The following is an 82,510-nucleotide window of genomic DNA, read 5'->3' on the forward strand; positions in this document are numbered from 1 at the left end:
CGGCGAGGCCGACCAGCCGGATCACCTCGTCGTCGGTGAGCAGTTCCGGCTTGGGCAGCCAGTCCAGCCCCTCGGGCGGCATGCAGTACGAGCACCGCAGGTTGCAGCGGTCGGTGAGCGAGACCCGCAGGTCCGTCGCGGTACGGCCGAAGGTGTCGACCAGCACGGGGCGCCCCTTCCTGCTGACCGGCGGCCATGGTTCGCGGCCCGCCGGAGGTTGCGGTCGGTCACACCAGCCTATTGCGGTGGTCGACGATTCGTCGCATCCCGTCGGACCGGGAGTTCCGCCGGGCATCAGGGAGGCCGTCGTGCACGGCTACGGCGAGCACCTCGGCCGCTACGGAGCCGTGCCGGACGTCCCCGTCCGGCACGGCTCCGTCGGCGCGCTGCCCACGTTCTACATGCACGGCACCGCCGGCCCGGCCGGCGGGTCAGCCCTTGACGCAGATGAGCTGGCGCAGGTGGGCGACGACCTCGACCAGGTCGGACTGGGCGGCGATCACCGTCTCCAGGTCCTTGTAGGCCCCCGGGATCTCGTCGACGACGCCGCCGTCCTTGCGGCACTCGACGCCCTTCGTCTGCTCGATCAGGTCGTCCACGGTGAAGCTCTTGCGCGCCTTGTTGCGGCTCATCCTGCGGCCCGCGCCGTGCGAGGCGGAGTTGTAGGCGGTCTCGTTGCCGAGGCCGCGCACGATGTAGGTGCCGGTCGCCATCGAGCCCGGGATGATCCCGAGGTCGCCGCGGCCCGCGCGGATCGCGCCCTTGCGGGTGACGAGCAGTTCCTCGCCGCCGTACACCTCCTCCGCCACGTAGTTGTGGTGGCAGGAGATGACCTCGCCCCACCTGCAGCGCTGCTCGCCGAACCGCTTGGTCACGACGTTCTGCGCGAGCGCGGTCATGACGGCGCGGTTGCGGCGCGCATACTCCTGCGCCCAGAACAGGTCGTGGCGGTAGGCGTCCATCTTGGCGGTGCCGGTGAGGAACACGGCGAGGTCGTTGTCCGGAAGATCCTGGTTGTGGGGAAGCTTGCGGGCGGCCTCGATGTGGTGCTCGGCCAGCTCGTTGCCGATGTTGCGCGAGCCGGAGTGCAGGACGAGCCAGATCGCGCCCTCGTCGTCCGCGCACAGCTCCAGGAAGTGGTTGCCGCCGCCGAGCGTGCCCATCTGCTGGCGGGCGCGGCCGAACCGGGCCCGGACCGCCGGGTGCAGATCGTCGAACTGCCGCCAGAACTCGTACCAGCCGCGCTCCTTCAGGTTCGGCAGCGCGGACGGGTCGACGGCGCTCTTGTGCGAGCCGCGCCCGACGGGGATCGCCCTCTCCAGCCGGTGCCGGATGCCGGACAGGTCGTCCGGCATGTCCTCGACGGTGAGGGACGACTTGACGGCGGTCATCCCGCAGCCGATGTCGACGCCGACGGCCGCCGGGGACACCGCGTCCTTCATCGCGATGACCGAGCCGACGGTCGCGCCCTTGCCGTAGTGGACGTCGGGCATCACCGCGAGGCCCTCCACCCACGGCAGGGCGGAGACGTTGCGGAGCTGGTCGAGGGCGAGGTCCTCGACGGTGGCGGGGTCGGTCCACATCCGGATGGGAACGCGGCCGCCCTTGAGCGTCTGGTACGGCATGCCTTCTCCTTGATCGACGGGAACCGGACCGCGATCCATGAGGCCAGAGTCACCGGTCGCCGTTCAACCGGTTTTCCCGTCCTGGAGGGGTTCATCACCGTTTGCCGGGCGGCGTTCGGTGAGGCCGAGCCGGTCCAGGTGCCGCAGCAGGGCGACGGCGACACGGCGGCCGGTGGCCAGGGCGTCGCCGGCCTGGCCGGGGGTGAACGGCTGCGGCAGGCCGTTCAGGACGCGCAGGGCCTCCCGGTCGGCGCCCGGCAGCAGGACGATGTCGCCCTCCCCGCCGCCGTCGCCCCCGCCCTCGCCGTCGCCCTCGCCGGCGGGGATGCGCAGCACGGCGCCCGCGCGCTCGGCGGCGCCGAGCAGCTCGGCGGTCAGGCCCAGCTCCTCGAGGCGCTCGGCGGACGGCGGCGCGAACGGCGCGTCCGCGAGATCGGCGCGGAGCCGCTCGACGGCGCCGGCCCATGGCGGCGGCGGTGCCTCGGCGATCGCGGTGGGGGCGGCCGGGCGGGGCTCGGGGTCGGGCGCGGGGTCGGGGCCGTAGACGCGTCCGGCGTCCACCCGCAGCGGCGGCCGGACGAGCGCGGTGACGAGCTGCCGGGCCGGGAGGCCGAGCCGCAGCCGGACGGTCTCCAGCGGGATGCCGGGGGCGTGCGGGCTGCCCGCGGCGTGCCGGGACGTCTCCGCGGCGAGGCGCTCGAACAGCGACGACCAGTGCGCGGGGTCGGCGACCCATTCGCCGTCCAGCGCGACGGCGTCCGGCGGCGGCGCGCAGCCCATCAGGGCCAGCTCCGAGCGCCGCAGCACCCCGTGCCGGCGCAGCACGATCGTCCCGTCCGGCCGGTCGGGCCAGGACGCCAGCTCCCGGGCGCGGGCCGCCCCCGCCCCGCGGCGCACGAGGGTCGGCGGCCGGACGTCCAGGACGCTCACCCCCGCGATCGAGCGGCGCGCCGGGTCGCGCAGGACGCCGGTGTCGCCGAGGTGCAGGGCGAGGCGGGTGTTCAGGGTCAGCCGGGCGGTGTCGGGGCCGAGGGGACGCAGCCGGACCGGGACGGCGGCGGCGCCGACGTGCAGCGTCATCTGCCGCGCGAGCCGCCCGGACGCCTCGCCGAACCGGGTGCGGACGTCGACGCAGGTGGTGTGGGTCCAGGAGCCGGGCGTGACGAGGGCCATGCCCACGCCGACGCGGCCCGCGTCGCGGAGCGTCAGCACGACGCGCGAGACGCCGCCGACCGTGTCGCACGGCTCGCCGGCGCAGCCGATCGTCCGGACGCGGACGCGTTCCGCGGCGGGCATGAGGAGCAGTTCGTCGCCCACCGCGACCGTCCCGGCGGGGAGGGTGCCGGTGACGACGGTCTGGCGGCCCGCGGTGAAGGCGTGGTCGACCCACAGCCGCACGGGGGCGGCCGGGTCCGGGACGGGCAGGCGGGCGGCGAGGCGGTCGAGGGCGGCGGCCAGCTCGTCGACGCCGGCGCCGGTGACGGCGCTGACGGCGACGGCCTCCGCGCCGGCCAGCGCGGTGCCGGCGAGCCGCTCGCGGGCCTGGCGCAGCGCCGGCCGGGAGTCGGCGGCGTCGGCCTTGGTGACCGCGAGGACGCCGAACCGCACGCCGAGCGCCGCGAGGGCGTCCAGGTGCTCGCCGGTCTGCGGCATCCAGCCCTCGTCGGCGGCCACGGCGAGCAGCGCGGCGGGCGCGGGCGCGGCGCCCGCGAGCATGGCCGGGATGGACCGCTCGCCGCCGGGGACGTCGACGAACGCCGCGCGCCGGCCCGAGGGCAACTCCGTCCAGGCGCCCGTCTCGCCCGGCTCCTTGCCGGTGAGCGCGCGCACGAGCGCCGTCTTGCCGTGCCCACCGTGACCGGCGGTGGTGACGACCTGCATCAGCGTCCTTTCCGGGCCGAGACTCGGAAGGCCGTGCGGGGAGATGCGTCGCGGGGGTTGCGCAGACGAAGGTCCACGGAAGGCAACCCTAGGGACGCCGGGGCCCCGCGTAAAACCCGACCCGGCCCCGACCCCGGCGCGGAAAACCCCACTGACCTCACGTGAACCACAAACGACCAGAAACCGCCATCGGTTCAGCTCCGTCTGAAACCGACATCGCCCGTGCCCTCCGCCCCCGCGTCCGCCGGACCGTTCGGCCCCGCCGGCGGCATGGCGAAAATCCCGTCCCTCTATAATTACTTAACCTAAGTAAGTAAGGGCACGGCAGAGCACGGGGCCGCGCGGCCGGAAACCCGCCGCGACCGGACGTCATCGATCGCATCGGGGAGGTCTCGCATGACCGGCGCCCAGACCACGGCGCGCACTGCGGCCGGGCACCCGCCCGCGGGCTCGGCCAGCACCGGCCGCACCCTGCTCGCACTCGCCGCCGCGGGGATGGTCGTCTCGGTGCAGCAGACCCTCGTGCTGCCGCTGCTGCCCCAGCTCATGCACCGCTTCGACGCCCCGATCACGGCCGTGACGTGGGTGTTCACCGCGTCGCTGCTGGCCGGCGCGGTCGCCACCCCGCTGCTGACGCGGTTCGGCGACATGTACGGCAAGAAGCGGATGATCCTGCTCGCGCTCGTCCTGCTGCTGATCGGCTCGGTGATCTGCGCGGTGTCCGGCTCGCTGCCGGTCCTCATCGCCGGGCGCACCCTGCAGGGCGTCTCGGTCTCGCTGATCCCCCTCGCCATCGGCATGATCCGGGACGCGTTCCCGCCCGATCGGATCATCACCGCGATCGGCATCGTCAGCGCCACCATGGGCGTCGGCGGCAGCGCCGGCATGATCGTCACCGGGCTGATCGCCGCCCGCACCGGCAGCCACCATCCGGTGTTCTGGATCACCGCCGCGCTGGGCGCCGCCGCGCTGGCACTGGTGGCGGCCTGCGCCGGCGACACCGGCGCCCGGTCCGGGGGCCGGCCCGACATCGCGGGCGCCGTGCTGCTCGCCGCCTGGCTGGTCTGCCTGCTGCTCGGCATCAGCCAGGGCAAGGCGTGGGGCTGGACGTCCGGCGGCGTCCTCGGCCTGTTCGGCGCGGCCGCCGCGCTGTGCGCGGCGTGGGTCGCGGTCGAGTCGCGGGTGCGCGCCCCGATGGTGCGGCTGAACCTGCTCGTCGGCGCGCGGTCGCTCTCGGTGAACCTCGTCTCGGCGCTGCTCGGCTTCTCGATGTTCGCCGCGTTCACACTGATCGCCGGGTTCGTCCAGGCGCCGTCCGCGGAGGTCGGGTACGGGCTGGACGGCTCGGTCCTGGACGTCGGCCTCTACATGCTGCCGAGCACCTTCACGATGCTGGTGTTCTCGGCGCTGGCCGGGCGGATCGCGGCGCGGCTCGGCCCCGCCTACACCCTCGCGACGGGGTCGGCGTTCGCGGGGCTGTGCTACGCGTGGCTGGCGGTGTCCAACTCGCACGTGTACGACATGCTCGCGTTCAGCGCCATCCAGGGCGTCGGGTTCGGGATCGCCTACGCGGCGCTCGGCACGCTCGCCGTCCAGCACGTCCCGATGGACCAGAGCGGCATCGCCAGCGGGGTCAACTCGCTCGTCCGCACCACCGGCGGCAGCGTGGCGGGCGCCGTCACCGCGTCCATCCTGGCCGGGCGGGTGCTCGCCGGGACCGGGACCCCCACGCTCGCCGCGTACGAGCTGTGCTTCTGGATCGTCGCGGCGAGCGCCGCCATGGCCGCGCTCATCGCCGTCGTGCACGCCCGCCGGCACCCCCGCTGACGGCCCCTCGGGGGTCGCGGGCACGGGGGCCGCGCGGCGCGGGCCCTTGACGAACCGGCCCCGCGCCATGCCCTATAGGGGGTGCGGCCCGAATCGCGAACCGGGCCTCAGCGCAGACCAGGGCCACGGAGCGCGCCACGGCCGGGGGCCCGCCACCGGGAGGACGACATGGGCGCCTACGGAGCCGCGTACGAACGCAGCATCGCCGACCCGACCCGCTTCTGGGGGCTGGCGGCGCGCGACGTCCGCTGGCTCGTTCCGCCGGACCGGGTGCTGGACGACGGGGCGCCGCCGTTCTACCGCTGGTTCACCGGCGGTGAGCTGAACACGTGCGACAACGCGCTCGACCGGCACGTCGAGGAGGGCCGCGGCGACCAGGCCGCGCTGATCTACGACAGCCCGGTCACCGGGACCGTGCGCACCTACACCTACCGGGAGCTGACCGGCCTCGTCGCGCGCTTCGCCGGAGCGCTGCGCGCGCAGGGCGTCGACCGCGGCGACCGTGTCGTCATCTACCTGCCGATGGTGCCGGAGGCGGTCATCGCGATGCTGGCGTGCGCGCGGCTCGGCGCGGTGCACTCGGTCGTCTTCGGCGGGTTCGCGGCGCGGGAGCTGGCGGTCCGCATCGACGACGCCCGGCCGAAGGCCGTCGTGTCGGCGTCGTGCGGGATCGAGGCGGGCCGGATCGTCCCCTACAAGCCGCTGCTCGACCAGGCGCTCGAGCTGGCCCGGCACAAGGTGGAGCGGTGCGTGATCCGGCAGCGCGAGCATCTGCACGCCGACCTCGTCCGGCCGCGGGACGTGGAGTGGGACGAGGCGGTCGCCGCCGCCGGGCCGGCCGAGTGCGTGCCCGTCGCCGCCACCGACCCGCTCTACATCCTGTACACGTCCGGGACGACCGGGCGGCCGAAGGGCGTCGTCCGCGACAACGGCGGCCACGCGGTGGCGCTGCGCTGGTCGATGGAGAACGTGTACGGCGTCGGTCCGGGCGAGGTGTTCTGGGCCGCGTCCGACGTCGGCTGGGTCGTCGGGCACTCCTACATCGTGTACGCGCCGCTGCTCACCGGCTGCACGACCGTCCTGTACGAGGGCAAGCCGGTGGGGACGCCCGACGCGGGCGCGTTCTGGCGCGTCGCCGCGCAGCACCGGGTGAAGGCGCTGTTCGCCGCGCCGACCGCGATCCGGGCGATCAAGAAGGAGGACCCGGAGGGCGCGCTCCTCACCGGGCACGACCTGTCCGCGCTGGACACGCTGTTCCTCGCCGGGGAGCGCCTCGACCCCGACACCTACCGGTGGGCGTCGCGCATCCTGGACCGGCCGGTCATCGACCACTGGTGGCAGACCGAGACGGGATGGCCGATCGCGGCGAACCCGCGCGGGCTGGAGCCGCTGCCGGTGAAGGCGGGCTCGCCGTCGGTGCCGGTGCCCGGCTACGACGTGCGGATCCTCGCCCCGGACGGCTCGCCCGTCCAGCCCGGCGACGACGGCGACATCGCGATCCGGCTGCCGCTGCCGCCCGGCACGCTGCCCACCCTGTGGCAGGACGACGAGCGGTTCGTCGAGTCGTACCTGACGAAGTTCCCCGGGCACTACCTGACGGGCGACGGCGGGCACATCGACGAGGACGGCTACGTGTGGGTGATGGGCCGCACCGACGACGTGATCAACGTGGCGGGGCACCGGCTGTCCACCGGGACGATGGAGGAGGTCATCTCGTCCCACCCGGCCGTCGCCGAGTGCGCGGTCATCGGCGTCCACGACACGCTCAAGGGGCAGGTTCCGCGCGGGCTGGTCGTGCTCAAGAGCGGGGTCCTCGCCGAGCCGGGGGAACTGGCCGCCGAGCTCGTCGGCATGGTGCGCGAGCAGGTCGGCCCCGTCGCCGCGCTCAAGGAGATCACGGTCGTGCAGGCGCTGCCGAAGACCCGCTCGGGCAAGATCCTGCGGGGCGTGATGCGGGGCATCGCCGACGGCCAGGACGTGACGGTCCCGTCCACGATCGAGGACCCGGAGGTCCTGGACGAGCTGCGTCCGGTCCTGCGCCGGGCCTAGCGAGCGGCAGTCCCTTCAGGGGCGGGCCCAGAAGCGGTGAACCTAGGAGCGGCGGCCGGTCCGCTTCGGCCACAGCGCCGCCACCAGGCATACGCCGGTCGCCGCGACGACGACCTGCAGGACGGTCTCCCAGGGGCTCCAGCCGCCGTCCCCGAGTCGCAGCACCTGGGCGAGCCCCGTCCCGGCGAACGCCGCGACGACGCCGGCCAGTATCAGCAGCCAGGCCGGCATGTCCGGCCGGCCCGGCGCGAACAGCCGGCCGAGAACCCCGATCACCATGCCCAGGATGACGGCGGCCGCGACCCCGGCGATGGTCATGTGCGCTCCTCACTCCCCCGCCCCGGCCGGGCCGGGCGCCCGGAGCCCTACCCGCGTCCCGGGCGGCGACACGGGCGGCGACACGGGGGGCGACATGGGGGCGGGGTCAGCCGACGACGAGCGTCCGCCGCCCCCGGGGAACGAGCTCGCCGACGACGGGGGCGCCCGGGATCTCCCCGGCGACGAGCAGCCCGCCGGAGGTCTGCGCGTCGGCCAGCAGCAGCCGCTCCTCCTCGGCTATGCGGCGGAAGTCGGTGTGCGGGGACACCCACGACAGGTTCCGCCGCGTCCCGCCGGACACGAACCCGTCCCGGACGGCGGCCCGCGCCCCGTCCAGGTAGGGGACGGCCGAGGCGTCGACGACGGCCGTGACGCCGCTGGCCCGCGCGACCTTGTACAGGTGGCCGAGCAGCCCGAAGCCGGAGACGTCGGTGGCGCACACGGCGCCGCGCTCCAGGGCGGCGAGCCCCGCCTCCGCGTTGAGCCGCGTCATCGTGTCCACCGCGTGCGGGAACACCTCGCCGGTCGCCTTGTGCCGGGCGTTGAGGACCCCGATGCCGAGCGGTTTCGTCAGCGACAGCGGGACGCCGGGGCGGCCGGCGTCCAGCCGCAGCAGCCGGTCGGCGTCGGCGACGCCGGTCACGGCCAGGCCGTACTTGGGCTCGGGATCGTCGATGCTGTGCCCGCCCGCGATCGCGCAGCCGGCGAGGGCCGCGACGTCCCGTCCGCCGCGCAGCACCTCGCGGGCCAGTTCGGTGGGGAGCGTGTCGACCGGCCAGCCGAGCAGGTTCAGCGCCATCAGCGGCTCGCCGCCGACCGCGTAGACGTCGGAGAGCGCGTTGGCGGCGGCGATGCGGCCCCAGTCGTAGGCGTCGTCGACGACGGGGGTGAAGAAGTCGGCGGTGGACACCACGGCCCGGCCGCCGCCGATCCGCAGCACGGCCGCGTCGTCGCCGTCCGGCCCGCCGACGAGCAGGGCGTCGCCGCCGCCGGTGAGGCCGGTCACGACCCGCTCCAGCATCCCGGGCGGGATCTTGCAGGCGCAGCCGCCGCCGTGCGCGTACTGCGTCAGGCGGGCCACGGGGGCGAGGCGGGTCACCCGCATGATTTAACGCACAACTACCGCAAATGATCAAGGAACGGACAGTACGGGCACCGTCACCGAGGGGCGAACATCCCGTCCGACCAGCGCAGAAATCCAGCAAACCCTTGTCCGGACGACGCTCGGCATGATGCGATTCCCCTTTCTGCAAGTCATCACTTACTGCAAGGGGCGACATGGGGATTCGGGAACAGCGGGCCGAACTCGACGCGGCCGTCGCGGAGCAGACGGTCTGCACCAGCCTGGCCGCGACCGCGCGGGCGCACGGTGACCGGCCGGCCTACGCGGACCGTATCGACGGCGAATGGAGGACGCTGACCTGGGCGGAGACGCGGACCCGCGGGCTGGAGGCGGCCGCCGGGTTCGTCGCCCTCGGCCTCGGCGCGGGCGACGTCGTGGCGCTGATGATGCCGAACCGGTCCGAGCACGTCCTGGCCGACCTCGGCGCCGTGCACGCCGGCGGCGTCCCGACCACCGTGTACGCGACGCTCGCGCCGGACCAGGTCGCGTTCGTGGCCGGGCACTGCGCCGCCAAGTACGCCGTCCTGAACGGCAAGGACCAGCTCGACCGCTGGCAGCCCGTGCTGGAGCGGCTGCCCGAGCTGCGCAAGATCATCGTGGTGGACGCCGCCGCGTGCCCCTCCGGCGACCGCTACCTGTCCTGGGACGCCTTCATCGAGCTCGGCCGCGAGCGGCTCGCCGCCGACCCGGCCGAGATCGACCGCCGCTGGCAGGCCGTCAAGCCCGAGGACACCGTCACCCTGCTGTACACGTCCGGCACCACGGGCGACCCCAAGGGCGTCCTGATCACCCACTCGATGGTGCTGCACGAGGCGGAGATGGTGCAGCGCACCTCCGTGCTGCCCGAGCACCCGGCCGGCGTCTCCTACCTGCCTTTCGCGCACATCGCCGACCGCGTCCTCAGCTACTACCTGCCCATCCGCCTCGCCTCGCACATCCACTTCTGCCCCGACCCGGCCCAGCTCACCACGGTCCTCGGCGAGGTACGGCCGCACTCCTTCTTCGGCGTGCCTCGCGTCTGGGAGAAGATCATGGCCGGCATCCAGGCCGTCCTGTCCGCCGAGCAGGACGAGGCGAAGAAGCAGGCCGTGCAGGGCGCCCTCGACGCCGGCCGCGCCTACGTCACCGCCCAGGAGCACGGCAACACGCTCACCCCCGAGATCACCGCGGCGTTCGAGGCGGCCGACAAGGCCGTGCTCACCCCGATGCGCGCCCTCCTCGGCCTGGACCGCGTCGGCCAGGCCTCCAGCGCCGCCGCGCCCCTCCCCGTCGAGGTCGCCCGCTTCTTCGCCGGCCTCGGCCTGAAGATCTTCGACGCCTACGGGATGACGGAGACGACCGGCGCCATCACCGCCAACCTCGCCGACTCCTTCAAGCTCGGGACCGTCGGCCGCCCGTTCGCCGGCGTCGAGCTCAAGCTGGCCGACGACGGCGAGATCCTCGTCCGCGGCGCCACCTGCACCCCCGGCTACCTGCACCGCCCGGACGCCACCGCCGACCTGATCGACGCCGACGGCTGGGTGCACACCGGCGACGTCGGCCGCCTGGACGCCGACGGCTTCCTCACCGTCGTCGACCGCAAGAAGGAACTGATCATCACCGCGGGCGGCGAGAACATCGCCCCGTCCCTCATCGAGAACCACCTCAAGGAGCACCCCCTCATCGGCCAGGCCCTCGCCTTCGGCGACCGCCGCCCCTACGTCGTCGCCCTCATCACCCTCGACGGCGAGGTCGCCCCCGTCTGGGCCGCCGCCCACGGCATCGACACCACCGATCTCGCCGCCCTCGCCGACCACCCTCTCGTCCAGGAGGAGGTCTCCAAGGCCGTCGAGGACGCCAACGCCCGCCTCGCCCGCGTCCAGCAGGTCAAGAAGTGGCGCCTGCTGCCCGCCGAGTGGACCGCCGAGAGCGAGGAGCTGACCCCGACCCTCAAGCTCAAGCGCCGCATCGTGCACAGCAAGTACTCGCCCGACATCGACTCCCTCTACACCGACTAAGATCATCGGCGGAGGCGTGTGAGCGCCTGGTGGCCTCCCCGGCCTTCAAAGCCGACGGTCCCGAGGATCTCGGGACGGCGGGTTCGATTCCCGTACGCCTCCGCCACGGCCGTCCCCCCGCAGGTGCGGCGGGGGGCGGCGTAGTGTGGGGATATGCGTCGGCGGAAGATCGCCTACGGGATCATGATGGGGACGTGTCTCACGCTGTTCGTGCTGGCGTGGGCCGTCGTCCGGGACTGGTCGCACACCGCCGCGATCGTGATGACGGTGGTGGCGCTGGCCATCCCGCCGTTCGCGGCCGTGGTGGCGAACTGGAACATCGACCGCCGCGACTGAGCGCCCGCGGCCGGCCGCCCTCCAGGCCCCGCGAGGCCGACGAAAAGGACCAGAAAAAGGACACAGTGGTCCGAACTTTTCGTTACTCATTGGTTTTCGGGGTACCGTCGCGGCATGGGGCGGATCACCGTGCGCAGGCCCGTGCTGCGGCTGAGCACGACCGGGGCGCGGGGCCGCCGGCCCGACACGCTCGCCGTCGAGGAGCCGCTGGAGATCCGCGTCGCCGGAAAGCCGCTCACGATCACGATGCGGACGCCGGGGCACGACTTCGATCTGGTCGCCGGGTTCCTCGCGGCCGAGGGCGTCATCGGGGGTCCGCACGATCTCGTGGCGATGCGCTACTGCGCCGACACGGCGGAGCAGAACACGCTTGACGTCACTCTGGCGCCCGGCGTGTCACCCCCGGACGACTCGATGACCAGGGCGTTCGCGACGACGAGCGCGTGCGGCGTGTGCGGGAAGTCGAGCATCGAGGCGCTGCGCGCCGACCGGCCCTACGAGGTTTCCGGGGACCCGGTGCGGCTCGCGCCGGACGTGCTGGCGGTGCTGCCGGAGCGGCTGCGGGAGGCGCAGCGCGTCTTCGACCGGACGGGCGGGCTGCACGCCGCCGGGCTGTTCGGCGCGGAGGGCGGGCTGCTCGCCGTGCGGGAGGACGTCGGGCGGCACAACGCGGTCGACAAGGTCGTCGGGTGGGCGCTCCGGCAGGGGCGGCTGCCGCTCACCGGGACGGTCCTGATGGTGAGCGGGCGCGCGTCGTTCGAGCTGACGCAGAAGGCGATGGCGGCGGGCGTCCCGGTGCTCGCGGCGGTGTCGGCGCCGTCGTCGCTCGCGGTGGAGCTCGCCGAGGACGCCGGGATGACGCTGGTCGGCTTCCTGCGGGGCGAGACCATGAACGTGTACGCGGGGGCGGAGCGTATCGCCCTCTGACTGGCGGCACTTGTCATCACAGACCGAAGACCAAGCGGTAACTTGTTGGCTCGCCAGCAAGAAACCATGCGCCTCCGAGGAGTTGACTGCTCCCCCGACGGCATACGCGGCCTGCGGAAGCGAGGACTGCATGACGAGGCCCCTGACGGGCGGCGCACCGGCGTCCGGCATCGATGAGCGCCACCCGCCGATCAAGCCTCGGCGGGTGGCGTTCGACTGGTCGGAGACGCCCCTGCACTGGGTGCCGGACGACCCTGTCGCCACGCACATCATCAACTCGTTCCACATCGTGCTCCCCGAGGGCGAGAAGTGGTTCATCCAGTGCGTCAAGGACGCCCGTCCCTACATCAAGGACGAGCGCCTGCTGGAGGAGATCAAGGGGTTCATCGGCCAGGAGATGGTGCACGCCCGGTCGCACCAGGGCGTGCTCGACCAGATCCTGGCGGCCAACGGGATCGACGTCTCCAAGATCACGGACGCGGCGGCGAAGGGCAACGAGGAGCGGCCCGCGCATATGGCGGCGCTGAAGGACAAGAACCCGCGGGCATGGCGGCGCCGGCTGCGCTTCGAGCTGGCCGCGGTCGCCTCGATCGAGCACTACACCGCCGTCCTCGGTCAGTGGATCATGGACAACGAGCGGTTCGAGAAGGCCGGGGTGGACCCGACCATGCTGGACCTGCTGCGCTGGCACGGCGCCGAGGAGGTCGAGCACCGGTCGGTGGTGTTCGACGTGTACAAGGCCGTGGGCGGCCGCTACCCGACGCGCGTCGCGGCGTGGGTGGTGTCGCTGTTCTTCCTGTACTGGGCGCTGATCGGCGGGTCGCTGTACCTGCTCAAGCAGGACCCGACAGTGCGCAAGCGGGTGACGCCGCTGCGGGTGTACCGGTCGTACCGCCGGTCCGTCCGGCTGGGGCACGTGCCCGGCATCTTCAAGCTGCTGCTCGGCGAGGCGCCGGTCTACCTGAAGCCGAACCACCACCCGTCGAAGGTGTGCTCGACCCCGCGCGCGCTTGAGTACCTGATGCAGTCGCCCGCCGCGAAGGCCGCGGGCTACGACCCGTACTAGGCGCCCGCAAGACCCCGCCCGAGGGCCCGTACCGCCGCGCCGTACGGCCCTCAAGCTTTCCCGTGGCGGGGCTCACGCCGTGTCCGCTTGACCGTGTGACGATTCGGCGATTTATTACCAGGATGTCCAATAAAGCGCCCCGAACCCCTCCGGTCGGCAGGCGCCGGGTCCGCGGGGAAGGCGTCGACCTCGCCGTCCGCGAGCAGGGCGACCGGTCGCGGCCGACGGTGCTGCTCGTCCACGGCTACCCCGACACCCACGCGCTGTGGGACGAGGTGGCCGGGCTGCTCGCCGAGCGGTTCCACGTCGTCCGGTACGACGTGCGCGGCGCGGGCGCCTCGTCCCGGCCGTTCGGGCGCAGGCGCTACGCCTTCGACTATCTGATGTCCGACATGCGGGCCGTGCTGGACGCGACCGCACCCGAACGCAAGGTGCATCTCGTCGGGCACGACTGGGGGTCGATCCAGGGCTGGGAGGCGGTCTGCACGATGCCGGACCGCTTCGCCTCCTTCACCTCGATCTCCGGACCGTGCCTGGACCACGTCGGGCAGTGGATGCGGCGCGGCCTCGCCCGCCCCACGCCGGGCAGCCTCGGCCGGGTGGCGGGACAGGCCGCGCGGTCGGCCTACATCTACTTCTTCCAGACGCCGGTCCTGCCGGAACTGCTGTGGCTCGGCGGGCTGACCAGGCTGTTCACCCGCGCACTGGCCGTGGGCGAGGGCGTCGCCCCGCGGCCCGGCCACCCGGCGCGGACGATGGCGCGCGACGCCGCCGCCGGGGTCGGGCTCTACCGGGCGAACATGATGCGTCGGCTGCGCCGGCCGGCCGACCGGCGCACGGACGTGCCGACGCAGGTCATCGTCCCCACCAAGGACCTGTTCGTCTCGCCGCACCTCGTGGGCGGCCTCGGCGAGCGCGTCCCGAACCTGTCGCTGCGCCCCGTCTCCGCCGGGCACTGGGTCCCGCGCAGCCACCCGGGCCTCGTCGCGCGCTGGATCACCGAGCACATCACGGACGTGCAGGGCGGGCCCCTCACCGCCGCCGAGTCCCGGGCGCTCGACCGGGCGCGGGTGCGGCGGGCGCGCTGCGGCTCCTGACCCGCCTCGGCCCGGGCTGAGCACCGGCCGCCCCGGTACCCGTAGGGTGATCACCGGGAGGGATGCCGCATGCCGGACGCCGTGATCATCGGCGCGGGGCACAACGGGCTCGTCGCGGCCAACATGCTGGCCGACGCGGGCTGGGACGTGCAGGTCCTGGAGGCCCAGCCCGAGCCGGGCGGCGCCGTGCGCAGCGACCGGGGCGTCCACCCCGACCACGTCAGCGACCTGTGCAGCGCGTTCTACCCGCTCGGCGTGGCCTCCCCGGCAATGCGCGCGCTGGACCTCGAACGGCACGGACTGCGCTGGCGGCACGCGCCCGCCGTCCTCGCCCATCCGCTGCCGGACGGGCGCTGCGCCGTCCTCGAACGCGACCGCGACGCGACCGCCGGCGGCCTAGAAGCGCTCGGCGCGGGCGACGGCGAGGCGTGGCTGCGGCTCTGCGCGCTGTGGGATGAGATGGGAGAGGACGTCCTGCGCGCCCTGTTCACCCCGTTCCCACCGGTCCGGGCGGCGCTCCCGCTCGCGGCGTCGGTCCGCCGCGCGGGCGGGCTCCGGGCCGTGCGGTCGCTGCTCGCGCCGGTCCGCACGCTCGGCGAGCAGGAGTTCAGCGGCCCCGGCGGGCGGCTGCTCCTGGCCGGGGCGGCGCTGCACACCGACATGTTCCCCGAGTCGACCGCCGGGTCGGTGTTCGCCTGGCTGCTCGCCATGATCGGCCAGCGGCACGGCTGGCCCGTGCCCGAGGGCGGCGCCGGCGAGCTGACGGCCGCGCTCGTGCGGCGGCTGGAGTCGCGCGGCGGGCGCGTCCGCTGCGACACCCCGGTCGCGTCGGTCGTCGTCCGGGACGGGCGGGCGCTCGGCGTGCGGACCGCCTCCGGGGAGCCGGTGCGCGCCGCGAAGGCCGTCCTCGCGGACGTGTCGGCGCCCGCGCTCTACGGCGGCCTGGTCGGCTGGTCCGACCTGCCCCGCTCGCTCCGGGCGGACATGCGCCGCTTCGATTGGGACCACGCCACCTTCAAGGTCGACTGGGCGCTGTCGGGGCCCATCCCCTGGGCGTCCCCCGACGCCGCGCGGGCCGGGACCGTCCACCTCTCCCCCGGCATGGAGGCGCTGACCGACTACAGCGCGCACCTCGCCACCGGCCGCGTCCCGTCCGAGCCGTTCGCCCTGCTCGGCCAGATGACGACCGCGGACCCCGCCCGGTCCCCCGCCGGCACGGAGTCGGTCTGGGCCTACACCCACGTCCCCCACCGCGTGAGGGCCGACGCGGGCCCCGACGGCATCACCGGCGCCTGGGACGAGCGGGAGCGGACCGCCATGGCCGAGCGCCTGGAGAACGTCGTCGAACGCCTCGCGCCCGGTTTCCGCGCCCGTATCGGCGCCCGCCGCGTCACCGCGCCGCCCGCCTTCCAGGACCACGACGCGAACCTGCTGAACGGCGCGCTCAACGGCGGGACCGCACTGATCCACCAGCAGCTCGTGTTCCGTCCCGTCCCCGGCCTCGGGCGGGCCGAGACCCCGATCGCGGGCCTCTACCTCGCGTCCGCGTCCGCCCACCCCGGCGGCGGCGTCCACGGCGCCTGCGGGGCCAACGCCGCCCGCGCCGCGCTCGCCCACTCCGGCCCCGCCGGCCCCGTCCTCACCCCCGCGCTCAACGCGCTCCGCCGCCTGCTGGCCCCGTAGCCGGTTTTGCGGCCGCGGGGTTTTCCTCAGCGCCGGAACATGCGACCTTGACAGGAACGACCGGGCGGCGACGGCCCGGCGACCGGCACCGGAGCGTGAGGCATGCGGATTCGCGACATCCTTCGGCGGAAGGGAGACACGGTGGCAACGGTTCGACCCGACGCCACCGTGAGGCAACTGCTCGCCATCCTGGCGGAGCACAACATCGGGGCGGTGGTGGTCTCGCCCGACGGCGCGTCCATCTCCGGCATCGTCTCCGAGCGCGACGTGGTGCGCCGGCTGCACGACCGCGGCGCGGGGCTGCTCGACCGGCCCGTGTCCGACATCATGACCGCGGAGGTCCGCAGCTGCGCGCCCGGCGACCGGGTGGAGGACCTGCGCCTCACCATGACCGAGCACCGGTTCCGGCACGTGCCCGTCGTCGAGGACGGCCGGCTCGCCGGGATCGTCAGCATCGGCGACGTCGTGAAGAGCGCCATCGACGAACTGGAGAGCGAGCGCGAGCACCTCGTCGGCTACATCCAGCGCGCGCCCTGACGCACCAGCCGGGTCAGACGTAGGCCGGGAGGGGACGGGCGGCGGGGGCCGCCTGGACCTCCCGGTAGGCCAGGGCCAGCCGCTCGACGGCCGTGCGCAGCGTCTCCGGCGGCAGCACGTACGGCAGCCGGACGTAGTCCTCCAGGACGCCGTCCGCGCCGAACACCGGCCCGGTGACGACCCGGACGCCGAGCCGCTCGGCCGCCTCGGCCAGCGCGGTGGCGACCGGCGCGCCGATCCTCGTCCACAGTGACATGCCGCCGTCCGGCAGCCGGAACTCCCAGCCGGGCAGCAGCTCGCGCAGCGCCGCGGCGAGCGCGTCCCGGCCGCGCAGGAGGCTCCGCGCCCGCTCGGCGCGGACCTCCTCCACCCGCAGCAGCAGTTCCTGGACGATCAGCTGGTCGACCACCGGGCTGGCCATGTCGAAGGGCTCGCGGGTCAGCACGATGCGGCGGGCGAGCGGCGCGGTCGTGCGGATCCAGCCGATGCGCAGCCCGCCCCACAGCAGCTTCGACGCCGACCCGATCGTGATGACGCGCCCGCCGCCGTCGCAGGCGGCGAGCGGCGCCTCGCGAGGGGCCGCGATGTCGTGGGCGAGGTCGGCGAACGTCTCGTCGGCGACGAGGAACGCGTCGGCGCGCCGCGCGGCGTCGGCGAGCGCCGCCCGGTCGTCCGCGGCCATCAGGTGTCCGGTCGGGTTCTGGAAGTCGGGGATCGTGTAGGCCATCCGGACGGCCGCCTGCCGCATCGCGCCCGCGGCGAGCTCGACGTCCCAGCCCTCGTTGACGCCGACCGGGACGAGCCGGGCGCCGCGGCGGCGCAGCGCACCGAGCGCGTGCGGGTAGGTGGGGCGCTCCACCAGCACGGCGTCGCCCGCTTCCACGAGCAGCTGTGTCAGCAGCGTGAACGCGTGCTGCGCGCCGGTGGTGACGACGATCTGGTCGGCGCGCGTCGGGACGCCGCGCGCCGCGTACCCGTCGGCGATGACCTGCCGCAGGCTCGCCAGCCCGGCGGGCTCGTAGCCGGGTCCGGAACTGTATCGGGGCAGTTCCGCGACGGCGGCGGCGACCGCCTCGTCGAAGATCGCGGGGGCGCCGGGGGTGGCGCAGCCGAGGTCGATGAAGGACCCGTCGTCCGGCACCGGGTACGCCTTGCCGAACCGGCCGCCGGGCGGGGCGGTGCGCCGCTCCTCCGCCGACATCCGCACCGGGGGCAGCGCCGTCCAGCTTCCCGCGCCCTGCCTGCTCTCGATGTAGCCCTCGTCGCGGAGCCGGTCGTAGGCGGCCGTCACCGTGGTGCGGCTGAGGCCGAGGGCCCCGGCGAGGTCCCGTTCGGCGGGCAGCCGGGTGCGCAGAGAGAGCCGCCCGTCCAGGACGAGGGCGCGCACGGCCCGGGCCAGCGAGGCGTAGACAGGGCGCTCCCGTGACACGTCCCCCAGCAGCCGGGCCAGGTGCGGGCCGCTCACATAACGGTTGCTCATACAAGCCACTTTCGCATGATTGGCCCTACAAGTGCCAGTCCACTTTCCTCCAAGATGGCATGAAAGATGGCCACTCATGATTCGGGGAGCGGATAATGGCCTTGATGGCACGGCGGCTCGTGCAGCTCTACGCTGGATTGGCCTTGTACGGGCTCGGGATCGCCCTCCAGGTGTCGTCCGGCCTCGGCAACGACCCGTGGGACGTCTTCCACCAGGGCCTCTCCCGCCGCTTCGGCCTCTCGATCGGCGCGTGGATCATCATCGCGGGCGCGGTCGTGATGCTCGCGTGGATCCCGCTGCGGCAGCGGCCCGGAATCGGGACGATCAGCAACGTCGTCCTCGTCGGCGTCTTCGCCGACCTGTTCCTGTGGCTGCTGCCCGCCCCCGACGCGCTCGCGGCGCGCTGGGCGTACCTGGTCGCCGGGGTGGTCGCCGGCGGCGTCGCGACCGGCTGCTACATCGGCGCGGGCCTCGGCCCCGGCCCGCGCGACGGCCTGATGACCGGGCTCGCCGCGCGGGGCCGCTCGATCCGCGCGGTCCGGACCGGGATCGAGCTGACCGTGCTCGCCGCCGGCTGGCTGCTCGGCGGGACCGTCGGCATCGGGACGCTCCTGTACGCGGTCGCGATCGGCCCGCTGGCGCACGTCTTCCTGCCGATGCTGGCGATCAGGCCCCCGGCCGCCGAACCGCAACCGGCGACGGAACCGGCACCGGCGCCCGCCGGAGTGTAGCCGCGTCGATCAGGCGGCTTCTCTCGGGCGGCTTCTATCAGGCGGCTTCTATCGGGTCAGGAGGCGGACGGCCTGCTCGGCGACGGCCGCGAGGAGCGGGGCGGCGTCCGCCTTCAGCTCGTCCAGGGAGCGGGGGCCGTCGGCGAGGCTGAACGCCGCAGTGAGGCCGAGCGCGTGCAGTTCGTCCAGCGGGCCTGCCACGCTTCCGGCCAGGGCGACGCACGGGACGCCGCGATCCCGCGCGAGGGCGGCGACGACGGAGACGACCTTGCCGGCCGCGCTCTGCCCGTCCACCCGGCCCTCGCCGGTGACGACCAGGTCGGCGCCGGCGAGGGCGGAGGGGAGCCCGACGGCCTCGGCGACGAGGAGTGCGCCGCCGGCCGGCTCGGCGCCCAGCGCCCCCACGAGACCGCCGCAGGTGCCGCCCGCGGCGCCCGCGCCCGGCAGGTCGTGGACGCGGGCGCCGCCGGCGGCGGCCAGGACGTCCGCGAAGACGGTGAGGGCGGCGTCCAGTTCGGCGACCTGGCCCGGCGACGCGCCCTTCTGCGGGCCGAACACGGCGGCGGCGCCATCGGGCCCGACGAGCGGGTTGGAGACGTCGCAGGCGACCCGGAACCGGGTCGCGCGGACCGCGTCCGGCACCCCGGAGCCGTCGATCGAGGCGAGCCGGGCGAGGGCCGCGCCGCCGGGCGGGAGCTCCTCCCCCGCGGCGTCCAGGAAGCGGACACCGAGGGCGCGCAGCAGACCCGAGCCTCCGTCGGTGCTGGCGCTGCCGCCGATGCACACGAGCACGTCGCGGGCGCCGCGCCGGACCGCGTCCGCGATCAGCTCGCCGGTGCCGGTGGTGGCGGCGTTCATCGGGTCGGGCGGGACGTCCTCGACCAGCGGCAGCCCGGACGCGGCGGCCAGTTCCACCACCGCGGACCGCCCGTCGCCGGACAGGGCGTACCGGGCCTCGACCGGGCGTCCCAGCGGGTCGGTGGCGGCGACCTCCACCGGGGCCCCGGCGCGGGCGCGCAGGAAGCAGTCGAGGGTGCCCTCGCCGCCGTCCGCCATCGGCACGGCGACCACCTCGGCGCGCGGCGCGGCCCGGCGAACGCCCTCCGCCACGGCGGCGCACGCCTCAGCCGCGGACAGGCCGCCCTTGAACGAGTCGGGCGCGACGACGACCCGCATCGTCACCGCCGCCTCGGCACGGCCCCCGGGCCCCCGCTGGGCGGCGCGGGATGAACCTCGCTCCGCCGCGGTCATCCGTCACCGCTCGGCGGCCAGCGTGGCGAGGACGGAGGCGAACTCCTCCGGCAGCACCATCGTGTCGTCCTCGTAGCGGGTCTCCAGGTAGGTCAGCTCACCGGCGCGCCACCAGTACAGGTGCGGGCTGAGCGAGCCCGGCCCCTCCTCGTAGGCGCGGTGGGCCTGCGCCTGGAGCTCGGTCGCCGCCGCCACGGCCGCACGGTAGCGCGCCCTGGGGTGCCCTTCGGCGATGCGGAGCGGGTGGGCGACGATGAGGCTGCGGTTGGGCGCGATGACGAGCGCCCCGTACGGGCCGATCGGCAGGTACTCCTCCAGCCACGCCAGGTGGGTCACCGCGTAGAACGTCCAGCCGTGCAGGACGGAGACGCGGACGCCGCCGAGGTCCTGCTCGTCCAGTTGCAGGGGCCCGTCGGCGCGGACGTTGGCGCGGCCGAGCATGAACAGCGCGTCGCCGGAGACCGGCCAGCCGCCCATCTCCTCGGTCGTGACGGTCCGCACGGTGGTGGGCGTGTCGACGACCACGGCCTCGATCAGGCCCGGCGCGAACGGCCGGGCCGCGAGGACGCCGTTGTCGGCCTCCGCCGGATAGATCCGGGTGCGCAGCAGGTGCTGGGCGAGGTCGAAGTCGCTGAGGTCCAGCGGCTCCTCGATCGCGGTCACGATCGTGGTGACGTGGTCGGAGACCAGGGCCGGCCAGTCGTCGCGCGGCACGAGCCGGGCGAGCTGCCGCAGGTCGCGCAGGCTGACGTGCAGCCGCGTGGCGCCCTCCAGCAGCATCACCTCGCCGGGCACGCGGGTGCAGCGGTAGCCGAGGCTCTCGGCGACCAGTACGAGCAGCGAGTCGAGGGTCCCGTCGTCCCACGATTCGGGACGGGCATGGCGGCCGCTCATCGCGCACCTCCCGGGGGCGCTTCGAGGGTGAGCGCGCCGGGTTCCGGCACGGCGGGGTGCGGATCTGCGGGGTCGGGTGAGGCGGTCAGCACCGCGGGGGCGCCGAGTTCGAGGGTCAGCTGGCGCGGGCCGTGCCCGGCCGGGACGCCGGCGAGCACCGGGACGCCGAGCGGGCCGAGCCGGGCGGCGAACACCGAGTCGAGCTCCGCCGGTTCGCCGCAGTCCCGCCAGGAGCCGAGCGCCACCCCGGCCGCGCCGTCGAACCAGCCGGCCTGCAGGAGCTGGACGAGCATCCGGTCGATCCGGTAGGGCGCCTCGGTGACGTCCTCCAGGAACACGACGCGGCCCTCGGCGGGCGGCGGGGCGTACGGGGTGCCGAGCAAGGCCGTGAGGAGCGAGAGGGTGCCGCCGGTGAGGGGGCCCTCCGCGCGTCCCGGCCGGAGGACGTGCGTTCCGGGCAGGGTCACCCGGCCGCCGAAGAGGGCGGCGCGCAGGGCGGCGACGGTGTCACCGTCGGGTTCGTCCTCCGCGAGGACGCCGGCGGGCATGGGACCGAAGGACGTCGTGACTCCTAGGCGCGTTCCAAAAGCCGTGTGCAGGGCGGTGATGTCACTGGAGCCGTGCAGGATCTTCGAGCCGCCGGACGCGTCCGTCGCGGCGCCGAGGGCGTCCCAGTCGAGGTGGTCCAGGACGCGGGTGGCCCCGTAGCCGCCCCGCGCGCAGATCACCGCGCGGACGCGGGGGTCGCACCAGGCGGCCTGCAGGTCGGCGGCCCGGTCGGCGTCGCTTCCGGCGAGACAGTGCCAGCCGTCACGCGGCCCGTCACCACGCGGCCGGTCACCACGGGGCCCATCCTCGCGGGCGGGCGCGCCGAGGTGGGCGCGGTCGAGGGCGTGCTCTCCGAGGACGGCGTCAAGGCCGAGGCCGCGCAGGGCGGCGCAGCCAGCCCGCAGCCGGGCGGGCTCGGCGGGCCCGCTGGGCGCGACCACCGCCACCCGGTCCCCCGGCCGCAGCCGCCGGTACCTGCGGGTCGTCCGGGACCGGCCGCCGGGCACGCCGACGGCGAGCGCGGCCGACGGCCCGCCGGCCGTCCGCGCGCGGGCGCCCCCGCTCTTCAACCCGATCCCTCCTCGCACCGCGACGGATAGAGCTTGTCAGGCTCCGGTCGCCAGTGGAAGAGGCGCCCGGTCACGACCCGCCAACAGATCATCGCCCCGTGCCGAGCGCGAGGCCGGCGAGGCGCGGCAGCGTCTCGCCGATCGGCCGTCGCAGGACCGCGTCGGCCAACCCATCGTACGGGGTCTCCTCCGCGTTGATGATCACCAGCCTGGCGCCGGCGTCGATAGCCTCCAGGCACAGCCCGGCGGCGGGCTGCACGGTCAGCGAGGTGCCGACGGCCAGGAACAGCTCGCAGGCGCGGGCGGCGGCGATCGCCGCGTCCAGGACGTCGGCGTCCAGGGCCTGCCCGAAGGAGATCGTCGCGGACTTCTGGACGCCGCCGCACCCGGCGCAGGGCGGGTCGTCCTCGCCGCCGTCGACGCGGGCGAGGATCTCGGGCATGGGGGTCCGCAGCTCGCAGGACAGGCAGACGGCGTGCCGCACCGTGCCGTGGATCTCGATGACCTTCGCCTCGGACGATCCGGCGCGCTGGTGCAGGCCGTCGACGTTCTGGGTGATCAGCGCGCGCAGCCGGCCGGCCCGCTCCAGTTCGACGAGGGCCGCGTGCGCGGCGTTGGGCTCGGCGTCCCAGACGGGGTCGTCGCGGCGGGACCGCCAGGCGCGGCGCCGCACCTCCGGGTCGGCGAGGTAGGCGCCGATCGTGGACATCGCCTCCGCCGAGGGGTCCCTGGTCCAGACGCCCTGCGGGCCGCGGAAGTCGGGGATCCCGCTGTCGGTGGATATCCCGGCGCCGGTCAGCACGGTGATCGACTCGACCTCGGGCAGGAACTCGGCGAGCGTCGGGGAGGCGTCCACCCTCACATGGTAGGCGGCGTGGCGCGATGCGCCCGGAGGTCCGCGCCCGTCCCGGTTAACGGATGGGTATCGGGCGGGCCCTTACGCAGGGTCACGCACCGCCCCGGCGCCAAAAGGTGACAAACTTGGCCCCGTATGAGGTCGACGCCGCACATCCTGGTGATCAACGGCACCAAGGTCCGCCGCCCGGTGTTCATCCTGGGGGCTCCGCACTCGGGCGCGGAGCTGCTCGCGCGCGCGGTCAAGCGGTCCCCCGGCTTCCACCTGACCACCGGCCGGCCCGGCGTCCTGCGCGTCACGTACGCGTTCGCGCGGCAGCCGTCGATCGCGACCGAGCGCGGCGCGGGCGCGGCGCGGGTGCTGCGGGACGCCTTCGCGGAGGCCTGGCAGATCTCGGGCCGGGCCTGCGCGCAGTGCCCGGACGAGTGCCGCGAGCTGGCCGGGCTGGCGCCGCGACCGCCCGTCCCGCCCGGCGGCACGGCGCCCGACGGCGACCCGCCGGCGCCGTGCGTGGACGCGCGGGGGCTCGCCCGGTTCGCCGACGCCTCCCCCGACCTGATCTACAGCGCCGACGTGCTGCTGGACGCCTTCCCCGACGCCCAGCTCGTCCAGGTGATCCGGGACGGCCGGGACGTCGTCGCCGACATGCTGGACGACGAGCGCTGCCTCGCCTGGTTCAAACCGGGCCTGGCCAACCTCGACACCGTGTTCCCGAACCCGTTCCTCGGCGTCGAGGACCACACGGACCGCATCCGGTGGCCGCGCGCGGCTCCCGCGGTGAAGTGCGCGCTGCGCTGGCGGGGGTCGGTGCGGCTCAGCGCGAAGCTCCGCCGGCAGGTTCCCGAGGAGCAGTTGCTCACCGTCCGTTTCGAGGAACTGGTGGCGAAGCCGCGCACCGTCGCCGCCGGCCTGGCGGAGTACCTCGACGCGCGGATCCCGAGGTCGGCGCTGTCGGGCCTGGTCAGGGCGGGCGAGGCGAGCGACGGCGGGGCCGGCTCGTGGCGCGACCGGCTCACCCCGCGGCAGGCCGCCCAGGTCGAGAAGGTCGCCGGCACCGAGCTGCGGCGGCTCGGCTACCGCACCGGCCCGGAGGCCTGAGCGGCTACTCGGCGCCCAGCGGCTCGGTCGCGCGCCCCTCGTCGGGCCCCTGACCCCACAGCTCGTCCCGCTGGTGGGAGAACTGCGTGCGGTACAGCTCGGCGTACAGGCCGCCCTCCAGCAGCAGCTCCTCGTGCCGGCCGCGCTCGGCGACCCGGCCGCCCTCGATCACGAGGATCTGGTCGGCCTCCCGGATCGTGGACAGCCGATGCGCGATCACCAGCGACGTCCGGCCGGACAGGGCGGTGCGCAGCGCCCGCTGGACGGCCGCCTCGGACTCGGAGTCCAGGTGCGCGGTCGCCTCGTCCAGCACGACGACGGACGGCGCCTTCAGCAGCAGCCGCGCGATCGCGAGGCGCTGCTTCTCGCCGCCCGACAGCCGGTAGCCGCGGTCGCCGACGACGGTGTCCAGGCCGTCGGGCATGTCGGCGACGAGATCGCCGATGTGCGCGGCCTCCACGGCCGCGAGGATCTCCTCGTCGGTGGCGTCCGGCCGGGCGTAGCGCATGTTCTCCCGGATCGAGTCGTGGAACAGGTGCGCGTCCTGGCTGACCACGCCGACCGCGGCGCGCAGGGACTCCAGGGTCACCTCGCGCACGTCGGCGCCGCCGACGCGGACCGCGCCGCCGGACACGTCGTACAGGCGCGACACCAGGTGCGTGATCGTCGACTTGCCCGCGCCGGACGGCCCGACGAGCGCGACGAGCTGCCCCGGCTCGGCCCGGAAGTCGACGTCGTGCAGGACCTCCCGGCCGGGCGCGGTGTCGGTCCGGGCGATCGACTCCAGCGAGGCCAGCGACACCTCGTCCGCCGACGGGTAGGCGAACCGGACGTGGTCGAACTCCACCGACGGCGCCTTCACGGTGGACGGCCCGGCGCCGTTCCCGGACGGCGCGCGCTTCTCGGCCAGCGTCCGGGCGTCCTCGCGGTCGCGGATCAGCGGCTTGAGGTCGAGCACCTCGAAGACCCGGTCGAAGCTGACGAGCGCGGTCATCACGTCCACGTGGACGTTCGACAGCGCGGTCAGCGGCCCGTACATGCGGGTCAGCAGGGTGGCGAGCGCGACGAGCGTGCCGAGCTGGAGGGTGTCGTCCACGACGAGGTAGCCGCCGACGCCGTAGACCATGGCGGTGGCGAGCGCCGCCACCAGCGTCAGCGCGGTGAAGAAGACCCGCCCGTACATGGCGGCGACGATGCCGACGTCGCGGACGCGGGCGGCGCGGCCGGAGAAGTTCTGCTCCTCCTCGGCGGGCCGCCCGTACAGCTTGGCGAGCATCGCGCCGGCGACGTTGAACCGCTCGGTCATCAGCGAGCCCATCTCGGCGTCCAGCACCATCTGCTCGCGGCTGACGCGCTGGAGGCGCTTGCCGACCCACTTGGCAGGCAGGATGAAGATCGGTAGCAGTAGCAGCGCGATCAGCGTGACCTGCCACGAGAGGATCAGCATCGTGACCAGCACCAGGATCAGGCTGATCACGTTGGAGACCACCGACGACAGCGTGGTCGTGAGGGCGCGCTGCGCGCCGATGACGTCGTTGTTGAGGCGGCTGACGAGCGAGCCCGTCTGCGCCCGCATGAAGAACGCGACGGGCTGCCGCTGGACGTGCGCGAAGACCTGGCTGCGCAGGTCGTAGATGAGGCCCTCGCCGATGCGCGCCGAGTACCAGCGCTGCACGAGGCCGAGCACCGCCTCCAGCACCGCGAGCCCCGCGACGGCGGCTGCGAGCCAGATCACGACGCCCTGCCGGCCCGGCACGATGCCGCTGTCGATGATCGACTTCAGCAGCAGCGGATTCGCGACGACGATCAGCGCGGCCAGCGAGTTGAGCGCGAGGAAGATCACCAGCTCGCGCATGTAGGGACGGGCATACCCGGCGATCCGCCCGACGGTGCCGGGCTTGAGCTTCTGCTGGGTGACGGAGCTGTCCTTGCGGAACGAGGCCATCACCTGCCAGCCGTTGCCCGGCATTCCCGGCATTCCCACATTCGCCTCCGTCACCTCGGCGTAATCAAGTAAGCATCTCAGTATCCGGCCCGCACAACGCCGCCGCGCCCGGCCGGGCTTCCCGGCTCCGCTCACGGCGTAACCGCCTCTGGACAAGGCGCGGCGCCGGTGCGACCGTGATCGACATCCCCAGGCTCACACCCCCCGGGAGCCCCGAATGAGACGACACCTTCCCGGCGGCGCCGGCGTGATCACCCTCACCGCCGCACTGCTCGCCACGACCGCGCTTCCCGCGGCGGCCCTCCCCGCGAGGGAGGCCGCGGGCGACGCCCCGCGCGTCACGGTGCGCAACGGCGAGACGCAGCCGGTGTTCTCCCGCGCCGACGCCGTCACCCAGATCGTCAACATCGAGACCACGGCCGACAGCGACCGCGACGGCGTGCGGGACCGGGTGCAGATGCGGATCATGCGCCCCAAGGAGACCGACACCGCCAGCCTCAAGGTACCGACGATCCTGGAACCCAGCCCGTACTGGGCCGGGATCAACGACGTCCCCAACCACCCGGTCGACATGGGAGACGCCCGGCGCGGCGCCCTGACGACGACGCGGCGGAACCTCGCCGAGTTCTTCCCCGGGTACTACGACAACTACTTCCTGCCGCGCGGGTACGCGGTCGCCGACCTCGACAGCATCGGGACGGGCGGCTCGACCGGCTGCCCCACGTCCGGGGACCGCAGCGAGCAGGCGGGCGCCAAGGCGGCGGTGGACTGGCTGAACGGCCGCGCCCGCGGCTGGGCGCCGGACGGCACGCCGGTGCGGGCGACCTGGTCCACCGGGAACGTCGGCATGATCGGCCAGTCCTACGACGGGACGCTGCCGAACATGGCGGCCGCGACGGGCGTCGAGGGCCTGAAGGCCATCGTCCCGATCGCCGGGATCTCCAGCTGGTACGACTACTACCGCGCGGGCGGCGGCGTGGTCGCGCCCGGCGGCTACCAGGGCGAGGACCTCGACGTCCTGGCCAAGGCGGTGCTGACCCGCCGGAACCCCGAGGTCTGCGCGAAGGTCATCGACGAGATCGAGGCGACCCAGGACCGCGAGACCGGCGACTACTCCAAGGTCTGGGCCGAGCGCGACTACGTGGGCGATGCGCGGAAGGTGCGCGCCGCCGTCATGGTCGTGCACGGGCTCAACGACTGGAACGTCAAGATCAAGAACTCGGTGCAGTGGTGGAGCGCGCTGAAGCGGGCGGGCGTCCCGCTGAAGCTGTGGCTGCACCAGGGCAACCACTCGACGCCGTTCAGCTGGCGGGTCGAGGAGTGGCTGCGGCAGACCCTGCACTGGTTCGACCGCTACCTCTACGGCATCCGCAACGGGATCGAGCACGAGCCGCGGGTCGACGTCCAGCACGCGGACGGGACGTGGGAGACCGCGCGCGACTGGCCGGTCCCCGGCACCCGCACCGTCCCGGTGAGCCTGAACGCCGGGCCGTCCGGGCAGCCGGGCACCCTTGGCCTCCTGCCCCGGCCGGGCACGGCCGAGTCGTTCGTGGACGCGGGCGGGACCCGCACCGCCGAGCAGCTCCTCACCGGCGAGGACCACGCCGACCCGAACCGGCTCGCCTACCTGACCGGGCCGCTGCCCGGGGCCATCCGGGTGAACGGCATCTCCTCGGTCTCGCTGCGGGCCTCGCTCGACGGCCCGTCCCCGTACCTGACGGCGCTCCTGGTCGACTACGGCACCGGCACCCGTCCGACCGGCGCCCGGGTCAGCACGGGCGAGCAGGTCTGCTACGGGGAGGGCGTGCCGGGTGACACGGGCTGCACGATCCGGCAGGCGCTGCAGACCGAGACCGCCCCCTACAAGATCATCACCCGGGGTTGGCTGGACGTCCGCAACCGGCGCGACTTCGGCCGCACCGAGCCGATCACGGCCGGGAAGACCTACACGTTCCGGTGGGACCTCGAACCCACCGACTACGTGGTGGAGGCCGGCCACCGGCTCGGCGTGATCCTGCTGTCGACCGACTACGACTACACGCTGCGCTACCCCGCCGGGACGGAGGTCACGGTGCGGCCCGGCGCCGGCAAGGTGCTGCTGCCGCTTGCGCGCGGCGGCCGGGAGTCGCTGGAGTAGCCCCGCCAGGGCGGGCCGGGCGTTCCGGCCCGCCCTCCGGGGTCACTTGCCGAACAGCTGGCGGAGGCGGCCGATCTGCTCGCGGCGCTCGGCGGCGCACTGCTGCTCGAGCGTGTTCTCGGCGGCCTCCCACAGCAGCCGCTTGGTCGCGACGGCCGCGCCCGGGTTCACCGCGAGCAGCGACGCCACGAGGTCGCCGACGGCGCCGTCCAGGCCGTCGCGCGGGACGACGATCTCGGCGAGGCCGAGCCGGGCGGCCTCGTCGGCGTGGACGGTCCGCGCCGTCAGGCACAGCTCCAGCGCCCGCCCGATGCCGATGATCTCCACCAGCGGCTTGGTGCCGGTCAGGTCGGGGACGAGCCCGAGCGCGGGCTCCTTCATGCAGAACTTGACGTCGTCGGCGGCCACCCTGATGTCGCAGGCCAGCGCGAGCTGGAAGCCGCCGCCGATCGCGTGCCCGTGCACGGCCGCGACCGTGACGATGTCGGGGCGCCGCAGCCAGGTGTAGCCCTCCTGCAGCTCCGCGATGAAGCGGTCGGTGGCCTCGGCGTCCGAGCCGTCGGTGAAGCCTTCGCCCTCACCGGAGAACATGCCGAGGTCGATGCCCGCCGAGAAGCACGGGCCCTCGCCCCGCAGGACGACGACGCGCACGTCCGACGGAAGGGAGCGGCCGATCGCGGCGAGCCCGCGCCATGTGTCGAACGTCATGGCGTTGCGCCGCTCGGGCCGGTTCAGGGTGACGGTCGCGACGGCGCCGTCCACGTCCAGCCGGAGCCCGGCCTTCTCCAGGCCGGCGTCCGCCCTGGCCGTTTCCGGCCGTCCCGTCGTTGTCGCGTCCCCCACTGGTCTTCCTTTCGATGAGCGTGCCCCGCGCCGGACACGGCACGGGCATGGCGGGCCCGCCCCGCCGTCCACGGGGCGGGACCCGCTCGCCCGGTCCGCCGCCGCGACCGAACCCTACTCGGCCGGTCGCGGCGCCGGATCAGACGGTGCGCTCATCCGGGGGCAGGTGTCCGGTCAGGACTTCTTGCCCCGGGTCGCGCCGCCGCGACCGCGCAGGTTGACGCCGGACTCGGTCAGAATCCGGTGGATGAAACCGTACGAACGGCCGGTGGCGGCTGCCAGGGCGCGGATGCTCTCGCCGGAGTCGTACCTCTTCTTCAGGTCCGCCGCCAGCTTGTCGCGCTCGGCACCGGTCACGCGGGTGCCCTTCTTAAGGGTCTCGGCCACGAGTACCTCCCGTAGTGATGTGGTGACCGCTGCGTTATCCCCCGCCATGATCAGTCATTCCCGGCTGTTCGGCTACCCACTCGGCCAGAAAAGATCTGCGGAAGTCACCTCGCAGGTCACGCGAGCGCCACCAGATCGGCAAACTCGTCACTCCAGATGTCTTCCACACCATCGGGCAGCAAAATCACTCTTTCCGGTGCGAGCGCCTCCACCGCCCCCTCGTCGTGGGTCACCAGGACGATGGCTCCGGCGAACGTCCGCAGGGCGCCGAGGATCTCCTCCCGGCTGGCCGGGTCGAGGTTGTTGGTGGGCTCGTCCAGCAGCAGGACGTTCGCGCTCGACACCACGAGCATCGCCAGCGCCAGCCGGGTCTTCTCGCCGCCGGACAGGACCCCGGCGGGCTTGTCGACGTCGTCGCCGGAGAACAGGAACGAGCCGAGGATCTTGCGGACCTCGACCGGCGCCATGCCGGGCGCGGCGGACTGCATGTTCTCCAGGACGGACCGGCCGACGTCCAGGGTCTCGTGCTCCTGGGCGTAGTAGCCGATCCGCAGGCCGTGACCGGCCACCACCGAGCCGGTGTCGGGCTCGTCGACGCCGCCCAGCAGGCGCAGCAGCGTGGTCTTGCCGGCGCCGTTCAGGCCGAGGACGACGACCCGGCTGCCCCGGTCGACGGCCAGGTCCACGTCGGTGAAAATCTCCAAAGATCCGTACGATTTCGACAAACCCTCCGCGGTGAGGGGGGTCTTGCCGCACGGAGCCGGGTCCGGGAAGCGGATCTTGGCCACCTTGTCGGCCTGCCGCTCGCCCTCGACGCCGGACAGCAGCTGCCTGGCGCGCCGGTCCATCTGCTGGGCCGCCTTCGCCTTGGTCGCCTTCGCGCGCATCTTGTCGGCCTGCGACAGCAGCGCGGACGCCTGCCGGTGCGCGTTGGCCGACTCGCGCTTGCGGCGCCGCTCGTCGGTCTCCCGCTGGTCGAGGTACTTCTTCCAGCCGACGTTGTAGATGTCGATCACGCTGCGGTTGGCGTCCAGGTGGAAGACCCGGTTGACGACCGCGTCCAGCAGCTCCACGTCGTGGCTGATCACGACCAGGCCGCCCTGGTGGCCCTTCAGGAAGTCGCGGAGCCAGACGATCGAGTCGGCGTCCAGGTGGTTGGTCGGCTCGTCCAGCAGCAGGGTGTCGGCGCCGGAGAACAGGATGCGCGCCAGCTCGACCCGGCGCCGCTGGCCGCCCGACAGCGTGCCGAGGGGCTGGGCCATCACCCGGTCCGGCAGGCCGAGGCTGGAGGCGATCGACGCCGCCTCCGCCTCCGCGCTGTAGCCGCCGAGGACGTGCAGGCGCTCCTCGAGGCGCCCGTAGCGGCGGACGGCCTTGTCCCGGTCGGCGCCCGTCGCGGTCGCCATGGCGTCCTCGGCGGCGCGCAGCTTGCGGATCACCTCGTCCAGCCCGCGGGCCGACAGGATCCTGTCGCGGGCCAGCTCGTCGAGGTCGACGCCGCGCGGGTCCTGCGGCAGGTAGCCGATCGTGCCGGAGGACGTCACGGCGCCCTGCGCGGGCAGCGCCTCCCCGGCCAGCACCTTGGTGAGGGTGGTCTTGCCGGCGCCGTTGCGCCCGACGAAGCCGACCCGGTCGCCGGGGTTGACCCGGAACGTGGCGGCCTCGATCAGCAGCCGGGACCCGGCGCGCAGCTCGATGTCTTTAGCGATGATCACAGTGACAGGGCTCCCCTGACGGACGGCTCGGTGGACAGGCGCACGAAACGGCGCGCCGCGCGGTCCATCGACCGTGGGCGCGCCGGACGCACTGTCAGTTCGGGAGCGGAACCATCCGAACAGTGTACGTGACCGCGGGCCGCGCCCGGCCATGCCGATTCGGGGCGGCGGCGAGGTGTGAACGCCGCCGCGGGGGCCAGGATGGGAGGTGGCGGGCGTGCGACGGGACGACAGCGGGGCTGCGGTCCCAGCACGAAGGAGTGTGAGTCGGATGACCCAAGTCACGAGCAACGTGCCGGACGGGACGCCCAACTGGCTCGACATCGGGGTCCCCGACCTCGACCGGGCCAAGACGTTCTACGGGACGCTCCTCGGCTGGCAGTTCGAGGACGCGGGAGCCGAGGCGGGCCACTACAACCTGTGCATGCTGCGCGGCGAGCCCGTCGCCGGGATGATGCTGAACCCGGACGACCAGCCCGACGTGTACTGGTGGAGCGTCTACTTCGCCGCCGACGACTGCGACGGGCTCGCCAAGCGCGCCACGGACGCGGGCGGGGAGGTCGTCGTCCCGGCCATGGACGTCATGGACCAGGGCCGCATGGCCTTCCTCAAGGACTCGCAGGGAGGGCAGTTCGGCCTCTGGCAGGGCCGCGCCCACCCCGGTTCGCGGATCGTCAACGCCCCCGGCTCGTTCGTCTGGAACGAGCTGGCCACGCCCGACCCCGCGGCCGCCGGCGAGTTCTACCGGGCGGTGTTCGGCTTCGAGCTGGAGCCGATGCCGGGCGGCATGGACTACATCGTCCTGCGGCGGGCGGGCGACGGACGCTACATCGGCGGGATCCGCGGCGGGGGCGGCATCGTCCTCGGCGGCGGCGGCGCCCCCGTCCCGGCCTGGGCGACCTACTTCTCGGTCGACGACGCCGACGCGGCGGTCCGCAAGGTCCGGGCGGGCGGCGGCACGATCGACTCCGAGCCGGCCGACAGCCCCTACGGCCGGTCCGCCGCCGTCCGCGACCCGTTCGGGGTGCCCTTCCACGTGATGAAGCCGGCGCCCGAACCCGGGTCATGACCGGTCCGGGGGCCCGGGGCGTCCGGGCCCCCGGAGCTCAGCCCTGGCGCTCGGCGGCGAGCCGCTGCCCGATCGTCTGGTGGAGCCGCTGGAGCCCCGACGTGCCGACCAGCCCGATCTGGCCTTCGAGGTCGCGCAGCAGGACGTCCTCGTTCATCACGGCCTCCGACGACTGCATCAGCACGGTGCCCTTGCCGGTGAAGTCGAACTGGTGCTCCTCGCCGGACTGGCCGCCGATCCCGAACACCATCCGGGCGGCGCCGAACGTACCGCGCATGTAGGAGTGGTCGTAGTGGTGGCAGGGCGACGGGCAGTCGGCCCAGCCGAGCAGCGCCTGCGGGTCGATCCTGATCGGCGGCTCGACGAAGTGGACCGGCCCGTTGGAGGCCGCCACGAACCGCCCGGTGCCGATCAGCGTGAGGAACCCGGGGATGATCGACTGCTTCAGCTCGAGGCCGGGCTCGAACGCGAGCAGGTTCCCGGCCCGGACCGTGAGGTTCCCGTCCTCCAGGTCGAAGGAGTTGACGTCGAAGCCGCGGTCGGCGAGGACGAGCTTGCCCTGCCCCTGCGCGACGATCCAGTCCTGCGCGTAGAGCGGGGAGTTGAAGGTGTGCGCGACGAGGGAGTCCAGCGGCCCCGCCGACAGCGCCTCGAACCTGATCTGCCCGTAGTAGGCGATCATCTTGCCCTTCTGCGCGAACCACTGCCCGTTGAGGTCGACGCTGAAGGCGTACGGGTTGACGTTGTCGTTGGACGGAAGCGTGTAGGGGTTCCAGGTCTGCGTGCCGAACGTGCTCACGGGTCAGATCTTCCTCTCGCTGGCCTGGACGTAGACGACGCCGGAGCCGCTCAGCTCCAGTTGGAAGCCCTCGCCGGAACCGCGTCCGATCAGGTCGCGCACGCCCACCGCCGTCGTCAGCTTGTTCTGCACCTGGCCGCGGTGGGCCACGTACGCCTGGGGGTCGACGTGCACGGGACGCTGGGGGGTGATCGGCAACTCCAGCACGCCGCCGTGCGACAGCAGCGCGCACGAGCCGTGCCCGGTGAGCGTCGTGGTGAACAGGCCCTGCCCGGTGACCGCGCCGCGCACGATGCCGCGCACGCCGCCCTGCTCGCCCATGAACATCGTCCCGACCTGCAGGGTCGCGTCATGGACGAGGAGCCGGTCGGCCTCGGCGTACAGGGTGTCGGCGCCGTTCAGCTCGACGACGGTGACGTGCAGCCCACGCTGCCCGAACAGGACGCTGCCCTGCCCGGTCACGTGCATCATCGCGCTGCGCTCGCCGGCGACGGCGCGCCCGATGGCGCCGCCGACGCCCTGTCCGGCCGTGGTGGACGGCGCGAACGACACCGGCCCGGTGTAGCCGAGCATCGCGCCGCGCCTGCTGTAGACCTCCTGCCCGGGCCCGATCGGCACGTGGAGCATCTTGGAGTTGATCGACTGGTACCCGGGCATCAGATCTCCAGAATTCCGCCGCGCTCGGCCGGCTGGACGTAGACCAGCCCGTGCCCCTGATACCGGAACTGCACGCTCTCCCCTGATCCCTGGCCGATCACCGTCCGCCAGTTGACGTCGGTGACCACGTCCTGCTGGAGCCGCCCGTGATGGCAGACGTAGGCGTGGGGGTCGACGCACAGCGGTGTCTGCGGCGTCACCTCCAGCGCGATGGCCGGCCCCTCGGACAGGATCGCGACCGTCCCGTGCCCGTCCACCTTCGTGGTGGCGAGGCCCTGGCCGGTGCCCATGCCCCGCAGCCCCACGAACTGGACGCCGGTCTGCAGGTTCCCGTCGAGGGCCAGCAGGCTCTCCGACTCGACGAACAGGGTGTCGCCGGTGAGCTGCACGAGCGTGACCTCCGTCGCCTCGCTCGCCAGGTAGACCGTCCCCTGCCCGGTGACCTCCATGAGGGTGATGCCCTCGCCCGCGATCCTCCGCTTGAGGGCGCCCCGCAGCCCCTCGCCGCCCGTCATGCCCTGCCGCTTGAACGCCATCTGGCCCTCGTAGGCGACCATGGACCCGTTCAGCGCCCTGATCGTCTCGCCCGCTAGGTCGACGGCGAGCATCTTCGACCCGTTCATTCGAAATTGCGCCACGAAGCGAGAAGATACCGCCCGGCGCGTTGCCGGTCCCGCTCACGCGCACATCGGGAAGGATGAGCACCATGTGGATCGCTCCCGAACGCCGCAGTCTCAGCCGGTGGGCCGTGCCAGGGCTCGTCCTCTGCGCCGGTGTGGTGGTCGGGGCCGTGCTGGCCGCCGAAGGACGGTCCGGGACGGCCCTCATCGCGCTGGCCGCGCTCGCCGGGTACGCGGGCTGCCTCGCCTACCGGCGCAACGAGCCGGCGCTGCCGGTCAGCGACGGGTTCGGCTCCGGCACCCGGGCCCGCGCGCACCTGCGCGCCGCCGCGATGACCGGGGACGTGCTGACCGTCGCGGTGGTCGGAGGGCTCGTCGTCCAGGCGCTGCGCGGTTCCGACATCACCGCCTACGCGTGGCTCGCGGCCGTCGCCGGCGTGACCTACCTGCTGTCCGCCCTCGCCGGGACCCGGAGCCTCTGAACTGCGCGAACCATGAGGTGCCTTCTCCGGCAAGGGGGTGGCATCGGCCCTGGTCCCGGGCCCGGCAGCGCCAGGGGCCGGTCCCGTACTGAGGTGATGTCGCGCTGAGACCGCCTCTGCGGCGTCAGCGCGCGTCGAGCGGCTTCTCGTCCGGATCACGCCGGGAAAGTCCGGTGGCGAGCGTTTCCTGCGCGAGAATGGCCGCCTGGACGCGGCTGGCCAGCCCCAGTTTGCCCAGGATGCGGCTGACGTGCGTCTTGGTGGTCGTCTCCGCCATGACGAGGCGGGCCGCTATCTGCGCGTTCGACATGCCCTCGCCCAGGCACGCGAACACCTCGCGCTCGCGCGGCGTCAACTCGTCCAGGGCGGGCGACCGCTCCGGGGCCGCCGGACGGGACGCGAACGCGCCGATCAGCCGCCGCGTGACCCCCGGGGCGATGACGCCGTCGCCCGCGGCGACCGTCCGGACGGCGTCCACGAGCCGGTCGGCGTCCACGTCCTTCAGCAGGAAGCCCGCGGCGCCGGCCCGCAGCGCGCCGAACACGTACTCGTCCATGTCGAACGTGGTCAGGACCAGGACGTCGGTGAACCCGGTGATCTCCCGGGTCGCGCTGATGCCGTCCAGGCGGGGCATGCGGACGTCCATGAGCACCACGTCGGGGCGCAGCTCGCGGGCCAGTTCGACCGCCCGTGCCCCGTCCGCGGCCTCGCCGACGACCCGGACGTCCGGCGCGCCGCGCAGGATCAGCACCAGGCCGGCCCGCACCGCCGCCTGGTCGTCGGCGACCAGCACCTCGATCATGGCGCCCTCTCCACGTGGTCGAGTTCGGTGTGGCCGGGTTCGGTGCGGCCGGATTCCGTGCGGTCGAGCTCGGTGTGGTCGACCGGCAGTTCGGCGTGCACCCGCCACCGGCCGCCGTCCGGCCCCGCGTCGAACTCGCCGGCCAGCATCGTCGCGCGCTCGCGCATCCCGACCAGGCCGGTGCCGCTGCCCGGCAGCCGCGCCCCCTCCCGGCCGAGCGGGCTCAGCACGTCGATCACCAGCCGCCGGCCGTACTCGACCCGGACCTCGGCGCGGCCCGGCCCACCGTGCTTGAGCGCGTTGGTCAGCGACTCCTGGACGATCCGGTACGCGGCCAGCTCCACCGCCGCCGGCAGCTCCGACGGCTCGCCCGCGATCTCCAGGCCCGCCGACAGATCCGGCCGCCCGGTGTGCCGGACGAGCCGGTCCAGCTCGGCGAGCCGCGGCCGGGCGGCCGGGTCCTCGCCGCCGTCGCGCAGCAGCCCGATCATCCGCCGCATCTCGGCCAGGCCCAGCACGCTGTTCTCCCGGATGACCTCCATGGCGCGCTCGATCTCGTCCCGGCCGAGGTCGGGCACCCGCAGCAGGGCCGAGGAGTGCAGCGCCACCGCGCTGAGATGGTTGGCGATCACATCGTGCAGCTCGCGGGCCATCCGGGCCCGCTCGGCGTTCACCGCGGCGCGCCGGTCCAGCTCCGCCAGCCGCGCCACCTGCTCGGCCCGCTCCCGCTCGGCCTCGGCCCGGCGCCGCTCCGCCTCGGCCCGGAACCGGTGCTCGCGGACGGCCATCGCGGTCAGCACCGGGGCCACCCAGACCAGCCCGGCGACCGCGCCCGCGACCACGCCGGCACCGGCGCCCCGCAGCGCGATCCCGGCGCCGGCCGCCACCCCCAGCGAGGCGAGCACGGTCGCCCCGAGGAGCCACTCCGCCGTCCGCCGCCGCCCGTACACGCTCGCCGCGTACAGGGCGTCACCGTAGATCATCGCGGTCGCGATGCTCGGCCCGAACGCCACGTCGACGAAGTTGAACGGGGTCGCCAGCGCCAGCCCGGTGAGCGGCGCGGTCCTCCGCAGCAGCATCGTCGCGCACAGTCCGAGCAGCGGGACGAGCCGCACCCAGCGCGAGGGGTCCCAGTCCGGCGACCATGTCGAGTAGCCGTGCGCCGCGAGCATCAGCAGCCCGCCGGCCAGCGCCGCCACGACGATCAGCGCGTCCTGGCGCGTGGTCGGCCGTCGGATCAGGTGCACGGGTCCATCTCAGCATCCCGGACGCCATGCCTCCTCCCCCCGGGTGCGGATGCCGCGTACATCGTTCGGACGACCTCGCGAACCTCACCGCAGACGAGGAACCGCCCTCTCGCCGCCGGAACGATGGAGGACGTGCTCATCGCCGTCATCGCCGGCTGCGAGATCGGCTTCTGGGTCGTCCTCGCCACCGGCCTCCTCGCCCGCTACCCGCTGCGCCTGCGCCGCACCGGCGCGACCCTGCTGCTCTGCGTCCCGCTGGTCGACCTGGTGCTGCTCGCCGCCACGGCGGTCGATCTGCGGAACGGGGCGACCGCGAGCGCCGCCCACGGCCTGGCCGCCGCCTACCTCGGCTACTCGGTCGCGTTCGGGCACAGCATGGTCCGCTGGGCCGACGAGCACTTCGCGCACCGGTTCGCCGGCGGCCCGCCCCCGCGCGGCAGGCCCGCGTACGGCCGGGCGCGCACCCGCCACGAGTGGCGCGAGTTCGGCAAGGCCGCCGTCGCGACGGCCGTCGCCTGCGGCCTGCTCCTGGCGATGATCGTCCTCGTTGGCGACGCCGACCGCTCCCAGGCCCTCCGCGGCTGGCTGGCGCGCCTCGGCGCGATCCTCGCGATCTGGTCGCTGTGGCCGATCACGCACACCCTCTGGCCCGCGAAGCCGAAGGAGCGCGCACGGCGAGGGTGACGATCGGCAGTTCGAACTCCCCCGCGTTCTCCGGAGCGCCCCGCAGGAACTCCAGCACCCGGGCCGGGCATGCCAGGAAGGGACCCGAAGACGCGTGCGGCCGCGCTCCCGGGCGGGGGCGCGGCCGTCGCGGAGGTCTCAGACGTTGAAGCCGAGGGCGCGGAGCTGGTCGCGCCCGTCTTCGGTGATCTTGTCCGGGCCCCACGGCGGGAGCCATACCCAGTTGATCTTGACGTCCTTGACGAGGCCCTCCAGCGCGCTGTGGGCCTGGTCCTCGATGACGTCGGTGAGCGGGCAGGCGGCGCTGGTGAGCGTCATGTCGAGGGTGGCCACCTCGTCGTCGAGGTTGACCCCGTAGATCAGGCCGAGGTCGACGACGTTGATGCCGAGCTCGGGGTCGACGACGTCCTTCAGGGCCTCCAGGACCTCTTCCTCCTGGACGGTCGAGCCGGTCGCGGGCGTGTCGGTCATGATGCCTCTCCGAGTGCGCGTGCGGTCGCGTCCTTCCACGCCATCCAGGCGAGCAGGGCGCATTTGATCCTGGCGGGGTACTTGGAGACCCCGGCGAAGGCGATGGCGTCCTCCAGGACGTCCTCGTCCGGCTCGACGTCCCGGCCGCGGGACTGCATCAGCGCCAGGAACTCCTCGCCGACGGCCATCGCCTCCTTCACGGACTTTCCGATGATCAGGTCGGACATCACCGAGGCGCTGGCCTGGCTGATCGAGCAGCCCATGGCGTCGTAGGAGACGTCGGCGACCGTGGCGTCCTGACCGTCGCCGTCCAGGTGGACGCGCAGCGTCACCTCGTCACCGCAGGTCGGGTTGACGTGGTGCGCCTCGCCCTCGAACGGCTCCCGCAGCCCCTTGTGCAGGGGGTTGCGGTAATGGTCCAGGATGACCTCCTGGTACATCGCCTCCAGCTGCATGTCGTCCCTTCCAAGCCTTTCTCGCTACAACCGGGCCGTCGCTCAGTGTGTTCCGAAGAACTTCTGCGCGTACCGCACCCCGTCGGCGAGCGCGTCCACGTCGCCGAGGGTGTTGTAGAGGTAGAACGTCGCGCGGGTGGTCGCCGGGATGCCGAAGCGCCGGCAGATCGGCCACGCGCAGTGATGGCCGACGCGGACCTCGACGCCCAGGTCGTCCAGGACCTGGCCGACGTCGTGCGGGTGGATGTCCTCCACGGTGAACGACACCGCGCCGCCGCGCGCCTCCGTGGTGCCGGGGCCGATGACGCGGACGCCGGGGATCTCGCCGAGCCGTTCGAGGGAGTAGCCGACCAGGGCCTCCTCGTGCGCGTGGACGCGGTCCATGCCGATGTCGGCGAGGTAGTCGCACGCGACGCCGAGCCCGATCGCCTGCGCCGTCATCGGGACGCCGGCCTCGAACCGCTGCGGCGGCGGCATGAAGGTGCTCTCCTCCATGCGGACGACCTCGATCATGGAACCGCCGGTGATGAACGGCGGCATGGCCTCCAGCAGCTCACCGCGGCCCCACAGCACGCCGATGCCGGTCGGGCCGAGCATCTTGTGACCGGAGAACGCCAGGAAGTCGGCGCCCAGCGCGGTCACGTCGACCGGCTGGTGCGGGACCGACTGCGCGGCGTCCAGCAGGACGAGGGCGCCGACCGCGTGGGCGCGCCGCACGATCCGCTCGACCGGCGGGACGGTCCCGAGGACGTTCGACTGGTGCGTCAGCGCGACGATCTTGGTGCGCTCGTTGACCAGGTCGTCGAGGTCGTCCAGGTCCAGGCGGCCCTCGTCGGTCAGCCCGAACCAGCGCAGCGTCGCTCCGGTGCGGCGGCACAGCTGCTGCCACGGGACGAGGTTCGCGTGGTGCTCCATCTCCGACACCACGACCTCGTCGCCGGGGCCGACCGCGAACCGCGCGGCCTCCGGGCCCGCCGTGGCGGCGTTGCTCATCGCGTACGCGACGAGGTTGATGCCTTCGGTGGCGTTCTTGGTGAACACGATCTCGCCCGGCGTCGCGCCGATGAACCGGGCGATCGACGCGCGGGCGTTCTCGTAGGCCTCCGTCGCCTCCTCGGCGAGCAGGTGCGCACCGCGGTGCGGGGCCGCGTTGTGCCGCTCGTAGAACTCCCGCTCCGCGTCCAGCACCCGGACGGGCTTCTGCGAGGTCGCCCCCGAGTCGAGGTACACCAGAGGACGCCCGCCGCGGACCGTGCGGCGCAGCAGCGGGAAGTCCTTCTTCAGCTCCTCGGGCAGCAGGGTCATAGCGACGCGCCCGCCTTCACGTACTTCTCGTAGCCCTGCTCCTCCAGCTCGTCGGCCAGCTCGGGCCCGCCCTCGGCGACGACGCGGCCGGCGGCGAAGACGTGCACGAAGTCGGGCTTCACGTACCGCAGGATGCGGGTGTAGTGGGTGATGAGCAGGACGCCGGTGTCGCCGGACGCGAACCGGTTCACGCCCTCGGAGACGACCTTGAGCGCGTCGACGTCGAGGCCGGAGTCGGTCTCGTCCAGGATCGCGACCTTCGGCTTGAGCATCTCCAGCTGCAGGATCTCGTGCCGCTTCTTCTCACCGCCGGAGAAGCCCTCGTTCAGGCTGCGCTGCGCGAACGCCGGGTCGATGGACAGGTTGTCCATCGCCTGCTTCATCTCCTTGGAGAACTCGCGGAGCTTCGGGGCCTCGCCGCGGACGGCGGTCACGGCGGAGCGCAGGAAGTTGGAGACCGACACGCCCGGCACCTCGACCGGGTACTGCATCGCCAGGAACATCCCGGCGCGGGCGCGCTCGTCGACCGACATGGCGAGGACGTCCTCGCCGTCCAGTGTGACGGCCCCGGACGTCACCTCGTACTTGGGGTGCCCGGCGACGGCGTAGGCCAGGGTGGACTTGCCGGAGCCGTTCGGCCCCATGATCGCGTGGGTCTCGCCGGCCTGCACGGTCAGGTCGACCCCGCGCAGGATCTCCTTCGACCCGTCGGAGCCGTCGCCGACGGAGACGTGGAGGTCGCGGATCTCTAGCGTGGCCATAGTGCGTGTAGTCCTTCGTCGTGGGGTCAGTCGTCGCCGAGCGAGACGTAGACGTCCCCGCCCTCGACCTTGACCTTGTAGGTGGCGACCGGCTGCGTGGCCGGCGGGTTGGTGGGCTTGCCGCTGCGCAGGTCGAAGCAGGATCCGTGCAGCCAGCACTCGATGGTGCCGTTGTAGACCTCGCCCTCGGAGAGCGAGACCTCGGCGTGGGAGCAGATGTCGTTCAGCGCGAACACGTCGCCGCCGCTGCGCGCGAGGACGACGGGAGTGTCGTCGATCTCGACGCCGAGCGCCCCGTCACCGGGGATCTCCTCCAGCGCGCACACCTTCACGTAACCGTCCTGGGGGGACGCGCCCCCGGGCCCTTCGGGCTTGGCGGACGTGGTCATCGGGTCGCCCCCAGGTTCAGCTCTTCCTCGATCGCCTCGCGCACCTTGTCGCGGACGTCGGCGACCTCGATCCGCTCGACCAGCTGGCCGAGGAAGCCCCGGACGACCATGCGGCGCGCCTCGTCGAAGGTGATGCCGCGCGCCTGCAGGTAGAACAGGTGCTCGTCGTCCAGCCGCCCGGACGCCGAGGCGTGCCCGGCGCCGGCGACCTCGCCGGTCAGGATCTCCAGGTTCGGGACGGAGTCGACCCGCGTCCCGTCGGTGAGGACGAGGTTGCGGTTCAGCTCGTAGGTGTCGGTGCCCTCCGCCTCCGCGCGGATGATCACGTCGCCGATCCAGACGGCGTGCGCGTCCCGGTCCTGCAGGGCGCCGCGGTAGTCGACGCGGCTGCGGCAGTGCGGGACGGTGTGGTCGACGAGGAGGCGGTGCTCCAGGTGCTGGCCGCCGTCGACGAAGTACACCCCGTACAGCTCGGCGTCGCCGCCCGGCGCGTCGTAGCCGACGGACGGCGAGATCCGCACGACGTCGCCGCCGAGCGAGATGTTGTGCGAGACGAACCGGGCGTCGCGGCCGAGGCGGGCGTGCTGGTGCGACACGTGGACGCCGTCGTCCGCCCAGTCCTGCAGGCTGATCACCGAGAGCCGGGCGCCGTCGCCGACGACGAACTCCACGTTGTCGGCGTAGGTCGCCGAGCCGCGGTGCGTGAGCACCACGGTGGCCTCGGCGAACGGCTCGACCAGGACGGTGGTGTGCCCGTAGGCGGCGGCCGAGGCGTCCTCGCCGCGCCGCCGCAGGACGGTCGGCGCCGAGGCGACGGCCTCCTTCGGGACGGTCACGACGGTCGCGTCGGTGAAGGAGTTCCACGCCTGGGCGCTGACGCGGTCGGCGGGGACGTAGGCCTTGCCGATGCGCGGGTCGTCGCGGCCGACGGTCTCGACGGTGACCTCGGGGGCCGCGTCGACCTCCAGCAGGACCTTGCCGCCTTCCACGGCGGTGCCCTTGTGCAGGCCGCGGAGGCGGCGCAGCGGGGTGAACCGCCACTCCTCCTCGCGCCCGGTCGGCACCTCGAAGTCGCCGGCGTCGTAGGAGGCCTTGTCGTGCAGCGTCGAGAGAGGCCTGGTGTCGAGCCCCATCAGCCGACGGCTCCTTCCATCTGCAGCTCGATGAGCCGGTTCAGCTCGAGGGCGTACTCCATCGGCAGCTCGCGCGCGATCGGCTCGACGAACCCGCGGACGATCATCGCCATCGCCTCGTCCTCGGTGAGGCCGCGGCTCATCAGGTAGAACAGCTGCGTCTCCGACACCTTGGAGACGGTGGCCTCGTGGCCCATCTCCACGTCGTCCTCGCGGACGTCGACGTAGGGGTAGGTGTCGGACCGGCTGATCTGGTCGACCAGCAGCGCGTCGCACTTGACGGTGGACTTGCTGTGCTCGGCGCCCTCCTGGATCTGCACCAGCCCGCGGTAGGACGTGCGGCCGCCGCCGCGCGCCACCGACTTGGAGATGATGCTGCTGGAGGTGTTGGGCGCGGCGTGCACCATCTTGGCGCCGGCGTCCTGGTGCTGGTCCTCGCCGGCGAACGCGATCGACAGGGTCTCGCCCTTGGCGTGCTCGCCGAGCAGGTAGACGGCCGGGTACTTCATGGTGACCTTGGAGCCGATGTTGCCGTCGACCCATTCCATGGTGGCGCCCTCGTAGGCGACGGCGCGCTTGGTCACCAGGTTGTAGACGTTGTTCGACCAGTTCTGGATCGTCGTGTACCGGACGCGGGCGTCCTTCTTCACGACGATCTCCACGACGGCGGAGTGCAGCGAGTCCGACTTGTAGATCGGCGCGGTGCAGCCCTCGACGTAGTGGACGTAGGAGCCCTCGTCGGCGATGATCAGCGTCCGCTCGAACTGGCCCATGTTCTCGGTGTTGATCCGGAAGTAGGCCTGGAGCGGGATCTCCACGTGCACGCCCGGCGGGACGTAGATGAACGAGCCGCCCGACCACACGGCGGTGTTGAGCGCGGCGAACTTGTTGTCGCCGACGGGGATCACCGAGCCGAAGTACTCCTGGAAGATCTCCGGGTGCTCGCGCAGGCCGGTGTCGGTGTCGAGGAAGAGGACGCCCTTCTCCTCGAGGTCCTCGCGGATCTTGTGGTAGACGACCTCCGACTCGTACTGCGCGGCGACGCCGGCGATGAGGCGCTGCTTCTCCGCCTCGGGGATGCCGAGCTTGTCGTAGGTGTTCTTGATGTCCTCGGGGAGCTCCTCCCAGGACGCGGCCTGCTGCTCGGTGGAGCGCACGAAGTACTTGATGTTGTCGAAGTCGATGTCCGACAGGTCGGAACCCCAGGTGGGCATCGGCTTCTTGCCGAACAGCCGCAGCCCCTTGAGGCGCAGGTCGAGCATCCACTCGGGCTCGCTCTTCTTGCCCGAGATGTCGCGGACGACCTCCTCGTTCAGGCCGCGCCGGGCCGAGGCGCCGGCCTCGTCGGAGTCGGCCCAGCCGAACTTGTACCTGTCGAGCCCCTCTAGCTCAGGGTGGGCTGCCGTAGTCATAGGGAGGTCCCTCCGGACTCCTCGTCATTGTTCTGTGTCTTTTCGGGGGGCGCCCCCGCGCCTTCGCCCCCGGCGCCGCCCGCCGCGGCCCCGCCGGGGGCGGCGCCGCCGGCGGGATCGCCGGTCTCGCCGGCCCCGTGCAGGGAGCGGGGGCTGACGTGGGTGGTGCAGATCCCGTCGCCGTGGGCGATCGTGGCCAGCCGCTGCACGGGGGTGCCGAGCAGCCGGCTGAACGCCTCGGTCTCGGCCTCGCACAGCTGCGGGAACTCCGCGGCGACGTGCGCGACCGGGCAGTGGTGCTGGCACAGCTGCTCGCCGCCGCCCGGCTGGGGAGCCTTGGCCGCGGCGGCCGCGTAGCCGTCGCCCGAAAGCGCCTCGGCGAGCGAGCGGACCCGCTGCTGGGGTGAGGCGTCCTGCACGACGGGCCGGTAGCGCCGCTCCAGGTCGGCGATCTGCCGCCGGGCGAACTCGGCGACCGCGTGGTCGCCGGCCGTCTCGGCGAGGAACCGCAGCGCGCTGGTCGCCAGGTCGTCGTAGGCGTGCACGAAGGCGCTGCGCCCGGCGTCGGTGATGGCGAACCACTTGGCGGGCCTTCCCCGGCCGCGCCGGGTCTGCGGCACCCGCGCCTTGCGGACCTCGATCATGCCCTCGGCCAGCAGCGCGTCCAGGTGCCGGCGGATCGCGGCCGGCGTGAGGCCGACGCGTTCCCCCAGCGTGGACGCCGTGACCGGCCCGTGTTCGAGGATCAGCCGGGCCACCCGCGCGCGTGTGTCGCGCTCGGTGTGCCCGGGCCCCGACGGCACGCCGGACGGCCGCGCGGCGGCGCCCCCGGTGGTCGTCTGGTCCTCGCTCACGTATTTCACAACATCAGTGTGCCGTAATTCCTTCCTCCGAAACACCGGAACGCCGATGTCGTAGCTCACGCAGGTAAGCCTTACCTAACCTGGGCTTTCTCTCCCACGGTCGGCACGGCGGCCCCGCCCGGCAGGAGCAGCACCGGGCACGGGGCGGCGCGGACGATCTTGCCGGAGGTCTCGCCGAGGAAGACCTTGCGCAGCGGCCCGTCGTGGCTGGACAGGCAGGCGAGCACCTCGCCGTGCAGCATACCGACGGTGCCGAGGGTCTTGGCGATGTCGGTCCCGACGGCCGTGAGCCGCTCCACCGGCGTCCCGCCCCCGAAGAGCCCGGCGGCGTAGCGGAGGTCCTCCTCGGCCTGGGCGAGCTGGCGGTCCAGCACCCCGCCCGGGACGTGGAACCGGGCCGCGAGGCCGGGCGGCCGCAGCAGCAGGGTCAGCAGCCGAAGCTCCACGTCCAGCCGGTCGGCCAGGGCCGCGGCGGCCGACAGCGGCCCCTCGGCGTCCCCGCGCCGCCAGTACGCGAGCGTCATCCGCACGAACCGCCGCGGCGGGTGCGCCGCGTAGCCGCGCGGGGCCAGCATCACCGGGACGGGCGAGCCGTGCAGCAGCTGGTCGGCGGTGCTGCCGATCGCGACGCGGCCGCGCGGCCCGCCCGGCGCCGAACCGGCCACGATCAGGTCGGCGCCCACGTCAAGGGCCACCTGGATGAGGCCCCGCCCGCTGCCCCGGTGGGCATGGACGCGCAGGGTCACCTCCCGCTCCGGGACGCCGAGCTCCCCCAGCCGCGCCGCGGCCCCGGCGAGCGCCTCGTCCGCCTGGCCCTTGAGGTAGGCGACCCACTCGGCGTCCACGGCGCCGGGACCGGGCGTGGGCCACGGCGGCGGATGGACGTGCACGGCCGTCAGCGGCGCGCCCATCGTCCGGGCGAGCAGGGCGGCGAGGGCGAGCGCGTCGTCGCCGCGCTCGTCGGGGGCGTAGCCGACCAGCACCCGCACGCCGTTCGTGTCGTTCATGGGAGCCCCTTTCCACCGGGGACGCCGGCGGGCCCGGCCGCCAGGCGGGAGTGGCGGCGGCCGTACAGGAAGTAGGCGACCAGCCCGACGAGGCACCACAGCGCGAACACCGTCCAGGTCACCCCGCCGAGGCCGACCATCAGGTACACGCAGAACCCGACGCCGAGCAGCGGCGTCACCGGGAACAGCGGGGTGCGGAAGCTGCGCGGCAGCTCGGGCCGGGTGCGGCGCAGGACCATGACGCCGACGCTGACCAGCGCGAACGCGAACAGCGTCCCGATGCTGGTGGCGTCCACGAGCCGGCCGAGCGGGATCACCGCGGCGAGGGTCCCGATGAACATCGCCACGATGACCGTGTTGGCGACGGGCACCCGGCGGCCGGGGCTGACCTTCTGGAAGACGTCCGGGACGAGCCCGTCCCGCGACATCGCGAACAGGATGCGGGTCTGCCCGTACATGACGGTCAGGACGACGCTGGCGATCGCGATCACCGCGCCGAGGGCGAGGATCATCGACGGCCAGGTCTTTCCCGTCGCCACGTCCAGCACCTCCGCGAGGGAGGCCTCCGCGCCGCTGATCGCGAACCGCCTCCAGTTCATCGCGGCGACGGCCGCGAGCCCGACCAGCACGTAGAGGACGGTCACGATGGCCAGCGACAGGACGATCGCGAGCGGCAGGTCGCGGCGGGGGTTCTTGGCCTCCTCGCCCGCGGTGGAGGCCGCGTCGAAGCCGATGTAGGAGAAGAACACCTTGCCGCCGGCGGCGCTGATCCCCGCCCAGCCGAGGGGCGTGAACACGCTGAGGTTCCCGGACCGGAACGCGGTGAAGGCGACCGCGCAGAAGAACAGCAGGACGGCGATCTTGAGGAACACCATGATCGTGTTGGCGGTGGCGCTCTCGGACGTGCCGCGCAGCAGCAGCAGCGCCGCGATCAGCACCACGACCACGGCGGGGACGTTGACGAGGCCGCCCTCGCCGGGCGGGCTGCTGAGCGCGGCCGGGATCGTGAAGCCGAACGCCGAGTCGAGGAACGCGTTCAGGTAGGAGCCCCAGCCGACCGCGACGGCCGACACCGACACCGCGTACTCCAGCAGCAGGCACCATCCGCAGACCCACGCGACCAGCTCGCCGAGCGTCGCGTAGGCGTAGGAGTAGGACGACCCGGAGACCGGGATCGTGCCGGCCAGCTCCGCGTACGACAGGGCGGAGAACAGCGCGGTCACGGCGGCGAGCACGAACGACAGCACGACGGCCGGGCCGGCCAGCGGCACCGCCTCGCCGAGGACGACGAAGATGCCGGTGCCGAGGGTCGCGCCGACGCTGAAGAACGTGAGCTGCAGCAGGCTCATCGTGCGTTTCAGCTCGCCGCCCTCGCCCCTCCCGCCCTCGGCGACGATCCGGTCGACCGGCTTCGTCCGCAGCAGGCTGCGCGCGAACGAGCCCGGCGCGGACCCCGCCGTCACAGGGTGCTCTGCAGCGGCCAGGTGGCGTTGGGGGTGACGATCGTGCCGGCGGCGCCGGCGAGGATCTCCACGCACTGGTCGAGCATCCCGATCGCGGCCATGTCGCCGGTCCGCTCGACGAAGCTCGCCGCGGCCTCGGCCTTCGGGCCCATCGACCCGGCGGGGAAGTCCTCGGCCCGCAGCTCGTGCGGGGTCGTGTGGACGATCTCCTCCTGGTCGGGCGCGCCGAAGTTGCGCATCACCCGGGGCACGTCGGTGAGGATCAGCAGCGCGTCGGCGTCCATGCTCTCGGCGAGGACGGCCGCGGTGAGGTCCTTGTCGATCACCGCTTCGACGCCCTCCAGCCGCCCGACGTCGTTGCGGAACACCGGGATGCCGCCGCCGCCCGCGCACACCACGACCGTCCCGAGCCGGACCAGCTCCCGGATCAGCCGCGTCTCGATCACCCGCTGCGGGCGCGGGGAGGGCACGACGCGCCGCCACGCGTCCCCGTCCTGGCGGATCGTCCAGCCGTACTCGGCGACGAGCTTCTCGGCCTCCTCGCGCTCGTAGACCTGGCCGACGAACTTGGTCGGGTTCTCGAACGCCGGGTCCACCGCCGACACCAGCGTCTGGTTGATCATCGCCATCACCTGGCGGCCGGGCAGCGCGTTCTGCAGCGCCTGCAGCATCCAGTAGCCGATCATCCCCTGGGTCTCGGCGCCGATCGTGTCCAGCGGGTAGGGCCGGGTCAGGTTCGGGTCGTTGACGCTCTCCAGCGCCAGCACCCCGACCTGCGGACCGTTCCCGTGCGTGATGATCAGCTCGTGCTCCTCGGCGAGCGGCGCGAGCGAGCGGACCGCCCGGTCCACGTTGTGGCGCTGCGGCCCGGCGTCGGGTATCTCGCCCCGCTTGACCAGCGCGTTCCCCCCGAGCGCGACGACCACCCTCATTCGCTCCCCCTCACCCGCCCGGCCGGCCGAGCGTCGCGACCATGACCGCCTTGATGGTGTGCATCCGGTTCTCGGCCTCGTCGAAGACGATGGAGGCGCCCGACTCGAACACCTCGTCGGTGACCTCCAGCGCCTCCAGGCCGGTCTTCCGGTAGATCTCCTCCCCCACCGCGGTCTCCCGGTCGTGGAAGGCGGGAAGGCAATGCATGAACTTGACGTCCGGATTGCCGGTGGCCCGCATGACCCCGGCGTTCACCTGGTACGGCGTGAGCAGCGCGACGCGCTCGTCCCACACCTCCTTGGGCTCGCCCATCGACACCCAGACGTCGGTGAGGACGAAGTCCGCGCCCCGCACGCCTTCGGCGACGTCCTCGGTGAGGGTGATCTCCGCCCCGGTCTTGGCCGCCACCGCCCTGGACGGCCGGACGACCGTCTCCTCGTCCGGCCACAGCGTCCGGGGGGCGACGATCCGCACGTTCATGCCGAGGAGCGCTCCCGTGGCCACATAGGAGTGGCCCATGTTGTTGCGTGCGTCGCCCAGGTAGGCGTACGTGACGTCCCGCAGGGGCCTGTTGCTGTGCTCGCGCATGGTGAGCATGTCGGCGAGCATCTGCGTCGGGTGCCACTCGTCGGTCAGGCCGTTCCACACGGGGACGCCCGCGTACTCGGCGAGTTCCTCGACGAGTCTCTGGCTGGAACCCCGGTACTCGATGCCGTCGTACATCCGCCCCAGGACGCGCGCCGTGTCCTTCATCGACTCCTTGTGGCCGATCTGCGTCCCGCCCGGGTCGAGGTAGGTCACGTGGGCGCCCTGGTCGTGCGCGGCGACCTCGAACGCGCAGCGCGTGCGGGTGGACGTCTTCTCGAAGATCAGCGCGATGTTCTTGCCGGCCAGCGCGGGCGACTCGGTTCCCCCGCGCTTGGCGGCCTTCAGTTCGGCCGCGAGATCGATCAGGAATCCGAACTCCTCCGGCGTGAGATCGAGTTCCCTGAGGAGGCTGCGGCCGCCGAGGCCAGCAGCGGGGCCAGCAGCGGGGCCACCACCAGCGGGTTCGCCACCAGCGGGGCCGCCGCCGCTCGAGTCTCCACTGGGGTCGCGCGCCATTTCCGGTCTCCAGGGTCGTGGTCGTCAGGCGTCCCGGACGAGCGGGCAGGTCATGCAGCGGGGACCGCCGCGCCCCCGGCCGAGCTCGCTGCCGCGGATGGTGATGACCTTGATCCCGTTCCGGCTCAGATGATTGTTGCTCGTCGCGTTGCGCTCGTAGGCGACCACCACGCCGGGCGAGACGGCCAGGACGTTCGCGCCGTCGTCCCACTGCTCGCGCTCGGCGGCGAAGACGTCCTGCGTCGGGACGACGACCTTGATCGAGTCCAGGCCGAGCGCGGCCGCGATCGCGCGGTGCATGTCCTCCGGAGCGTGATCTGTGATCTTCAGCTCCTTCTCGGTGTCGCCGGGCTCGACGGTGTGGCTCGGCAGCATGCCCATCCCCTCGTAGGCGGTGAACACGCCGTGGTCGACCATCGTCATGACCGTGTCCAGGTGCATGAACGCCCGCCTCTGCGGCATCCGCAGCGCGACGATCCGGGTGCACGACCCGGCGGCGAACAGCGACTGCGCGAGCATCTCGACGGCCTGCGGCTGCGTCCGCTCGCTCATCCCGACCAGCACCGCGCCGTTCCCGATGACCAGGACGTCGCCGCCCTCCAGCGTCGCCGGGGCCATCGCCGTCCCGCTGCTCCACACGTGGAAGCCGCCCTCGGCGGGCCGGCCGTAGCCGGCGGCGAACAGCGGGTGCCAGCGGTAGATCGCCTCCATGTTCACCGTCTCGCGCATCCGCGCCTTCTTGCGCATCGTGTTGATCGAGACGCCGTCGTAGATCCAGCAGGACGTGTCGCGGGTGAACAGGTGGTTCGGCAGCGGCGGCAGGACGAACCCGTCCGCGGGGATGGAGTGGAACGCGATGGACGCGGGCTCCGGCATCCGCTCCAACATCTCCCGCTTGGTGATGCCGCCGACGAGGAACGAGCCGAGGTCCTGGACGTCCATGGAGTCGAAGCAGTTGCGGATCGCGTCGGTGGCGAGCGGGCCGAACCAGTGCGGGTCGACGACGGTGTCCAGGATGTGCTTGCGCGCCTCCGGGATCCCGATCGTCTCGCGCAGCAGGTCGATCAGGAGGTGCGTCCGGACGCCCTCCGCGCGCAGCACGTCCTCGAACTCCTCGTGCTCCTCCACCGCGCGCCGCACCCACAGCACGTCGTCGAAGAGCAGCCCGGCCGCGTTGGACGGGGTGAGCCGCTTGAGGGACAGCTCCGGCCGGTGCAGCAGCACCTCCCGGAGCCGCCCGGTCTCCGAATCGACGTGGAACGGCATCCGCCACCTCCTCGGGGCCCGGCCACCGTGCCGCACGGCCCCAGGCCGCCGGGGACGCCCCGGCGACAGGCCGTCAATTCCCCGAGGTCGGCGGGGTGAAACTGGATCGGCCCGCGCCCGGAGGCTTTACCGGACCTTCACCCGGCGCGCCCGCGGGACCCGGCGCGGAGCTGTCCGGCCGCGGACCTAAACTCGACGGCATGACACCCCCCGGAGACGGCGGACGAGACGGCGCGGTCGAGCTGCACTCGCTCGTCAAGCGCTACGGCCCGGCCGGCCGCGGACGGCCGGCGGTCGACGGGCTCTCGTTCAGCGCCGCCCGGGGCGCGGTGACGGCGCTGCTCGGCCCGAACGGCGCGGGCAAGACGACCACGGTCGAGATCTGCGAGGGCTTCCGGCGGGCCGACTCCGGCACCGTCCGCGTCCTCGGCCTCGACCCGGCGGCCGGCGGCCGCGCGCTGAAGCCGCGGGTGGGCGTGATGCCGCAGTCCGGCGGCGTGCCGGGGACGGCCCGCGCGGGCGAGTTCCTGAAGCTCGTGGCCTCGTTCCACGCCGCGCCGCTCGACACGTCCGCCCTGCTGGAGCGGCTCGGCCTCACCGAGCACGCCCGCACCCCGTTCCGCCGGATGTCGGGCGGGCAGCAGCAGCGGCTCTCCCTCGCGGTCGCCGTCGTCGGGCGGCCGGAGCTCGTCTTCCTCGACGAGCCCACGACCGGGCTCGACCCGCAGGCCAGGCACGCCACCTGGGAGCTGATCGAGGAGCTGCGCGCCGCCGGGGTGTCGGTGGTCCTCACCACCCACAACATGGAGGAGGCCGAGCGCCTCGCCGACCACGTCGTCATCGTCGACCACGGCAGGGTCGTGGCCGGCGGCGCCCCCGAGGCGCTGACCGGCGCCGAGCGGCAGCTGCGGTTCCGCGCCCGGCCCGGCCTCGGCCTGGAGGAGCTGCTGGCCGCGCTGCCCGCCGGGAGCGCCGCCAAGGAGTCGCCCGCCGGGCACTACCTGATCGAGGCGGACGTGCGGCCCGAGCTGCTCGCCACCGTCACCGCCTGGTGCGCCTCGCACGGCGTCATGACCGAGGACCTGCGGATCGAGCGCCGCACCCTGGAGGACGTCTTCCTCGAACTCACCGGGCGGGAGCTGCGCTCGTGACCGCCCCCCTGGACCTGTCCCCCGCTCCCGGCGCCGTGCCGCTGCGGCGGATGGTCGTGTCGCAGGCCGGCTACGAGTTCCGCACCGTGCTGCGCAACGGCGAGCAGCTGCTGCTGACGCTGATCATCCCGGTGGTGCTGCTCGTCCTGTTCGGCGCCACGTCCCTGCTCGACCTCGGGTCCGGCCGCCGGGTCGACTTCCTCGCCCCCGGCGTCCTCGCGCTCGCGGTGATGTCGACGGCGTTCACCGGCCAGGCGATCGGGACCGGCTTCGAGCGGCGCTACGGCGTCCTCAAGCGGCTCGGCGCCACTCCCCTGCCGCGCGGCGGCCTCATCGCCGCCAAGACCCTCAGCGTCCTCGCGGTCGAGGCCGTGCAGGCCGCCGTGATCTGCGCGGTGGCGTTCGCGCTCGGCTGGCGCCCGGACGGCGACCCCGCCTCGGTGCTCGTCCTGCTGCTGCTCGGCACCGCCGCGTTCTCCGGGCTCGGGCTGCTCATGGCCGGGACGATGCGCGCCGAGGCGGTGCTCGCCGGCGCGAACCTCGTCTACATCCTGTTGCTGGCCGTCGGCGGCGTCGTCTTCCCTCTCGACAAGTTCCCCGGCCCGGTGCGGGACGCCCTGGAACTGCTGCCGATCTCGGCCCTCGCGGGCGGGCTGCGCGACGTCCTGCGGGACGGCGCCGCGTTCCCCGCGCAGCCGCTGCTCGTCCTCGGGGCGTGGGCCGTCGCCGGCCTCGTCCTCGCCGCCCGCTTCTTCAAATGGGAGTGACCCTTGGCCCACGCTGAGGCGCCCGGGGCGTCCGGGTCGCTCGGCGGCGCGAGCCGGAGGTCCGGCCGCGCCCGCGCGCTCTCGCTGGGATCGGTGCCGCCGCCCGCGCTCATCCTGCTCGGCATCGTGTCCGTGCAGGTCGGCGCGGGCCTCGCCAAGCACCTGTTCGAGCGGCTGCCGCCGACGACCGTCGTGTCGATCCGGCTGCTGGCCTCGGCGCTCGTGCTGGGCTTCCTGGCCCGCAAGGCGCTGCGGACCGTGCTGCGCGACCACTCCTGGACGAGCCTCGCCGTCGTCGCGGGCTACGGGGTCTCGCTCGCGGGCATGAACTTCGCGTTCTACCAGTCGCTCTCCCGGATCCCGCTGGGCGTGGCGGTGACGATCGAGTTCCTCGGGCCGCTGTCGGTGGCCATCGCGGGCTCGCGGCGTCCGCGCGACGTCCTGTGGGTGCTGCTCGCGGGCGGGGGCGTGGTCATGCTCGCGCGCGGCGGCGGCGACGCCGACCTCCTCGGCATCGCGTTCGCGCTGCTCGCCGCGGTCGGCTGGGCGTCCTACATCCTGCTCGCCGCCGCCACCGGGCAGCGCATCCCCGGCAGCACCGGGCTGGCCCTGGCCAGCATCATCGGGACGCTGGTCGTGCTGCCGGGCGGCATCGCGACCGGCGTGGCCGCGGGCGGCGGCGCCCTGCTCGACCCGGCGCTGCTGGTGATCGGGCTCGGCGTCGGCCTGCTGTCGTCGGTGATCCCGTACTCGCTGGAACTGGAGACGCTGCGGCGCGTGCCCGCCCGCGTCTTCGGGATCCTGATGAGCCTGGAGCCCGCCGTCGCCGCACTGGTCGGCGTGGTCGTCCTCGGCGAGATCCTCACCGGACGCCAGTGGGTCGCGATCGGCTGCGTCATCGTCGCCTGCGCCGGCGCGACCCGCGGAGGGCAGGACCCGCCGGCGGCGCCCGAGGCCTGAGCGGTGGCGGGCACGTGTGGCAGCGTGGAAGGATCAGGACGCGAGGATCTTCCGGCGAGGAACGAGAGGAGCCGCCGTGATCGGCCGGACCGAGGACCAGGGCATGCCGCCGGAGTTCTTCGAGGCGGGGTCGGCGTCGTTCGTCGACTTCCTGCGCCTCCACTCCCCTGAGCTGCTCCCCGTCAACCGGGTGCCCGAGGGCGACGCCCCGGAGCTGCCGCACGGCACGACCGTCCTGGCGCTGACGTTCCCGGGCGGCGTCATGATGGCCGGCGACCGGCGCGCCACCCAGGGCAACCGCATCGCCTACCGCGAGCTGGACAAGGTGCAGCGCGCCGACGAGTACTCCGCCGTCGCGTTCGCGGGGACGGTCGGGCTGGCGCTGGAGATGGTCCGGCTGTTCCAGGTGGAGCTGGAGCACTACGAGAAGATGGAGACCGTCCCCCTGTCGCTGCCGGGCAAGGCCCGCAGGCTGGGCGCGGTCATCCAGGCCAACCTCGCGCAGGCGCTGCAGGGCCTCGCGGTCGTCCCGCTGTTCACGGGCTACGAACCCGGCTCGGGCGAGGGACGCATCTACACCTACGACATCACCGGCGCCCCCCAGGAGGCCCGCGACTTCCACGCGGACGGGTCCGGCTCCCCCTACGCGCTGGGCGCGCTGAAGAAGCTCTACCGGCGGGACCTGTCCCTGGAGGACGCCGCCACCGTCTGCGTCCAGGCCCTCTACGACGCGGCCGACGACGACGCGGCCACCGGCGGCCCCGACCCCGTGCGGCGCATCTACCCGACGATCGCGGTCGTCACCGCCGACGGGTACCGGCGCCTTCCCGAGGACGAGGTGTCCGCGATCGCCGATGAGGTCATGCGCGCCCGGATGGACAATCCCGGCGGTCCGGTGGCGCCCCTGCGCTGACGCGGGCACCCCGGCCCGCGGGCACGCTGATCATCGGAAACGTCGTACCCGGCTTCTAGACTCGGCCGTATGGCACGCGCGAACGACGAGGCCGCCGCCCTCGTCCAGGAACTGGCCGACCTGCTGTCCATCACCGGCGGGGACGCCTTCAAGATCAGGGCGTACGAGAAGGCCGCGCGGGCGATCGCGGGGTACCCCGACGACATCGCCGGCCTCGACCTGGCCGGGCTGCGCAAGATCCCCACCGTGGGCGAGGCGATCGCCAAGAAGGTCCTCGACTACACCACGACCGGCACGATCCGGCAGGTGGAGGAGCTGCGCACCCAGATCCCCGCCGGGGTCCGCGCCCTCACCGCCATCCCCACGCTCGGGCCGAAGAAGGCCCTCGCCGTCTACGAGGAACTCGGCATCTCCTCGGTGGACGAGCTGGCCGCCGCCATCGGGGAGGGCCGCCTGCGCGGCCTGAAGGGCTTCGGCGCCAAGACCGAGGAGAACATCCTCCGCGGCATCGAGCTGATGCGCAGCTCCGGTGAGCGCGTCCTGGTCGACGCCGCCGCCGGCGTCGCCGACGAGATCGTCGCGGCGCTGTCGGAGCTCCCGCAGGTGGAGCGCTGCGCCCACGCCGGGTCGCTGCGCCGGATGCGGGAGACGATCGGCGACGTGGACGTCCTCGCCGCCTCCCGCGACCCGCACCCGATCATGGAGGCGTTCGCGGCGCTCCCGTTCGTCGCCGAGGTCATCGCGGGCGGCGACAAGAAGACCTCGATCCGCACCGCCAGGGGCCTCCAGGTCGACCTGCGGGTCGTCCCGCCCGAGTCGTGGGGCGCGGCGCTGCAGTACTTCACCGGCTCGCAGGCCCACAACATCCGCACCCGCGAGATCGCCGTCAAGGCGGGCCTCAAGCTGTCGGAGTACGGCCTGTTCGACGCCGAGTCGGGCGAGCTGATCGTGTCCGAGACCGAGGAGGAGGTCTACGAACGCCTCGGCCTCCCCTGGATCCATCCGACGCTCCGCGAGGACACCGGCGAGATCGAGGCCGCCCTCGCCGACGAGCTGCCCCGGCTCGTCACCGTCGAGGACCTGCGCGGCGACCTGCACAGCCACACCGACCTGACCGACGGCGTCGCCTCCCTGGCGGACATGGTCGCCGCCGCCCGCGACCGCGGCCTGGAGTACTACGCGATCACCGACCACGCGCCGAACCTGGTGATGCAGCGCATGACGGACGAGAAGATGCTCGCCCAGCGCGACGAGGTCGCCGAACTCCAGAGAAGCCACCCCGGCCTCGTCCTGCTCCACGGCACCGAGCTCAACATCGACCCGGACGGGAACGTCGACTGGGACGCCGACTTCCTCTCCGGCTTCGACGTCTGCGTCGCCTCGGTCCACTCGCACTTCACCCAGGACCAGGACGCCATGACCCGCCGCCTCGTCCGGGCCTGTGAGAACCCGCACGTGCACGTCATCGGCCACCCCACCGCCCGCAGCATCGGCCGCCGCCCGCCGGTGGACGCCGACTGGGACGAGGTGTTCCGCGCCGCCGCGCGCACCGGCACCGCCATGGAGATCGACTCGTTCCCCGACCGCCTCGACCTGCCGGCCGACCTGATCCGCCGCGCGAAGCGGTTCGGCGTGAAGTTCTCCGTCGACACCGACGCGCACTCGCTCGGCCACCACCGCAACATCCGCTACGGCGTCGGCACCGCCCAGCGCGGCTGGCTGACGCCCGACGACGTGATCAACACCTGGCCCCTCGACCGCCTGCGCGACTTCCTGCGGAAGCGGTGAGCGGTCAGGCGGGTTGCGGGGCCTCGGTCCCGGCCTTGGCGACGGCCCGGGCCGGCGGCGCGGCGGGGATGGGCCCGCGGTCGCGCAGGGCGAAGAAGAGCCGGAACGCGGCGATCCACATCAGCACCGCGCCGAGCATGTGCAGGAGCACCAGGCCGGCGGGGACGCCCAGGAAGTACTGGGTGTAGCCGACCGCGCCCTGCGCGACGATCAGGCCGGCCAGCTCCAGCGCGCGGCGGCGCGCGTTCCGCAGGCCGGGCCCGCCCGTGCGGTAGAGGGCCACGATGACGGTCAGGGTCAGGGCGATGGTGAGCCAGGCCAGTTCGCCGTGGATGCGGGCGACCTCGGTGATGTCGAAGCCGTAGCGGCGGGACTCGGCGTCGCCCGCGTGCGGGCCGGTGCCGGTGACGACGGTGCCCGCGACGAGGACGGCGGCGCTGGAGACCAGCAGCGCGGCGGCGAGGCCGCGGGTCCAGAGCCCGGCGAGCGGGCGCGGCGGCGCGTCGCCCTCCCCCGCGCGGACCCACAGCCCCACGCAGAAGACGAGCAGCGCGGGCGAGACGAGGAAGTGCAGCGACACGGCGGCCGGGTGCAGCTCGGTGAGGACCACGATGCCGCCGATGACGGCCTGCGCGACCACGCTCATCGGCTGCGCGAGCGCCCACCACACCAGCGACGTGCGGCGCGGGCGCAGCCGCAGCGCCGCGACGAACACCAGCAGGCCGATGCCCAGCACCAGGAACGTGATCAGCCGGTTGCCGAACTCGATCGACATGTTCAGCACGTGGTGCTCGGGATTGTGGGTGGGAACGAGGCTGTCGCCGCTGCAGCGCGGCCAGTCGGGGCAGCCGAGCCCGGACTCGGTGACCCGGACGGCGCCGCCGCTGACGACGATCAGCACGTTGCCGAGGACGCCGAGGAGCGCGAGCAGCCGCAGTGACCCGGGGGTCGGACGCCACACCGCGTCGCGGGTCCGGATCAGGAGGTTGGGGGACCGTCGCTCTGCCACGGCACCAATCGTATGGCCGGGTCGCCGCGGTCCTGACCCGCCCCCCGGTTACCTCTCATAGGGGCCGGGCGGGCGGGGCGGCAGGAACCCCGACGGGCCCTGCGCCGCCCACGGCGGGCCGGCCGGCAGGTTCGCCCCGGGGCGCGGCGGCGTGCGCAGGAACGCCTGCCTGGCCAGGGACATCAGCTCCAGCAGCGAGTCGCGGCGAGCGACGAACCAGCGCTGGTCGGCCACCCCCCGGTCGGCGCGTTTGTGCAGCAGCGCCAGCTCGGTCGCGGCGAGCTGGTAGTCGGTCATGGCGCGGCCGGCGGGCGGCCCGCCGACGGACCGGGCCCAGCGGCGGGCGGCCCGGCGGGAGGGGATGGAGCGCAGCATCCGCACGTCCTGCGGCGTCACCAGGCCCGTCCCGGCGTACATCGGCAGGTAGGCCTCGATGCGGCGGACGGTGCCACGCCGCTCGACGAACACGATCACGATCAGCGTCACCAGGACGCAGAAGTCCAGCAGGTAGACGATGCCGAGGCCGGCGAGGCCGAACGCGCCGGCGGCGCCGTTCCACAGGCCGTGCAGGATCATCGCGCCGAGCAGCCCGGCGAGCGGCGCGACGACCTGGCCGCGCCGGTGCGTGGCGGCGTAGGCGACGCCGAGGCCGGTCATGGAGGTGAACAGCGGGTGGCTGAGCGGCGCGATGAGTCCGCGCAGGATGAACACGGCCTGGAGCTGGTGGGCGCCGCCCTCCTCGAACGCCCGCATGTAGTACGTGATGTTCTCCATCATCGCGAAGCCGAGGCCGACCATGGCGGCGTAGATGATGCCGTCGGCGAAGCCGTCGATCTCGTTGCGGCGGAACCAGAGCAGGCCGAACAGGACGGCGCCCTTCAGCGTCTCCTCGATGACGGGCGCGCCGAAGGTGGCGCTGATGAAATGGCCCTCGGTCTCACCGAAGATGGGCACGGTCACGTACAGCAGCCCGGCGGTGTTGAGGACGAGCGCGCCGAGCACGGCGATGCCCGCTCCCCACATGAACGAGAACGCGAGGGCGCGCGGCGGTTCGGGCTCCAGTCGGTCGAGGGTGAGCGCGAGGGCGACCAGCACCGGGATCGGGAGGATGGCGAGCAGCACGCCGACCCAGAAACCCGCCCCGCCGAGCGCGGCGTCGGCGCCGAACGCGACCAGGATGCAGAGCCCGGACACGGTCATGCCGACGATGAGGCCGATCGGTGGCCTGCCGGGCACCCGGCCTTCGAGCACCGCCTTCGGGTCCATGCGCGCCATGTCGTGAGGGTAACGGCAGGTGGTGCGAAGCGCTAAGCCGGTCCCATGGCGGGAGGCGACCCGCGCGGCCGCGTCAGTGCAGCAGCGGGTCGACCGCCACGGCGGTGAAGAGCAGCGCCAGGTACACGTTGGAGAGGTGGAAGAACCGCATCGGCCGGAGGTGGACGCCGGTCACCCCGGCGAGCACCGCCTTCAGCAGCCGGTGCCCCTCGGCGAGGAAGACCAGGCCGAGGACGACCGCGACGCCCCCGTACACCGGGCTCATCCCGGCGACGGGCCACAGCGCCAGCGAGCACACGACGGTCGCGTAGGTGTAGGCGAGGCTCTCGATGACGACGCGGCGCTCGGACGCGACGACCGGCAGCATCGGGACCTTGGCGACGGCGTAGTCCTCGCGGTAGCGCATCGCGAGGGTCCACGTGTGCGGCGGCGTCCACAGGAACACCACCATGAACAGCACGAACGGCGTCCAGGCGACGGACCCCGTGATCGCGGCCCAGCCGATGAGGACGGGCATGCACCCGGCGATGCCGCCCCACACCACGTTCTGCGAGGTGCGCCGCTTGAGCAGCAGCGAGTACACGAAGACGTAGAACAGGATCGCGAACAGCGACCCGGCCGCGGCGACCGCGTTGACGGTCAGCAGGAACCCGGCCGTGGACAGCACGGCGAGCGTCACCCCGAAGATCAGGGCGCGGGCGGGGGTCACCTGGTGGCGGGCCAGCGGGCGGCGCCGGGTGCGGCGCATCTTGGCGTCGATGTCGCGGTCGATGTAGCAGTTGATCGCGTTCGCGGACCCGGCGGACATCGTCCCGAACGCCAGCGTCAGCAGCACGGTGGACAGCGGCGGGACGCCGCCGGCCGCGAGGAACATCACCGGGATGGTGGTGATCAACAGCAGTTCGATGACGCGCGGCTTCGTCAGCGCCACGTAGGCGCGCAGGCTCGCGCCCACCGTCCGGCGGGCGGCGCTTTCGGCGGGGTCCGGCACCAGGGCCGGCGCGAGCGCCCCCGGCACCCGCTCGTCGAGCTCGATCCCGCGCTTGTTACTGAGCACCGTCACAATCGGGTCCACGTCCAACTAGGGATGAGAAATCGGTCCACCTCGGCGGTGCCCCCGCGTTTCCGGGCCGGCCTCGGGTTGGGTGCGACTTCGGCTTGGTCTTGTTGCCGCGGCCGCTGGCCGTCAGCCGCGCAATCACTGTAGTCCGCCCCCTCCGGAGGTCGTGCACCGGGTCACCGGACGCGCCGGACGGTGACCGTCGCGGCGGCCGGGCGTGCCTCTGATCACCGCCGGATCCCCCGCGGGTTCCCCCGTGCGGGGGGTTAGCCCGCGCGGCGTACGGGCAAGGGTGTCTGAAGGCGCCAGGAGCGACTCAGTCCCCCGGCCGCGGCGCCGGTCAGCGCGCTAGCCGCGCCTGCTGCCGCACTCCCGCGCGATAGGCTCGCCTGGGGCGCGGCATGATCTTCGCCCGCCGCGGACCGGGCGGCGGCACGGGGCTGGGGGGAGCTGTGGCGCCCGACATCTGAGAGTGATCTACACACCGGTTCGAGAGGAGCCTGGCGTTCCGTGAGCAGGGACAACAGCACGTTTGAGTGGTCCGACCAGGACCGGCGCGCGGTGGACGTGATCCGCGCCCTCGCCATGGACGCGGTCGAGGAGGCCGGCTCCGGTCACCCCGGGACGGCGATGAGCCTCGCGCCCGCCGCCTACCTTCTCTTCCAGCGGTTCCTCCGGCACGACCCGACGGACCCGCACTGGGCCGGGCGGGACAGGTTCGTGCTCTCCTGCGGCCACTCCAGCCTCACCCTCTACATCCAGCTGTACCTGTCGGGCTACCCGATGACGCTGGACGACCTGAAGGCGCTGCGCAAGTGGGGCAGCCTCACCCCCGGCCACCCCGAGCACGGGCACACGGCGGGCGTCGAGACCACCACGGGGCCGCTCGGGCAGGGCATAGCGAACGCGGTCGGGATGGCGATGGCCGCCCGCCGCGAGCGCGGCCTGTTCGACCCGGACGCCCCGCAGGGCCGGTCCCCCTTCGACCACACCATCTGGGCGTTCGCGTCGGACGGCGACATCGAGGAGGGCATCAGCCACGAGGCGAGCGCGCTGGCGGCCCACCAGCGGCTCGGCAACCTGGTGCTGCTCTACGACGACAACCACATCTCGATCGAGGACGACACCGCGATCGCGCTGTCGGAGGACGTGCGGGCCCGGTACGAGGCCTACGGCTGGGACGTCCACCACGTCGACTGGACACAGGGGGGCGACTACGAGGAGAACGTGGCCGCGCTCGCGGCGGCGTTCGCGGCGGCCAAGGCGGAGACGTCCCGCCCCTCCTTCATCGCGCTGCGGACGATCATCGGCTGGCCCGCGCCGAACAAGAAGAACACCGGCAAGATCCACGGCTCGGCGCTCGGCGCCGAGGAGGTCGCCGCGACCAAGCGGGTCCTCGGCATGGACCCGGCCGAGCCCTTCCACGTGCCCGAGGACGTGCTGGCGCACGCCCGCGGGGTGTCCGATCGTGGCCGCGCCGACCACGCCGAGTGGAGCAGGGCGTTCGACGCGTGGCGGTCGGCCCACCCCGAGCGGGCCGCCGAGTACGACCGGATCTCCTCCCGCACGGCGCCGGACGGCTGGGAGGGGGCGCTGCCGGAGTTCGAGGCCGGCAACGACATCGCGACCCGCGCCGCGTCCGGCGAGATCCTGGCGGCGCTGGCGCCGGTGCTGCCGGAGCTGTGGGGCGGCTCGGCCGACCTGGCCGAGAGCAACAACACGACGATGAAGGGCGAGCCGTCCTTCATCCCCGAGGAGTTCCAGACCAAGGAGTTCCCCGGCCACCGCTACGGCCGCACGCTGCACTTCGGCGTCCGCGAGCACGCGATGGGCGCGATCTGCAACGGCATCGCGCTGCACGGCGGCACCCGCCCGTACGGCGGCACGTTCCTGATCTTCAGCGATTACATGCGCCCGGCCGTGCGGCTGGCGGCGCTGATGAAGCTGCCGGTCACCTACGTGTGGACGCACGACTCGATCGGGCTCGGCGAGGACGGCCCGACGCACCAGCCCGTGGAGCACCTGTGGGCGCTGCGGGCGATCCCCGGCCTGGACGTCGTCCGGCCGGCGGACGCCAACGAGACGGCCGTCGCGTGGCGGACCGTCCTGCGGCACACCGACCGGCCGGCCGGCCTGGCGCTGACCCGGCAGAAGCTGCCGACGCTGGAGCGCGGCGGCGAGTTCGCGTCCGCGGAGGGCGTCGCCAAGGGCGGCTACGTGCTGGCCGACGCCGACGGCGGGCAGCCCGAGGTGATCATCATCGCGACCGGCAGCGAGGTGCAGCTCGCTCTGGAGGCGCGCACGGCGCTGCAGGCCGAGGGGACCCCGACCCGGGTCGTCTCGATGCCGTGCGTGGAGTGGTTCGAGCAGCAGACCGACGCCTACCGGCAGGAGGTCCTGCCGCCCGGCGTCCGCGCCCGGGTGTCCGTCGAGGCGGGCGTCGCGCTCGGCTGGCGCGGTTACGTCGGCGACGCGGGCGAGTCGGTGAGCCTGGAGCACTTCGGCGCCTCCGCCGACTACAGGACGCTGTTCCTGCAGTTCGGCATCACCGCCGAGCGGGTCGTCGCGGCGGCGAAGGCCAGCCTGATCAAGGCGCGCGTCCACGGCGCCGGGCGCGGCGAGACCACCGGCAACTAGGGGGCCCGGCGAGGCCCGGTCGCCGGCGGCGGCCCGGGCCCCGCCCCTTCCCCATCCCCCGGCTAACTCGAAGACGAGGAGAAGAGCGATGAGCGACATTCTGAAGCGGCTCTCGGACGAGGGCGTCTCGATCTGGCTGGACGACATCAGCCGGGACCGGCTGCGCACGGGCAACCTGGTGGAACTGGTCAGGGACAAGCACGTCGTGGGCGTCACGTCCAACCCGACGATCTTCGCGAAGGCGCTGAGCAAGGGCAACGCCTACGACGACCAGGTCCGCGACCTGGCGCTGCTCGGCGTGGACGTCGAGGAGGCCTCCCGCGCGATCACCACCTACGACATCCGGTGGGGCTGCGACGTGCTGCGCCCGGTGTACGACCGGACGGACGGCATGGACGGCCGCGTGTCCATCGAGGTCGACCCGCGGCTCGCCACGGACACGGCCAAGACGGTCGCCGAGGCGCGGATGCTGTGGTGGCTGGTGGACCGGCCCAACCTGTTCATCAAGATCCCCGCGACGCGGGAGGGCCTGCCGGCGATCACCGAGACGCTGGCCCAGGGCATCAGCGTGAACGTGACGCTGATCTTCTCGCTGGAGCGCTACGGCGACGTCGTCGACGCGTTCTTCGCCGGGCTGGAGAAGGCCCGGGAGAACGGCCACGACCTGACGAAGATCGCGTCGGTGGCGTCGTTCTTCGTCAGCCGGGTGGACACCGAGATCGACAAGCGGCTCGACAAGATCGGCTCGGACGAGGCGAAGGGCCTGCGCTCCAAGGCGGGCCTCGCCAACGCGCGGCTCGCGTACGCGCTGTACGAGGAGAGGTTCGCCACGGACCGGTGGAAGGCGCTGAAGGACGCCGGGGCCCGTCCCCAGCGGCCGCTGTGGGCCTCCACCGGGGTGAAGGACCCGAACCTCGCCGACACGCTGTACGTGGACGAGCTGGTCGCGCCGGGCGTCGTGAACACGGTGCCGGAGGCGACGCTGGAGGCCGAGGCCGACCACGGCCAGGTGCGCGGCGACACCGTCCGCGGCACCTATGCCGACGCCCGCGCGCACATGGCGGCGCTCAAGGAGGTCGGCGTCGACTACGACGACGTGGTGCGGGTCCTGGAGGACGAGGGCGTGGAGAAGTTCGCGGCCTCGTGGAAGGGCATGCTCGACTCCATCACCGGCGAGCTGGAGTCCAAGAAGGCCGGCGCGTGACCTCCGTGGTGACCGCCGGGGGGATCTCGGTCACCATCCGCGGCGCGGTCGTCGACGAGGGCGAGACGGTCCTGGACCGTCTCGTCTCCGACGGCGTGCCGGGGTCGCTCGCGTCCCGCCGCGCGAAGCTGTGGGGGCCGGACGCGGCCCCGCTCGCCGCCCGCCGGCTCGGCTGGCTGGACCTGCCGGAGACCTCGCGGTCGCTGCGGGACCGGCTGGCCGGGCTGTCGGTCGAGGCCCGCGCCGCCGGCCTCGACCGGATCGTGCTGGCCGCCTCGGGGGGCGCGGCGCTGGCCGCCGAGGCGATGTGCCGCACGGCGGGCGCCGAGCTGATCGTCCTCGACACCACCGACCCGCACGAGGTGTCGGGCGTCCTCGCCGGCGACCTGGCCCGGACGCTTGTGGTCGTGGTCGGCGAGAGCGTCGAGGCCGACGCGCTGCACCGCGTGTTCGGGCGCGCGTTCGCCGAGGCGGGGCTGGGCGGCGCCGACCTCGCGCGACGGTTCGTCGTCGTCGCAGAGGAGGGCTCCGGTCTCGCCCGCGCCGCCGGGGAGGCCGGCCATCCGCTCGTCCCGGCCGAGCCCGACGTGGACGGCAGGTTCGGCGCGCTCGGCGCCCGGTCGCTGGTGGCGGCGGCGCTCGCGGGCGTGGACGTGGACGCCCTGCTCGACGAGGCGTCCGGGCTCGCGGCGGCGCTGCGCCAGCCCTACGACAATCCGGCGCTCGCGCTGGGCGCGGCGCTCGGCTCGTCGGCGCTCGGCGTCCGCGACAAGCTGGTGATCGCCGACCACGGCTCGGGCCTCGCGGGCCTCGCGGGCTGGGCGGAGCAACTGGTCGCCGGGGCGATGGGGAAGGACGGCAGGGGCCTGCTGCCGGTCGTGGTGGAGAGCGTGGACGCGCCGGGCTTCGAGCTTGCCGGTGACCTGCGCCGGGTGATCCTCGGCCGCCGCCCGGACGAGCCGGGCGCCGGGCGCGAGGCGGGGGTGAGCGTCGCCGGGCCGCTCGGCGCGCAGTTCCTGCTGTGGGAGTACGCGGTCGCGGTGGCGTGCCGGGTGATCGGCGTGAACCCGTTCGACGCGCCGGACGTCCGCGAGTCGCGGGAGAGCACGGCCGCGCTGCTGCGGTCGGAGGAGGGCGCGGCGCCCACGGTGGTGCGGCGCCCGCCGGAGCTGGTCGAGGGCGCGGTCGAGGTGCACGCCCCGGAGGACGCGCTGGGCGGCGCGCGAACGCTCGCCGAGGCGCTGGAGACGCTCGTCGCGGACGTCCCGGACGGCGGCTACCTCGCGGTGCTCGCCTACCTGGACCGGTCCGGGGACGCGGCGGCGGCCGGGCTGCGGCCGCTGCTGGCCAGGCTGGGCGGCACGGCCCGCCGGCATCCGGCGCCGGTCACGTTCGGCTGGGGTCCGCGTTACCTGCACGCGGCGGGCCAGTACCACAAGGGCGGTCCGCCGAACGGGGCGTTCCTGCAGATCACCGGTGCCGTCACGGACGACGTGCCGGTCCCGGGCAGGCCGTACAGCCTGGGCGAGCTGCAGCTGGCGCAGGCGTTCGGCGATCTGCGGGTGCTGCGGTCGCTCGGCCGCCCGGCCGTCCGGCTGCACCTGCGCGACCGGGCCGAGGGGCTCGCGCAGCTCGCCGCGGCGCTCGCCTGACCGGCCGTCCGGCGGGGCCGGTCCGGACGCAGCGCGACCCGCCGGATCCGGGACGCGACGAAAGAGATCATCGGAGATGGTCGCGAATGCCCGTTCTCTCCTGAAACGATGGGGGGTCAGGAGGGAACGGTGTCCGGATTCGACGTATTGACGCGCGGTGACGTGCTGGACTCTGCGCTGCAGGCGAGGGACTACCTCGTGAGCTGCGGCGTCCCCGGCGCGCTCGCCGCCAAGGACCCGCGGCTGTGGGGGCGGCGCGCGGTGGACCACAGCCGGCTGGGCTGGCTCGACCTGCCGTTCGCCTCTCGCGGGCTGCTGAGCCAGGTGAACGGCCTGGTGTCCGAGGCGCGCTACTCGGGCCTCGACCACATCGTGCTGATCGGCGTCGGGGCGGAGAGCCTCGCCGCGCAGGCGGTCATGGAGGCGCACGCGCCCGCGCTCGCCGCCGCGGGCGGCCCGTCCGGCGAGCCCGCGGCCGGGCGGCCGACGGGCGAGCTGACCGTGCTGGACGGCGGCGACACCGCCGCGCTGGCGTTCGCGATGGAACGGCTCGACCGGACGCTCGTCGTGCTGGCCAGCAAGGCGGGCGTCTCGCTGGAGGGCGACGCCTACCGGCGGATCTTCGCGGAGGCGTTCCGCGAGCGGGGCCTGTCCGAGCGGGAGATCGCCGGCCGGTTCCTGGTCATCACCGACCACGGGAGCCCGCTGCACGACTTCGCCCGGCAGTGCGGCTACCGGATCGGGTTGACCGACCCCTACCTGCCCGGGCACTACGGCGCGCTGTCGGCGTACGGGCTCGTCCCGGCGGTGCTGGCGGGCGCGGACGCCGACCGGCTGCTGGACGAGGCGGCGTCGCTGGTGCCGTCGCTGTCCAAGGACGAGGACAACCCGGGGCTGCTGCTCGGCGCGGTCATCGGCGGCTGCGCGCAGCAGGGGCCGGGCGGCCTCGCCCGCGACAAGGTGCTGGTGCGCGAGCCCGGCGGGCCCGGCGCGCTGAGCGCGTGGATCTCCCAGCTCCTCGCGGTCGGCACGGGCAAGCGGGGCCGCGGCGTGCTGGCGTTCGAGCCGTCCGGCGGGCGCGGCGACTTCCCCGACGTGCACGGCGTGTCGATCAACCCGCGGTCGGCCGCGCAGGACGACTCCGACACCTCGGTCTGGGCGCCGCTCGGCGCGCAGTTCCTGCTGTGGGAGTACGCGACGGCGGTCGCCGGGTGGCTGCTCGGGGTGAACCCGTTCGAGGCGGGAAGCTCGGTCGCGCAGGAGTCGGAGGACGACGCGGCGACGCTGCTGCGCACCGCGTCCTCGGGCTCGCTGACCGCGGAGCGGCCGGTGTACGTCGAGGACGGCATCGAGGTGCACGCCGACTTCCCGTGGCCGCCCGGCGCCGAGTTGCAGACCGTCCTCGGCGGGCTGGTCGCCTCGGTGCCCGCCGATGGGTACCTGTCGGTTATGACTTACTTGTCGGGCGATTTCTCCGGGCGGTACCTGGCGCCGTCGCTGTCCCGCGCGTCCGGCCGTCCCGTCGCCTACGGGCCCGGCCCCGGCTACCCGCACGCGACGGGCCCGGTGCACAAGGACGGCCCCGGCAACGGCGCGTTCCTCATCATCACCGGCGACCCGGCGCCGGGCGACGAGCTCGCCGCGCATCCCGTCCCGGGCCGCCCCTACAGCCTGGCGCAGCTGCGGCTGGCGCGTGCCCTCGGCGAGCTGCGGGCGCTGCGCGAACGCCGGCTGCCGGTCATCCGGCTGCACCTGCGCGACCCGATCGAGGGCGCGGGGCGCCTCACCGAGGCGGTACGCGCGGTGGCGGGGGCGCGCAGGCCGTGAGCTTCACCGCCGTCGTCTCGGGGGAGACGGCCATCACCGCTCGCGGACCGCTCAAGGAGGCCGCGGAGCGCGTTCTCGGCCGGCTGTGGATCGACCGGGTGCCGGTTGGGGCAGGATGCTTGCAGCAGTGAGACGAGAAGGCGGAGTCCGATCCGAGGGGGCCACGTGACCAAGCCAGCGAATCCGCTCCGCGACCCGCGGGACAAGCGCCTGCCGCGGGTGGCCGGGCCGTGCGTGCTCGTCCTGTTCGGGGTCACCGGCGACCTGTCCCGCAAGAAGCTGCTTCCGGCGATCTACGACCTGGCGAACCGGGGGCTGCTGCCGCCGGGCTTCTCGCTGGTCGGCTTCGCGCGGCGCGACTGGGAGAACGAGGACTTCCGGCAGATCGCCTACGAGTCGGTGAAGGCGCACGCGCGGACCCCGTTCCGCGAGGACGTGTGGACGCACCTGTCGGAGGGCATGCACTTCGTCCCCGGCGAGTTCTCCGACCCGGGCGCGTTCGAGGCGCTGTCGATGGCCGTCAAGGAGCTGGACGAGAGCCGCGGCACCGGCGGCAACTACGCCTTCTACCTGTCGATCCCGCCGAAGTTCTTCCCGCAGGTCGTCGAGCAGCTGCAGCGCAGCGGGCTGGCCGACCGCAAGGAGGGGGCCTGGCGCCGGGTCGTGATCGAGAAGCCGTTCGGCAGCGACCTGAAGACCGCGCTCGAGCTGAACGACACCGTGCACCGCGTCTTCCCCGAGGAGTCGATCTTCCGGATCGACCACTACCTCGGCAAGGAGACGGTGCAGAACATCCTGGCGCTGCGGTTCGCCAACACGATGTTCGAGCCGATCTGGAACCGCTCGTTCGTCGACCACGTGCAGATCACGATGGCGGAGGACATCGGGATCGGCGGCCGGGCCGGCTACTACGACGGCATAGGGGCGGCCCGCGACGTCATCCAGAACCACCTGCTGCAGCTGCTGGCGCTGACGGCGATGGAGGAGCCCACCTCGTTCCGCGCCGAGGCCGTCCGCACCGAGAAGGCGAAGATCCTGTCCTCGGTGCGGGTGCCGGGCGACCTCGCCGTGGCGACCGCGCGCGGGCAGTACGCGGCCGGCTGGCAGGGCGGCGTGAACGTCAAGGGATACCTGGACGAGGACGGCATCCCGGCCGACTCCCGCACCGAGACCTACGCCGCGATCAAGCTGGAGATCCAGAACCGCCGCTGGGCGGGCGTCCCGTTCTACCTGCGCACCGGCAAGCGGCTCAGCCGCCGGGTGACCGAGGTCGCGATGGTGTTCCAGAAGGCGCCGCACCTGCCGTTCTCGCAGACCGACACCGAGGAGCTCGGGCAGAACGCGCTGGTGATGCGGGTGCAGCCGGACGAGGGCATCACGGTCCGGTTCGGCTCGAAGGTGCCCGGCACCTCGATGGAGATCCGCGACGTCAACATGGACTTCGCCTACGGCGAGTCGTTCACCGAGACCTCGCCCGAGGCGTACGAGCGGCTGCTGCTGGACGTACTGATCGGCGACCCCCCGCTGTTCCCCCGGCAGGAGGAGGTCGAGCTGTCCTGGAAGATCCTCGACCCGATCACCGAGTACTGGGCGAGCCGCGGCGGCCTCGACCAGTACAAGTCCGGCGGCTACGGGCCCGAGAGCGCCGACGAGCTGATGGCGCGGGACGGGCGCACCTGGAGGCGGCTCTGATGAACATCGATCTCACCGGCACCACGACCCGCAAGATCCAGGACGCGCTGACGCAGTCCCGGCATCTGATGGGCGGCCCGGCCGTCGGCATGGTGCTCACCCTGATCATCGTGACCGACGAGTCGGCGCAGTACGACGCGGTCCGCGCCGCGACGGAGGCGGCGCGCGAGCACCCCTGCCGCGTGCTGACCGTCATCTCCCGCGACCCGCGCGGCAGCTCCTCCCGGCTGGACGCCGAGATCCGGATGGGCGAGACGGGGCCGGGCGAGACGGTCCTGCTGCGCATGTACGGGCCGCTCGCCGAGCACGCCGACTCGGTGGTCGTCCCGCTGCTCATGCCGGACACGCCGGTGGTGACGTGGTGGCCGGGCGGCAAGGTGCCGAAGGCCCCGGCCGGCGACCCGCTGGGCGCCCTCGCGCAGCGCCGGGTGACCGACTCCTACGCGGCCCGCGACCGGCTCGGCACCCTCGCCCAGCTCGCGCAGGGCTACCGGCCGGGCGACACCGACTTCACCTGGACGCGGCTGACCTCGTGGCGGTCGCTGCTGGCCGCCGCGCTCGACCAGGACCACGACGAGATCGTGTCGGGCGAGGTGACGGCCGAGCCGGACAGCCCGAGCGCCGAGCTGCTGGCCGCGTGGCTGTCGACGAGGCTGGGCGTGCCGATGGAGCGCACCGTCTCCGAGGGGCCGGGGATCACCGGCGTCCGGCTGACGACGACCTCCGGCGACATCGTGATCCACCGTCCGGACGGGCGGGTCGCGACGCTGTGCCGTCCGGGCCAGCCCGACCGGCAGGTGTCGCTGCTGCGGCGCCCGATGGCCGAGCTGCTGGCCGAGGAACTGCGGCGCCTCGACCCCGACGAGGTCTACCGCGACGCCGCCGCCCGGTTCGCCGAGGACCTCGCGCACGGGACGGCGAAGCCGGGCGTCGCGAGCGAGCCGGTCTCGGCGACCGCGGATGCGGCCGCGACCGAGCCGGCCAGGCGGCACGCGCAGGAGCGGCGCCACCACACCTCCGGGGACGCGTGACCGCCCCGTCGGTCCTGGTCCACCGCGACCAGGACCTGCTCGCCGAGGCGGTCGCGGCGCGGCTGGTGACCCGGATCGCCGACGCCCAGGCGGCGCGCGGCTCCGCGTCGGTCGTGCTCACCGGCGGCGGCGTCGGCACCGCGGTGCTGGCGGCGCTCGCCGCCGCCGGCGCGCGCGACGCGATCGACTGGAGCCGCCTGGACGTGTGGTGGGGCGACGAGCGGTTCCGTCCCGGCGGGGACCCCGAGCGCAACGAGACCGGTGCGCGGGCGGCGCTGCTCGACCACGTCCCCGTCGATCCGGCGCGGGTGCGCCCGATGCCGCCGTCGGACGGGCCGGACGGCGACGACCCGGAGGCGGCAGCCGAGCGGTACGCCGCCGCGCTGCGCGCCGCCGCGGGTCCGGGCGAAGGCCCGGTCCCGGCGTTCGACGTGCTGATGCTCGGCGTGGGTCCGGACGCGCACGTCGCCTCGCTGTTCCCGGGCCTGCCGGCGCTGCGCGACGAGCGTCCGGTGGTGGCGGTGCGCGACTCCCCCAAGCCGCCGCCGACCCGGATCTCGCTGACGTTCCCGTCGCTGCGCGCGGCGCGGGAGGTGTGGCTCCTGGCGGCCGGCGAGTCGAAGGCGGAGGCCGTCCGGCTGGGGCTGGCCGCGGGCACGGACCTCGTCCGGGCCCCGGTGGCCGGGGTGCGCGGCCGGGAGCGGACCCTGTTCCTGCTGGACCGGGCCGCCGCGTCCGGGCTGCGCGCCTGACGGAAGTCCGACGACTCCGCGGCGTTCCGCATACCTCGCGCTGAACCGTGCATAACCTGAGCGCGTGCATACCTTGTGGAGGCCTTGATCGAGGAGTGCACGCCTTGGTCGAGGGATGACCCGCAGTGCGGGCCGGGAAGCCGAGCGTGAGGAGTTCTCAGGTGCTCAAGGGTCGGACCGGGACGGCGAGCACGGCGATCGCGGGGGCGGTGCTCGTCGCCGTCGCGGGCTGCTCGTCAGGCGGCGACGGCGACGGCAAGGGCGGGGACGGCGGCAAGGCCGAAGACGCGGTCAAGCTGGCCATCGCGCCCGCGACGGGAACCAGGCAGGCGGCTCCCGACCAGCCCGTCACCGTCACGGCGGACAAGGGCAGGCTGACCAGCGTCACCCTCACCTACGGCAAGAAGAACGCCAAGGCCGGGGGCACGCTCGCGGCGGACGGCAAGTCGTGGAAGTCGTCGTGGACGCTGCGTCCGTCCACGACGTACACGGTCACCGCGAAGGGCACCGGCGGGGGCGGGGAGCAGGTCACCGCGACGTCCACGTTCACGACGCTGACGCCCGCGAAGAAGCTGACGTCCGGCATGTCGCCGCTGGACGGCGAGACCGTCGGCGTCGGCATGCCGGTGCAACTGCTGCTGTCCCGGCCCGTGGCCACCAAGGCCGGGAAGATCGCGGTGGAGAAGGCCCTCGAGGTCCGCATGTCCAAGCCGGTCGAGGGCGCCTGGTACTGGATCAGCGACAAGGAGGTCGACTTCCGGCCCCGCGAGTACTGGCCGTCCGGCCAGAAGGTGAAGGTCATCGCGCACCTGGCGGGGCTGAAGGTCGGCGACGGCTTCTACGGGACGGGCGACCGCAGCGCGAGCTTCACGGTCGGCCCGCGGCACGTCACCACGATCGACGCGAAGAAGCACCGCGCGACGGTGACCGACGGCGGCAGGACCGCGCGGACGATGAAGGTCAGCCTCGGCAAGCCGGGCCACGACAGCTACACCGGGACGATGATCGCGCAGGAGAAGTCGGCGAAGATCATCATGGACTCGGCGACCACCGGCGATCCCGGCGAGTACCGGATCCCGACGAAATGGAACGTCCGCCTCACCTACAGCGGGACGTTCGTCCACTCGGCGCCGTGGTCGACCGACTCGCAGGGCAACGACAACGTCAGCCACGGCTGCGTGAACGCATCGCCCTCGGACGCCAAGTGGTTCTACGACTTCACCAACCGGGGCGACATCGTCACGGTGACCGGCACGACGCGAAAGCTCCAGTTCGGCAACGGGCCGACGCCGTGGGCGAAGTCGTGGGACGCCTGGCTCGCGGGCAGCGCGACCGGCAAGCCGGTCACCGGCCTCCCGCTCGGCTGACCCCGTTCAGGAGAGCGCCGCTCAGCGGAGCCCGTTCAGGACAGTTCGTTCAGGCGCCCCGGTTCATGCGACCCGGCTCGTGTGCGCCCGGCGATCAAGGGCAGACTTGAAGCCATGCAGAAGCTCTCGTTGGACGCACAGGTACGTGACCATCTGAAGCGCGCCGCGGCCGGGTCGACCGGGCGCAGCGCCGACACCGTCTACGGCGGGCATGAGCGCGTCCTGCGCCAGACGCTGGTGGCCCTGACGGCGGGCACGTCGCTGTCCGAGCACGAGAACCCCGGCGAGTCGACGATCTACGTCCTGCGCGGGCGGGTCCGCCTGGTGGCCGGGGAGAACCACTGGGACGGGATGACCGGCGACCTGCTGATCGTCCCGGAGGCGCGGCACAGCCTGGAGGCGGTCGAGGACGCGGCGGTCCTGCTCACCGTCGCCAAGACCGGCTGAGCGGCGCCCTCCCCCGGCACGCCGAGCGCGAGCAGCAGGGCGGCGACCTTCGCGCCGGCGCCATCCCGAGCCACTGGAAGGTCACCGCACCGGCCGTCGCAGCCGCCGTCGCGTTCGTCTTTCGCCGCCTTTTCGATTGGAGGTCAGTCGCGCCGCAGGTGCGCGAGGCAGGCGCCGGGCTCGGCGAAGGGCTCCAGCCGGTCGGCGTCGATCGGCGCGTCCAGTTCCTTCAGCGCCCCCTGCATGAGGCCGAGGTGGACGTCGCAGACCAGGGGCCCGTACTCTTCGGCGAGTTCGAGGAACGGGCAGTGCCGCAGCCGGATGAGGTCGCCGTCGGGCCGGGGGGCGAAGTCCAGGTCGTCCAGCAGCGCGGTGAGCCGGTCGGCCGCCTCCTCGCCGGTCAGCCGCTGGAACGGCGGCGGCCGGTCGACGAGGTAGCGGCCCCACTCGCGGCCCGCCTGCGCGGCGCTCTCGCGGGCGCCGGGCCCCTCCGACGCCAGCCGGCTGAGCAGGATCTGCGCGAGCAGGCGGTAGCCGCGGGCGCCGCCGCGGTCCATGCCGGGGCTCGCCGTGTAGACGGTGCGGGGACGGCCGGGGCCGGAGGGCTGCTCGGCGGTCCGCTCGACGGCCCCCTCGGCGGTCAGCGCGTCCAGGTGGAAGCGCGCGGTGTTGGCGTGGACGCCGAGCCGTTCGGCGACCTCGGCGACGCCGAGCGGGACGCCGGCGTCGCGCAGGATGCCGAGGACCTCCTGGCGGCGGGAACGTTCGGTGGTCATGTCGCTCATTCCTCCCGCACGACCGGCACAGATTAATAACAATGCTACATGTAATAATAATCGAACGGCGAGGGAGAGGGGCGACGTACCCGGCACTCTCGCCCCGCCGCGGGATCGTACGGCCCTTCCGCATGCCGACCAAAGTCGATGGCCCGCCTACCTGCGGCCACTGACCGGCGCGAACGGCATGGCTACCGTTGTGCGCGTGGACCTCCTCCGGCGATCGTGGCGCGAATGGCTCGGCGACGTCGGCGCCACCGGCACCGCGCTGGTGCTCGGTGTGCTGCTGCTGGCGGGAACGAAGGACGACCCTCCCCCCGACGTGACGATCTCGGTTCCCCGGGATCTCGCGATCGGCTCGGTCTCCCTGGTCTTCCTGCTGCTGTTCCGGCGCCGGTATCCGGTGGCGGTCGCGGTGACGATGATGTTCGCCCAGTGGACGGCGACGTCCGCGCTCGGCACGGCGGCGGTCGCCGTGTACTCCCTGGCGATGCTGCGCTCATGGCGGGCGCTCCTGCCGATCGCGGGCGCGAACATGGCGCTCATCGTCACGCTGTTCTGGGTCACCTCCACCTGGCACCAGTTCCGCCAGGGCACCGTCGTCTTCGTCCTGCTGTACGCGGTACTGATCACTGCGGGCATGCTGGTCCGGTCCCGGCGGCAGCTCATCGCGTCGATGGAGGAGCGGGCCCGCGCCGCCGAGACCGAGCAGCGGCTGCGGGTCGAGGAGGCACGGCTGCTGGAGCGCGGGCGGATCGCCCGGGAGATGCACGACGTCCTCGCGCACCGCATCTCGCTGCTGGCCGTGCACGCGGGGGCGCTGGAGTTCCGCCCGGACGCGCCCGCCGACCAGCGCGAGGCCGCCGGGATCATCCGGCAGAGCGCCTACGAGGCGATGGAGGACCTGCGCGAGGTGATCGGCGTGCTGCGGGACGACGCGCCGGGCGCCGACCCGGAGCGCCCGCAGCCGACGCTCGCGGACGTGTCCGCCCTCGTGCAGGAGTCGCGGCGGGCCGGGGGCCGCGTCGCGCTGGAGGAGAACGTCCCCGACCCGGGCCGTGTCCCGGCCCGGGTCGGGCGGCACGCGTACCGGATCGTCCAGGAGGGGCTGACCAACGCGCGCAAGCACGCGCCGGGCGCCCAGGTGACGGTGTCCCTGGGCCTCGGGGACGACCTCGACATCGAGATCGTCAACCGGCTGCCGCCGGGGCCGCCCGCGGCGCCCCTGCCGGGCTCCGGCGCCGGGCTCGTCGGCCTCGCCGAGCGGGTCGCGCTGCTCGGCGGGTCGCTGGAGCACGGCCGCACCGGAGACGGCCGGTTCCGGCTGCGCGCCCGCCTGCCGCTGGGCAGCGCGCATGCCCGCGGGACCGGCGGGAAAGGTGAGGTACATGGCAGCGAACTCCTCTGACCGGCCCGTGCTGGAAGAACTCGACCGCGCCGAATGCCTGCGCCTCGTCGCGGGCGGCGCCATCGGCCGCGTCGCGTTCGACGACGGCGAGGGGCCCACGGTCATCCCGGTGAACTACGCGGCCGACGGCGACACCGTGATCTTCCGGACCTCGTCGTCCGGCCGGTTGAACCGGAGCCTGCTGACGACCGTGATCGGCGGGGAGGTCCGCATGGCGTTCCAGGTCGACCGGTTCGACGAGGCCGACCACGTCGGGTGGAGCGTGCTGCTGCGCGGCGGCGCCCACCCCCTGTCGGAGGAGGAGAAGGAGAAGGCCGCGCGGGTCGACCCGTGGCCCGGCGGCGACCGCGAGGCATGGTTCCGGCTGCGGGCGCTGGAGGTCAGCGGCCGCCGCCTGCGCAGGCCCTGACGCGCCGTAGGGTGACCGGATGGACTCCCCTCCCGTCCGCGTGCTGATCGTGGACGACGACGCGCTCGTCCGCGCCGGACTGTCGATGATGCTGGCGAACGCGGGCGACCTGGAGGTCGTCGCGGACGTCGCCGACGGCGCCGAGGTCGTCGCCGCCGTCAACCGGCACCGGCCCGACGTCGTGCTGATGGACATCCGGATGCCCCGGATGGACGGCCTCGCGGCGACCGGGCTGCTGCGCGCCCGCAGGGAGCCGCCCGAGATCATCATCCTGACGACGTTCGACACCGACGACCACATCCTGCGGGCGATGCGCGCCGGGGCGAGCGGGTTCCTGCTGAAGCACACCCCGCCGCCGGAGATCATCCGGGCGATCCGGCAGGTCGCGGCGGGCGAGCCGATGATGTCTCCGGCGGTGCTGCGCAAGATGATGTCCTACCTGGCCGAGGCCGGCGCCGACCCGCGCCGGGACCGCGCCCGCGAGCTGCTGGCCCGGCTGAGCGACGGCGAGCGGGCCGTGGCCTCCCTCGTCGGGCTCGGCCGGACCAACAGCGAGATCGGCGCGGAGCTGTCGCTGAGCGTCGCCACCGTGAAGGCGTACGTGTCGCGCCTGCTCACGAAGCTGGACCTGAACAACCGGGTGCAGATCGCCCTCCTCGTCCACGACGCCGCCCTCGGCGACCGGCCCTGACCTTTTCGACCTCCCCTGACCTCCCTTAGCCTTCGTCTACCTTGGGCCCGCGCGGGACCAGCGGGACGTGCCGGAGGAGCAGCGCGGCGGCCAGCCCCACGGCGACGACGGGCAGCGCGGCGAGGAACAGGCTGGAGAACGCGTCCGCGAACGCGGCTTCGACGCCTTCCCGCACGGGCCCGGGCAGGATGGCCAGGACCTCCGGCCGGACGGCGTCGGAGAACGCGGGAGCCCGTCCGTCCGGGACGCGCCGGACGATCTCCTCGGCGAACCGGTTCGTCACGATGGCGCCGAAGACGGCCATCCCGGCGGCGGTGCCGAGCATCCGGGTCGCGAACACGCCGGAGCTGGCGGCGCCGAGGTCCCGCCGGGGCGCGGCGTTCTGCGCGATCAGCATGACGACCTGCTGGGACAGTCCGGCCCCGAACCCGAGGACGGCCATGTAGCACCCGGCGGTGAACAGGCCGGTCCGGACGTCCATCGTCGCCAGGAGCGCGATGCCGGCCGCGCTGATCGCCATGCTCGCCGCCGGAAGGCGGTGGTAGCGGCCGGTCCGGTGGATGTACCGTCCGGCGCCCATGGACGCGGCCAGCAGCGCGATCATCATGGGCAGGAGCAGCAGGCCCGACCTGGTGGCGTCCACTCCCCCGACGACCTGGAAGAACATCGGCAGGTAGGTGGCGAGACCGAACCCGGTGGCGCCGCCGACGGCCGCGACCGCGCAGGCGACGCCGAACGACCGGTCGCGGAACAGCCCCGGCGGGATGACCGGCTCGGCGGCCGTCCGCTCGGCGAGGACCCACACCGTGAACAGCACGGCCGCGCCCGCCGCCAGCGCCAGGACGACCGGCGAGTCCCACGCGTACCGCGTCCCGGCCCAGCTGGTGAACAGCGTGAAGCAGGTGACCGCCGCGCCGAGCAGGACGATGCCGAGGTAGTCGATCCGCGGCCGGCCCGCCGGACGCGGCAGGCGCAGGAACAGCGCGATCGTGGCCGTGGCCGCGATGCCGAGCGGCAGGTTCACGTAGAACACCCACCGCCACGAGGCGTGGTCGGTGAGGAACCCGCCGACCAGCGGCCCCGCGATGCTGGACACGGCGAAGATCACCGACGAGTACCCCTGGTACTTCGCGCGCTCCCTCGGCTCGAACAGGTCGCCGGTGAGCGCGAACATCGAGCTCATGAGGCAGCCGGCGGCGGCGCCCTGCACCACCCGGAAGGCGATCAGCCAGTTCATGGTCGGCGCCGCCCCGCACGCCGCCGACCCGGCCAGGAAGCCGAGGAGCCCGATCAGCAGGACCGGGCGGCGGCCGAACAGGTCCCCGAGGCGTCCCGACAGCGGGACCGTGACGCTGGTGGCCAGTACGTAGGCGGTGGACACCCACGCGAGCCGGTCGAGCCCGCCGAGGTCCCCGACGATCGTGGGCAGCGCGGTGCCGAGCACGGTCGCGTCCAGCGAGGACATGAGGCCGGCGAGCATCAGCCCGCCGAACACCCAGAGCCGCGCGCGGCGGCTCATCGGCACTGACATCGCAACCATGTGCACCTCTCATCTATTTGTCTGATGCAAATGGATGCTAGAAGCAGGCATATGAGATGCGCAAGGTCAACTAGACTGGCCGCCATGGGCGAGGAGGCACTGGACGCGGTCGAGCGGAGCATGGTCCGGCTGCGCCGGGGCATGTCGCGGCAGCGCCTCGGCAAGGCCGCGATCCGGGACCACAACCTCCCCGTCGACGTGCGGGTCCTGCACGTCGTGGACGTCGTCGACGAGGGCCCCGACCGGCCGGGCGAGGAGATGAGCGTCGGCCTGGTCGCCACCCGCCTCGGCGTGGACGCCTCCCGGGGCAGCCGCATCGTCGCCGAGGCCGTCAAGGCCGGCTACGTGCGGCGCGTCGCGTCCCAGGAGGACGGCCGCCGCATCCACCTGGAGCTGACCGGCGCCGGCCGGTCCGTCGTCGAGGCCACCCGCCGCACCCGGCAGGAGCACTTCGCCAAGGCCATGGGCGACTGGACGGACGAGGAGCGCGCCGAGTTCGCCCGCCTCCTCGCCCGCTTCGTCCACTCCTACGAGGACTGATCGTCCCGCGCCGGATCCGCGGCCGACGCGCACGCCTGGTGGCCGGGTCGTCCCGGACCCGCCGGGAGGGCACCCGGCTGCGTTTCTCCGGCCAGGCGGGTCGTCCTCCTCCGGTTGCATGTGGGAGCCACCCGTCTACACCCCTGGTTGCGGGTCCGCCGCGGCTCGTTGGGCCGCGCGGGTGACGGTGCGGACCGGGGTGCCCCTCTAGTCTGGTCGCATGGGTGGTCGCCGTAGGCTCTGGACGTCGAACGGCGGCTTCCGTGATGCGGCCCTCGCCGGCGCGGTGCTGCTGGTGGTGTCCCTCAGCAGCCTGAACTCCTTCATCGGCGCCCTGGAGGAGCCGTGGCCGGTCAAGGCGTCCGGCTGGACGCTGATCGTCCTCACCTGCGGGGCGCTGTACTTCTCCCGCCGGTTCCCGGTGGCCGTCGCGGCTCTCGCCTTCGTCACCACCGGCGTGTACTACGTCATCACCGTCAACGACGGCGGGTTGATGGTCGCCTTCGTCGTGGCCCTCTATACGACCGCGGCCCGCGGCAGGCTCCAGGCGGCCGTCGTCCTCGCCGCCCTGGCCGTGATCGGCACGGGCACCGGAACGCTGCTGGGGAACAGCGACTTCAACGGGAGCAGCGACGTCAACCCCGTCGCCCTGTTCATGCTGACCGGGTGGGTGGTGGCGGTCGTCGCGCTCGGCTGGGTCTGGCACAGCCGCCTGGCCTACCTGCGGGAGGCCGAGCGCCGCGCGGCCGGCGAGGAGCGGCTGCGCATCGCCCGCGAACTGCACGACGTCGTCGGGCACCACCTCTCGCTCATCAACGTCCAGGCCGGGACGGCGCTGCACCGCTTCCACCGCGACCCGGCGCAGGGCGAGGCCGCCCTCGCCGCCGTCAAGCAGTCGAGCCGGGAGGCGCTGCGCGACCTCCGCGCGACGCTCGGGGTGCTGCGGCAGGCCGACGAGGAGGCGCCGACCGCACCCGTCCCCGGTCTGGGCGGGATCGGCGAACTGATCGGGTCGGCGCGGTCGGCGGGGCTCACCGTGCACAGCCGCGTCGCCGGCGCGGCGGACCCGCCCACCGAGGTCGGCCTGGCCGCCTACCGGATCATCCAGGAGTCCCTCACGAACGTGTCGCGGCACGCCGCCGCGGCGGAGGTCACCGTCAGCGTGGAGCACGCGCCCGGTGAGCTGCTGATCGAGGTCGCCGACGACGGTCCCGGACAGGGCGCGGGCCTGCCGGGGAGCGGGGTGGACGGCATGCGGGAGCGGGCCCGTGCCCTCGGCGGCGAACTGACGGCGGGTCCAGCGCCGGCCGGCGGCTTCCTCGTCCGGGCCCGGCTGCCGTACCGGAAGGGAGCGCCCACCCGATGATCGAAGTGCTGCTGGCCGACGACCAGGGCCTCGTCCGGGCCGGGTTCCGCTCCATCCTCGACGACGAGGACGACATCACCGTGACCGGCGAGGCCGCCGACGGCGAGCAGGCCGTCGCCGCCTGCCGGGAGCTGCGTCCCGACGTGGCGCTCCTCGACGTGCGGATGCCCCGCGCGGACGGTCTGGAGGCCGCCCGGAAGATCACCGCCGACCCGCGCCTGGACGGCGTCCGGGTGGTCATCCTCACCACGTTCGACCTGGACGAGTACGTGTACGGCGCGCTGCGCGCAGGCGCCACCGGGTTCCTGCTGAAGGACACCGAGCCGGCCGAGCTGATCCACGCCGTCCGGGTCGCGGCGCGCGGCGACGCGCTGATCACGCCGTCCGTCACCCGCCGCCTCATCGGCGAGTTCGCCGGGCGGGTCGAGGTCCCCGCGCCCGGCCCCCGGCTGCGCGCCCTCACCGACCGCGAACGCGAGGTCATGCTGCTCGTCGCCGCCGGGCAGAGCAACGACGAGATCGCCGCCCGGCTGGTGCTCAGCCCCGCCACCGTCAAGTCGCACGTCAGCCGCATCATGGCGAAGGCGGGCGCGCGGGACCGGGCCCAGCTGGTCGTCCTGGCCTACGAGTCCGGCATGGTCAATCCCGGCTGGATGCGACCCCGGAGGTAGCCCCCCCGCCGCCCCCGCAACCTGCGGGGTGCCCCGGATGCCCTCCGCGGGCCGATGCCGTCCGGCACTCGGAGTCCCGACGCTTGGGCCATGAACTTCCCGGGCGCCCTCATCGGGTTCGTCGTCGGCGGAGCCGCGGGCTTCCTGCTGACCGAGACCGTGGGCGCGTTCTTCGCCTTCGTCCTGGATCGCGCGCTCGACGTGGACGGCGCCCCCGTGCTGCTCGCGGCCTTCATCGCCGTGCCGGTCCTGTCCGCCCTTCTCGGCGCCGCCGCCGGCGCCCGTCTCAAGAACCGAGGTTGACGTGCCCTCCCCCATTCCCTCCGGCCGGTTCGGACGCCTGGCCGCCTGGTCGCAGCGGCACCGCTGGGCCGCGCTCCTGCTGTGGGCGGCGGTCGTCGCGGCGATCACCGCCGGCTCCCAGGCCGCCGGCAGCGCCTACCACAACGACTTCTCGCTGCCCGGCACCGATGCGCAGGCCGCCGCCGACCTGATGGAACGGCACGGCTCGCGGCAGGCGGGCGCCACCGTCCAGATCGTCGCGGAGGACGCGCGCGGCCTGGCGGGCGACCGCCGGGACATCGGCGGGATGCTCGCCAAGGTGCGCGAACTTCCGTCGGTCGCGGACGTCGGCGAGCTGTCGGTGTCGCGGTCGGGGACCATCGGGTACGCCACCGTCACGCTCGACGCCGACGCGCAGGACGTCCCGAAGGAGCACGTCACGGAGATCATCGAGACGGCGCGGGCCTCCTCCGGGGACGGACTGCGGATCGAGCTCGGCGGCGATCCCGTGCGCGGCGCCGAGGAGGGCGGGGGCGGCGGGGCCGAGGGCGCGGGGATGCTGGCGGCCCTGGTCGTCCTCGTGCTCCTGTTCAGCTCCCTCGTCGCCGCCGCGCTCCCCCTCGTCACCGCCCTGTTCGCGGTGGGCGGCGCGATCGGGTTGATCGCGCTGGCCTCGCACGTCTTCACGGTCGCCGACTTCACCCCGCCGATCATGATGCTGATCGGGCTCGGCGTCGGCGTCGACTACGCGCTGCTGATCTTCTACCGCTACCGGCAGGAGCTCCAGGAGGGCGCGGACCCGGCCACGGCCACCCGCCGGGCCCTCGACGCGGCCGGGCGGACGGTCTTCTTCGCCGGCTGCACCGTCATCATCGCGCTGCTCGGCCTGATCGCCCTCGGGCTGGGGTCGCTGCAGGGCGTGGCGCTCGCCGTCACGCTGACGGTGCTGGTCACCATGGCGGCGTCGCTGACGCTGCTGCCCGCGCTGCTCGGCGTCTTCGGCGGCCGCATCCAGCGGCAGGCGCTCAAGCGGGCCGCAAAGGCCCGGCCGCGGGAGGGCGGCTGGCGGCGGCTGGCCTCGGCCGTCCAGCGCCGCCCCGCCCCGGCGCTGCTCGTCGCCGTCGCCGCCCTGCTCGCCCTGTCGGCGCCCGCGCTGGACATGCGGCTCGGCTTCGCCGACGCGGGCAACGACGCGCCCTCCGGCACGGGCCGGCATGCCTACGACCTTCTCGCCGAGGGGTTCGGGCCCGGCTTCAACGGGCCGCTCATCGTGGTGGCGCGAGGCGACGCCGGAGCCCTCCGGTCGGCCCTCACCGAGACCGAGGGCATCGCAGCCGTGACATCGCCCCTGCCTTCAGGAGACGGCGCGGTGTCCGCCGTCATCGCCTACCCGGCCACCGCGCCGCAGGACGAGGCCACCACCGACCTCGTCCACGAGCTGCGCGAGGAGGTGCTGCCGTCCCTGTCGGCCCGCACGGGCATCGACTACCTGGTCGGCGGCCCGACCGCCGCGACGCAGGACTTCTCCGACGCGGTCTCGGCGCGGATGCCGCTGTTCGCCGCCATCGTCGTCGGGATGTCGGCCCTGCTGCTGGTGGTGGTGTTCCGCTCCGTGCTGATCCCGGTCAAGGCGGCGCTGCTCAACCTGCTGTCGATCTCGGCCGCGCTCGGCACGATCACTCTGGTCTTCCAGGACGGCCGGTTCGGCGCGCAGAGCGGCCCGATCGAGGCGTTCATCCCCGTGATGATCTTCGCGATCGTGTTCGGCCTCTCCATGGACTACGAGGTCTTCCTGGTCTCCCGCATCCACGAGGAATGGGAGGGCACCCGGGACCCGTCGCTCGCCGTCCGCGAGGGCCTGGCCGCCACCGGCAAGGTCATCACGGCCGCCGCCGCCATCATGATCGTCGTGTTCGCGGCGTTCATCCTGAGCCCGGACCGGATGCTCCAGCAGTTCGGCCTGGGCCTCGCGGTGGCCGTCCTCCTGGACGCGGTGGTCATCCGCTGCCTGATCGTCCCGGCCGTCATGCAACTGCTCGGCAGGCACGCCTGGTGGCTCCCGGCGCCGCTGGCCCGGCGCCTCCCGAAGGTGGCTCTGGAACGTCCCTGACGGCCGTCCCGCACCCGAAGCGGGCACCGACCCAGATCCGGCCGAGTCGGCGCCGACCGGATCTGGGACGGTGCCGCAGGACGTGGCGGGCGGCGACGGCGTCCTGTCGGCGGGCAGGCGGTCACGGCAGCCGCGTCCGGCAGGCCGGCCCTTATCACAGTGGTATTCCTACGGCCCCGGGCAGCCGACCGGCAGCCTGTCTCGTATGCGAGTCCGTCGTGTTCGGGCCGGGGGTGTCGCCACCGGCAGGCGGCGGTTTGGAGGGCGGTGGAGCCAGAAGGAGCGCAGCTAAAGTAGCTACTCCCCGGCGGGACTTGCGGGCCGGCGCAGGCCCCTGCCGCACAGGTCGGTCTGTTTGAGCACGTGCAAGGGGAGGTATGGAGCCGCCCAGATCTGGAAGAGATAGACCTCTTCCGATCGCGACACGCATCCGTCGTATGCGGTGTCGCGGCCGCTACCGTGTGCGCGGACCCGGTAGAGCCCCGGCCCGGCGGGAGTGAGGACCGGCAGGTCCGGCGGATCCGCCATCAGGCAGCGCACCATGAGTGTGCCCTCCTCCACCTGCAGGCTCGCTTCGGCGACTTCCTCCCAGTCCGCATCGTCCACGAGTGGCTCGTGGTCATGGATTTCGACGTGCACCGCGACGTCGCCGTTGGCGATTCCGGTGTGCACGATGACCGCTTCGCCAGTGGTGGAGATGAGTGCTCCGGCTTCCTCGGGCGAGTAGTCCTGCTCGCCTGGCTCCATGAGGAAGAACTGGTGATAGTCGATGTAGGTCCACGCGGGACCGTGCCGGGCGATCAGGGTCATCGAGTTGTCCCCTCACGGGTGCTGATGTAGCGGTTCCCATATCGCCGACGGCGGGGAGGAGCAGACACCGTCGGCAGTCCAGGTGAACGCCCAATGCTAGTACCAATGCCGGGAAGTTAAGGATGAGGCCGGGGGTGTCAAGGGTTTTCGGCTGGTGGCCGGACATGGGAACGGAGATCCAGTAGAACGGGTGTTCTCTCACAAACGTCCGAACAGACTGGATCTCCGTTGCCTCAAGAGTCTGGCAGGTCTGGGCTGGCCTGCGCTATCAGTACGGTCACGCGGACGGTCCGGGTGGGGGCGGGGGTGTTCGCGCCCGGGCATCTGGGTGAGCTGACCCAGCAGGTGCCGTTCGAGATGGTCGACGAGGTCCTGGTGGCGACCGGTGCTGTGCAGCGGCGGGTGCGGCTGCTTCCGTCCCGGGTGGTGGTGTATCTGCTGCTGGCCGGGGTGTTGTTCGCCGAGTTGGGCTATGTGCAGGTATGGGGGCGGCTGACCGCGGGGCTCGGCGGGTCGCAGCCGGCGCCGAGCG

76 protein-coding genes and 1 tRNA gene (1 of these 77 only partly in view) are annotated in these 82,510 nt (G+C 73.4%); 39 read left to right on the plus strand and 38 right to left on the minus strand.

Annotation, left to right across the window (positions count from 1 at the left end):
• From moaA to SM418_RS13270, 3 genes are all read right to left on the minus strand, one after another.
• Positions 1 to 166, minus strand: the beginning of a protein-coding gene (gene moaA, locus SM418_RS13260; RefSeq protein WP_371942189.1) for a GTP 3',8-cyclase MoaA. Its footprint begins 824 nt before the window's first position; 166 of the gene's 990 nt are visible here — the first part of the coding sequence; it begins with the start codon at positions 164 to 166; its stop codon lies beyond the left edge, outside the window.
• A gap of 265 nt (positions 167 to 431) precedes the next feature.
• Positions 432 to 1,625 carry an RtcB family protein gene (locus tag SM418_RS13265; protein WP_371942190.1) on the minus strand — a complete coding sequence of 398 codons (1,194 nt, stop codon included), beginning with the start codon at positions 1,623 to 1,625 and terminating at the stop codon, positions 432 to 434.
• 63 nt (positions 1,626 to 1,688) lie between these two features.
• Positions 1,689 to 3,506, minus strand: coding sequence for a SelB domain-containing protein (locus tag SM418_RS13270; RefSeq protein WP_371942191.1), 1,818 nt, complete (start codon positions 3,504 to 3,506; stop codon positions 1,689 to 1,691).
• A gap of 396 nt (positions 3,507 to 3,902) precedes the next feature.
• Here SM418_RS13270 and SM418_RS13275 point away from each other — a divergent pair, with 396 nt between their 5' ends.
• Both SM418_RS13275 and SM418_RS13280 read left to right on the plus strand, forming a co-directional pair.
• Positions 3,903 to 5,333 (plus strand): MFS transporter, encoded by a 1,431-nt coding sequence (locus SM418_RS13275; RefSeq protein WP_371942192.1) that lies wholly within the window; start codon positions 3,903 to 3,905, stop codon positions 5,331 to 5,333.
• 168 nt (positions 5,334 to 5,501) lie between these two features.
• Complete coding sequence (locus tag SM418_RS13280; protein WP_371942193.1) at positions 5,502 to 7,382, plus strand: propionyl-CoA synthetase; 1,881 nt, start codon at positions 5,502 to 5,504, stop codon at positions 7,380 to 7,382.
• Positions 7,383 to 7,424: 42 nt separating this feature from the next.
• Here the strand turns inward: SM418_RS13280 and SM418_RS13285 are convergent, their stop codons facing one another.
• Together SM418_RS13285 and selD are read right to left on the minus strand one after the other, a co-directional pair.
• Entirely contained in the window at positions 7,425 to 7,700 is a 276-nt protein-coding gene (locus SM418_RS13285; RefSeq protein WP_371942194.1) for a GlsB/YeaQ/YmgE family stress response membrane protein, read from the minus strand.
• Positions 7,701 to 7,806: 106 nt separating this feature from the next.
• Positions 7,807 to 8,799 carry a selenide, water dikinase SelD gene (selD, locus tag SM418_RS13290; RefSeq protein ID WP_371942195.1) on the minus strand — a complete coding sequence of 331 codons (993 nt, stop codon included), beginning with the start codon at positions 8,797 to 8,799 and terminating at the stop codon, positions 7,807 to 7,809.
• 179 nt (positions 8,800 to 8,978) lie between these two features.
• Between selD and SM418_RS13295 the strand changes: the two genes are divergently transcribed.
• From SM418_RS13295 to SM418_RS13330, 8 genes are all read left to right on the plus strand, one after another.
• Positions 8,979 to 10,820 carry an AMP-dependent synthetase/ligase gene (locus tag SM418_RS13295; protein ID WP_371942196.1) on the plus strand — a complete coding sequence of 614 codons (1,842 nt, stop codon included), beginning with the start codon at positions 8,979 to 8,981 and terminating at the stop codon, positions 10,818 to 10,820.
• A gap of 10 nt (positions 10,821 to 10,830) precedes the next feature.
• Positions 10,831 to 10,926 (plus strand) — tRNA-Sec (locus tag SM418_RS13300).
• A 47-nt stretch (positions 10,927 to 10,973) separates the two neighbouring features.
• Positions 10,974 to 11,156 (plus strand): DUF3099 domain-containing protein, encoded by a 183-nt coding sequence (locus tag SM418_RS13305; protein ID WP_371942197.1) that lies wholly within the window; start codon positions 10,974 to 10,976, stop codon positions 11,154 to 11,156.
• A gap of 114 nt (positions 11,157 to 11,270) precedes the next feature.
• Positions 11,271 to 12,083: a formate dehydrogenase accessory sulfurtransferase FdhD gene (gene fdhD, locus SM418_RS13310; RefSeq protein WP_371942198.1), complete on the plus strand. Its 813-nt coding sequence runs from the start codon at positions 11,271 to 11,273 to the stop codon at positions 12,081 to 12,083.
• Between the two features lie 130 nt (positions 12,084 to 12,213).
• Positions 12,214 to 13,149, plus strand: coding sequence for a metal-dependent hydrolase (locus SM418_RS13315; protein ID WP_371942199.1), 936 nt, complete (start codon positions 12,214 to 12,216; stop codon positions 13,147 to 13,149).
• Between the two features lie 122 nt (positions 13,150 to 13,271).
• Positions 13,272 to 14,246, plus strand: a complete 975-nt coding sequence (locus tag SM418_RS13320) for an alpha/beta fold hydrolase (protein WP_371942200.1) — start codon at positions 13,272 to 13,274, stop codon at positions 14,244 to 14,246.
• A gap of 69 nt (positions 14,247 to 14,315) precedes the next feature.
• Positions 14,316 to 15,929: a phytoene desaturase family protein gene (locus tag SM418_RS13325; RefSeq protein WP_371942201.1), complete on the plus strand. Its 1,614-nt coding sequence runs from the start codon at positions 14,316 to 14,318 to the stop codon at positions 15,927 to 15,929.
• 102 nt (positions 15,930 to 16,031) lie between these two features.
• Entirely contained in the window at positions 16,032 to 16,466 is a 435-nt protein-coding gene (locus tag SM418_RS13330; RefSeq protein ID WP_371942202.1) for a CBS domain-containing protein, read from the plus strand.
• Positions 16,467 to 16,479: 13 nt separating this feature from the next.
• On the opposite strand, the gene yczR is transcribed toward SM418_RS13330, so the two are convergent.
• A complete protein-coding gene (gene yczR / locus SM418_RS13335; protein WP_371942203.1) occupies positions 16,480 to 17,946 on the minus strand; it encodes a MocR-like transcription factor YczR in 1,467 nt (488 codons plus the stop codon).
• Positions 17,947 to 18,041: 95 nt separating this feature from the next.
• On the opposite strand from yczR, the gene yczE reads away from it, so the two are divergent.
• Entirely contained in the window at positions 18,042 to 18,677 is a 636-nt protein-coding gene (gene yczE, locus SM418_RS13340) for a membrane protein YczE (RefSeq protein ID WP_371942204.1), read from the plus strand.
• Positions 18,678 to 18,725: 48 nt separating this feature from the next.
• Here yczE and SM418_RS13345 read toward each other — a convergent pair whose 3' ends face one another.
• The 4 genes from SM418_RS13345 to SM418_RS13360 all read right to left on the minus strand — a co-directional run bounded on the left by SM418_RS13345 (position 18,726) and on the right by SM418_RS13360 (position 22,796).
• A complete protein-coding gene (locus SM418_RS13345) occupies positions 18,726 to 19,928 on the minus strand; it encodes a glycerate kinase (RefSeq protein WP_371942205.1) in 1,203 nt (400 codons plus the stop codon).
• A 3-nt stretch (positions 19,929 to 19,931) separates the two neighbouring features.
• Positions 19,932 to 20,822, minus strand: coding sequence for a hypothetical protein (locus tag SM418_RS13350; protein WP_371942206.1), 891 nt, complete (start codon positions 20,820 to 20,822; stop codon positions 19,932 to 19,934).
• Positions 20,819 to 21,940: a S66 peptidase family protein gene (locus SM418_RS13355; RefSeq protein WP_371942207.1), complete on the minus strand. Its 1,122-nt coding sequence runs from the start codon at positions 21,938 to 21,940 to the stop codon at positions 20,819 to 20,821. Before SM418_RS13355 ends, SM418_RS13350 begins: the two co-directional genes overlap by 4 nt.
• 88 nt (positions 21,941 to 22,028) lie before the next feature.
• Positions 22,029 to 22,796, minus strand: coding sequence for an SIR2 family NAD-dependent protein deacylase (locus tag SM418_RS13360; protein ID WP_371942208.1), 768 nt, complete (start codon positions 22,794 to 22,796; stop codon positions 22,029 to 22,031).
• Between the two features lie 135 nt (positions 22,797 to 22,931).
• Here SM418_RS13360 and SM418_RS13365 point away from each other — a divergent pair, with 135 nt between their 5' ends.
• On the plus strand, positions 22,932 to 23,894 hold the full coding sequence (locus tag SM418_RS13365) for a sulfotransferase family protein (RefSeq protein WP_371942209.1): 963 nt from the start codon (positions 22,932 to 22,934) through the stop codon (positions 23,892 to 23,894).
• Positions 23,895 to 23,898: 4 nt separating this feature from the next.
• Here the strand turns inward: SM418_RS13365 and SM418_RS13370 are convergent, their stop codons facing one another.
• A complete protein-coding gene (locus SM418_RS13370) occupies positions 23,899 to 25,872 on the minus strand; it encodes an ABC transporter ATP-binding protein (RefSeq protein ID WP_371942267.1) in 1,974 nt (657 codons plus the stop codon).
• A 184-nt stretch (positions 25,873 to 26,056) separates the two neighbouring features.
• On the opposite strand from SM418_RS13370, the gene SM418_RS13375 reads away from it, so the two are divergent.
• The gene (locus tag SM418_RS13375) at positions 26,057 to 27,976 is read left to right on the plus strand and encodes a Xaa-Pro dipeptidyl-peptidase (RefSeq protein ID WP_371942210.1); all 1,920 of its coding nucleotides are present in this window, start codon (positions 26,057 to 26,059) and stop codon (positions 27,974 to 27,976) included.
• A gap of 42 nt (positions 27,977 to 28,018) precedes the next feature.
• On the opposite strand, the gene SM418_RS13380 is transcribed toward SM418_RS13375, so the two are convergent.
• The 3 genes from SM418_RS13380 to abc-f all read right to left on the minus strand — a co-directional run bounded on the left by SM418_RS13380 (position 28,019) and on the right by abc-f (position 30,921).
• On the minus strand, positions 28,019 to 28,819 hold the full coding sequence (locus tag SM418_RS13380; protein WP_371942211.1) for an enoyl-CoA hydratase/isomerase family protein: 801 nt from the start codon (positions 28,817 to 28,819) through the stop codon (positions 28,019 to 28,021).
• A 174-nt stretch (positions 28,820 to 28,993) separates the two neighbouring features.
• On the minus strand, positions 28,994 to 29,206 hold the full coding sequence (locus SM418_RS13385) for a helix-turn-helix domain-containing protein (protein WP_021596738.1): 213 nt from the start codon (positions 29,204 to 29,206) through the stop codon (positions 28,994 to 28,996).
• A gap of 116 nt (positions 29,207 to 29,322) precedes the next feature.
• Entirely contained in the window at positions 29,323 to 30,921 is a 1,599-nt protein-coding gene (gene abc-f / locus SM418_RS13390; RefSeq protein ID WP_371942212.1) for a ribosomal protection-like ABC-F family protein, read from the minus strand.
• A gap of 271 nt (positions 30,922 to 31,192) precedes the next feature.
• Between abc-f and SM418_RS13395 the strand changes: the two genes are divergently transcribed.
• Positions 31,193 to 31,990, plus strand: a complete 798-nt coding sequence (locus tag SM418_RS13395; protein ID WP_371942213.1) for a VOC family protein — start codon at positions 31,193 to 31,195, stop codon at positions 31,988 to 31,990.
• Positions 31,991 to 32,027: 37 nt separating this feature from the next.
• Here the strand turns inward: SM418_RS13395 and SM418_RS13400 are convergent, their stop codons facing one another.
• From SM418_RS13400 to SM418_RS13410, 3 genes are read right to left on the minus strand one after another with little or no spacing between them, the layout of a single operon-like run.
• The gene (locus SM418_RS13400) at positions 32,028 to 32,789 is read right to left on the minus strand and encodes an AIM24 family protein (RefSeq protein WP_371942214.1); all 762 of its coding nucleotides are present in this window, start codon (positions 32,787 to 32,789) and stop codon (positions 32,028 to 32,030) included.
• A 3-nt stretch (positions 32,790 to 32,792) separates the two neighbouring features.
• Positions 32,793 to 33,446, minus strand: coding sequence for an AIM24 family protein (locus tag SM418_RS13405; protein WP_371942215.1), 654 nt, complete (start codon positions 33,444 to 33,446; stop codon positions 32,793 to 32,795).
• Positions 33,446 to 34,084, minus strand: a complete 639-nt coding sequence (locus tag SM418_RS13410; protein WP_371942216.1) for an AIM24 family protein — start codon at positions 34,082 to 34,084, stop codon at positions 33,446 to 33,448. Before SM418_RS13410 ends, SM418_RS13405 begins: the two co-directional genes overlap by 1 nt.
• Before the next feature lie 68 nt (positions 34,085 to 34,152).
• On the opposite strand from SM418_RS13410, the gene SM418_RS13415 reads away from it, so the two are divergent.
• Entirely contained in the window at positions 34,153 to 34,548 is a 396-nt protein-coding gene (locus SM418_RS13415; protein ID WP_371942217.1) for an ABC transporter permease, read from the plus strand.
• Between the two features lie 124 nt (positions 34,549 to 34,672).
• Here SM418_RS13415 and SM418_RS13420 read toward each other — a convergent pair whose 3' ends face one another.
• Together SM418_RS13420 and SM418_RS13425 are read right to left on the minus strand one after the other, a co-directional pair.
• Positions 34,673 to 35,350 carry a response regulator gene (locus SM418_RS13420; protein ID WP_371942218.1) on the minus strand — a complete coding sequence of 226 codons (678 nt, stop codon included), beginning with the start codon at positions 35,348 to 35,350 and terminating at the stop codon, positions 34,673 to 34,675.
• The gene (locus SM418_RS13425) at positions 35,347 to 36,597 is read right to left on the minus strand and encodes a sensor histidine kinase (RefSeq protein WP_371942219.1); all 1,251 of its coding nucleotides are present in this window, start codon (positions 36,595 to 36,597) and stop codon (positions 35,347 to 35,349) included. The genes SM418_RS13420 and SM418_RS13425 overlap by 4 nt, the downstream gene beginning before the upstream one ends.
• A gap of 132 nt (positions 36,598 to 36,729) precedes the next feature.
• Here SM418_RS13425 and SM418_RS13430 point away from each other — a divergent pair, with 132 nt between their 5' ends.
• Positions 36,730 to 37,281 (plus strand): hypothetical protein, encoded by a 552-nt coding sequence (locus SM418_RS13430; protein ID WP_443098379.1) that lies wholly within the window; start codon positions 36,730 to 36,732, stop codon positions 37,279 to 37,281.
• A gap of 138 nt (positions 37,282 to 37,419) precedes the next feature.
• Here the strand turns inward: SM418_RS13430 and SM418_RS13435 are convergent, their stop codons facing one another.
• The 13 genes from SM418_RS13435 to SM418_RS13495 all read right to left on the minus strand — a co-directional run bounded on the left by SM418_RS13435 (position 37,420) and on the right by SM418_RS13495 (position 49,843).
• Positions 37,420 to 37,752: a metal-sulfur cluster assembly factor gene (locus tag SM418_RS13435; protein WP_371942221.1), complete on the minus strand. Its 333-nt coding sequence runs from the start codon at positions 37,750 to 37,752 to the stop codon at positions 37,420 to 37,422.
• Positions 37,749 to 38,207 carry a Fe-S cluster assembly sulfur transfer protein SufU gene (sufU, locus tag SM418_RS13440; RefSeq protein WP_371942222.1) on the minus strand — a complete coding sequence of 153 codons (459 nt, stop codon included), beginning with the start codon at positions 38,205 to 38,207 and terminating at the stop codon, positions 37,749 to 37,751. The genes SM418_RS13435 and sufU overlap by 4 nt, the downstream gene beginning before the upstream one ends.
• A gap of 42 nt (positions 38,208 to 38,249) precedes the next feature.
• Entirely contained in the window at positions 38,250 to 39,512 is a 1,263-nt protein-coding gene (locus tag SM418_RS13445; protein WP_371942223.1) for a cysteine desulfurase, read from the minus strand.
• Positions 39,509 to 40,273: a Fe-S cluster assembly ATPase SufC gene (sufC, locus tag SM418_RS13450; RefSeq protein ID WP_371942224.1), complete on the minus strand. Its 765-nt coding sequence runs from the start codon at positions 40,271 to 40,273 to the stop codon at positions 39,509 to 39,511. The genes SM418_RS13445 and sufC overlap by 4 nt, the downstream gene beginning before the upstream one ends.
• Before the next feature lie 26 nt (positions 40,274 to 40,299).
• A complete protein-coding gene (locus tag SM418_RS13455) occupies positions 40,300 to 40,662 on the minus strand; it encodes a non-heme iron oxygenase ferredoxin subunit (RefSeq protein WP_371942225.1) in 363 nt (120 codons plus the stop codon).
• On the minus strand, positions 40,659 to 41,795 hold the full coding sequence (gene sufD, locus SM418_RS13460; RefSeq protein ID WP_371942226.1) for a Fe-S cluster assembly protein SufD: 1,137 nt from the start codon (positions 41,793 to 41,795) through the stop codon (positions 40,659 to 40,661). Before sufD ends, SM418_RS13455 begins: the two co-directional genes overlap by 4 nt.
• Entirely contained in the window at positions 41,795 to 43,207 is a 1,413-nt protein-coding gene (gene sufB, locus SM418_RS13465; RefSeq protein WP_371942227.1) for a Fe-S cluster assembly protein SufB, read from the minus strand. The genes sufD and sufB overlap by 1 nt, the downstream gene beginning before the upstream one ends.
• Complete coding sequence (locus SM418_RS13470; protein ID WP_371942268.1) at positions 43,204 to 44,061, minus strand: helix-turn-helix transcriptional regulator; 858 nt, start codon at positions 44,059 to 44,061, stop codon at positions 43,204 to 43,206. The genes sufB and SM418_RS13470 overlap by 4 nt, the downstream gene beginning before the upstream one ends.
• Positions 44,062 to 44,141: 80 nt before the next feature.
• The gene (locus SM418_RS13475) at positions 44,142 to 45,077 is read right to left on the minus strand and encodes a universal stress protein (RefSeq protein ID WP_371942228.1); all 936 of its coding nucleotides are present in this window, start codon (positions 45,075 to 45,077) and stop codon (positions 44,142 to 44,144) included.
• Entirely contained in the window at positions 45,074 to 46,540 is a 1,467-nt protein-coding gene (locus tag SM418_RS13480; RefSeq protein ID WP_371942229.1) for an amino acid permease, read from the minus strand. The genes SM418_RS13475 and SM418_RS13480 overlap by 4 nt, the downstream gene beginning before the upstream one ends.
• Positions 46,537 to 47,472: a carbamate kinase gene (gene arcC / locus SM418_RS13485; RefSeq protein ID WP_371942230.1), complete on the minus strand. Its 936-nt coding sequence runs from the start codon at positions 47,470 to 47,472 to the stop codon at positions 46,537 to 46,539. Before arcC ends, SM418_RS13480 begins: the two co-directional genes overlap by 4 nt.
• Positions 47,473 to 47,482: 10 nt before the next feature.
• Positions 47,483 to 48,577: an ornithine carbamoyltransferase gene (argF, locus tag SM418_RS13490; protein WP_371942231.1), complete on the minus strand. Its 1,095-nt coding sequence runs from the start codon at positions 48,575 to 48,577 to the stop codon at positions 47,483 to 47,485.
• 24 nt (positions 48,578 to 48,601) lie between these two features.
• Positions 48,602 to 49,843 (minus strand): arginine deiminase, encoded by a 1,242-nt coding sequence (locus tag SM418_RS13495; RefSeq protein ID WP_371942232.1) that lies wholly within the window; start codon positions 49,841 to 49,843, stop codon positions 48,602 to 48,604.
• Between the two features lie 200 nt (positions 49,844 to 50,043).
• On the opposite strand from SM418_RS13495, the gene SM418_RS13500 reads away from it, so the two are divergent.
• From SM418_RS13500 to polX, 5 genes are all read left to right on the plus strand, one after another.
• Entirely contained in the window at positions 50,044 to 50,994 is a 951-nt protein-coding gene (locus SM418_RS13500) for an ABC transporter ATP-binding protein (protein ID WP_371942233.1), read from the plus strand.
• Positions 50,995 to 51,044: 50 nt separating this feature from the next.
• On the plus strand, positions 51,045 to 51,761 hold the full coding sequence (locus SM418_RS13505) for an ABC transporter permease (protein WP_371942269.1): 717 nt from the start codon (positions 51,045 to 51,047) through the stop codon (positions 51,759 to 51,761).
• Positions 51,762 to 51,764: 3 nt separating this feature from the next.
• Positions 51,765 to 52,721: an EamA family transporter gene (locus tag SM418_RS13510; RefSeq protein ID WP_371942234.1), complete on the plus strand. Its 957-nt coding sequence runs from the start codon at positions 51,765 to 51,767 to the stop codon at positions 52,719 to 52,721.
• Positions 52,722 to 52,824: 103 nt separating this feature from the next.
• Positions 52,825 to 53,634, plus strand: coding sequence for a proteasome subunit beta (gene prcB, locus SM418_RS13515; protein WP_371942270.1), 810 nt, complete (start codon positions 52,825 to 52,827; stop codon positions 53,632 to 53,634).
• Positions 53,635 to 53,703: 69 nt separating this feature from the next.
• Positions 53,704 to 55,422: a DNA polymerase/3'-5' exonuclease PolX gene (gene polX / locus SM418_RS13520; RefSeq protein WP_371942235.1), complete on the plus strand. Its 1,719-nt coding sequence runs from the start codon at positions 53,704 to 53,706 to the stop codon at positions 55,420 to 55,422.
• 4 nt (positions 55,423 to 55,426) lie between these two features.
• On the opposite strand, the gene SM418_RS13525 is transcribed toward polX, so the two are convergent.
• From SM418_RS13525 to SM418_RS13535, 3 genes are all read right to left on the minus strand, one after another.
• Positions 55,427 to 56,431, minus strand: a complete 1,005-nt coding sequence (locus SM418_RS13525; RefSeq protein WP_371942236.1) for a COX15/CtaA family protein — start codon at positions 56,429 to 56,431, stop codon at positions 55,427 to 55,429.
• 48 nt (positions 56,432 to 56,479) lie between these two features.
• Positions 56,480 to 57,706, minus strand: a complete 1,227-nt coding sequence (locus SM418_RS13530; protein ID WP_371942237.1) for a PrsW family intramembrane metalloprotease — start codon at positions 57,704 to 57,706, stop codon at positions 56,480 to 56,482.
• Between the two features lie 73 nt (positions 57,707 to 57,779).
• Positions 57,780 to 58,769, minus strand: coding sequence for a heme o synthase (locus SM418_RS13535; RefSeq protein WP_371942238.1), 990 nt, complete (start codon positions 58,767 to 58,769; stop codon positions 57,780 to 57,782).
• A 507-nt stretch (positions 58,770 to 59,276) separates the two neighbouring features.
• Between SM418_RS13535 and tkt the strand changes: the two genes are divergently transcribed.
• From tkt to SM418_RS13580, 9 genes are all read left to right on the plus strand, one after another.
• Entirely contained in the window at positions 59,277 to 61,403 is a 2,127-nt protein-coding gene (gene tkt, locus SM418_RS13540) for a transketolase (RefSeq protein WP_371942239.1), read from the plus strand.
• Positions 61,404 to 61,491: 88 nt separating this feature from the next.
• Positions 61,492 to 62,607, plus strand: coding sequence for a transaldolase (tal, locus tag SM418_RS13545; RefSeq protein WP_371942240.1), 1,116 nt, complete (start codon positions 61,492 to 61,494; stop codon positions 62,605 to 62,607).
• The gene (locus SM418_RS13550; protein WP_371942241.1) at positions 62,604 to 64,259 is read left to right on the plus strand and encodes a glucose-6-phosphate isomerase; all 1,656 of its coding nucleotides are present in this window, start codon (positions 62,604 to 62,606) and stop codon (positions 64,257 to 64,259) included. Before tal ends, SM418_RS13550 begins: the two co-directional genes overlap by 4 nt.
• A 129-nt stretch (positions 64,260 to 64,388) precedes the next feature.
• On the plus strand, positions 64,389 to 66,086 hold the full coding sequence (locus tag SM418_RS13555) for a phosphoheptose isomerase (protein ID WP_371942242.1): 1,698 nt from the start codon (positions 64,389 to 64,391) through the stop codon (positions 66,084 to 66,086).
• A gap of 165 nt (positions 66,087 to 66,251) precedes the next feature.
• Entirely contained in the window at positions 66,252 to 67,778 is a 1,527-nt protein-coding gene (zwf, locus tag SM418_RS13560; RefSeq protein WP_371942243.1) for a glucose-6-phosphate dehydrogenase, read from the plus strand.
• On the plus strand, positions 67,778 to 68,809 hold the full coding sequence (locus tag SM418_RS13565; RefSeq protein ID WP_371942244.1) for a glucose-6-phosphate dehydrogenase assembly protein OpcA: 1,032 nt from the start codon (positions 67,778 to 67,780) through the stop codon (positions 68,807 to 68,809). Before zwf ends, SM418_RS13565 begins: the two co-directional genes overlap by 1 nt.
• Positions 68,806 to 69,561: a 6-phosphogluconolactonase gene (pgl, locus tag SM418_RS13570; protein ID WP_371942245.1), complete on the plus strand. Its 756-nt coding sequence runs from the start codon at positions 68,806 to 68,808 to the stop codon at positions 69,559 to 69,561. Before SM418_RS13565 ends, pgl begins: the two co-directional genes overlap by 4 nt.
• 161 nt (positions 69,562 to 69,722) lie before the next feature.
• A complete protein-coding gene (locus tag SM418_RS13575) occupies positions 69,723 to 70,928 on the plus strand; it encodes a L,D-transpeptidase (protein ID WP_371942246.1) in 1,206 nt (401 codons plus the stop codon).
• Positions 70,929 to 71,042: 114 nt separating this feature from the next.
• Positions 71,043 to 71,375, plus strand: coding sequence for a cupin domain-containing protein (locus tag SM418_RS13580; RefSeq protein ID WP_371942247.1), 333 nt, complete (start codon positions 71,043 to 71,045; stop codon positions 71,373 to 71,375).
• Positions 71,376 to 71,518: 143 nt separating this feature from the next.
• Here the strand turns inward: SM418_RS13580 and SM418_RS13585 are convergent, their stop codons facing one another.
• Entirely contained in the window at positions 71,519 to 72,151 is a 633-nt protein-coding gene (locus tag SM418_RS13585; RefSeq protein ID WP_371942248.1) for a helix-turn-helix transcriptional regulator, read from the minus strand.
• Positions 72,152 to 72,356: 205 nt separating this feature from the next.
• Between SM418_RS13585 and SM418_RS13590 the strand changes: the two genes are divergently transcribed.
• Genes SM418_RS13590 through SM418_RS13600 form a run of 3 tightly spaced genes read left to right on the plus strand, consistent with a single transcriptional unit; the run spans position 72,357 to position 74,659 of the window.
• Positions 72,357 to 73,559, plus strand: a complete 1,203-nt coding sequence (locus SM418_RS13590; protein ID WP_371942249.1) for a sensor histidine kinase — start codon at positions 72,357 to 72,359, stop codon at positions 73,557 to 73,559.
• Positions 73,540 to 73,968: a pyridoxamine 5'-phosphate oxidase family protein gene (locus SM418_RS13595; RefSeq protein WP_371942250.1), complete on the plus strand. Its 429-nt coding sequence runs from the start codon at positions 73,540 to 73,542 to the stop codon at positions 73,966 to 73,968. Before SM418_RS13590 ends, SM418_RS13595 begins: the two co-directional genes overlap by 20 nt.
• A 19-nt stretch (positions 73,969 to 73,987) precedes the next feature.
• The gene (locus SM418_RS13600) at positions 73,988 to 74,659 is read left to right on the plus strand and encodes a response regulator transcription factor (RefSeq protein ID WP_371942251.1); all 672 of its coding nucleotides are present in this window, start codon (positions 73,988 to 73,990) and stop codon (positions 74,657 to 74,659) included.
• Between the two features lie 25 nt (positions 74,660 to 74,684).
• Here the strand turns inward: SM418_RS13600 and SM418_RS13605 are convergent, their stop codons facing one another.
• Positions 74,685 to 76,199, minus strand: coding sequence for an MDR family MFS transporter (locus SM418_RS13605; protein ID WP_371942252.1), 1,515 nt, complete (start codon positions 76,197 to 76,199; stop codon positions 74,685 to 74,687).
• Positions 76,200 to 76,283: 84 nt separating this feature from the next.
• Between SM418_RS13605 and SM418_RS13610 the strand changes: the two genes are divergently transcribed.
• The 5 genes from SM418_RS13610 to SM418_RS13630 all read left to right on the plus strand — a co-directional run bounded on the left by SM418_RS13610 (position 76,284) and on the right by SM418_RS13630 (position 81,168).
• On the plus strand, positions 76,284 to 76,739 hold the full coding sequence (locus SM418_RS13610; protein ID WP_371942253.1) for a MarR family winged helix-turn-helix transcriptional regulator: 456 nt from the start codon (positions 76,284 to 76,286) through the stop codon (positions 76,737 to 76,739).
• Positions 76,740 to 76,959: 220 nt separating this feature from the next.
• The gene (locus SM418_RS13615; RefSeq protein ID WP_371942254.1) at positions 76,960 to 78,105 is read left to right on the plus strand and encodes a sensor histidine kinase; all 1,146 of its coding nucleotides are present in this window, start codon (positions 76,960 to 76,962) and stop codon (positions 78,103 to 78,105) included.
• Complete coding sequence (locus SM418_RS13620) at positions 78,102 to 78,776, plus strand: response regulator (protein ID WP_371942255.1); 675 nt, start codon at positions 78,102 to 78,104, stop codon at positions 78,774 to 78,776. Before SM418_RS13615 ends, SM418_RS13620 begins: the two co-directional genes overlap by 4 nt.
• A gap of 90 nt (positions 78,777 to 78,866) precedes the next feature.
• Entirely contained in the window at positions 78,867 to 79,079 is a 213-nt protein-coding gene (locus SM418_RS13625) for a hypothetical protein (protein WP_371942256.1), read from the plus strand.
• A gap of 1 nt (position 79,080) precedes the next feature.
• The gene (locus SM418_RS13630) at positions 79,081 to 81,168 is read left to right on the plus strand and encodes an MMPL family transporter (protein WP_371942257.1); all 2,088 of its coding nucleotides are present in this window, start codon (positions 79,081 to 79,083) and stop codon (positions 81,166 to 81,168) included.
• A gap of 297 nt (positions 81,169 to 81,465) precedes the next feature.
• Here SM418_RS13630 and SM418_RS13635 read toward each other — a convergent pair whose 3' ends face one another.
• Positions 81,466 to 81,978 carry a hypothetical protein gene (locus tag SM418_RS13635; RefSeq protein ID WP_371942258.1) on the minus strand — a complete coding sequence of 171 codons (513 nt, stop codon included), beginning with the start codon at positions 81,976 to 81,978 and terminating at the stop codon, positions 81,466 to 81,468.
• Between the two features lie 255 nt (positions 81,979 to 82,233).
• Here SM418_RS13635 and SM418_RS13640 point away from each other — a divergent pair.
• The coding region (locus SM418_RS13640) for a transposase domain-containing protein (RefSeq protein ID WP_371942271.1) at positions 82,234 to 82,510 on the plus strand (277 nt) is incomplete at its 3' end.

Source organism: Actinomadura chokoriensis (assembly GCF_041463665.1).
GTDB lineage: Bacteria > Actinomycetota > Actinomycetes > Streptosporangiales > Streptosporangiaceae > Spirillospora > Spirillospora chokoriensis_A.

Excerpts from the sequence above, each read along its gene's own strand:
- SM418_RS13295 (WP_371942196.1), top strand. The coding sequence starts at position 8,979 with ATGGGGATTCGGGAACAGCGGGCCGAACTCGACGCGGCCGTCGCGGAG.
- SM418_RS13565 (WP_371942244.1), top strand. The coding sequence starts at position 67,778 with ATGAACATCGATCTCACCGGCACCACGACCCGCAAGATCCAGGACGCG.
- SM418_RS13600 (WP_371942251.1), top strand. The coding sequence starts at position 73,988 with ATGGACTCCCCTCCCGTCCGCGTGCTGATCGTGGACGACGACGCGCTC.
- SM418_RS13325 (WP_371942201.1), top strand. The coding sequence starts at position 14,316 with ATGCCGGACGCCGTGATCATCGGCGCGGGGCACAACGGGCTCGTCGCG.
- SM418_RS13615 (WP_371942254.1), top strand. The coding sequence starts at position 76,960 with ATGGGTGGTCGCCGTAGGCTCTGGACGTCGAACGGCGGCTTCCGTGAT.
- SM418_RS13455 (WP_371942225.1), bottom strand. The coding sequence starts at position 40,662 with ATGACCACGTCCGCCAAGCCCGAAGGGCCCGGGGGCGCGTCCCCCCAG.
- argF (WP_371942231.1), bottom strand. The coding sequence starts at position 48,577 with ATGGCGCGCGACCCCAGTGGAGACTCGAGCGGCGGCGGCCCCGCTGGT.
- SM418_RS13375 (WP_371942210.1), top strand. The coding sequence starts at position 26,057 with ATGAGACGACACCTTCCCGGCGGCGCCGGCGTGATCACCCTCACCGCC.
- arcC (WP_371942230.1), bottom strand. The coding sequence starts at position 47,472 with ATGAGGGTGGTCGTCGCGCTCGGGGGGAACGCGCTGGTCAAGCGGGGC.
- SM418_RS13475 (WP_371942228.1), bottom strand. The coding sequence starts at position 45,077 with ATGAACGACACGAACGGCGTGCGGGTGCTGGTCGGCTACGCCCCCGAC.
- SM418_RS13420 (WP_371942218.1), bottom strand. The coding sequence starts at position 35,350 with ATGATCGAGGTGCTGGTCGCCGACGACCAGGCGGCGGTGCGGGCCGGC.
- SM418_RS13350 (WP_371942206.1), bottom strand. The coding sequence starts at position 20,822 with ATGAGCGGCCGCCATGCCCGTCCCGAATCGTGGGACGACGGGACCCTC.
- fdhD (WP_371942198.1), top strand. The coding sequence starts at position 11,271 with ATGGGGCGGATCACCGTGCGCAGGCCCGTGCTGCGGCTGAGCACGACC.
- SM418_RS13585 (WP_371942248.1), bottom strand. The coding sequence starts at position 72,151 with ATGACCACCGAACGTTCCCGCCGCCAGGAGGTCCTCGGCATCCTGCGC.
- sufB (WP_371942227.1), bottom strand. The coding sequence starts at position 43,207 with ATGACTACGGCAGCCCACCCTGAGCTAGAGGGGCTCGACAGGTACAAG.
- SM418_RS13280 (WP_371942193.1), top strand. The coding sequence starts at position 5,502 with ATGGGCGCCTACGGAGCCGCGTACGAACGCAGCATCGCCGACCCGACC.
- SM418_RS13370 (WP_371942267.1), bottom strand. The coding sequence starts at position 25,872 with ATGCCGGGAATGCCGGGCAACGGCTGGCAGGTGATGGCCTCGTTCCGC.
- SM418_RS13445 (WP_371942223.1), bottom strand. The coding sequence starts at position 39,512 with ATGACCCTGCTGCCCGAGGAGCTGAAGAAGGACTTCCCGCTGCTGCGC.
- SM418_RS13635 (WP_371942258.1), bottom strand. The coding sequence starts at position 81,978 with ATGACCCTGATCGCCCGGCACGGTCCCGCGTGGACCTACATCGACTAT.
- SM418_RS13415 (WP_371942217.1), top strand. The coding sequence starts at position 34,153 with ATGTGGATCGCTCCCGAACGCCGCAGTCTCAGCCGGTGGGCCGTGCCA.
- yczE (WP_371942204.1), top strand. The coding sequence starts at position 18,042 with ATGGCCTTGATGGCACGGCGGCTCGTGCAGCTCTACGCTGGATTGGCC.
- sufU (WP_371942222.1), bottom strand. The coding sequence starts at position 38,207 with ATGCAGCTGGAGGCGATGTACCAGGAGGTCATCCTGGACCATTACCGC.
- SM418_RS13270 (WP_371942191.1), bottom strand. The coding sequence starts at position 3,506 with ATGCAGGTCGTCACCACCGCCGGTCACGGTGGGCACGGCAAGACGGCG.
- SM418_RS13495 (WP_371942232.1), bottom strand. The coding sequence starts at position 49,843 with ATGCCGTTCCACGTCGATTCGGAGACCGGGCGGCTCCGGGAGGTGCTG.
- SM418_RS13530 (WP_371942237.1), bottom strand. The coding sequence starts at position 57,706 with ATGGCGCGCATGGACCCGAAGGCGGTGCTCGAAGGCCGGGTGCCCGGC.
- sufD (WP_371942226.1), bottom strand. The coding sequence starts at position 41,795 with ATGGGGCTCGACACCAGGCCTCTCTCGACGCTGCACGACAAGGCCTCC.
- SM418_RS13595 (WP_371942250.1), top strand. The coding sequence starts at position 73,540 with ATGGCAGCGAACTCCTCTGACCGGCCCGTGCTGGAAGAACTCGACCGC.
- SM418_RS13620 (WP_371942255.1), top strand. The coding sequence starts at position 78,102 with ATGATCGAAGTGCTGCTGGCCGACGACCAGGGCCTCGTCCGGGCCGGG.
- SM418_RS13345 (WP_371942205.1), bottom strand. The coding sequence starts at position 19,928 with ATGACCGCGGCGGAGCGAGGTTCATCCCGCGCCGCCCAGCGGGGGCCC.
- SM418_RS13275 (WP_371942192.1), top strand. The coding sequence starts at position 3,903 with ATGACCGGCGCCCAGACCACGGCGCGCACTGCGGCCGGGCACCCGCCC.
- SM418_RS13405 (WP_371942215.1), bottom strand. The coding sequence starts at position 33,446 with ATGCCCGGGTACCAGTCGATCAACTCCAAGATGCTCCACGTGCCGATC.
- SM418_RS13605 (WP_371942252.1), bottom strand. The coding sequence starts at position 76,199 with ATGGTTGCGATGTCAGTGCCGATGAGCCGCCGCGCGCGGCTCTGGGTG.
- SM418_RS13305 (WP_371942197.1), top strand. The coding sequence starts at position 10,974 with ATGCGTCGGCGGAAGATCGCCTACGGGATCATGATGGGGACGTGTCTC.
- SM418_RS13315 (WP_371942199.1), top strand. The coding sequence starts at position 12,214 with ATGACGAGGCCCCTGACGGGCGGCGCACCGGCGTCCGGCATCGATGAG.
- SM418_RS13395 (WP_371942213.1), top strand. The coding sequence starts at position 31,193 with ATGACCCAAGTCACGAGCAACGTGCCGGACGGGACGCCCAACTGGCTC.
- SM418_RS13610 (WP_371942253.1), top strand. The coding sequence starts at position 76,284 with ATGGGCGAGGAGGCACTGGACGCGGTCGAGCGGAGCATGGTCCGGCTG.
- SM418_RS13435 (WP_371942221.1), bottom strand. The coding sequence starts at position 37,752 with ATGACCGACACGCCCGCGACCGGCTCGACCGTCCAGGAGGAAGAGGTC.
- SM418_RS13625 (WP_371942256.1), top strand. The coding sequence starts at position 78,867 with ATGAACTTCCCGGGCGCCCTCATCGGGTTCGTCGTCGGCGGAGCCGCG.
- prcB (WP_371942270.1), top strand. The coding sequence starts at position 52,825 with ATGCCGCCGGAGTTCTTCGAGGCGGGGTCGGCGTCGTTCGTCGACTTC.
- SM418_RS13500 (WP_371942233.1), top strand. The coding sequence starts at position 50,044 with ATGACACCCCCCGGAGACGGCGGACGAGACGGCGCGGTCGAGCTGCAC.
- polX (WP_371942235.1), top strand. The coding sequence starts at position 53,704 with ATGGCACGCGCGAACGACGAGGCCGCCGCCCTCGTCCAGGAACTGGCC.
- tal (WP_371942240.1), top strand. The coding sequence starts at position 61,492 with ATGAGCGACATTCTGAAGCGGCTCTCGGACGAGGGCGTCTCGATCTGG.
- SM418_RS13580 (WP_371942247.1), top strand. The coding sequence starts at position 71,043 with ATGCAGAAGCTCTCGTTGGACGCACAGGTACGTGACCATCTGAAGCGC.
- SM418_RS13330 (WP_371942202.1), top strand. The coding sequence starts at position 16,032 with ATGCGGATTCGCGACATCCTTCGGCGGAAGGGAGACACGGTGGCAACG.
- SM418_RS13320 (WP_371942200.1), top strand. The coding sequence starts at position 13,272 with ATGTCCAATAAAGCGCCCCGAACCCCTCCGGTCGGCAGGCGCCGGGTC.
- SM418_RS13505 (WP_371942269.1), top strand. The coding sequence starts at position 51,045 with ATGGTCGTGTCGCAGGCCGGCTACGAGTTCCGCACCGTGCTGCGCAAC.
- yczR (WP_371942203.1), bottom strand. The coding sequence starts at position 17,946 with ATGAGCAACCGTTATGTGAGCGGCCCGCACCTGGCCCGGCTGCTGGGG.
- SM418_RS13365 (WP_371942209.1), top strand. The coding sequence starts at position 22,932 with ATGAGGTCGACGCCGCACATCCTGGTGATCAACGGCACCAAGGTCCGC.
- SM418_RS13265 (WP_371942190.1), bottom strand. The coding sequence starts at position 1,625 with ATGCCGTACCAGACGCTCAAGGGCGGCCGCGTTCCCATCCGGATGTGG.
- SM418_RS13285 (WP_371942194.1), bottom strand. The coding sequence starts at position 7,700 with ATGACCATCGCCGGGGTCGCGGCCGCCGTCATCCTGGGCATGGTGATC.
- sufC (WP_371942224.1), bottom strand. The coding sequence starts at position 40,273 with ATGGCCACGCTAGAGATCCGCGACCTCCACGTCTCCGTCGGCGACGGC.